We start from the raw sequence: 95,967 nt of genomic DNA, 5'->3' as shown, positions 1-95,967 counted from the left end.
AGCTGCTCTGAGGTAGAATTCATGCCGGGCAAGGTGCGTTCGTGTTGAAATTGTGTTTTATGGATAACTCACATTTTATCAATCACTTACGGCATTCTTGCCCTTTTTTATGCAAAATTCAGGCTAGAGGATGCCGAACGCACGATTCACGATCATTTTGGCATCGAACGTTCGGTACACAGCGTACCGGCGGAAATCCACGATCTGCTCCGCGCAAACAAGTTATTGGCGGCCGTGAAGCTGCTACAGCAGGCAAACCCCGGTGTGGAAATCCCCGGACTGCGCTCGCACCTGCGCTACCTGGGTTACAGCGCGGAACTTGAGCAAGCGCTACAGGCGATTCGTACGAGTGGCCCGCACCTCGCCTACGCCGACGAAAGATGACAACATGATTTGTCCAAGCTGCAAATCCAAAAAAGTGCTCACCGGCCAGGTCAAGGTCAGGCTGGGCGAAGGCGGTGCGGTGAATGCCTTTAACCCGGACGGCTTGAAGCTCCTGACCTTGAAAAAGTCGGTCCCGCTGGTGCACGAGACGCTGTCCGTGTGCACGGCATGCGGCCATCTGTGGGGCCGCATCCGACCCGCCGAGCTGGCGGCCCTGATCGAACGAAGCGGCAAGGACGAACTAAAGAAGCGCCTCGTCGACGATTGATTCCCGCCGCCCGGCCCGCACCGTTCCACCCCGCGCAGGCTTGTTCTTGCGCTCATACCTGTCCAGCGCAAGATACATCGCCGGCGTCACGTACAGCGTAATCAACTGCGAAAACACCAGTCCTCCAACGACCGCAAGCCCCAGCGGTTGGCGCAGTTCGGCCCCCGCACCCCAGCCCAGCGCAATCGGCAGCGCGCCCATCAGCGCGGCAATGGTCGTCATCATGATCGGCCGAAAGCGCAGCAGGCAGGCCTGGCGCACCGCCAGTTCCGGCGCCATGCCTTCCTCGCGCTGCAAATGCAGGGCGAAGTCGATGATCATGATTGCGTTCTTCTTCACGATCCCGATCAGCAGCAAAATGCCGACCACCGCGATCATGGTCAGCTCCATCCCGAACAGCCATAACGTGAGTAGCGCACCGACCGCCGCCGACGGCAGCCCCGTCAGGATGGTCAGCGGATGAATATAGCTTTCGTACAGCACCCCGAGCAGGATGTAGATGACCGCCAGCGCGGCCACGATCAGCCATACCTGGCTCGATTGCGCCTCCTGGAACACGGCCGCGTCGCCGCCGTAGCGCGCCACGATCGACGCCGGCAGCTTCATATCGCGCGCCATCGCGTTGATGGCGCCGGTCGCGTCGCCGAGCGGCACGCCGGCCGCCAGGTTGAACGACAGCGTAATGGCCTGCAGCTGCCCCTGGTGATTGACCGACAGCGGCCCGATGGTGCGCTCCACCGTCGCAAAGCTCGATACGTTCACCAGTTCACCCGCCTTGCTGCGCACCGACAGATGGCCCAGCGCATCCTCGAACTGGCGCTCGGCCTGCGCCGATTCCAGGATCACCGAATAGGTGGCGGCGGCGCCGTAAATGGTCGCCACCTGGCGTTCCCCGAATGCCGAATACAAGGCGCTGCGCACATCAAGCATGCGTACGCCCAGTACGGCCGCCTTGTCGCGGTCCACTTTCAGGCTCGCCTGCAAGCCCTGGTTGCGCGCGTCGCTGGTCACGTCGGTAAAGCGCGCGTCGGCCCGCATCCGTTCCAGGAAGTTGGCCGCCCATTCATCCGGACCCTGGGCGCCGACGCTTTGCAGCGTGTACTGGTAGCGGCTTTTGCTGGGCCGCCCGCCCACCTGGAAATTCTGCACCGGTTTCAGATACACGGCCACGCCGGCAATCCCGCTGGTGGCCCGTTTCAGGCTCGCGATCACAGCGGCCATCGGGGCGCGCTGCCCGCGTGGTTTGAGCAGGAGGAACATGCTGCCGCTGTTGTCGCCCGTGACCGACGACGATACATCGCGCACGTTCGGGTCGGCCTTGAGCGCCGCCGCCACCTTCACTTGCAGGGCCAGCATGGCGGAGGATGAAATGTCTTCCGATGCCTCGGTCGACACGCGCACCTGGCCCAGGTCTTCCTCCGGCAGCAAGCCCTTGGGAATGGCCGCATACAGCCCCACCGTGAGCGCCAGGATGGCCAGCGCCGCCAGCAGCACCCTGGCGCGGTGCGCGAGCGCCTGGTCCAGCGACGCCGCGTAAGCCCTTTCCACGCGCGCGAACACGCTTGTCTTGCCGGCCGCGTGCCGTGCATCCTCGCGCAGCAGGCGGCTCGAGAGCATCGGCACGAGCGTGAGCGACACTAGCGCCGACACCAGCACCGCCAGCGACACCACCACCGCAAATTCGTGGAACAGCAGCCCCATCACGCCCGGCATGAAGAAGATTGGCATGAATACCGCCGCCAGCGAAATCGAAATCGACACGATGGTCAGGCTCACCTCGCGCGCACCGGTCATGGCGGCGTCAAACGGGCTTTTGCCGGCTTCGATATGGCGCACGATATTTTCCAGCACCACGATCGCGTCGTCCACCACCAGCCCGACGGCCAGGGTAATCCCCAGCAGTGAAACATTATTCAGGCTGTAGCCGAGCCAGTGCATCAGCAGCAGCGCGCCAAGTAGGGAAATGGGAATCGTCAGTGCCGGTATCAGGGTGGCCGCCGCGCGGCGCAGGAACAGAAAGATCACCAGGATCACCAGCACGATGGTCAGCCCGAGCGTAATGTTCACATCATTCATCGCTTCGCGCACCGATACCGAGCGGTCGTTGACCATGTTGATCGCCACCGACTGCGGCAACTGCCCGCGCATGCGTGCGAGTGCCTGCTTGGCCGCGTCCACCACGGCCAGGGTATTCGCATCGGGCTGGCGGTACAGCAGCAGCACGATCGAGCGCTCGCCGTTAAAACTGCTGGCCGAGCGCACCGACTGGTAACTGTCCTCTACATCGGCCACGTCTTCCAGCCGTACCGGCTGCCCGCCGCGCATGGCCACAATCAGGCCGGCATAATCCGCGGCCTTGAGCAGTTGCGCATTACCCTGGATGACCATGCTCTGCGCCGGCCCGTCCAGCACGCCGAGCGGTGAATTGGCGTTGGCCGCCTGCAGCGCGGCCGACAGTTCGTCCATCGACATGTCGCGCGCCTTCATGCGGCCGGGATCGGCGCGCACCCGCACAGCAAAGCGCTTCTGGCCCAGCACCGTCAACTGCGCCACGCCGGGAAGGCCGGACAACGCCGGCGCGATCAGGTTTTCCGCGTAGTCGTTCAGCTCCGACAAGTCCATCGACGGCGACGTCATCTCCATCGACAGTACCGCCGCTTCCGCCGGATTGACTTTGCGGTAGGACGGCAGCTCGGTCATCTCGCGCGGCAGTGCGCGCTGCGCCCGCAGCAGCGCCGCCTGCACGTCCACGGCGGCGGCATTGATGTCGATGGCCGGCCCGAACTCCAGCGTCAGCGAGGTCGCGCCCAGGGTACTGGTGGAGGTCAGCAAGGTGACGCCGGCGATCGCCGAAAACTCCTTCTCCAGCGGCAGCGCCACCGACGACGCCATCGTCTGGGGACTGGCGCCCGGCAGGTTGGCCTGCACGTTGATCACCGGGGTGTTGTAACTCGGTAGCGCGGACACCGGAATGAAGCGGTACGCCAGCAGCCCGGCAACCACCAGGCCGACCGACAGCAGCACCACCATCACCGGGCGCTCGATACAGAATGCGGACAAGTTCATCCCCGGCCCGCCTTGATCCGCGCGCCAGGCTTGAGATTCTGCTTGCCCTCGGTGACGATGGTTTCGCCACCCGCCAGGCCGGTCACCGCGGCACTCGACCCGAATGCGTGCAGCCGCTCCACCGCCACCTGCTTCACCGTCTGGTCCGGCCCCACCACGTACACGAAGGCGCCGGCGGGACTGGTGATCATCGCCGCCTGTGGAATCACCACGGCCCCGCGCAGCGTGCTTACCGTGACCCGTGCGTCCACATACTGCCCCGGCCACATGGCGGCGTCGCCGTTCTCGAAACTCGCCTTGACCCGGATCGCGCCGGCTACCGGGTCGACACTGTTATCGATGAAGGTAAGCAGTCCGTTGCGATTGTTGGCCTCGACCGCCACCGCGCCGCGCTGGTGCGCCGCCAGCAGCTCGCCAACATGCGCTTCCGGTAGCGTGAACGTGACCGCAATCGGATCGAGCCGCGCTACCGTGACCAGCGGCGTGCCGACTTGCACCAGGCTGCCCGCATACAGCTTGATGGCGCCGACCCGGCCCGCCATCGGCGCGCGGATCGCGTTGTAGCCGGCGTCCACCCGCACCCCCCGCAGCGCCGCCTGGTCGGCCCGCAGCAAGGCGCGCGCCGCATCGACCTCGCTGCGCAGCGTGTCCACGGCGGTGATGGCGATGAACTGCTTCTCCAGCAATTCCACGCTGCGCCGGTAGCGCTGCTCAAGGCCGGCCAGCGCCGCCTCGTCGCGCATTAGCTGCGCCTGCGCGCGTTCTACGCTGGCACGTCCGGCACGGTCGTCCAGCGAAAACAGCAATTGGCCCGCCTTGACGAACTGGCCTTCGCGGATGTGCACTTGCCTGATGGTGCTGGTGGTCTGCGCGTGCACGTCCACTACGCTCGTTGGCGTCACGGTGCCGGTCGCGCGCAGCACCACAGGCACGTCGCGCACCACCGGCGCCACCGTGTTCACCACCACGGCGGGCGGGGAGGGTGGCGTCGTAGCCGTGGCCGATGCGGCGCGCGCGGGCGTGCTCCAGTAGCGCGCCGCGCTGGCAACGACGACCGCGCCGCACAGCATCGCAATCGCATGCTGCTTGTTCATGTGGCCTCCCGCGCGCGTGGCGCCAGACGGAACAGGCCGAACGCGCTCAGGAGCCCGACCGCGCAAAAGATCATCCACGGCAGTTGCGGCCATTGGCGCGTGCTGGAAAACTCGACCAGCCAACCACCGGTCACGTTGCCGATCGCGCCGCCAAGGGCCAGGCTGAGCGAACTGAAACCGAGAAAGGTCCCCAGCGCTTGCGGATTGGCCATGCTGGCGATCAGGTTCTGCATCGTCGGCCGCACCAGGATCGCCCCAATCGAAAACGCCGCGACGCACACCAGGAAGGCCGCAAACGTCTGCGCCAGGGCGATGGCGCCAACGCCGAGCGCGATGATCGTCACGCCCAGCACCAGGATCTGCTGCGTCGACAGCCAGCGCTCCGCCACCCGCAGCAGGTGGTATTGCAGCAGCACTGTCAGGCCGGCGCTGAGCGCGAACATGATGCCGACGCTGTCCTGGTTTCCGCTCAGGCGTTCGGCCAGCAGCGGGAAGCTGATATTGATCTGCACCGCCACGAACCAGTAGCCCATCATCAGGCCGGTGAACAGCAAAAAGCGGCGGTCGCGCGTCACCAGTGCGAGGCGGTGCGTCGTCAAGCGCGGCGCCTCCGGACTTGCCAGCGGCGGCAGCATCCACAGGGCGATGCCGCAGTTGAGCGCAAAGCACGCCGCGGCCGCCAGGCACACGATCTGGAAGTCCACATGCAGCAGCGCCACGCCGACCAGCGGGCCGACGGTGCTGGCAATGCCGCTGACCCAGTTACTGAGCGCGTAGTAGCGCGGCCGCGTCTCTTGCGTCGTCAAGGCCGCAATCGCCGCCTGGTAGGGCGCTTCGAACAATGCGCCGCCCAGCGCCGACACCACCATCGCCACGCACAGCGTCAAGGCGTCGCCGGCGAAGGCCAGGCTGGCAAAGCCGGCGGCGCGCAGCAGCACACCGAGGCAGATCATGGGCCGCACGCCGAAGCGGTCGGCCAGCATGCCGCCCACCAGCGCCAGGCCCTGCTGCGTTATCTGGCGCAGCGCCAGCGCGCCTCCGACCACGGCCGCCGCCATGCCGGCATTGCTGACAAAATGCACGCTCACCAGGGGCATCAGCATGGCAAAGCCGACCACCATCAGGAAGGTGTACACCAGCAGCGCATTGAGCCCGCGCTTGCGGACCTGGTCGGACAAAACGGTCATGGCGCGCGGTACAGGTAGACGGAGGTTGGATCGGCGCTGAACTGCGAGAATGGAAACGGCTCGGCGCATACCGCGGCCACGCCGTCACCAAGAAAGCGCGGGATGATGCCGCTGCCGGTCTGCGCGTACACGATCAACGGAATGCCGCGCCGGCGCGCCGCCATCAGGATGTCGTCGAACGAGCCGTTGGACAGGGTCATGCCGGTGGCGATGATCATGTCGGCCGTCTCCAGGATCGGCAGCATGTCGCGCGATACCTCCAGGCCGCTGTGCGTGCGTTCCATGTTGAAGTCGCACGGCAGGCAAATGCCGCCGTTCTGCGTAATGGCGTCCACCAGCGGATTTACCACGCCGATCAGGCCCACGCGCTGGCCCGGCTTGATGGACACCAGCGCGGCAATCGCATTGTCGCGCGCCACCGCGCGCACCGGTGGCGCACCGGCCGGCAAGGTCATGGCTTGCGCCAGCGCCGACTCGCGCGCCGGGCGCACCGCGTTCAGGTAGGCGTCGAGCGCGGCGATGCGCACCGGCAGGCGCGGATCGACCAGCAGGTCGGCCACGCTTGATCCTGCCAGCGCCGGCGCAATCGTCGGGTCGAGCGCATCGCGTTCGATGCAGCAGGCGCCGAACGCCGCGCCCACGCGCAGCACCAGGTAGTAGTTGCGATAGGTTTGCTGGGTGCCCGGAAAACGCGTGCTTTGCGAAATCCACGACGCCCCGACCACGTGCATTGATTCCGGCGCCGGGCCGTACAGGCCGCACTGCACGTCTTCGATCAGGCCCGTCACGTTCCACGGCGCGGCCGGCTCCTTGGCGTCGCCCGCGAAACTGATCGCGACCCCGCTTAGCGCCTTCTCCGCATACTTGCGCGCATCCAGGCCGTGCGGGTCGATGGCCACCACGTGGCCGAGGTAGCAGGCGTTGTCGATCGGTGCGGCCAGCACCTTGCCGCTGGCATTGGTGATCAGCGCGCGCGCCACGTGCGGTGCGCTGGCCACGCTGTCGATACCGGTCATGGCGCCGACCCTGCCTACGCCTGCCGGCACGAGGAACTTGATGGCCGCGCTTTGCACACCGGTCTCCTTGCGCGTGAGGTCCGGCTGTCGCCCGAGCGCCAGGTCGATCTGGGCCGACAGGAACTGTATGCCGGTAACCCGCTCGATCAGCTCCGCAATGTAATTGCCTCCCGGGCGCGGATTGATTTCGACGATACGCGGCCCCCTGCGCGTGAGCTTCACTTCGGTGTGGCTGATGCCGTGGTCGAAGCCGACCGCTTCCAGCGCCGCCCTCACCAGTTCGCACACCGCGTCCGTCACGTCGCCATCGAGCCGCGCCGGGAACATGTGCCCGTCCTCGATAAAGTAGGGGAAGCCTGTCAGGCTCTTGTCGGTGATGCCGATGATGGTCGTTTGCCCGCCGAAGGTGCACGCTTCCACGCTCACTTCCTCGCCCTTCATGTATTCTTCCAGCAGCCATAGCGGCTCGCGCGCCTGCTCGCGGAAGTTGGTCGGGAATGCTTCCAGCGCCGCAAACGCCGCGTGCAGTTCCGTTTCGTCCTTGACCAGCTTGACGAAGGCGCTCGACGCCAGGTCCGACGGCTTGAGGATCAGCGGGTAGCCGATCTCGCTGGCCGCCGCGCGCGCCGCTTCCCACGAGGTTACGGCGGCAAACGCCGGATTGGGCAGGCCGGCCTTTTCCAGCGCTTCGCGCACCAGGTGCTTGCGGCGCACCATCGCCACATTGCTGCAAAATGCCTGCGGCAGCGCCAACGCCTGCGCCACCTGGGCCACGGTGTCGATGTAGTAGTCGCAGATGGTCACCACGCCGTCGAACTTGAGCACGCGGTGCTGGGCCCGCAAAAAGTCGATCAGCGCCGGCACGTCATTCGTTTCGGTGGTGAGCACATTGGCGGCGTGCGCCAGCACCGGGTGGATCGGCGCTTTTTGCCCGTCCAGGTAGTGGGCGCGGTTGCGCGTCACAAAGGTGTAGGTGTGGCCGGCGCCGGTGATGGTGGCGGGAAAAATGCGGCCGGTGCCGCCGACCCAGCTTTCGATCATTAACAGGTGTGCCATGGTGTGATTACTCCCTTTTCAGTTGATGGATTCGGTGGCGGCGCGGCGGTTCCAGGCCATCACCGACCAGGGCAGCACAAGATCCTCGTGCGCGTCGACGTGGGTGGGCGCCAGGTCATGCAGTTCCAGCGCGCCCGCGTGCTGCGCGAAGACCGCGTCCACGTAGCGATGACCGGTGTCGGGCGCGATGAACAGCACAGTGCGTTCGGGGCGCAGCTGCGCTTCGCGCGCCGCCGCCAGGTAGCAGCAGCCGCTCGACAGGCCGGCGAAGATCGCGTGCCGGCGCAGCAGGGCCACCGCGCCAGCCAGGCCGTAATCGAAACCGATCCAGTGAATCTGGTCGTACAGCGCGTGCCGCACGTTGCGAAAGGGGATGCCGGTACCGATGCCGGCGATGACGATGCCGGGGTCTTCGATGTGCGCGCAGCCGAAGGTGACGCTGCCGAAGGGCTGCACGCCGATCAGTTCCACCGCATCGTCGGCGTTGCGCAAGGCGCGCGCCAGGCCGCCAGTCGAACAGCCCGAACCCACGCCGCCGACAATGGTCAGGCCGTCGGTACCGAGCAGGCGTTCGATCTCGTTGGCGATCGGCTCGTAGCCGGCGTAGTGAATGTCGTCGTGGTACTGCTGCATCCAGTGCACGTGCGGGTTGGCCGCGCGGATGTCGGCGATGCGCGCCACGCGCAGGCTCTGGTCCATTTTCAGGGTGGCCGACGGCGGCACCTGTTCCACGTTTGCGCCGAGCAGCTGCAACTGCACCATCAGCGTCTGGTCCACCGTTTTCGAGGCGACGATGTGGCACTGCATGTCGAACTTGTGGCATGCCAGCGCAAGGGCGTACGCGTAAATGCCGCTGGAGCTGTCGAGCAGTGTGTCGCCGCGCTTGACTATGCCGGTCGCCAGCAGGCGCTCCACCGCCACCAGGGTCGAATACACCTTCATCGTCTCGAAACGGGCGACGTAGAGGTTGGGGCCGAGGCGTACGAAGTCCGGCGCCTTGATAGCATCCGCAATGTGATCGAACATGGTCAGAATCCTGTCTGGACGAAGCGGCTTTGGAAGCCCAGGCCGCGAAAGAATGACGAGAGCGCGCCCATTTGCGTAGGCCCGGGTTTGTGGATGAACAGGTAGCCCGCCAGGCTGCCCGTGTGCGCAACAAAAATGCCGTCGGCCCCGTAGCGCGCCTGGTTCTTGAGCAGCACGCCCAGGTTGCGCTTGGGGATGGCGTCCTGCCCCAACACCGCGCTGACCGTGGCGCAGGCGGCGATTGCGGCAAGGTCCCCGCGCAAAAAAGCATCGACGGCGTTATCGAGGTTGGCGGTGTAGGGCGTCAGCCGTTCGTGGTACAGCGTGAGCAGGCGCGCACCGGTTTTTTCGGTATCGATGCGGTTGCCCTCGTCGATGTAGCAGGCGTGAAAAGTAGGGGCGCTGCCGAAGCACTGCACCACGTGCTGGCGTCCGCTCAGGTACAGCGCGTACGTCTCCAAAAAGACGCTGTCGGAGCGCTCGATCGCGCGCAGGGTGGCCGATATCGATTCGCCGCACGACGCGATGCCGAAGATCGCGTCCAGGCAGCGGATGGTGGCCACGATGTCGGCCGTCGAACTGGCCATGCCTTTCCCTTCCAGCAGTTCCGAATCGTGGCTCCAGGTCCCGGGCGGCAGCTGCCTTCCCTGCCGCGCAAGGTAATGGGCGATCGCTTGCCGGCATTTGGTTTTGGTGGCCAGTGCGTTGTCCGCGCCGGCGCGCTCGCCATGCGTGAAGTGCATGCAGCTGTATTTTTTGACCGGTAGCGAGATCAGGCTGATCTGGGCGGCGCCATTCTCGATGTACGGGCCTTGAATCAACTCGCCCAGGGTGCCGTGGCAGATCCCGCTGCTGATCGCTTCCGCCGTGCCGGCATGCCAGGTGAAGTTGGGCCGCGCCGCTGGTGTGTATCTGCTGTCTGCGAAGTCGATGGAAGTCACGGGGTCATGGCTTTCGTGGTGGAGGTCGAGAGAGAGTTACTTGACTGCTTGGCGTTAACGATAATCCATTATCATTAGCGAGGCAAGCATTTGTTCGGCTTTATGGGATAATGGGTTTTTGCTTCAATAGTCTTGCCATGGAACGTTCTACACGCCAGCGGACAGCGATTCGTACTGTCATCGATGCGGCGGCCCGCCCGCTCACGCCCCAGGAAATCCTCGCCGGGGTACGCGAGACCGTGTCCGAGATCGGCATCGCGACCATTTACCGCAACCTCAAGCTGCTGCTCGACGACGGCACCATCCAGACCGTGAGCCTGCCGGGCGAAAACGCGCGCTACGAGATGAGCCACGCGGCGCATCACCATCACCACCACTTTCACTGCGTGCCTTGCGACCGGGTGTTCGACGTGGAAGGCTGCCCGGGTTCGATGGAGAGCCTCGCGCCGGCCGGGTTTGTAATCGACCGCCACGAGCTGACCCTGTACGGCGTGTGCGCCGATTGCTCGGCGGAGCGCGCGAAGGCGGCGCCGGTGCCGAAGCGCCGGGCGCGTGCGCCGACGACGCACTAGCCCGTCGTTCCCGCCGAGTGCCGCCTTGGCGCGGGAACGACGTCACGCTCACACCCTGAACTGCCTCCCGCTCCACAGCATCAGCACGACCGCTCCCGCCAGCAGCCACAAATACCCCACCGCGCGGCCAATACTGCCCGCCACGCCGTCCAGCGGCCGGTCCGCCTCGAAGCGCGGAATCTTGTCGTGGTCGGTAAAGTTCATCCGGCCCGCACAGCCCCGGCACGCATTGGTCGGATTGGCTGCTTCGGCCAGCGCGCGCGGCCAGAAGAACGCGCGCAGTTCGTCCGTATAGTCACTGGTGCGCTTGATGAAGCGCTTGTGCCGTTCCACGCCGCTCCCCGCCGCCTGCTGCAACAAGGTGTCGAACACCATCGCCGGCGACAACCAGCGCAGCGTGGCCGCCTTCCCGGCAGCGACATCGTTCTGGCGCGCCGCCGCCCCGGCGCGTTGCGCTACCTGCCGCTCCACCGCCTGCTGCACCGCAATCTGCTTGGTCGCATACGACACCTGGCCAACCCGGTCGGCCGCCGCCGCATACGCCGGATCGGCCCGTGCGAACGCAACGAACAGCGCATCGCGATCGGTCGGTTTGAAGTCGTTTGCGCGGCGCAGGTCGTCGAGGTACAGCAGCGGCGACGGCGCCGGATACGCCATGTCGATGACCAGCGCGCCCGCCGCCGGCACGAAGAACGTAAATCCGATCCACACCGACACCAGCCGCAGGTAACTGCCAACCACCCCGATCCGGCTTGCCACCAGCGCCGTCAGCGCCACCCAGAACAGGGTGAAGCCGGCCGTTGCTGCGCCCAGCAACAGCATGCTGTCCATCGTCTGCAGGGTCCAGCAGGGCGTACCCGCCACCAGCAGGGCCAGCACCGTCGCCCCCAGCGTGAACGGCACGCACACAACGGCGAGCACGCCGAACTTGAGCATCACCAGTTGGCGGAACGACGGCAGTTGCGCCGCCATCAGCCGCAGCGCGCCGGAGTCGCGTTCGGCCGCCAGGCGCGCAGCGCCGATGGCGACCAAGGCCAGCGGCAGCACATACACCAGCACGAACGACAGGTCGAAGTCTCCCAGGCTCAGGATGCGCGGGTTGATGAAATCGAAAGCGGCCGCCGGCGGCGCCACGTAATCGAGATCCGTCTTGATATAGAACGGCAGCAGCCGTGACTGGCCGATGGCGATGCCCGCCAGCGGCGACGGTGGCTTGACCGCATACGCGGCCAGGCCGTAACGCATGTAGCCGGCGGCGTCGGACGGGTCCTGCCAATACGGCAGCACCGCATCGAACGGGCGCCTGTAGCGCGCCACGTCGGCCTGCTGCCTCGCCACCTTGGCTGCCGCGTGCACCTTCAGCCGGTCCACGGTGGCCTGCTGCGCGTCGGCGTTGGCCTGGCCGTTGATCGCCCCCCAGCTTAGTGCCGCAAACAGCAACGCGCCAATGATCCACGTGAAGCGGGCCTTGAGCAGCATCGCCAGTTCGAATCGGAACAGTGCGCGCGTCATGGCTGCACTCCCTTGGCCGCGCGCCAGGCGGCAAGGCCGGCCAGCACGCACCATCCCAACAGCAGCAGCAAGGGCGCCGCCGCATTCGCCAGCACGCTGCGGAGCGACGGCGCGCGATAGGCAAACGCCGGCACCGATTCCCAGAACTGCTTGCCGGTCGACTTGCTGGCGTCTTCGTGTTCCGTGTGTCGCATCAAATCTCCATTGAGGCGGTTGACCATCGCGCGCCGGTAGGTTTCGGCGGCTTCGATAAAATGCCGGTGCTGGTAAAAGTCGGTGCCGGCCACGGCCGCGCCGGACGCTTGCAGCGCCACCGTCGGCGTAAAGGCGCCCAGCCAGCCGAAAGTGCGGTCCTGCTGTTCCACCGAATCGTAGAAGCGTCCCAGCACGCGGTCGAACACCGCATGCGATTCACGCTCCGACTGGTCGAGCTGCGCGGCGCGCACATTGCTCACCTTGGCCTTGATCAGCGCCTGGCGCCGCGCTTCCCATTTATCGGCCCCTTCGTACGCGGGCGACTCGGTTTCAAGATGGCTGCGCACCTCCTGGTACGACGGCACCGGCGCGAGCACCTGCGCCGCATTGCCGGCGGCGCGCGGCAGCACCACGCACAGCACCAGCCAGAGCACCAGCATGATGGTCAGCGCCGCGCGCGCGCTCGGCGCCTTGAGCGACACCGCCAATGCGATCAACAAGAACACCAGCAGGTACAAGAAGTTCAACAGGCTCCAGATGGCCAGCCGGCCCGCACCGCCCCAGCCGGCGTCGGGCAGGACCTGCAAGGCGTAAGACCCCATCGCCACCACCGGCGCGAGCGCCATGCACACCAGCAGGCCCACCATCACCGCGAAGCGCGACAGCAGCAGCCGTCCCGGCGTGGCGCCGTTACCGAAGGCCATGCGCATGGTGCCGCGCTGGCGGTCCTGGGCGAAGCCGGCAAAGCCGAGCAGGATCGCGAACATCGGCCCGAGCACTTCGAGCACCTGCGCTACCGACGCGGCGCTGCGCATGATCGGATCGGCATCCTGGTTGGGGCGGAAAATCATTTCGTTGCGCTTGTGCGCTTCCAGCCAGACCGACAGGCCGACAAACGGCTCGATGCCGGGCGCCAGCACCTGCAGCGGCGACGACGGCTTGACCGCCCACACGCCGAAGTGGGCGGCGCTGTGCGGGTCTTTCTGGCCCTGGGCCAGCCAGCGCGCGCGCTCGGATGCCGCAAAGCGGGTGCGCTCGTCGGCCATGCGCGCGGCGCTGTTCATCGATGCGAAAAACACGATCAGCAGCAGCAATGGCGCCAGCATGGCCACCCAGCGCAGGCGCGGTTCGCGCCACAGGCGCTGGGCTTCGGCGCGCAGCAGCGCCGCATGCAGCGTTGCGCTCATCGCGCCAGCTCCGCAATGTAGACCTGTTCCAGTGTCGCATGCTCGGTCGTCTGCGGATCGATTTCGCGCTCGATGCGGCCCGCGTGCAGCACGCCGACGCGGGTGGCCACTTCCTTGATGCGGTACAGGTCATGCGTGGCCATGAGGATGGCGACGCCGCGCTGCGAGGCGGCGCGCAACAGGCCGGACAGCTCGGAGGCGGCCAGCGGATCGAGCCCGGAGGTGGGCTCATCTAACAGCAGCAGCTTGGCCTCGCGCGCCATCGCAATCGCAATGCCGACCTTCTGGCGCATGCCCTTCGAGTAGTTGCGCGCGTGCCGCTCGTGCGCGTCGGCGCGCAGGCCGGACTCGGATAGCAAGCGGCGCAGGGTGGCGTCGTCCAGATCCCGTGACGCCAGCAGCGAGAAGTAGCGCAGGTTTTCCAGCCCGCTCAGCTCCGGATAAATCGCCACCTGTTCGGGCAGATAGGCGATCGCGCTGCGCGTGCGGGCCGCATCGCCGGCCACCGGTTCGCCGCACACATGGATGCTGCCGCCGTCCGGCTGGAGGAAGCCGAGGATCAAATTGAGCGTCGTGGTCTTGCCGGCGCCATTGGGCGCGAGCAGCGCGTACACCTCGCCCGCCTGCAAGGTGAGCGAGAGGCCGTTCAGGGCCACGCGTTCGCCGAAACGGCGCGTGACGTTGTCCATCTGGAGGGCTGGTTTCATCATGTCCATGTGGTTGGCTTAACTAAAAGATTGCGAAAGTGTCGGGGACTATACGATAATGAGAACTTATTATCAATAGGAGTCTAGCCGTGAAACTGAAAAAGCTGCCTTGCGCACTGCTTTGCCTGTACAGCCCTCTGGTGGTGTATGCCGACGATGCGCCGCCGCCGATGCAGGTGGTCGTAATCGACAGCGCCCGGGTGCAAGCCGGCAGCGACAGCACGGCCCTTGGCAGCCGCCTCGACCTGACCCTGCGCGAGACGCCGGCCTCGGTCGAGGTGATCGACAGCGCCCTGATCGAAGTGCGCGGCGCGCGCAGTCTCGATGAAGCGGTGCGCGGCGCGGTCGGCGTCACCCAGGGCGGGAATGCCACTTCGCCGTCGCAGACGTCGTCGCGCGGTTTCAGTGCGGGCTTTGTCAGCTATCTGTACGACGGCAGCCGCATCGCCGTGCCGACCATGAGCGCGCGTACCCAGGACACATTCAATGTCGAGCGCATCGAAGTGCTCAAAGGCCCGGCCTCGCTGATGTCGGGCGATGGCGCGATCGGCGGCGCGATCAATTTCGTGACCAAGCGGCCGGATCGCGCGCAGGCGGCCAGCGAAGCGATGGTCTCGTACGGGAGCTTCAATACCTGGCGGCTCGGCGCGGGCATCAACCGCCCGCTCGGCGAAGCGCACGCGGTGCGCATCGACTACAGCCACCAGCAGAGTGACGGCTTTATCGACCGCAACAAGCAGCGCTACGACAGCCTGACCTTGGCCACCACCAGTGCGCTCACGCGCGACATCACGCTCGACTTGAGCCTGGACCTGCTGTCCGATAACGTGAACTCGTACCAGGGTTCGCCCCTGGTGCCGCGTGCGCTGGCAACGGACCCGGTCGGCGCGGTCAGCGACGCCGGCGGGCGCGTGATCGACCGCCGCCTCGCCTTCAAGAACTACAACGTCGACGACGCGGTGATGGAGTCCGACAGCGCCTGGGCGCGCGCCAAGCTGACCTGGAAGCTCGCCCCCGACTGGACCTTGCGTAACGAACTGTCTTACTACACGGCCGACCGCAGCTGGCGCAATGCCGAAAGCTATACCGTCAGCGCGCCGCGCCAGGTGGTGCGCGACCTGGTCGGCGTCACGCACGACCACCAGGTGTTCGGCAACCGGCTCGACCTGTCTTACACCGGCAAGCTGGCCGGCATGAAGCATCGCTTCGCCGCTGGCGCGGAATACAGCAAAACGCGCTTTGCCACCCAGCGCAGCTTCTCCAATGGCGCCGCCGCCGCCAATGCCGCATTGGCGGTCGACCTGTTCGATCCCGCCTACGGCAGCTACGACGCGCTCAGCGCCAACAGCGCGCTGTACAGCGGCGCCGGCAACCGCACCAATTTTTCAACCAGTATTCCGACCGCCTCGCTGTACCTTGAGGATGCCTTGTGGTTGACCGACCAGTGGACCATCGTCGCCGGCCTGCGCCAGGACCGCGTCAAGCTTGGCCGCCGCACGGCGGACCTGAACACCGGCGTGGCCAGCGCCTATTCCCAGACCTACGATCCGCGCTCGCTGCGCATCGGCGCCGTGTACGCGCTCGACAAGGAGCTGTCGGTCTACGCGCAGCACACCAACGCCTCCGCGCCGGTCGGCTCGGGCAACCTGTTGCTGCTGTCCGCCGCCAATGCCGCCTTTGAACTCTCGAAAGGCACGCAGAGCGAAATCGGCATCAAGCAGTCGATGTTCGGCGGCAGCGTCGATTACACGCTGGCGTTCTACAAGATCGGCCTCGATAACATCCTCTCGCGCGACGCGGCGGTGCCGACCCTGACCGTCAACAGCGGCAAGCAATCCTCGCGCGGGGTGGAGCTGGCGGCGGCGTGGCGGCCAACGCGCCAGGTGAGCATCAACGGCAACGTGGCCGTGCTGGATGCCCAATTCGACCAGCTGATCGAAGCGGGCAATGTGTCGCGCGCGGGTAACCTGCCGCCCAACGTCGCCAAGAAAACCGGTAACCTGTGGATCGACTACAAGCTGGACCAATTGCCGCTCAAGCTGGGCGCAGCCCTCAATTACACGGGCGAGCGCTATACCAACAACGCCAACACGATCCGCATGAACGGCTTCGCCACGGCCGACATCTACGCGAGCTGGCGCCTGGGCTCCGGCGACCTGACCCTGCGCGTGCGTAACCTGGGCGACAAGCTGTATGCCGGCTGGAGCGGGGCCAATGTGAACAGCCAGGTCATCCTGGGCGCGCCGCGCAGCGCCGATCTGACCTACCACGCGCGGTTTTAAGCCGGTTTTGTTACGGACGGCTTAAAGGAGCGCCGGTTTGCTGTGGCGAAGCCGAAAATCAGGGTAAGATTGCCGTTCTTATCAACTTGCAAACCGGAGTACACCATGAGTTTCGACAATTTTCTGACTCGCCTGAAAACCAAAGCCGGTGAAATGAAAACGGAAGTACTGAAATTCAAGAACAAGGATTTCATGAACGCGGCCATGGCCGGTTCGGCGCTGATCGCCATGGCCGACGGTAGCATCACATCGGACGAGAAGCAAAAAATGGTCAAGTTCATCGAGACCCACGACGCGCTGTCGGTCTTTACGACCAACGATGTGATCAAGGCTTTCCAGGAACACGTGGGCCAGCTCGAATTCGACAAGGATATCGGCGAATCGAAGGCTTACCAGGCACTGGGCAAGATGAAATCGAATGGCGAAGCGGCACGCCTGCTGGTGCGCATGGTGATCGCCATCGCGTCGGCCGACGGCAATTTCGACGCCCGCGAAAAAGCGGTTGCGGTCAAGATCTGCAAGGAACTGGGCGTTCCCCCGGCCGAATTCGAACTGGCATAAAAAATGGGGTGGGCGCGATGCCCACCCTTTGCTTCTTTACTTGGCTGACGCGCGGATCTTGCCGAAGGCGTCGCCGGCTTTCCAGGCCGGCATCTTCGGCGCGTTCGCCACGCGCAAACCCAGGTTCAGGGTGAACTGCGCCTGCTGCACCATGCCCGACAAATCCCAGGTCGGATCATATTCGTCGCCTACCTGGTGGTAGCGCGCGCGGTACGCCGCCTGCTTGGCCTTGGCGCCTTCGACATCCTTCACGTAGTCCTTGCCGCCTTCGATCGAGAAGGCCGGAATGCCCGCCTTGGCGAAGCTGAAATGGTCGCTGCGGAAGTAGCCGCCCGCCAGGTCCGGCTCCGGCGTGCGTACCGCCAGCCCCATGGCCTTGGCGGTGGCGTCGGCCATTGCGCCCAGCTCCGTGCGTTCGCTGCCCTTGGTGCCGATATCCTTGGCCGCGCCGACGAAATTGAGGCTGTCCAGGTTCAGGTTGGCCGCGGTTTTGTTGGCTGGCCACAGCGGGCTGCTGGCGTAGGCCGCGCTACCCAGCAAACCCTGTTCTTCGGCCGCGACCCACAGGAACATCTGGCTGCGCCTGGCCGGCGCGCGCACCGCTTCCTGCGCCATCGCCAGCAGGCCGGCGCTGCCGGACGCATTGTCGACCGCACCGTTGTAGATGGTGTCGTCGCCTTGGCCTTGCTTGCCCAGGTGATCCCAGTGGGCGCTGTAGATGACGACTTCGTCCTTGAGCTTCGGATCGGTGCCCGGCACCACGCCGGCCACGTTGAACTGTTCGACCATGCGCACGGCCGCTTTCATCTCGCCCTTGACCTTTGCCTTGAGCGCGACCGGCTTGAAGTTCTTGGTCTCGGCTGCGGTGCGCAGCAGGTCCAGGTCTTCGCCGGCGGCGGCGAACAGGGTGCGCGCGGCCGCTTCGGTCATCCAGCCTTCCATGCTGGCGCCGCGCTTGCCTTGCGCCAGCTGGAAGCGTTCGGCGAGCCAGCTGTTTTGCACCACGCTCCAGCCATACGAGGCCGAGGCGTCGGTGTGAATCAGCAGTACCCCGGCGGCGCCCTGGCGCGCGGCTTCTTCGAACTTGTAGGTCCAGCGGCCGTAGTAGGTCAGGCCCTTGCCGTTGAAACGATTCGGCTCGGCGGCGGTCGGCGCCGGGTCGTTGACCATCATGACCACCACTTTGCCCTTGACGTCCACGCCCTTGTAGTCGTCCCAGCCTTCTTCCGGCGCGGTGATGCCGTAGCCGACGAAGACCAGTTCCGCATCCATCGCGTGCACGTCCCTGGCGTCGCCCGGCGCCCAGACCCAATCCTTGCCGAAGGCGAGCGACTGCGCCTTGCCGCCGGCTTCCAGCGCCACGCTGCTGGTGGTCGGCGTGGACTTCACGCCGGCGATCTTGACCGACTGGCGAAAGCTCTCGCCGTTGCCCGGCTTGAGGCCGGCGGCCAGCGCCTGCGCTTCGAGGTAGGCCACGGTCAGGTCGCCGCCGCGCTGGCCGGTGCCGCGCCCTTCGAGCAGGTCGCTCGACAGGAACGACAGGTGGGCGCGCAACGGCGCTTCCTTGACGGTGGGGGCTGAGGCGGCGCCGGCGGCGTACGCGGGGAAAGCGACGGCCAGGCTGGTAGCCAGGGCCGTGCTCACGAAGGAGGAAAGCATCTTTTGCATGGGTTCCTAGTGCGGTAAGGGGGTGGTAAATACGGCGTCCACGGAGGACGAAGCGAAACATTGTATGCCATTCCGCCGCACCGTTTGCAAAGGAAATCGCGTCCGCTAACGCAGCACCAGCGTGTCCGTCGCCAGCGTGCGGCCGCTGCGCGACGCATCGATACGGCGCGCGGGGACCGCATCGGCGGGCAGGCCGGGGATCGACTCTTCGATCAACACGCGCGCCGGGCTGCCGCCTTCGATCTCCAGGTCGATGGCCAGGCGCCGCTCGCCCATGCCGTGCAAGGTCAGCGTCCAGTCGCCGCCGCGCCGCGTGGCCAGCGTGCGGCCGTCGAAGCGCGCGGCCAGCACGCGCGCGCCTTCGACCCGCAGTTGAATGGTCGGCGCGGCGTTTTTGGAGGTGAGCGCAAAGGCCACCTTGCGCCGCGCCGGAGTGTCTTCATCCTTGAGCATGCGCACGTGCGGAAAGGCGATGCCGGTGCGCGGCGCTTCGGTGGGTGGGCGCGCGCCGGCGCCATCGAGCCAGTACGATTTCCAGGTGGTGGCGTCAGCCAGGTAGGTGATGCCGGCCGGCGGCGGCGCCGTTGGCGGCGTGTGCGAACCGGCCGCCAGCGGCGCAAGCAGCATGATCGCCGGCAGCGTGCCGATGGCCAGGACGGCTCCGCGCGCCTGCCGCGACAGGCTGGCGGCCAGGGGCAGGTGCAGCGCGCCGGCACCCAGCAGCACGCCGATCAGCGGCCACGCCAGCAGGTAGCTTGCCCCGGGCCTGGCCGCACTGACGACGATCAGTAGCGCAAGCGCGCCCGCGAGCGACAACGGCACGGTGCGCGCCACGCCCCGCCGCAGCAGCGCCCAGCACACCACCAGGCAGAGCGCGCAGGCGACGCGCGTGATGTCCCACACGATGTGCTCGGGGTAGTGCAGCACGCCGGCCAGCGGTACGCTGAAGTACACCCGTTCCGGCGCGGCGATGGCTGCCAGCGGGCGGGCGCCGAACGCACGAATTAGCGACAGCATCGCCTCGCCGCTATCCGACGTTGCGGAAAAGCGCATGCCCGCCAGGCCGAGCGTGCGTAGCGGTGACGGATCGGCCGTCGGCGCGCGCGACGAGCCGGCCGTTGGCGCATCCAGGCTCGCCCACGCCTTTACGGCATTGCCATTGGCGCCATGCGTACCCAGAAGCGTGAGCGGACCCTCGCCGGGTGCGCCGTCAAAGCGCAGCAGCAGGCCGATATGGCGCGCCCACGGATGCTGTTCCACAAAGGCGCGCGCGCCCAGCGAGCCCGCATGCTCGCCGTCGGCAATGAGCACGATCAGGTCTTGACGCAGGGGCGCACCGTGGCGCAGGGCGCGCAGCGATTCGAGCAGGGCCCCCACGGCGCCGGCGGCGTCGGGAGCATCGGCCACGCTGTCGTAGTGCGTGGCCAGCAGCAGCGGCGGGCGGCGCACCAGTGCACTGCCGCGCACGCGCAGCACGATGTTGTGCACCACCGCCACGGTGAGCTGATCGGCGCCGCCCGTCACGGTGGCGCTCTGCACCTGCGGGTCGAGGCCGAGCGCGCGCAGCTTTTCTAGCAGGTAGTCGCGGGCGCGCAGGTTGGCGTCGCTGGCGATCGGGCGCGGCGTCTGCGCCAGGAAGTGCGCATGCGCCAGCGCGCGCTGAACCGAAAAATCCGCCGGCCCGGCATCGTGCGGCGCCGCCGGCGGGGCGGGGCGCAGCGCGAGCCAGGCCAGGCAAGCGGCCAGCAGCAGCAGGGCGGCCAGTCCCGCCACACCGCCCTTGCCGGCAATGCGGCTGTCGATCCGCATCGGCGCGGCCGGGGTAGCGGTCGCGCCGGACTGCATCGCTTAGTCGAGCGTCCAGACGTAGGCGATCTGCGCCCATGCCGGTTCGGCTACGCCGCCCAAGGTGGCCGGCTTGAATTTGCACAGGCTCAGGGCGGCCACGGCTGCCTTGTCGAGGTCACGCGATCCGCTCGACTTGTCGACGCGGGCATCGGTCACCTTGCCATCGACGCCGACCAGCAGCGCCAGGTTGACCGTGCCGGTGGCCCCATCGCGCGCGGCGCGCGCCGGGTAGTCCGGCTTGGCGCAGGCCGAGGCGTCGGCCAGCACGGCGGTGCGCTTTTCGACAGCCGGCCGGGTCATGGCCGGCGGGGCGACCGTTTCGACCTTGGTCACAGGATTGCTCACTACCGGCACAGGCTTGTCGACAACCGTGCCGGTGATGGTGCTCTCCTTCGGCGGGTCTGCAATCACCACCTCGGTCCTGGGGATCTGGATCGGGGGGGCCGCTTGCGGCTTCGGTTCGAATTCTTGCGGCTCCGGCGGCGGCGGCGGCTCCTGGAACTTGTCCTCCACTTTGACCAACTCGATCGGCCCCGCATCGGTCGTGCTGAACGACGGCACCCGGTTCATATTGTGGATCAGGGCCGCGCCAACGGCCAGGTGCAGCGCGGTCACGATGGCCATTTTGGTGAATTTGTTGCTTGCGCCGATGTGCTGTTGAGAGAAATGCATGGTGTGCTCCGTATTGTTGTGTTCACGAAATGGGTCGCATGGTGGAAGGCCGCACTGCTGTTTTCCAGACCATGGATCAAATATATGCTATGTCCTAGCAATTGAAAAGGGTTTTCGTAGTAATTATTTTGCTGTTCTTGGCTAAGTGCGGGGCATTCTGGTGGTAAATCTTGCTTGCAGGGCCATGGCTCGCGTCGGGGACGGATGTGTGAAATAATCTGGTAGGCGCGGCGTGCCTGCCGTCGGGTCGCACACATTGATGCGATTCAATGGCAAGGCGGAGTAAGCGGACGCAGCCTTCACCCGTGGAGAGTACAAGTGCAGACAGAGCAAAAATCGATTCGGGTCTTGCTGGCGGACGACCATCCCATCGTGATGACCGGTTTCGCCATGTCGCTGGCCGGCGTCGGCATGGATGTGGTGGGGCAGGCCAAGACGCCCGATGAAGCCGAAGAGATGTATGCCGCCCTCGATCCGGACGTGCTGGTGCTCGATATCCGCTTCGGTACCGAGTTGACGGGGCTGGACGCGGCCAAGAGCATCCTGGCCAAGTTCCCGCAAGCGCGCATCGTGTTCCTGAGCCAGTTCGACCAGGATAGCCTGATCAAGGAGACCTACCGCCTCGGCGCGCGCGCTTTTGTCACCAAAGATTGCGACCCGGCCGACCTGGCCACGGCGGTCAGCCATGCGCACGAGGGCAAGCTGTATTTCCTGCCGCAGATCGCCGAGCGCCTGGCCAACCTGTCGGTGCGCGGGGACGCCTCGCCGCAGTCGCAGCTCGACCAGCGCGGGCTGGAGATCTTCAAGCTGATGGCCGAAGGCCTGACCAACGCCGAAATCGCCGAGAAGCTCAACCTGTCGACCAAGACCATCAGCAATATCAGCCAGTCGGTCAAGGAAAAGCTGGGCGTGCACCGGCAGGCGTATATCACCAAGCTGGCCGTCAAGTACGGCTTGATCGAACCGTAGTGGGAGCTCGCTTGTTCGCAGGCTTGAGGAGATGGGTCGCGACTGCGCGTTTTCGTCCAATCGTCGTCCGTGTGACGCAAGTATCGCGAGATGGAGATAGCCCCCATATCGTCGTTCCCGCGCAGGCGGGAACCCAAGTTTTACGCGCAGTTATTGGCTGCGCAGCGAACTTGGTTCCCCGCCTGCGCGGGGACGACGGCAACACAGGCCGGCGCGCGTTCAATCGCGCCTGCTTGGCGCTCGGACTGGCGCTCGCCGGTTTCACCGGTTTTGCCGGCGCCGCCGGCGTGATCAGCCCCACGCACTCCACCGACCCCACCGGTTTTCGCTTCCAGATCGTCACCGCCGACGATTCCGGCGTCACGCGCCGCATCGCCGACGACTTGTACAAGCAGCTGATGCCGATTTTCGGCGGCTTTCGCACCGAGCTGGCGCAGCACCGGCGCATGGTGTACGTGGCCATTGGCCCGGTCGCGCTGCGCAACGTGGCCGCGCGCAAGTGCGATTGCGTGGTCATCGCCGCCTTCACCTCCAGCCAGGTGTGGCGCTCCGTGACCGAAAACCTGCAACCCGAGCGCGCCCTGTCGATGACGGCGATTTACGCCGAGCCGGCCCCGGTCGACCAGCTGCGCCTGATCGAACTGCTCTACAAACGCCCGGTGCGCGTGGCCGCCATCGTCAGCAGTAACACGGGTTTTTTGAAACCGACGCTGCAAGGCATCGCCGAAATCGAACATTACGACCCCAGTGAGGATATCAACGTGGTCCTGAACCGCATCGGTAAAACCGAGGTCCTGCTGGCCATGCCCGACCGCAGCGTCTATAACACCGAAAACGTGCGCAACATTTTGCTCTCGACCTACCGCCACAACCAGGCGGTGATCGGCTTTTCGGCCGACATGGTCATGGCCGGCGCGCTGGCCACCACCTATTCCACCATCGAGCAGATCAACGCCCAGGTGGCCGACGTGGCCAACGAATACGTCGCCACGGGCGAACTGGCGCCGCCCCAGTTCCCGCGCTACTTCAGCACTGTCATCAACGAAGGCGTGGCGCGCTCGCTCGACGTGGCGGTCGACGACACCGCCCGCCACTTCACGCGCCGTCCACCGGCGAGGCGCCAATGAACCTGCGATTCTGGCAAAGCTGGAGCATCGGCACCCGCATGGCCTTCATCACCATGCTGCCGGTGGTGTTCCTGTTCTCGTCTTTTGTGGGCTACTCCTGGTACTCGCACCGCGCCCAGGTGGCGCTCGAACTCGAAGAGCGCGGCCGCATCCTGGCCAAGGCGCTGGCCGAAACGAGCGAATACAACGTCATCTCGGGCAACCTGTCCGACCTGCGCCTGACCATCAATGGCCTGGTCCAGTCGGACAAGAGCATCCACCGCATCGACGTGGTCGACGCCAACCAGAAAGGCGCCATCAACGTCACCTCGCAGGGCTCGCCCATCGGCGAAGACCGTTTTTACGAAGCCCCGATCAAGAAGCAGATGATCTGGATTAACCTGTTCTCGGACAACGGCGTGCCGCACGTCTCGGGTTCCAGCGACACCAAGCCGACCACGGTGCCGACCGAGGTGGTGGGCTACGTGCGGGTGACGATGTCGCCCACCAACATGCTGCACAAGCAGGCGCGCCGCTTCCAGGTCGAACTGGCGATGGCCGCGCTGGCGCTGGTCGTCAGCGGGGCGCTGGCGTACGTGCTGGCGCGCAGCCTGACCATTCCGCTCAAGTCCTCGATCGGCGCGCTGCGCGAAATCCGCGGCGGGAACTACCAGGTGGCGCTGCCGGTCACCACCGGCGGCGAGGTGGGCGAGCTGCAGGAATCGATCACCGAAATGTCGGTGGCCCTCGGCCGCTCGCGCCAGGACCTGGAAAACAAGGTGGCCGAACGCACCAAGGACTTGGTCGAATCGCGCAACGAGGCGCTCAAGGCCGATGCCGACAAGCGCAAGCTGATTCAAAAGGTAAATTCGATCGTGGAAGATGAGCGCAAGAGCATCGCCATCGAAATCCACGACGAACTCAATGCCTCGCTGATCGCCGCGCGCCTGGAGTCGCAAAGTATCTTGCACCTGGCCGGCAAGGTGGAGCAGGGGCCGATGATCGACGAGATCAAGCAAAAGTCGCAAGCCATCACCAAGCTCACGCTCGACCTGTACGCCAGCGGGCGGCGCCTGGTGCGGCGCCTGCGCCCGGAGGTGCTCGACATGCTCGGCCTGCACGGCGCGGTGGAAGAAATGATCCGCCACTACGACGCCAGCCATCCGGAATGCCATTTCCAGTTCCACTCCGACGGCGATTTTTCGGGCCTCGAGAGCGAGCTGGCCATTTCGGCCTACCGCATCGTGCAGGAAGCGCTGTCAAATGTGCTCAAGCACGCCGGCGCCACGCACGCGCAGGTGGCCATGACCTTGTCCGAGCAGGACGATACGCTGCACATCGAAATCGCCGACGATGGCGCCGGGTTCAGCACCGCCAGCGCCTCGTCGGGCATCGGCATCATCGGCATGCGCGAACGCGTGTACGCGCTGGGCGGCACCATCGACTTCAGTTCCGAGCCTGACAAAGGCACCGTGGTCGGCATCGCCCTGCCGATCGCACAAACCGCGTAGTCCCACCGTCTTAACCTTCATCGCACAACACACAATGTCGAACGAACTGAAAACGCCCTACGAACAGGGCAACAAGAACCAGACCACGACCTGGGCTGACTGCATCGCATGGTACCAAGACCTGGCGCGCCGCTATCCCGGCGTGCTGCACTTTGACGTGGTCGGCACCTCCGATGGCGGCCTGCCGATCCATGCCGGCGTTGTGTCGAGCGATGGCGTGTTCGACCGCCAGCGCATCAAGGACGACGGGCGTCCGGTTTTCTTCAACAATAACGGCATCCATCCGGGCGAACCGGAAGGGGTGGACGCCTGCATGGCGCTGGTGCGCGACTTTTGCACCGAGCCGGCGCGCCTGGCCGCGCTGGGCAACACCGTTTTCCTGTTCGTCCCGCTGTACAACGTCGACGGCAGCATCAACCGCGCCGGCACCTCGCGCGTGAACCAGGACGGCCCCGAGCAGTTCGGCTTTCGCGGCAACAGCCGCCACCTCGACCTGAACCGCGACTTCGTCAAGTGCGACAGCCTCACCGCGCAGGTTTTCAACAAGCTGTTCACGGCCTGGGACCCGGACGTGATGGTCGATACGCACACCTCCAACGGCGCCGACTATCCGTACACGATGACCCTGATTCACACCCAGACCGACAAGCTTGGCGGCGCCCTCGGCGAATTTTTGCAAGGCACCATGCTGCCGCATATGTTCGGCGAGATGGCGCGGCGCGGCTGGCCGACCTGCCCGTACGTCAATCCGGTCAAGGACAGCCCGGATCACGGCATCGCCGAATTTTTGGAGACGCCGCGTTTCTCCACTGGCTTCGCGGCGCTGCACCACACCATCGGCTTCATGCCCGAGACGCACATGCTCAAGCCCTTCGCCGACCGCTACGACGCGATGCGCGCGCTGGTGGAAACGGCGCTCGACTTCACGGTGGCGCACGCGCCCACCATCCAGGCGCTGCGGCGCGCCGCGCGCGACCAAGGCAAGACCCGGCGCGAGTGGCCGGTGCACTGGTCGATGGACGCCAACAAGCCGTCGACCTTTCCGTTCCGGGGCTACGCGGCCAAGTACACGCCCAGCGTGATCGGCAATTACACGCGCCTGTCGTACGACCGCAACGAACCGTGGGAGCGCGACATCGCCTATTTCAACAGCTTCCCGGCCGATATCGTGGTGGCCACGCCGCGCGCGTATGTGGTGCCGCAAGCCTGGCGCGAAGTCGCCCGGCGCCTGCAGTGGAACGGCGTGGCGATGACGCGCATCGAGGCCGACCGCGTGCAAGAGGTGCGCTGCTACCGCATCGTCTCGGTCGACTCGCGCGCGAACGCCTACGAAGGCCATATGTTCCATGACGACGTGCGGCTCGAGGCCTTTACCCAAGCCGTGACCCTGCGCGCGGGCGACTGGTTCATTGAGCTGGACCAGGACATGGCGCGCTACGCCATCGAAACCTTGGAGCCGCAGGGCCACGACAGCTTTTTCCGCTGGGGCTTCTTTAATAGTGTGTTGGAGAAGAAGGAAGCGTATTCGGACTATGTGTTCGAAGACCACGCGGCCGAACTGCTGCGCGACGAGCCGGCGCTCAACGCCAAGTTCGAGGCCTGGAAAGCTGCCAATCCGGCGCTGTTGTCGGACCAGTGCGCGGTGCTCGACTTCATCTTCGCCAACTGCGCGCGTTACGTGGAGCCGGAATGGCGCCGTTATCCGGTGCTGTCGGTGATGTAGCTGCGGTGTAAAGCCGCAGCCTGATGGAAAAACAGCGCCGAAGCAGTCCGGCGCCGTTTTCATATAGGCCGATGGCCGCTCAGCACACGCTGCCGCCGATGCTCTTTCCGCTTTTCAGATCAAAACCGAAATTGCAGGAATATTCGCCCTGCTTGCTGCGACTGCACACCAGGCGTTGGTGATCCTTCATGCGCACCCGGGTTCCGCTACCTTCGGTGCACGTGTCTTTGACGTCCTTGCCCATCGCATTGAACATGTCGCGCGCCGCCTCGCCATCAATTGAAAACATCACTTTGGCATCGCCCGGCGTTGATGGGCCGGAGTCGCCCAGCCCCCCGGAATAGGTCCTGTACACGCCTGAGAATTTTTTATGACCGGTGTCGGTCGCGTGCAGCACCGACGACGATGTGGCGAGCGCCAGGAGCACTGCAACGCGCATGGTTCTCTTCATCGCACTATCCTTTTAACGTCAAGGCCACATGGAAGTGATCGTCATGCCCTCTGTCTCTCCGGACGCCTTTGATCGCCAGATCATTAAACAGGATTTCACGAACATGAGCAGCTTGCTTAAACATCGCAATCAGCTTGGCTGTCGCCGCTTGATCATACTCCCGATCCCAGTAAGAACATGGCTTTCGTTCTTTATCCTTTCTGATCAGTCTGATATCCACCTGAAGGCCATCCCGGTGGCTTCGATGATCAGGATGCTTCGCTCCATTGGCCAGACTTATGTTTCCAACACCAAATTTTCTCTTGTCGCAACCCGCCCAGCGAAATGCAATTTGCTGGATCATCGAAATGAGTTCGGGATGCGCGTATTGGCTGCGACCTGCGTCAGGCGTTCCATATGAGTAATACCCGCCACCTTCATATCCTTGTGGCAGCACAAAGAAACGTCGCGAATCTTGAGTTGGTGTTCCCGTCATAACAACTCTCCCTAAAGCAAAATTGCGTATAGGAATTATCGTTTCTGCGCCCCGGTCGTAGCGTGATATTGCTCAATTGCCGGGCTGAGCACATGCGATGTCTGAGTATCAGTGGAATAGCCGCTTATTGGCCGTGCTTTTCCAGCTTCAGCATCTGAGTGGAACGATTTACTGATGCATGCGGTCTGGCCGCATGCATAGCCCCTGCTTACTTGTTCTTTTCGATCCAGCGATCGACCTTCGCTTCCAGCAGCGACAGCGGCAAGGTGCCGTCTTCGAGCACGATCTCGTGGAACTTGGGCAGGCTGAATTTGTCGCCCAGCGCTGCTTCGGCGCGGCGCCGCAGTTCGGTGATCTTGAGCGCGCCGATCTTGTAGCCGAGCGCCTGCCCCGGCCACACCATATAGCGCTCGGTCTCGCTTTTGGCCATCGATTCCGGGAATCCCAGCGTGTCGCGCATGTACTGGATCGACTGCTCGCGCGTCCAGCCCTTGGCGTGCATGCCGGTATCGACCACCAGCCGCACCGCGCGCAGCATTTCGTCGTTCAGGTGGCCGAAATAATCCTCCGGCTTGTCGAACAGGCCCATCTCCTTGCCCAGGGTTTCGGCGTACAGCGCCCAGCCCTCGGTGTAGGCCGTGTTGCCGCTGAACTTGCGGAACTTGGGCAGATCCAGTTCCTGCAGCAGGGCGATGTGGAAGTGGTGGCCCGGCTGCCCCTCGTGCAGGAACAGGGTCACCATGCCGGTGCTGCCGTACTGGGTCGGATCGTTCACCACCGACCAGAACACGCCCGGACGCGAGCCGTCCATGGCCGGCGCCGAGTAATGGTCGGAGGCCGTCGCGCGCGACAGTTCGGGTTCGAGGCGCAGGTCCAGCGGCGCCTTCGGCATCAGGGTGAACAAGGCCGGCAGCTTGGTGCGCAGCAGCGCATCGAGCTTGCGGTACACGTCGATGACTTCCTGGTCGGTCTTGAACGGCTTGAATTTTGCCTGCTGCGACACCCACGCCGGCAGTTCCGCCGCCGGCCCGGTGTAGCCCATCTTCGGCCCCACCACGGCGTATTCGCCCTGGATGCGCGCCACTTCCTTCAAGCCGATGGCATGGATCTGCTCCGGCGTGAGATTGGTGGTGGTGCGCACCGCCACGCTCTTTTCGTACCACTCCTTCCCCTCGGGCAGTGCGCTCCAGCCGGTGCTGGTGCGCGCGGCCGGCAGGTATTCCTTCTCGATGAAGGTGGCCAGGCGCGCCAGCGCCGGCGCCAGGCTGGCGTCGATCGCCTTGCGGTAGCCGGCCGTCAGCTGCGCCTTGTCGGCGGCCGAAAAACTGGCCGGCATATTGCGGATCGGGGTGTAGTAAATGCTCTCTTCGGCCCTGGCGCTGACCAGCTTCTGGTACTGCGGCAGCATCGATACCACCGCCGCGCGCGGCAAGGTCACGTTCACGCGCATCCCTTCGCGCATGTTGACGATGGCCTGGTCGATCCACGCCGGCAGCTGCGTCAGGCGGTTCAGGTAAGCCTTGTACTGCTTGACCGTCTTCAGGGGCTGGGCGGCGTCGCCGCCGGCGTAGTTGGCGATGGTGACCGGCATGCCGTCCATCTGGTTCAGCGGCAGCATCAGTTCCGGCAGGTTGGAAAACGACAGCAGGCTGTTCAACTCGAATTCAAGCACGTCGTAGTTGGTTTGCGAGCGCAGGTCGAGCGCGCGCCGGTCCAGCGCATGCAGGCGGTTCAGGAAGACGTTGTAGCGCGCGTTCTGGCGCGCGCGCTCTTTGGGGCCGATGCTCATGCCGACCTGGTCGTCGAAGCGATTGTCGCCGCGTTCGGTGGCGTCGACCGGATCGAAGCGCGCCAGCGCTTCGTAGTAGTCGGCGGCCAGCGTGGCTAGCTGCTTTTTGGCCTGGGCCGATAGCACGCCCGATACCTTACTGGCCAGCGGCGCGGCCGGCGGCGCGGCGAGCGCCACGGCGGGCGTCAGGGCGGTTGCCAAGGTCAGCATCAGCGCCGTCCACAACGCGGTCCTGGCAAGAGTTTTATGCATAATAATTATCCGGTAAAAATGAATGCGGCAGTCAGGATACGCCTTTTCCCGGTCGGGTAACGCCCCCTGGCAAGCCGATAGATTTGCCCGATCGCCAGCGCATGCACGAGTGGAAATTTGTATTGTCGCCCCAATGCGTGCGGGCGTATGATCGACGCCAGACGACGTCTCCCGCCGCGCCGGCAAACTGCGAGAATGCCGGCCGGGCCAGGCAAGCCCGCTTACGGTTCTGCGCACCATGTCCGGGGCCTCTGCCATTCGAGCCGCTCTCCGTGTTGTCGGGAGCGGCTTTGTTTTGTCAGCGCGCCGCTGGCGCTTCGGTCAGCATGCCGCGCCGCTTGTACCAGATTTCGAGCGGAATCGTCACCAGCGGCGGCACCGCGGCCAGTACGGCGATCAGGGTGGCCCACCACGGCCAGCGCAGGCGCAGCGCGGCCAGCACCGTCACCACCACGTAAAACATGAACGCAAAGCCGTGCAGGCGGCCGAACAGCCACACGCCCAGGTCGGTCGTCTCGGTCGTATATTTGAGGAACATGCCGATCAACAGGCCGGTCCAGGTCAGGCCTTCGATCAGGCAGGCGGCGACGAACAGCTTGCCGATGCCGGTGGGTTTGTTGTTTGTCATGTCAGCTCCGCGATTGTTTCAGATGCGCGAAGCATAGACCACTCTGGCTGAGTCCATCAAGCAAGTTTTTGTAGCGGCGCGATCCGGTAAACACAGCGCGTGGCGCCCGCCAGCACATGCTGCTCGCGCGTCACGCTCGCGCCGGGACCGGCGATCTCGGCGAACAGCTGCAACTCGGAGCGGCAAAAGCCCTGGCAGGTGCGCGCCGCCACGCAGATCGGGCAATGGTCTTCGATCAGCAGCCAGCCCTGCGCGTCGGCCTCGATGCGCGCCATATAGCCTTCCTCGGTGCGGATCGCCGCCAGTTGCGCCAGGCGCTCCGGCACGGTAGCGCCGTGGCAGGCTTGCTGGTACAGCAGGCGCGCTTCGTTCTCGCGTTGCGCCACCAGTTTATCCAACCCTTCTTCGCCGAACAACTGGCGGATCGATCCGATCAGCTGCACCGTCATCTGCGCGTGCGTGTCCGGGAAGCGCCGGTTGCCGGCGTCGGTCAGCACCCAGTCCTGGCGCGGCCGCCCGACCCCGGCCGCATCCTGCTGGCGGCCCTCGATGAAACCCGCCGCAACCAGCTTCTGCACCTGCTGGCGCGCCGCTTCCGGCGTCATTTCCAGCATCTGCGCCAGTCGCGCGGTGGGGCTCGGCCCCTTCGACTTGATGAAGAACAGGATGCGCTCGGCGGGCTTGCCCTCGGCCGAGTTATCCAACGATTTGCTTGCGTAATTCACGGCTCAGCCTTATTATCCAAACGTTTTCTTGCATATTAAGCCAATCCCGAAGTCCTGTCGATCAAAGAACCATGAACACTGCCTCATCCGCTACCAGCACCACCACTGCCTCCTGGGGCGCCCTGTTTTCCGGCCAAAACGGCTTGCTGGCCCTGGCCCTGACCGGGGGCGTGGCGCTGCATGCGATTAACGTCCACATCGTCACCACCGTGCTGCCGTCGGTGGTGCGCGATATCGGGGGCCTGGACTGGTACGCGTGGAACACTACCTTGTTCGTGGTGGCCTCGATCATCGGCGCGGCACTGTCGGTGCGCCTGCTGGCCGGCGCCGGCCCGCGCGGGGCCTGCCTGGCGGCGCTCGGCATCTTCGCGCTCGGCTCGGCCGCCTGCGCCGGCGCGAGCTCGATGCCGTGGATGCTGGCCGGGCGCAGCGTGCAGGGCCTGGGCGGAGGTGCCCTGGCGGCCCTGAGCTACTCGCTCATTCGCGTGGTGTTCCCGGCGCCCCTGTGGCCGCGCGCGGTGGCGCTGGTGTCGGGCATGTGGGGCGTGGCTACCTTGTGCGGGCCGGCCGTGGGCGGCCTGTTTGCCCAGTCCGGGCACTGGCGCTGGGCCTTCTGGACCCTGCTGCCGGTGGCCCTGCTGCAAGCCATGCTGGTGGCCGCGCGATTGCGTCCGGCCGCCGGCCCATCCGCCAAGCCCGTGATTCCGGTGGCGCAGATCGCCCTGCTGGCCGCCTCCGTGCTGGCGGTGGCCGCCGGCGGCTTGTCGCGCGCGCTGGCGTGGCAGGGCGCCGGCGTGGTTGCCGGCATCGCGCTCGGGGCGGCGGTGATCGTCGTCGAACGCAGGTCCACGGTGCGCCTGCTGCCATCCGCGACCTGCGAACTGGCCTCGCCACTGGGCGCGGTGTATGCCAGCGTGGCCCTGCTCCTGGTCGGCACCACCACCGAAATCTACGTACCCTACTTTTTGCAGACCCTGCACGGCTACACGCCGCTGGCCGCCGGCTACCTGGCGGCGGCCATGGCGGCCGGCTGGAGCTTCAGTTCCATGCTCTCGTCCGGCCGCCAGGGCGCGGGCGCGCTGACTATGCTGCGCGCCGGCCCGCTGCTGGGCGCCGTCAGCCTGCTGGCCCTGGCCCTGCTGGTGCCGGCCGCCGATGCGCTCTCGCCCGGCATGCTGATGCTGTTGTACGGCGCGGCGCTGGCCGCCGCCGGCGCCGGCGTGGGCCTCGGCTGGCCGCACCTGCTCACGCGCGTGCTGACCCTGGCGCCGGCGGGCGAGGGCGGCCTGGCCTCGGCGGCGATCACCACCGTGCAGTTATATGGCATGGCGATCGGCGCGGCGGTGGCGGGGCTGGTGGCCAATGCCGCCGGCCTCACCGAGCCGGGAGGCAAGGCAGGTGCGCAATCGGCGGCGCTGTGGCTGTTCGCCAGCTTTGCGCTGGCGCCCGCACTGGCGGCGCTGCTGGCGCGCCGGATCGCCCACAAACAAGGAGAAGGCGCATGAGCGGTTCGACATCCATCTGGCTGTTCCAGTCGGTGCATGCGGTCGGCCTGTCGGCCTGGTTGTCGATCGCCGTCATCAATAACCTGCATGCCTTTGCCGGGTCGGCCGGGGCGGTCGGGGCCACTATGAGCCTATCTCAGTAGATCGGAGTCGCTGCTGGCGCGCGCCATCGCTGGCCTTTTTGCTGTTTAACCTGCCGCTGGCATAAGGAGAGCGATGCGCGAACAACTCGAAAAACTGCTGGCGTCGGGGCGCGACAACGCCTTGCTGCGTTTCGGCCTGGGTAACGCCTGCCTGAAAGACGGCGACGCTGCGGCGGCGGCCCTGCATTTGCAGCAGGCGACAGAGCAAAACCCGTTTCATTCGGCCGCCTGGAAGCTGCTCGGCAAAGCCCTGCAAGCGCTCGGCCGGCTGGACGACGCCGAAGCGGCATGGAACACAGGACTGGAGGTCGCCGTAAAGCAGGGCGACATCCAGGCCGCGCGCGAAATGACGGTGTTCCTCAAGCGCTTGCGGCGCTGAGGTTCAGCGATACCCCCCTACTTGTAGAAGCGCCAGAGCGGCTTGAAGTCGCGCGCCACTTTCTCGTTCTTCAGCCGCGCGCGTACCAGTTCGATCGGCAGCATACCGCCGTCGAGAATGCGGTCGTGGTAGTCCAGCAGCGTCATCTTGCCGCTGTCGACCAGTTCGCGTTTCAGTTCGCGCAGCTGGAGCGCGCCGACCATGTAGCCGGCTTGGTACAGCGGCGGATAATCGCCATTGAACGAGCGCCGCACTTCGGCGCGCGCATTGTCCGGCTCATGGCCGACGCGCTGGATCAGCATCTCGACCGCCTGCTCGGGCGTGACTTTACCCATGTGAAAACCGAGCGAAAACAGGATGCGCGCCGCCCTGTGATTACGCCAGAACATCATCCCGATGCGGTCTTCCGGCGTGACCGCGAAGTTGCGCTCGTAGAGCAGCATTTCCCAGTACACGGCCCAGCCTTCGACATAGAAGGGCGTATCGAACAGGCGGCGCTGCGGCTGGTAGCGCTCGGACATGAACATCTGCAGGTGGTGGCCGGGAATGAGTTCGTGCTGCACGGTCGCGCGCGAAAAGTGCGGGTTGTTGCCGCGCATGGACATCATTTTCTGCTCGTGCGTCATGTCGGCCGTGGGGTAAGACACCAGGATCGTGTCGCCGCCCAAAAAGAAGGGGTTGATCAACTGGCTTTCGGGCGAGAGCATGTCCATGCGCCAGCTGCGGCGCGCCACTTCCGGCACCGTCACCAGCTTGTTGGCCGCCATGTAGTCGATCGCTTCCTTGGCCAGGCGCCGCACCATGGCCGGCTGCTCGCCCGGCGCCACGTACATGGTTTTCACCTTTTCCATGGCCGCGTGCCAGTCGCTGCCGAAGCCCATCTCGGCCGAGGCCTTGCGCAGTTCCGCCTCGCCCCAGGCCAGCTCTTTTTCGGCCAGCGCCATCAGTTCTTCCGGCGTGTACGGGATCATTTCGCGCTGCAGGGCGCTGACCAGGCCATCGCGCCCGATCGGGTCGCCCGTCACATTGAGCAGTTTGGCCGAGGCCTTGCCGACCAGCCGTTCGTTCAGGCTGGCCGCGTACTCGCCCATGGCCCTGTCCAGGTCGGCGTAGGGTCGCTTGACCCACCAGGTCAGCTGCGGATCGTAGCCTTCGTAGTAGCCGTACCAGGCTTTCAGGTCGCGCGCGGTGGTGGCCAGCACCTGCACGGCGCGGTTGGCCACGCTGCGGGACGCCATCGGTTTGCGCGCGTTGATGTCGGGCCCCGCCAGCAGCGCTTCGTGCGCCTTGCGCACCGCCACCAGCGCTTGCTGCAGAATCACCGCGCTGGCCGCGCCATCCTGCGCCTGCATCACGCGGCGCGCTTCGGCCAGGTCGATCAAGGGGCGCGCGAACGGCGCTAACGGCTCCGCTTCGGTAAAGCGCCGGCGCTGGGCCGCCAGTTCGCGCATCTCGAAGTCGATCTGGTTGCGCATCATGACCACGTCGATGCGGTCTTCCACGCCGTAGCTGTCGAACGGCAGCGCGTCGAGCGCCGCCCGCCACTGCGTGAAGAACTCCTGCATCTGGCGCGCGCGTGCCGTGCCGTTGGCCACGGTGTACAGTTTGTCGAGACTGGCGTAATCGAGCTGGAAGCGCTGGATAAAGGCCGGCATCGCCTGCTGCGCGACGGCGAAATGGGACAGCGGCGGCGTCAAGGAGGCCGGCGTCTGGGCGGCGGCGTGCGTGGCCAGGCCGGCCGCGCCGAGCGCCGCCGCCAGCAGCAGAAGGGAGCCGCGCATCAGTAAGTGGCCAGCGCGGAAGGCACGCCGTTCTTGAAGGTGTAGACGGTGACGGCCGACTGCTTCATGTTGCCCTTGTCATCGTAGGCGTAGTTGCCCACCACGCCCTTGTAGCTGCCGGCGCGCATGGCGGCGGCCACCACCGACGGATCGAGCGAATTGGCCGACTTCATGGCCTGCGCGATGAACATGGCCTGGTCGTAGAACGAGGCCGCGTACACGTCGGGCGCCTGCTTGAAGCGCGCCTTGTAGCGGGCCTGGAAGGCCGGGCCGTCGGCTTGCTTTTCCAGGATCGCGCCGCCTTGCGCACAGAGCACGTTCTCGCCGACGGCGTCGCCCCCGAGCTTGGCCATTTCGGGGCTGCACAGGGTGTCGCCGCCGAGCAGTTTGGCTTTCAGGCCGAGCGCGCGCATCTGGCGCGCCATCGGTGCGCCCTGGGGCGCGTAGCCGCCGAAGAAGATCGCATCGACGTTCTTCGACTTGAGCTTGGTCAGGATGGCGGCGAAATCGGTCGCCTTGTCGGTCGTGAACTCGTGGCCCGCCACGGTGATGCCGGACGCCTTGGCCTGCTTGACGAACTCCATCGCGATGCCCTGGCCGAAGGCGGTGCGGTCATCGATCACGCCGATGGTTTTCAGTTTCAACTGCTTGGCCGCGTAGCCGGCCATCGAGGCGCCGAGCTGGGTGTCGCTGGCGACGATGCGGAACACGCCGCTGTAGCCGCTTTGCGTGACCTTCGGATTGGTGCCGACGGTGGACATGAGCGCGCCGGCGTCGTTGTAGACGCGCGAGGCGGGAATGGCCACGCCCGAGTTGTAGGGGCCGAGCACGAAGCGCACGCCGGCGTCGACCAGTTTTTGCGCGACCACCACGCCCGCTTTCGGATCGCCCTGGTCATCTTCGGACTTGAGTTCGAACTTGATCGCCTTGCCACCGATGCTGATTTTTTTGGCGTTGAGTTCTTCGAGCGCGAGGCGCACGCCGTTTTCGTTATCCTTGCCGGCAAAGGCGTTGGCGCCCGAGAGCGGGCCGGTGACGCCGATCTTGACGACCTGCTCCTGCGCCAGCGCGGTTTGCGACACCAGCAGCAAAGCGGCTGCGGCGAAAGGAATGCTGTAGTTGTTCGATGCCATGCGTTTGTCTCTCCTCTGGTCTGGACAGCGGCATCATCGCACGATTCCGGGCAATTTTATATGCTGATTTAGGCGGGCAAGCGCTTCGAAATGAGGTCGAGCGGCAGCGCCGTGGTGTACTTGATCTGCTCCATCGAAAACGCCGACGACACGCCGGTGATGTGCGCCGTCTTGATCAGTTTCTTGTAAAAGCGGTCGTAGCCGCCGATGTCGGTGGTGACCACCTTGAGCAGGTAGTCGACGTCGCCGCTCATGCGGTGAAACTCCATGACCTCGGGCAGGGCGATGACGGCGGCGGCGAAGCGGGCCAGCCATTTTTCATCGTGTTCGGTGGTGCGCACGCTGACGAACACGGTGACCGGCAGGCCGACCTTGTCCCGGTCGATGATGCTCACGCGGCTCTGGATGTAGCCTTCTTCTTCCAGCCGCTTGACGCGCTTCCAGCACGGGGTGCTGGACAAACCGATCTTTTCGCTCAGGCCCGCGATCGACAGGGTGCCATCGGCCTGCAAGGCCGCGAGGATGGCGCAATCATACTTATCGAGAGAACTCATTCTGCTTTCTGCTGAAATGTGAGATGAATATGCTAAACGAGTACGTATTTGAGCAAACTTTGGCATATTTTCTCACGTTTTAGCCGATAACATATCACGCAAGAATGACACCTCCATATCAGCCGCCATGCATACCGAAATCTACCTTGACGCAAACGCCACATCGGCCGTCCATCCGGCAGCGCTTGCCGCCGCCACGCAGGCCATGCGCGACTGCTACGGGAACCCCAGCAGCAGTCACGCCACCGGCCTGAAAGCGAAGGCCATGCTCGACGGCGTGCGCACACTGGCGCGCCGCGTGCTCGGCGCGGGCCAGGGCAGGCTGACGTTTACCAGCGGCGCCACCGAAGGCATCCAGACCGCCGTGCTGTCGGCGCTGTGCGAGGTGCGCGCGCGCCGCGCCAGGGGCGAAGCGACGGGCGAGCTGCTGTTGTACGGCGCCACCGAACACAAGGCGGTGCCCGAGAGCCTGGCGCACTGGAATACGCTGCTCGGCACCAACCTCGAACTGCGCGCCCTGCCGGTCGATGGTGACGGGCGCCATCGCCTCGACGTGCTGCGCGAACTGGCGCCGCGCGCCGCCTTGGTCTGTACCATGGCCGCGAATAACGAAAGCGGCGTCATTTCCGACCTGGCCGGCATCGAGGCGCTCTTGCGCGAATGCGCGCCAACAGCGCTGTGGATGGTCGACAGCGTGCAGGCGCTCGGCAAACTGTCGCTCGACCTGGCCGCGACCCGCATCGACTACGCGCCGTTCTCTGGCCACAAGCTGTACGCGCCCAAAGGCATCGGCATGCTGTATGTGCGCGATGGCGCGCCGTACACCGCGCTGATGATGGGCGGCGGGCAGGAGTCGGGCCAGCGTTCCGGCACCGAGAACATGAGCGGCATCGCCGCCCTGGGCGCGGTGCTGGCGGCGCTGATTGATGGCGCCAGCTTTCGCAGCCATGCGCAACTGGTGCGCATGCGCGAACGCCTGGCCGTGGCTTTGCGCGAGGCCCTGCCCGGCATCGTGTTCAACGCGCCGTTCGCCACCAGCCTGCCGACCACCCTCAATTTTTCGGTACCCGGCCTGGCCGGCAAGGAGCTGCTCGACCTGTTCGACGCCGCCGGCGTGCGCGTGAGCGCGGGGTCGGCCTGTTCGGCGGCCAAGGCCGCGCCCAGCTACGTGCTGGCCGCCATGGACCTGGCGCCGTGGCGCTGCGCGGCGGCGGTGCGCATGTCGTTCGGGCCGATGGCGGACGACGCCTTGATCGACGCCGCCTGCGAGCGCATCGCCCGTTGCGGCGCGGCCCTGCGCGCCAGTTGCCTGGTGCCGTCGGCCATGCCCGCAGCCGATGGCGACGGCGTGATTCAACTCGGCTTCGACGGCGCCTGCACCTGGCTGCTGCTCGACGCCGCCAGCCGCACCTGCGCCATCGTCAATCCGCTGGCGCCGCTGGCGGCGCGCATCAATGACTTCGTGCGCTGCCAGGGCTACCGCGTGCGCGCGGTGATCGACACCCATGGCGGCGGCACCGGGCGCGCGGCCCTGGTGGCGGCGCTGGGCGGCCAGCTGGCCGGCGGCATCAGCCACGAAGCGCTGGGCTGGCCCGCGCTGGCCGACCAGGTCACGCTCGATAACGGGCAAGCCGCCAGTGCGCTCATGTTCGGCAGCCGCCTGCTGGCGCGCGTGGAGCAGGGCATTGGCGCCAGCTACCTGTTCGGCGAGCGTTCGGCCGCGGGCCTGGCCGCCGGCGACGTGCGCTTCGCCTTCACCGGCCCCGACGCCGACATTCAACAACTGGCGGAACTGGTGTCGCGCAAGACCATCGTGTGCCAGGCCAGCGAGGCGGGCAGCCCGGCCTGCACCACCCTGCTGGCGGAACGCGGCGGCGCCATCGCGGCCGCCAACCCCTTGGCGATGCAGCTCGAGGCGCATGGCCTCGAGCGCTTCTTCAACGACCATCCCGACGCGCTGCTGATCGATGTGCGCGAAGCCTACGAACACGCGGCGGCCGATGCCGGCCACTGGCACGGCCATGCCGTCGAAAGCGTGCCTTTGTCGCGCCTGGCCGACCGCCTGTCGGTGTGGCTGCGCGCGCAAGAGCGCCCGTTGGTGTTCTTCTGCCGCAGCGGCGCGCGCAGCATCAAGGCGGCGCAGTGCCTGCACCGCCTCGGCTACCGCAACGCCTGGCATGTGGCGGGCGGGGTCGCGCTGGGCGCCGTGCTGCCGCTGGCGGCGTAAGCCGGACGCGCGGCGCGCCCGGCGCTCCTTCTCATCGGCGTTGATTGGTTTCATCGTTTGATGCTCCCTGATCATTAGCCTGGTGCCAGGCGCAATATGTCTGCCGGATTGCGTCCAAGCTGCTCAGTTTGCTCCTGACGGACCAGCCCGAAATGTTCGCTGGCGCACAGTCGCGCACGTGTCGTCGTTATAAGATTGCAACAGCCGTACGACCCGGTCGCAACTCGCTGTTCCACAGCGTGTTGGCTACTCATGCCCACGCGAGGTCTCTGTTGAACCAAGAAAACACCAAATTAGCCGACACCCTGTATGCCTGGCGCAATGTCCACGACGGCGAACGCCTTGCCGGCGATGAATTTCCCCTGCGCTCGGAACTGTTCAGTGCCGCACAAATGGCGATGCACGGCAAGCATCTGGCCACGACTCACCAGCTCAGCGAGCGCGGCGGCCCCGACCGCCTGCTGCCGCGACTGACCGAAAACGCCGCGATCATCACCGACACCTGCTCGGAGCTGACCGCCGCCATCAAGGCGGGGCGACAGATTACGCCGGCCTCCGAATGGCTGCTCGATAACTTCTACCTGGTCGAAGAGCAGATCCGCATCGCCCGGCGCCACCTGCCGAAAGACTATTCCAAGGAGTTGCCGCGCCTGTCCAATGAAGAGGCGGACGGCAACCCGCGCGTGTACCAGATCGCGCTCGAGATCATCTCGCACGGCGATGGCCGGGTCGATCCCGAGAGCCTGTCGCGTTTTGTGGACGCCTACCAGGAAGTTGCGACCCTCAAACTCGGCGAACTGTGGGCCATTCCGATCATGCTGCGCCTGGCGCTGATCGAGAACCTGCGCCGCGTGGCCGCGCGCGTGTACGACAACCGCGCCCAGCGCGACCGCGCCAACGACTGGGCTGACCAGATGGCCGAGACGGCCGAAAAAAACCCGAGCGACCTGATTTTGCTGGTGGCCGACATGGCCCGGTCCGGCCAGCCGATGAACAGCGGCTTTGTCGCCGAACTGGCGCGCCGCCTGCAGGGCCAGAGCCCCGCATTGACCCTGGCGCTGCAGTGGGTGACCACGCGCCTGGCCGACGCGGGTCTTACCATCGAACAGCAGATCCAGGCCGAAATCGGCCAGCAAGCGGCCGACCAGGTTTCGATCAGCAACAGCATCGGCAGCCTGCGCTTCCTGGGCACCATGGACTGGCAGGAGTTCGTCGAGACCATGAGCGCGGTCGAACAGACCTTGCGCCTGGACCCGGCCGGCACCTACGGCAAGATGGAGTTCGCCACGCGCGACAACTACCGCCACGTCGTCGAAAAGCTGGCCAAGCGCAGCGACTTCACCGAAGTGCAGGTGGCCGAAATCGCAGTCGAACTGGCGCTGGCGAACCGCTCGCCGACCGCCGGCGGGCTCGATGAACGCACCCGCCACATCGGCTACTACCTGATCGGCAGCGGCCAGCAACAACTCGAACAGCGCCTGGCCATACGCAATCCGCCGCTCGAAGCGTTGAACAAGAGCGGACGCGCCTCGCCGCTGTCGACCTATTTGGGCGGCATCGTCGTGCTTACCCTGCTGTTTACCGGCACCGCCATCATCCACGCGCGCGCCGACGGCGCCGACGACTGGATGCTGGCCGTGCTGGGCGTGCTGGCCCTGCTGGGATCGAGCCAGCTGGCGCTGGCGCTGGTCAACTTCATGGCCACCCAGCTCACGCGCCCGCACCCGCTTCCGCGCATGGACTTCAAAGAAGGCATTCCAAGCGACGCGCGCTCGATGGTGGTGGTGCCGACCTTGCTGTACAGCCGCGACAACGTCGCCTCGCTGTGCGAAGCGCTGGAAGTGCGTTACCTGGCCAACCGCGATCCGAACCTGCGCTTTTGCCTGCTGACCGATTTCGTCGACGCGCCCAAGCAACACATGCCGGGCGACGAGGAACTGGTCGAACAGGCGCGCGCCACCATCGCCGAACTCAATGACAAATACGGCTGCGACGTCGACGAGGAAATCCTCGGGCCCGACGGCGAGCCGACCATGTCGCGCTGCCACCTGCAGCCCTTTCTTCTGCTGCACCGTCCGCGCATGTGGAGCGCCAGCGAAAACGCCTGGATCGGCTTCGAGCGCAAGCGCGGCAAGCTGGCCGCGCTCAACGCGTTCTTGCGTGGCGGCGCGCGCGACCAGTTCTCCATGGTCGCCGGTTCCGCCGACGGCCTGGCGCACGTGCGCTACGTGATCACGCTCGATACCGACACCCAGCTGCCGCGCGACGCCGCGCGCCAGTTCATCGCCACCATGGCGCACCCGCTGAACCGTCCGACCCTCGACAAGGCCGGCCGCCGCGTGGTCGAAGGCTACGGCATCCTGCAGCCGCGCGTGGCGGCGTCGCTGCCGGGCGACACCGCCTCGCGCTACGAGCACCTGTGCGGCGGCGAACCGGGCATCGACCCGTACACCCGCACCGTCTCCGACGTGTACCAGGACGTGTTCTACGAAGGCTCTTTCGTCGGCAAGGGCATCTACGAGGTCGACACCTTCGAAACGGTGCTCGGCCACCGCCTGCCCGACAACCAGATTCTCAGCCACGACCTGCTGGAAGGCTGCTACTTGCGCGCCGGTTTGCTGAGCGACGCCCAACTGTACGAAGAATACCCGGCGCGCTACAGCGACGACGTGAGCCGGCGCCACCGCTGGATTCGCGGCGACTGGCAACTGGCCGGCTGGCTGATGCCGCGCGTGCCCGGCGCGAACGGCAAGCGCGAACCGAATCCTTTGAGCGCGCTGTCGCGCTGGAAGCTGTTCGACAACCTGCGCCGCAGCCTGATCGCCACCACCCTCACCGCCTTGCTGATCTTCAGCTGGGCCTTGATGCCAACGCCCTTGTTCTGGACCCTGGGCGTGCTGTCGGTGATCTTTTTGCCGACCTTCTTTTCCACCATGTTCGACATCATCGAAAAACCGCACGACGTGCTGTGGGAACAGCATCTGGCCACCGCCTCCAAGAGCGCGCGCCTGATGTTCGGCCACTCGGCGCTGCAACTGGCCTTCCTGCCGTACGAAGCGCACTTCAGCCTGGACGCCATCGTGCGCGCCTCGTGGCGCATGCTGGTCACGCACCGGCGCCTGCTGGAATGGCGTCCATCGAGCCTGAACCGCTCCAGCACCGACATGGAGAGCAACTGGAAGAGCATGTGGATTTCGCCGCTGCTGGCCGTGGCCACCGCGCTTTTGCTCGGCTACTTCCATCGCGCCGCGCTGCCGGTCGCCGCTCCCGTGTTGCTGCTGTGGTTCTTCGCGCCGGTGGTGGCCTGGTGGATCAGCCTTCCGCAAGAACGCGCCGCCACCGCCCTGTCGTCGCCGCAAACCATGTTCCTCGAAACGCTGGCGCGCAAAACCTGGAGCTTCTTCGAGACCTTCGTCACGGCGGAAGACAACTGGCTCGCGCCCGACAATATGCAGGAGCACCCGGTCAAGGTGGTTGCGCACCGCACCTCGCCGACCAATATCGGCATGGCGCTGCTGGCCAACCTGACCGCGTGGGACTTCGGTTTCATCACCACCGGGCGCCTGCTCAAGCGCACCCGCGACACGCTCAACACCATGGCGCGCATGGAACGCCATCAGGGGCACTTCTATAACTGGTACGACACGCTGACCTTGAATCCCCTGCACCCGATGTACGTGTCGGCGGTCGACAGCGGCAACCTGGCCGGCCACCTGCTCACGCTGGCGCCGGGCCTGACCCAGTTGGCCGACCAGCCGATCGTGGGCAAGCAAACCTTGGACGGCATCTCCATCACCCTGAACGTAGTGCAGGAGTACGCGCTTGATGCCGGGCCGGCCGTCAAGGCGGCGATCGACGCCATGCGCAGCCACCTGTCTGCCGACCGGGTACGCGAAACCGAAAGCCTGCCCGGCATGGCCGCCGAACTGGCGCGCCTGTCGGGCTGCGCCGACGCCATCCTGGCCGCCATGCATCCGGTGGGCGAGCCGAACCTGCAAGGCTGGGCCGACAAGCTCGCCGATCAGTGCCACAGCGCGCGCGACGAACTGCTGCAACTGGCGCCGTGGATGCGTTCGGCCCAGGAATACGTGGTCGACACCAGCCTGACCCGCATTCCGACCCTGCGCGAGCTGGCCAACTTCGCCCTCACCGGCAGCGCCAGCACCGACCTGGCCCCGAGCGAGCGCGAACGCCAGCAAACCCTGACCGACCTGGTCGCCCAGGGCAGCACCCGCGCCGCCCAGCGCATCGAAGATATCAACCGCATGGCGTTTGAAGCGCGCGAGTTCGCGAACATGGACTTCCGCTTCATGTACAACAGCACCACCAACCTGCTGGCGATCGGCTACAACGTGTCCGACCGTCGCCTGGATGCGGCCTGTTACGACTTGCTGGCGTCCGAAGTACGCCTGTGCAGTTTCGTCGGCATCGCGCAGGGCCAGTTCCCGCAAGAGCACTGGTTCGCGCTGGGCCGCCAGCTGTGCATCATCGGCAACGAGCAACTGCTGTTGTCGTGGAGCGGCTCGATGTTCGAGTACCTGATGCCGCTGCTGGTCATGCCGACCTACCAGAACACCTTGCTCGACCAGACCTACCGTTCGGTCGTCAACGCGCAGATCGAGTACGGCAAACAGCGCGACGTGCCGTGGGGGATTTCCGAATCCGGCTACAACACCGTCGACGCCAGCCTCAATTACCAGTACCGCGCCTTCGGCGTGCCGGGCACGGGCCTCAAGCGCGGCCTGGCGGACGACCTGGTGGTGGCGCCGTATGCGACCATGATGGGCCTGATGGTCCATCCCGACGCCGCCGTCGAGAACCTGCAGCGCATGGCCGACCTGGGCTTCATGGGCAAGTATGGTTTTTACGAAGCGATCGACTACACCGCTGCGCGCCTGCCGCGCGGCCAGACCTTCGCCGTGATCCGCTCCTTCATGGCGCACCACCAGGGCATGGGCTTCCTCGCCATGAGCTATCTGCTGCACGACCGTCCGATGCAGCGCCGCTTCGAGTCCGACCCGCTGTTCCAGGCCACCTTGCTGGTACTGCAGGAAAGGGTGCCGCGCGCCGGCGCCTTCTATTCCAACACCGCCGAACTGGCCGCCATGCGCGCCCCGGCGCAGGAAGTGTCGACCTCCGCGACCCGCATCATCACCCAGACCACCACGGTGCAGCCGGAAGTGCAGCTGCTCTCGAATGGCCGCTACCATGTGATGGTCACCAGCGCCGGCGGCAGCTACAGCCGCTGGAAAGACCTGGCCGTGACGCGCTGGCGCGAAGATGGCACCTCCGACAACTGGGGTAACTTCTGCTACGTGCGCGATGTCGAGAGCGGCCAATTCTGGTCGACTGCCTTCCAGCCAACCCTGGTCGAGCCGAAATCGTATGAAGTCATCTTCTCGGAAGGGCGCGCCGAATTCCGCCGCCATGACCGTGGGCTCGACCTGTACACCGAAATCGTGGTCTCGCCGGAAGACGACATCGAAATGCGGCGTACCCGCATTACCAACAAGTCGAACATGCGGCGCACCATCGAGTTCACCAGCTACGCCGAAGTGGTCATGGCGCCGGCCGCCGCCGACAACGCCCACCCGGCGTTCAGCAAACTGTTCGTGCAGACCGAAATCCTGCGCAACGAGAATGCCATCCTGTGCACCCGCCGTCCGCGCGCCAAGGACGAGCAGATGCCGTGGATGCTGAACCTGATGACGGTGCATGACGGCGCGCTGCTGGACGTCTCGTTCGAAACGAGCCGCAGCGAATTCCTCGGCCGCGCCAACAGCACGGTGGCCCCGCGCGCCATGCTCGAACCCCAGCCGCTGGGCGGCGGCGAAGGATCGGTGCTCGATCCGGTGGTGGCGATCCGCTACAAGGTCACGCTGGAACCCGACCAGGTGGTCGTGCTCGACGTGGTGACGGGCATGACCGACACGCGCGAGCAAGCGGTGCACCTGATCGACAAATACCAGGACCGCCATCTGGCCGACCGCGTGTTCGAACTGGCATGGACCCACAGCCAGGTCGTGCTGCGTCAATTGAACGCCACCGAAGCGGACGCGCAGCTCTACAGCCGCCTGGCCAGCACGGTGATTTATCCGAACGCCTCGCTGCGCGCCGACGCCGGCATCCTGATCCGCAACCAGCGCGGCCAGTCCGGCCTGTGGGCCTACGCCATTTCGGGCGACCTGCCGATCGTGCTGATGCAAATCAAGGACCCGGCCCACATCGACCTGGCGCGCCAGATGGTGCAGGCGCACGCGTACTGGCGCCTCAAGGGGCTGGTGGTCGACCTGGTCATCTGGTACGAAGACCAGTCGGGTTACCGCCAACTGCTGCACGACCAGATCATGGGCCTGATCGCCTCCGGCATCGACGCGCAAGCGATCGACCGCCCGGGTGGCATCTTCGTGCGCCTGCTCGACCAGATCGCGCAGGAAGACCGGGTGCTGATGCAGTCGGTGGCGCGCGTCATCATTTCCGACAGCAGCGGCACCCTGGCCGACCAGGTCAAGCGCGCCACGCCGGTGCTGTCGAAACTGCCGTTGCTGGTGGTCGAATCGCGCGGCGAGCAATACGAGCCACGGGCGAATATACCTGCGGCCGCACGCGAGCTGATCCTGCACAACGGGCTGGGAGGCTTCAGCGCCGACGGTACCGAATACGTGATCCGCACCGATGCGCAGAACCGCACGCCGGCGCCGTGGGCCAACGTGCTGGCCAACCCGAACTTCGGCAGCGTTGTGTCGGAAAGCGGCCAGGCCTACACCTGGAGCGAAAACGCGCACGAGTTCCGCCTCACGCCGTGGGAAAACGACCCTGTGTCGGACCGCAGCGGCGAGTCGTTCTATATCCGCGACGAGCAGACCGGCCGTTTCTGGTCGCCCACCGCCTTGCCGGTGCGCGCAGCCGGTGAGTACATTACCCGCCACGGCTTCGGCTACAGCGTCTTCGAGCACAGCGAAGAGGGCATTCACACCGAACTGTCCACGTTCGTCGCGCTCGACGCCTCGATCAAGTATTCGGTCATCAAGATCCGCAACGACAGCACCGTGGCGCGCCGCCTGTCGGCCACCGGCTACGTGGAGTGGGTGCTGGGCGACCTGCGCGCCAAGTCGGCGATGCACGTCACCACCGAGCAGGACCCGATGAGTGGCGCGATCTTTGCGCGCAACGCCTACAACACCGAGTTCACGGGGCGCGTGGGATTCTTCCACGTCGACGCGCAGCAGAAAACCTTTACCGCCGACCGCAACGAATTCATCGGCCGCAACCGCACGCTGGCCAGTCCGGCGGCGATGGCGCGCGCGCGCCTGTCCGGCAAGATCGGCGCCGCGCTCGATCCGTGCGCCGCGCTGCAGGTGATGGTGGAACTGCAGCCAGGCCAGGAACGCGAACTGGTGTTCATGCTCGGTGTCGGCGGCCGCCGCAATGCGGACGCCAGTGGCCTGGTGCAGAAATACAGCGGCAGCGCCGCCGCTGCGGCCTCGCTGGCGATGGTGCGCAAGCACTGGGACCACACGCTCGGCGCGATCCAGGTGCAAACGCCCGATCCATCGCTCGACGTGATCGCCAACGGCTGGCTGATGTACCAGACCATCGCCTGCCGCCTGTGGGCGCGCAGCGGCTACTACCAGTCCGGCGGCGCTTTCGGCTTCCGCGACCAGCTGCAAGATGCGATGTCGATGATCCACACCGAACCGCACCTGCTGCGCGAGCACCTGCTCATGTGTGCGGCCCACCAGTTCGTGGAAGGCGACGTGCAGCACTGGTGGCATCCGCCATCGGACCGCGGCGTGCGTACGCATTGTTCGGATGACTATCTGTGGCTGCCGCTGGCGGCGCACCGTTACGTCATCGGCACGGGCGACCGCAGCGTGCTGACCGAACCGGCGCCGTTCCTCGAAGGGCGCATGCTCAAGCAGGAAGAAGAGTCCTATTACGACATGCCGGGGCGTTCGAGCCAGACCGGCGACCTGTACGAGCACTGCGTGCGCGCGATCAAACGCGGCCTGCGCTTCGGCGAACATGGCTTGCCGCTGATCGGCACCTGCGACTGGAACGACGGCATGGACCGCGTCGGCAACGAAGGCAAGGGCGAGAGCGTGTGGCTGGCGTTCTTCCTGTACGAAGTGCTGCAGCGCTTCTCGGAAGTGGCGGTGGTGTACGGCGACCATGCCTTTGCCGACACCTGCAAAACCGAGGCGGCCACCCTGGCGGCCAATGTGGAAGCGCATGCGTGGGACGGCCAGTGGTACCGCCGCGCCTACTTCGACGACGGCACGCCGCTCGGATCGCACACCAACGACGAATGCCAGATCGATTCGATTTCGCAGAGCTGGGGTGTGATTTCGGGCGCGGCCAATCCGCAGCGCACGGCGTCGGCCATGAAGGCGGTCGACGAGCGCCTGGTGCGGCGCGACTACGGCCTGGTGCAGCTGCTCGATCCGCCGTTCGACGACGGCGTGCTCAATCCCGGCTACATCCGCGGCTACGTGCCGGGTGTGCGCGAAAACGGCGGGCAGTACACGCACGCCGCGATCTGGACCGCGATGGCGTTCGCCAAGATGGGCGACACCGAGCGCGCCTGGGAGCTGCTGCGCATGATCAATCCGGTGCAGCATGGCAGCACGCCCGAAAGCGCGGCCCTGTACAAGGTCGAGCCGTACGTGGTGGCGGCGGACGTGTATGCGGTCTCGCCGCACATCGGCCGTGGCGGGTGGAGCTGGTACACCGGTTCGTCGGGATGGATGTATCGCCTGATCGTCGAGTCGCTGCTGGGCGTGAGCCTGGCCGGCGACAAGCTGACCATGACGCCGCATCTGCCGGCCGACTGGCCGGGCTTCAAGCTGCAGTACCGCTATCGCGAGACGGTGTACGCGATTTCGGTGCAGGCCGGCGACACGGATGCGATGTCGGTCGACGGTGTGGCGCAGGAAGAAAACGTGATCCGGATGGTCGATGACGGCCGGCCGCACACGGTCGAACTGCGGGTGCGCCGCCCAGGCTAAGCCACCGCTTAACAAACCGCCGTCATTTTCAGTGGCAGGATCGTTTCCTGCCACTGAAAATGACGGCGGTTTTGCATTTGGCGCGTGTTTGTGCCGTCATGCTGGTCAGCGCCACCGCCCGGCATGCGCAACAAAGTGTCCCAATCTGGACATTTTCATGTTTCGCGCAACAAACGGTATATTTAGTTTTCCACAGGCGCATCGCGCTGCCCTACGGCAACAAGTCCCTCTCTCCCTGCTAAGTCCGCCTCCACCGCGTTGACTGTCGGCAAGTCACGTGTTGCTTCACCTAACGAAATCTCCTTTCCATCCAAAACAGACTTCTAAATGTAAATACTTTGTCACGGTAAGGTCATGCATAGTTGCGAGAATTCAGTTGTCTGTACCTATTCATGTTAACGGGATTCCCATGCGCCACCTCACCACGTTCAAGCTGTTCCGCCCGCTCGCCATCGCCCTGGCGCTGTCCGCCAGCCACGCCGTCATGGCGTCCGAAGCCGACCATCAGGAATTCGAAGCCACCTTGCATGTGCCGTACGCGGCCGCCAGCGCGGCGCGTACCTTCACGCTCGCCTTCGACTATCCGCACGTCGAGCGCCTGCAAGAGGTGAGCTGGAAGCTCGAGCTGCTCAGCCCATCGGGCCAGGTGGTCCAGCAATGGCATGGCGTGCAGCGCATGTTCCAGAAGCCGGTCGATGTCAAGGTACGCTGGGCGGGGCGGGCCGGCCTGCCGGACGGGGTCTACCAGGTGCGCATGCAAGCCGTTTCCAACGATGCCGCCGAGCGCGGCCGCGCGCCGGACCAGTCGCCTGAGTCCGTGGAGCGCTTGCTGGCGGCCGGCGCCGATGAGATGGTGGAACAACGTTGGGACCTGGCGATCGGCAAGACCGCCCAGCCCGCCATGCCGGCCTTCCGCGCTTTGCCCACCAACAAGGTGAACGGCAAGGCGGGCGAGCTGTCGTCCGTGCAAGTGGCCACGCCAGCGCCGGGTTCGCTGCCGTACACCATCTATTTTGCCAACCTGCACAGCCAGACCAATCACAGCGACGGCGGCGGCGCCCTCGGCAGCTGCAGCGGCTCGCAAGCGCCGCAAAGCGCTCCCTTCGGTCCGGCCGATGCCTTCGCCTACGCCCGCAACAAGGGGCTCGATATCCTCGCCACGTCCGAGCACAACCACATGTTCGACGGCTCCGACGGCACCAATAGTTCCGCCAGCCCGGCCACGGCCAAGGCCCTGTTCAAGTCCGGCTTGAGCGCCGCGGCCGATTTCAATGCCGCCAATCCCGACTTCCTGGGCGTGTACGGCATCGAATGGGGCGTGATCAACAATGGCGGGCACCTGAACATCTTCAATACCCCGGAACTGTTGCAGTGGGAGCTCAACAGCAGCGGCCAGCTGATCGGCGACACGCTCACGCCCAAGGGCGATTACAGCGGCCTGTACAGCCTGATGCGCCAGCGCGGCTGGGTGGGGCAGTTCAACCATCCCTCGTCGAGCGGGCAATTCCTGGTCGGCGGCGTGCCGCTCGGCTACAGCGCCGACGGCGACCAAGCCATGGCGCTGTGCGAAGTGCTCAATACCTCGGCGTTCTCGACCAACACCAGCGAGGCCGAAACCGGGCGCAGCAGCTTCGAAGGCGCCTGCAACAAGGCGCTCGAGGCGGGCTTTCACATCGCCTTTTCCACCAATCAGGATAATCACTGCGCCAACTGGGGCGCCTCGTACACCAACCGCACCGGCGTGTTGATTCCCAACGGCACACCACTGACGCAAGCGAGCTTTATCGAGGCGCTGAAGGCGCGGCGCGTGTTCGCCACCATGGACAAGACCTCGCAACTGGTGCTCACCGCCAACGGCAAGGTCATGGGCGAGCGCTTCACCAACAGCGGCCCGCTCAAGCTGATCGCCAACTTCGCCAGCAGCAGCGGCAGAGTGGCGTCGACGGTATCGATCGTCGAAGGCGTGCCGGGGCGCAGGGGTACGGTCAGCCAGCTGGCCAGCATGGCCGACACCACCATCACCCCAGCGCTCGGCGAGCACTTTTACTACGCCAAAGTGACTCAGGACGACGGCAAGATCTTGTGGTCGGCCCCGATCTGGGTCACGCAGACAGCGGGCGGTGGCGGCGACACCACCGCGCCGACGGTCAGCGCGAGCCAGAGCGGCACCAGCGGCACCATTTCCCTGGCGGCGACGGCGAGTGATGCGGGCGGCATCAGCCGGGTTGAGTTCTATGTTGACAATGTACTGAAAGGAACGGACACCACGGCCCCGTACGTGCTCAGCCTCGACTCGGCGACCCTGAGCAACGGCAGTCACCAGTTGACGGCCAAGGCGTATGACGTCGCGCTCAACAGCGCAGTGTCGGCGCCGCTTGGTTTCAGCGTCAGCAATGGCGGCACGGCGCAGCAGCAACTGCTGACCAATAGTGGATTCGAATCGGGCGTGAGCGGGTGGGTGGCGCCGAGCGGCGTGATCACCTCGGGCGGGCCGGCGGCGCACGGCGGCAGCTGGAAGGCTGCGCTGAACGGCGAGGGCGTCGCCAACACCGATACCGTGTACCAGCAGGTCGCGATTCGATCGACGGTGACGAGGGCGACGCTGGGCTTCTGGCTGAAGGTGGTCTCGAGCGAAACGACGACGACCAGTTCCTACGACAAGCTGAAGGTACAAGTGAGAAGCGGCGGCAACGCCGTGCTGGCGACCCTGGCGACGTACTCCAACCTGAACAAGGGAACGAGTTACGTGCAAAAGACGTTCGACCTGAGCGCCTACAAAGGGCAAACGGTGCGGATCTACTTCGAAGGCGTGGAAGGCTCGATGATTCCCACAAGCTTCCTGATCGACGACGTCACCCTCACAACCCAATAACCAAAAGCAATAACCCCTCAACCGGGGTCAGAGCTTTAACTTGCAACTTTTTTGTTGCATAACCGGGGATGAATTCCGGTTATGCAACAAAACGTCGCCGGCGGGCAGTGCCGGTTAAAAAAATCACCATCTATGTGCACAACCGTAGTCGGTCCCCAGTTTTGCACGGTTTTGCAAGTTTAGAGTTTGCAATGTTTCGATAAAAAGCTCTGACCCCGGTTGTAGGAGTTGGAGTGGGAATTTGGTAGGAATTCAGAAGCCGAAGCGGGCGCCGGCGCCCAGGAGAGTGGCGATGCCAAGGGCCGCGAAAATGGCGGCGGCGATGCCGTGCACCAGTTTTAACGGTACTTTGTTGGCAATCCGCTCGCCGAAATACACCGCCGGCACATTCGCCAGCATCATGCCGAACGTGGTGCCGGCCACCACCGCCACCATCGATTCGTAGCGCGCCGCCAGCGCTACCGTGGCAATCTGGGTCTTGTCGCCCATCTCGGCCAGGAAAAATGCGATCAGGGTCGTCAGGAATACGCCGTAGCGCCCCAATCCCGGCTGTTCGTCGTCATCGAGCTTGTCTGGCACCAGGGTCCACGCGGCCATCGCCAGGAACGATACGCCCAGCACCCAGCGCATCACATTCGGTCCGAGCAGGGTGCTGACCCACGCCCCCACCGCCGCCGCAAACGCATGGTTGGCCAGCGTCGCCACCAAAATTCCCAGCACGATCGGCACCGGCCGCCGGAATTTGGCCGCCAGCAGAAATGCCAGCAGCTGCGTCTTGTCGCCAATTTCGGCGAGGGCGACGATGCCCGTTGATACAAGGAAGGCGTCCATACAGTGTGATCCTAAGGGGAAGCGCGGATCATAACAGAGCCACCTGTGTGGCTGCGCGCACCACGGCGCCCGTCAATACGCGCCTGCGCGCTTTCGCGCGGCCTGCGGAAGTGATATTCTGCCTGCGCCAATCCACATGCCACCGACCCGGAAAAACCATGAAGACATCGACCCTCCTGCGCGCCACCGCCTGCGCCGTGTTCTGCCAACTTAGCGCCCACGCGTACGCCCTCGATCCCCTGAGCTACGCGCGCTACGACCAGGTGAAAACCAGTGCCCTGCACATGGACCTGAAGGCCGATTTCGCGAAGAAGACGCTGTCCGGCCACGCCGAACTGACCCTGACCTGGGTTGATAAGTCGGCGCGCATCCTCGATCTCGATACGCGCGCGCTGACCATCTCCAAGGTCCAGGCGCTCGACTCCGACGGCAAGTGGGTCACCGTGCGCCACACGCTCGACAAGCTTGATGCCGAAAAAGGCCAGGCCATGCGCATCGACCTGGCCGCGCTGCCCGCGCAGCCTCAAAAAGTGCGCATCTATTACCGCACCTCGCCGACCGCCACCGCGTTGCAGTGGCTGGCGCCGGTGCAGACCATGTCGGGCAAGCGCCCATTCATGTTCAGCCAGTCCCAGACGATCGAGGCGCGCTCCTGGGTGCCGCTGCAGGATACCCCGGCCGTGCGTTTTACCTACAGCGCCCACATCGAAGCGCCCAAGGACCTGCGCGTGGTCATGAGCGCCGATAACGATCTCAATGCCACCGGCAAGGGCGGCTGGGACTTCAAGATGCCGCAGCCGATTCCGTCCTACCTGCTGGCCATCGGCATCGGCGAAATCGACGTGCGCGCACTTGGTTCGCGTACCGGCGTCTACGCCGAGCCAAAACGCATCGGCGCGGCCGCCTATGAATTCGTCGATACCGAAAAAATGGTCGCCGCCGCCGAATCGTTGTATGGCCCTTATCGCTGGGGGCGTTACGACATGCTGGTGCTGCCGCCGTCGTTCCCGATCGGCGGCATGGAAAACCCGCGCCTGACCTTCCTCACGCCGACCATGATCACGGGCGACCGCAGCCTGGTCGACCTGATCGCGCATGAACTGGCGCACAGCTGGTCGGGCAACCTGGTCACCAACGCGTCGTGGAAGCACTGGTGGCTCAACGAAGGCTTCACCACCTACGTCACCACCCGCATCCTCGAATCCTTGTACGGCCCCGAAGTGGCGGACATGAACCTGCAGCTCGAGCAGGAAGAAGCCATCGCCTCGCTGGCCACCATCCCGACCGCCAAGCAGGCCTTGCTGACCAAGGACCCGGACACCTCGTCGGCCAACTACACCGATGAAGGCCTGGCCTACCCGAAAGGCGCGTGGTTCCTGCGCACCCTGGAGCAGCGCGCCGGCCGCGCGGTGTTCGATCCCTTCCTGCGCGGCTGGTTCGACCAGCATGCGTTCCAGAGCGTGACCACCGAGCAGTTCGTGGCTTACCTGCGCAAGAACCTGCTGGCGAAAAATCCCAAGCTGCTGACCGACGCCGAACTGGAAGAGTGGCTGCACGGAGCCGGCATTCCGGCCAGCGCAAAGCGCGTGGTCTCGACCCGCCTGGCCGCACTCGATGCCACCCGCGCCAGCTGGCTGTCGGGCGCCACGCCAACCGCCAGGCTCGATACCAAAAAATGGAATTCCACCGAGTGGATGAAGTTCCTGAACGATATCGACAACAAGGCCACCGCCGCGCAGCTCAAGGAACTCGACCAGGCTTTCCACCTCGCCAAGAGCACCAATAATGAAGTAGCTTTCCGCTTCTTCCGCGCGTCGATCAACGCCGGTTATGCCGACGTGCGCATGCCGCTGGACGCTTTCCTCATGAGCGTGGGCCGCCAGAAGTTCGTGGTGCCGCTGTACGCAGCACTGCGCGCCAAGCCGGCCGACAAGGTCTTTGCGGAGTCGGTCTACAAAAAGGCGCGCGCGCGCTACCATCCGGCCACGCAGACCAGCGTCGACAAAAAAATGGCAGGCAAATAAGAGGATCGGCACCGTGCTTCATTTGAACCGTATCGCGGGGGCGACCCTGCTTGCCTTGAGTAGTTTTGCGGCTGTCGCGCAGGCGCCAGCCACGCCACGCGCCCCGGTCGCGGCCAGCGCGCCGGCGCGCGCGTATGACCTCGACGCCGATGTCGCGCGCGTCATGCAGACCTTCGATGTTCCCGGCATGGCGATCGCCATCGTCAAGGATGGCAAGGTGGTGGCCACGCGCGGCTTCGGCGTGCGCAAGCTGGGCGAACCGGCGCCGGTCGACGGCAAGACCATTTTCGAGGTGGCCTCGAACTCCAAGGCGTTTACCGCCGCCGCGCTGGCCATGCTGGTCGACGAGGGCAAGCTGGAATGGGACGACAAGGTCATCAAGCACCTGCCCGACTTCCAGATGTACGACGCCTACGTCACCCGCGAGATGACGGTGCGCGACTTGCTGGTGCACCGCAGCGGCCTGGGACTGGGCGCCGGCGACCTGCTGTGGTGGCCGACCACCAGTTTTACGACCGACGAAATCATCGGGCAGCTGCGCTACGTGAAGCCAGCCACGAGTTTTCGCAACAGCTACGCCTACGATAACCTGCTGTATATCGTGGCCGGCAAGATCATCGCGCAAAAGGCCGGCAGGCCGTGGGGCGATGCGGTGCGCGAGCGCATCCTGACACCCTTGGGGATGAACACGACCACCACCAGCCTGGCCGAGAATGCGGGCAACCCCAACGTGTCGGCCCCGCACAGCAAAATCAACGGCAAGATCGCCGCGGTGCGCGCGCTGCCGGTGCCGAATGCGGTGGGCGCGGTCGGCATCAACACCAACGCCGAGGATATCGCGCGCTGGATGACGGTGCTGCTCGATGGCGGCGCCATCGCCGCCGCGCCGAAGGATGCGCAGGGCAATCCAGCGCGCCTGTTCAGCGAGGCGCAAAGCCGCGAAATGTGGACCGCGCAAACGCCGATGAAGATCAGCGAGCCGAAACCGACGCTGGCGGCGACCAAGCCGAATTTCTTCGCCTATGGCCTGGGCTTCCAGCTGCGCGACTACAAGGGCCGCAAGCTGGCCTTGCACGGCGGCGCGCTGCAGGGCTTCTATTCGCGCGTGGTGATGGTGCCGGAAGCGAAGCTGGGCATCGCGATTTTGACCAATGCCGAAAGCGGCGGAGCCATGACGTCGCTGCAGTATCGCCTGCTCGATCATTATCTCGATGATTCCCTCAATCCTGCGCCGAGCGACTGGATCAAGTTGATCAGCGATGTGGAAACCGAGATGCGCAACAAGGACCTGGCGAAACAGAAGACGGCCAATGCAACCCGCGCCGCCGCCTCGCGCCCGTCGCTGCCGCTGGCCGCCTACGACGGCGAGTACAACGACGCCTGGTACGGCGCGGTGACCATCAAGCCGGTCGGCGCCAGGCGGGTGATGAGCTTTACCCGCACGCCCGACCTGACCGGGGAACTGGAGCACTTCCAGCACGATACCTTCATCGTGCGCTGGAAGGAGCGCAACTTCAACGCCGACGCTTACGTCACGTTTTCGCTGAACCCGGACGGCAGCATCGAACGCATGAAGATGGCGCCGGTGTCGACCGAGACGGACTTCAGCTACGACTTCGCGGACCTGTTGTTTACGCCCGCGAAGAAGAAGGACATCAAGGACGCGAAGTAAGCCTCGCTCATCCCTTCGGCAGCGCGGCGGTCAGGTCAACCCAGCTTTTCGGCTGCGGTTGGCCGCGTTCGCGCACGCCGAAGAAGCTCACCACCTGTTCGCCCTCGTTGTCGTAGAACTCGACCGAGGTCACGCCCGCGCGCCGCACCACCCAGCCGCTCTTGAAGGCGCTGTCGCGCAGGTGCAGGTTAAAGGCCGGATCGAGCACGTTGTACCAGCCCGCGCTTGGCGCCGTCTTGGTGATCTTGCCGCTGAAGATCTGGATCAGCGCGCCGTTGCCGAGGAAGGACATGATCGGCAGCTGCTGTTTGGCCGCTTCGTCGAGCAGGGTGCGTACCGCTTCGGGTTTGAGGCGCTGCACCATGCCGGCCGGCGCAAGGCGCATTGCCTGTTCGCGCGTGATCTTGAATTCGGTTAGCAGGCGGTTGAACTGGTGCACGTCGCTCATCTCGTTCCAGGCCTGCTGGAATTCCTTCACATCGACTTTGCTGTCGGCCAGTTCGGCGGCTTTCGGCGCGCGCGCGGCCACCTTGAGCGCCGCGTTCTGTTCGGGATGGCGGAAGTCGGCCACCAGCTTGTCGAACACGGCCACGCCGGCGGCGTCTTTCGGATAGATCTTGTGGATCGCGGCGCCGTTCTCGTCGAAGAACTGCAGGCTGCGTTTGACCACGCCGTCCGCGCCCGGCTGCGCCACCGCAAAGGCATGCTTCCACTTCGAGAACGTGAAGCGCAGGTCGATCTCGCCACCGAGGTAGCCGCCGGCGATGTTGCGCTGGCGCGCTTCGCGTTCTTCGTCCTTCACCACCTCTTTGTCATCGTCCGGCTGCGGCTTGACCTTGGTCGCCACGCCGGTGCGTTCGATCACGCCATTCTCGTTGCGCGTCAGCGCCAGCACGGTGCCCAGGTCGAGCGCGCGGCGCATGATTTCGCGCGGGTCGTTGCCGTCGCTGCGCAGGCGCGTGACGGTGCTGCCGATGCCGGTCGCCAGCAGGTCGGCTTCGGATACGCCGAGCGTGCGCGCGGCGTCGCGGATCATCACCTTGGGCTGTTCGGCGCGGAGCAGGCTCCAGCGCTCGGTCAGGGTGGCGGCGCCGGCGTGGCCGGCCAGCACAAGCAGGGCGCCGGCAATGGCCAGCGGAAGGGTGCGTAAGCGTTTCATGAAAGTCTCCGGGTGGTGAAAAAGAGTGGTTAGTATTGGAACGTCAGCATGGCCGCAGCATTGCGGCCGGGGCGTGTCTGGCGTTCGATGTCGGCCAGTGTGGCGGCGTCACCGCCTGCGGCCAGCGAGCGCGATGTCGCGTAGTCCCAATAGCGCTTGTCGCCCAGGTTGTAGATACCGACGTTGAGTTTGACGTTCTTGCCGATGTTCCAGTAGGCGGCCAGGTCGGCCACGGTGGCGCCGGCGATCTGGAAGCGCGCCACGCTGGTGTCGCCGATGGTGTCCGAAGCCGGCCGCTTGCCGGCGGTTGCCACGGCGCTCAGCGAAACGCCCCAGGCATCGCCCGGCGCATCGTAGGCGAGGGTGGCGCTGGCCTTGCGCGGCAGGGTGGAGGCCAGTTCGCCTTCCTTGCCGGTGCTGCTGTCGCGCGCCTTGCCGTGCGAGACACCGGCGGCCGCCGCAACGCTGTAGCCGGCCAGCGCCGGCGCCCACGTACCCAGTTCCGCGCGCAGCGACGCTTCGCCGCCCCAGGTGCGCGCGCTGCCGTTGTTCTCCGGCCGGTACAGGCCGCGCGTGATGGTCGGGTAGTTCACCGGGTCCGGCGCTTGCGCCACGTAGTCGATGAAGTTCTTGTACTCGGTGCGGAACACCGATGCACTGACCTGCATGCCTTTGGCCGGGCTGCTTTTCACGCCCGCCTCGAACGCCTGGCTGGTTTCCTTTTTCAGGTTCGGATTGCCCAGCACCGCGTAGCCCACACCCGATCCGGTGTAGCTGAACGAGTCGTAGGTGCCGGTGCGTTCGGCCGCCGTCGGCAGGCGCGCGCCGCGATTGAGGCGCGCATACACCGACAGGTCGTCGCTCAGTGCGACCGACAGATTCAGGCTCGGGGTGGCGTAGGCATCGCTCTCGGTCTTGATCTCGCCGGCTGCCGATGGCACGGCGACCACGTAGCCGCCCAGGTTCTTGGGCGTGAGCTTGCGGTATTCGGCGCGCAGGCCGGGCGTGAGCGTGGCCTTGTAGCCGCCCAGCGCGAAGCCGAATTCGCCGCGCAGGTAGGCGCTCGCCTTGTCGCTGTCCATGTCGGCCATGCGGTTCTTCATCGTGAACTGGTGCGCACCCGTGGCGACGACGGTGCGGTCTTCCAGCCACGGACGGCGCGTCTCGGTTTGCTCCCAGGCGGCGCCGTAGGCCAGGCTGAGGGAGTCGTTCAGCTTCAGGGTGGCGTCCGTCGCCGCGCCGGCGCTCTTGTTGAAGTAGCCGGTGTCGATATTGCGCAGGTAGGGTTGGTTGCCAGTGATGTAGCGCGCGCGGGTGCGATCAATCACGCTGGCGTCCTGCACATACAGGCGGCTTTCGAGTGTGTCGAAGATGCCGTTGGCGGCGCCGCTCATGCGGTGCTCAAAACTCACGCGCGTGCGTTTGGTGTGCGAATCCTGCAGCACGCCGTCCGGATACAGGCCGCCGGTCTTGTTGACGTAACTGCGCGCGTTGTCGCGCTCGTAGCCGTCCAGGGTCAGGCCGATGCGTTGGCCCTGCACTGGCGTCCACTGGAACTTGGCCAGCAGCGCGTTCGAATCCCAGTCGTCCGGATTGGCCGTTACGCTGCCCTTGTTTTCAAGCTCCTTGCCGCTGCGGTGCACGGCCACGGCCAGCGCATCGAGTACGCCGAGGCGCGCGGCGCCCGTCAGGCTGTGCGAGCGGCTCTTGTTGGCGGCGCTGTAGCCGAGCGCATAGGCCAGGTAGCTGCGCTTGTCGTCGCTCAGGTAGTCGCCCGGCGACTTGGTGACAAAGGCCACGCTGCCGGCCAGGCCCGGCGTGCCGGCCGCCGCCGGGCCGGTGCCGGAGCCGATGCGCACTTCGCGGAACATGGCCGGGTCAAAATAGTCGCGTCCGATGCCGAAGGTGTTCATGGCGGTGCCGTCCGGCTTGGGCGCGGCGTCGGGCAGGGCGATGCCGTCGATATCGAGGCTGACCCGATTGCCTTCGACGCCGCGGATATTGAAGCCCGTGTTCCCCGCGCCATCCCACACGCTGCCGCTGCCGCTGAAGGCGGCCGGCACCGACACCAGCGGCTCGTAGCGCGCGATGGCGCTCATGTCGCCGGCATTGCGGCGCGCCAGTTCCTCGGCGCTGATGACGGTCACGCTGCCTTGCAGCGCATCGGGCGCCTTCTCGCGCAAGGGCGTGACGACGATGCCGGACAATTGCTGCGGCTCGCGCGGGCCTTGCGCATGCGCCGCGCCGGCGCCCAGCACTGCCAGCATGGCCGCGTTGAGGGTGGTGTTGACAAGGCGGCGCGATGGTGCGGCAGGCCGGCGCGCAATCGCGCGTGCCGGCAACGGGGTCGAAGTGATCATGGTGGTCCAGGTCGGAGAGTGTCAGGCTGGCTCTCGGACCTGGCGACGCGATGGCGTCGGGCAGGGACACTTGCTGGCGGGTGTCAGATGATAACAAGAATCATTATCATTTGCAATGCACCCCGCCTCACAGGTTTGACAGGTGGCTTACTTGCGGTTCCAGACGTCCATCATGTCCTGGCTGCCCTGCAGGCGGATGCCGTTATCGGACAAGATACTTTCGGTCGCGTCGACCATCTCCTTGCGTCGCACGACCATGGTCTCGCCGCCGCGCTGGTCGAAATGGATCACGATCAGGTCGTCCTTCGAGTCGCGCAGCAGCTGCACCATGTGGGCCAGGCTGCGTACCGGGACCTTGTTGACCGAGTAGATCACCGAGCCGAAACGGTTGGAGTAGCCGCTTACCGATTTATGCGGGAAGAAGGGCGAGCTGACCACCACCAGTTCCTGGCGCTCCGGCGTCGGCGCATCGCCGCGGCGCGTCACCAGCGGGCTGGCGATGTAGCTGGCCGCCGCCATGACGTTGACGCTGGAGTTGAGGAAGGCCAGGAAGTCGGTGCTGGCGCGCGAGAACACAATCGGGCCGTAGATGAAGTACGACGGATAGCCGTTGTTCAGGTCCGGAATGAGCAGCTTGCGTCCGCCCACCGCCGGCACCTTGACGTTCATGTTCTTGCCGGCGCGGACAATCGTCAGCGGCACCGCGCCATCCTTGGTCACCTGCTGCACGCGGTACTGGAAGCGCACGCGCAGGTTGGCGCCCAGCTTGACCATGCCCTGGTTGTCGATGGGCGAGTCGCCGATGTGGGTGATGACGTCCCATTCCTTGAGCGGATAGGCCGCGTCGTTCTGGTTGGGGCGCTGCACCACGGCGCCGGCGACGTCTTTATCGAGCTTGAGGAATTCGCGCAGGACCGGGTTTTCCAGCGTCTGCACTTCATCGGTCAGCGAGGGCTTGCCGTCGTATTTGCCGTCGGCGACATCGCGCAGGAACAGGTCCACTTCTTCGTTCGGGATGATGTAGCCGATGTTCTGGGTGTTGGCGGCGCCGCCGAAGGCCAGCCCCACCATCTTGTCGTTGGCGATCGCCGGGCCGCCGCTGTTACCAGGGTTGATGGCGGCGTCGATCTGGATGCGCAGGCCGGTGGTGCCCATGCTGTAGTTGGCAAATTCAATGCGCGAGACGATGCCCTTGGTGATCGACAGCGAGGTGCCGCCGGTCGGGTAGCCGTAGGCGAAGACCTGGTCGCGCACATCCGGCAGCACGCTCGCGCGCGCGACCGGCGCATGGGTGTCGAAAAACGATTCGTCGTCGAGCTTGAGGATGGCCAGGTCGATCCCGCGCGCGACCGCCACTACCGTGGCCGAGACCTTGCCGCCGGCCTGGCTGGCCTGCACCTGGACCTGGCTGGCGTAGCCGACCACGTGGGCGTTGGTGAGGATGCGCTTGCCGTCGATGACCACGCCGGAGCCGGTCACCTCCAGCGGCGAGGCCTTGGTCCATGGCTTGTACGGGTCCGGGCGGCGCAAAGAGGCGAACACCTTGACCACCGAATTTTCGAGGTTGGCGGGAATGGCGGCCACTGGCGCGGCCGCCGAACCCGAACTGGTGACATCCTGTGCTCCATGGGCCAGCAGGCTCGCCGCGACGAGGGCGGCGGCGACGGCGATACGCGATATGTTCATTGGGTAATTTCTGGTTGGGAGAAGGGGCGGCGAGCGTTAATCATACACGCGCGCGGCGCGTCGTTCCAGCGGTGGGACGCAACCGGTGGACAAAAAAACGGCCCCTTGCGGAGCCGTTCTTGGATGTTACTGTTTCACGAACTTGAGCGTCATGCGGTCGCTTTCGCCAATTGCCATGTACTTTTCGCGGTCGACATCTTTATTGGCCAGCACCGGCGGCAGTGCCCACACGCCCTTGTTGTGGTCAGCCTTGTCCTTGGGATTGGCATTCACTTCCGACTTGGCGGCCAGCTTGAAGCCGGCGCTTTCGGCGATCTTGATCACGTACGCTTCCTGTACGTAGCCGCTGTCCGGGTTTGGCGCTTTGCCGGCCGGCGCGCGGTGTTCCACCACGCCGAACACGCCGCCCGGTTTCAGGCTCTCGTGGACCTTCTTGAAGATCTCCTTGACCTTGTCGTCGCCATTGCCGGTCCAGTTATGGATGTTGCGGAAGGTGACCACCAGGTCGGCCGTACCCGGCTTGGCGAAGTCGTACGTGGTCGGCACTTCAAACACGCCGCGCTGCACCTTGTCGAACGTGGCCGGTTTCGATTCGAGCTTCTTGGTCAGGTTGGCGGCGTATTTGCGCGCGCCTTCCTTGGCCGACGCGGGCGACTCGCCGGCGGCGATCAGCTTGCCCTTCTCGCGCAGGTAGGGCGCCAGGATTTCGGTGTACCAGCCGCCGCCCGGCGACAGCTCGACCACCGTCATGGTCGGCTTGATGCCGAAGAAGGTCAGCGTTTCGTAAGGATGACGGGCGCTGTCGCGCGCGGCGTTGGCAGGGGTGCGCTCGGTGTTGGCGATAGCTGCCTTGAGTGCGTCATCGGCGTGGGCTGCGCCGGCCATGCCTGCGGCCAGCATCGCGGCCAGGATCAATCGTTTCATGTTGTCGTCTCCGGTATCGGTAAGTACTGGGGGGGCGATGCAATATCGCCAACTAGCGCGATGATCGAGTATGCACGCTTGAAGGTCAAGCCGAATTTCATAGAGTCTATCCCGGCAGATCGGGGGAAGCGGATGGTGATGCATGGGAAGCGCGGGCAAGGCGAGAGGAGGCCGCATGGCTAGCCATGCAACGACGAGCAACGCGGCCCCCGCTTGCCAGGCGCGCCATCCGCGACTCCGATCTGCCGGGATAGGCTCTTGTACATACTGTCCGCCAGAGCGAGCGGACACAGCTGCGGACACTGCGGACAGCGTCCGCCGGACACTCGCGGAATCGCGAATCAAGCACTTAGCTTGTGGCACAAGTTTTGCGTATTCTTTTCGCCACTTTGCTGGTAAGGTTCCTGTTGATTTTTTGGTTCAGGCCAGCGATCGGCATGGTCCGGGTAAGAGCCTGTTTCGGTAGGCCGGGGGAAGCAGGGGGCGACGCATGGCGGGCGCGGGCAAGGCGCGAGGAGGCCGCATGGCTAGCCATGCAACGACGAACAACGCCTCCCCCGCCTGCCATGCGCGCCCACTGCGACTCCGGCCTGCCGAAACAGGCTCTAAGTACAAAAAACAAAGAGCGCTCGCGCAGTGCGGCGGGACGCTCCCTTCGTGGTGATTGTCAGGAGATACTATGGAACGACGTGCTTTTCTCAATATCAGCGGGCTCGCACTGGGCACGATGCTGGTGCCGGTGTTCGGCAACGCCATCGCCGCTGAAGAATTACTCAATCCCCTAGCAGCAAAGTTCAAGAAGACCCTGGCCGACGTGGCCCTGAACGCCGCCACCGGCGCCGGCGCCAGCTACTGCGACGTGCGCATCGGCCGCTACCTGAACCAGTTCATCACCACGCGCGACCTGAACGTCGAAAGCGTGACCAATACCGAATCGGCAGGCGTCGGCGTGCGGGTTATCTGCAACGGCGCCTACGGCTTTGCCGCCACTTCCGACATGTCGCCCGACGCGGTGGCCGGCGCCGCGCGCCAGGCGGTCGCCATCGCCAAGGCCAACGCCAAGCTGCAATCCGAACCGGTGCGCCTTGCGAGCGTCAAGGGCGTGGGCGAAGTGGCCTGGGCCACCCCAATCAAGAAGGACTGGCGCACGGTCCCCATCAAGGAAAAAGCCGAGCTGCTGATCGCCGCCAACAAGGCCGGCATGGACGGCGGCGCGAGCTTCATGCAGTCGCTGATGTTCCAGGTGAACCAGCAAAAATACTTCGCCTCCACCGACGGCTCCTACATCGACCAGGACGTGCACCGCATGTGGATGCCGGTGTTCGCCACCGCCGTCGACAAGGCCAGCAACAAGTTCCGCTCACGCCAGGGCTTGTCCACGCCGGTCGGCATGGGCTACGAATACCTCGATGCGCGTTCTGAGGACAAGATCAAGGCCGCCGGGGGCGTGTGCACCCTGTACAAGAATTCCTACGACCTGATTGAAGACGCGCGCGCCTGCGGGCGCCAGGCCAAGGAAAAGCTGACCGCCAAGTCGGTCGCGCCGGGCAAATACGACCTGGTGCTCTCGCCCGAGCACCTGTGGCTGACGATCCACGAATCGGTAGGCCACCCGACCGAACTCGATCGGGTGCTGGGCTACGAGGCCAATTTCGCCGGCACCAGCTTCGCCACGCTCGACAAGTGGGAAACCAAGAAATTCAAGTACGGCTCCGAGCGCGTGAACATCGTGGCCGACAAGACCGCGCCAGGCTCGCTGGGCGCGGTCGGCTACGACGACGAAGGCGTGCCGGGCAAGCGCTGGGACATCATCAAGGACGGCATCCTGGTCAACTACCAGGCCACGCGCGACCAGGCCCACATCATCGGCGAAAAGGAGTCGCACGGCTGCTCGTATGCCGACAGCTGGAGCAGCGTGCAGTTCCAGCGCATGCCCAACATCTCGCTGCAAGCCGGGAAAGCCAAGCTCACGCCCGACCAGATGGTCAAGGATGTCAAGAAAGGTATCTACATCGTCGGTGCGGGCTCGTTCTCGATCGACCAGCAGCGCTACAACTTCCAGTTCGGCGGCCAGCTGTTCTACGAAATCAACAACGGCAAGATCGGCGCTCCACTGGAGGACGTGGCCTACCAGTCGAACACCCAGGAATTCTGGAACGCCTGCGGCGCCATCTGCGACGAGAGCGACTGGCGCATGGGCGGCTCCTTCTTCGACGGCAAAGGCCAGCCGAGCCAGGTCAGCACGGTGTCGCACGGGTCTGCTACCACCCGCTTCAATGGCATCAACGTCATCAACACCGCACGCAAGATCGGCTAAGCCAGGGGACCGCACATGAAAATTCTGACTCAAGAAGAAAGCAAGCGTATCGCCGAGCGTGTGATGGCTTTGTCCAAGGCCGACGAATGCACCGTGCGTGTGAGCGGTGGGCGCACCGGTAACATCCGCTACGCGCGCAATAACGTCTCCACGGCCGGCCTGGTGGACAACGCCGAGCTGGTGGTGCAGGTGGCTTTCGGCAAGCGCCAGGGCACCGCCATCATCAACGAATTCGACGACAAGTCGCTCGAAAAAGTCGTGCGCCGCGCCGAGGACCTGGCGCGCCTGGCGCCGGAAAATCCGGAGTTCATGCCGGCCGTCGGCAAGCAGGCGTTCAAGGCATCGGAGACATTCAGCCGCGCCAGCGCCGCCATCGACCCGGAGTTTCGCGCGCAGACGGCCGCCTACAGCATCGAGGCGAGCCGCAAGAACAAGCTGGTATGCGCGGGCTTTTTCACCGACAGCCATACGTTCCAGACCATCCTCAATTCGAACGGCGTATTCGGCCACCAGGAAGAGACCAACGTCGACTTCACCTGCACCGTGCGCACCGAAGACGGGCGCGGGTCGGGTTGGGTCAAGCGCTCGGCCACCGACGTGGCGCGTTTCGATGCGCGCGAAGCATCCGACGTGGCGATCGAAAAAGCCCTGCGCTCGGTCGACGCCAGGGCATTGGAGCCGGGCCGCTACACGGTGATCCTGGAACCTGCCGCCACGTCCGACCTGATCGGCTTCATGCTCGGTGGTTTCGATGCGCGCCAGGCCGACGAGGGCCGCAGTTTTTTGTCGAAGAAGGGCGGCGGTACGCGCCTGGGCGACAAGCTGTTCGACGCGCAGGTCAACATCTGGTCCGACCCCTGGGACAAGGACGTGCCGGTACTGCCGTGGGAGGCGAACACCATGCTGGCGCGCGAGCGCATGAACCTGATCAAGGACGGCAAGGTGTCGGCGCTCGACTATTCGCTGTTCTGGGCCAAGAAGAAAGGCGTGCGCGCCATTGGCGCGCCGGGGAATATGATCATGGGCGGGACCGACAAATCGACGGCGGAACTGATCGCCAGTACCAAGAAGGGCGTGCTGGTCACGCGCACCTGGTACATCCGCGAGGTAGACCCGCAGTCGGTGCTGCTGACCGGCCTGACGCGCGACGGCACCTTCTACATCGAGAACGGCAAGATCAAGCATCCGATCAAGAACTTCCGGTTCAACGAAAGCCCGGTGACGATGTTGAACAATATCGAGGCGATCGGCAAGCCGCAGGTGATCGCGGGTGACGAGGCGCCGTATTCGATGCTGATTCCGCCGATGAAGGTCAGGGATTTCAACTTTACGTCCTTGTCGGACGCGGTGTAACCATCACCACGTCATTCCCGCGCCGAGGGCCGCCTTGGCGCGGGAACGACGGGGCAAGCAGGAGCAAACAGTGGAACGACGTACCTTCCTTAAAATCAGTAGCGGCGCTGCCGGCGCTATCATGGTACCGGTCTTCGGCAACGCCATCGCGGCCGAAGAATTAATGAACCCGGTCGCCATCGCCTTCAAGAAGTCGCTGGCCGACGCCGCCATGAACGCCGCCACCAAGGCCGGCGCCACCTACTGCGACGTGCGCATCGGCCGTTACCTGAACCAGTTCATCACCACGCGCGACCTGAACGTGGAAAACATCGTCAACACCGAGTCGTCCGGCGTGGGCGTGCGCGTGATCGCCAACGGCGCTTACGGCTTCGCTTCGACCAACGACATGTCGCCGGACAGCATCGCCGCCGCCGCGCGCCAGGCCGTGGCCATCGCCCGCGCCAACAGCAAGCTGCAAAGCGAGCCGCTGCAAATGGCGCCGGTCAAGGGCGTCGGCGAAGTCGCCTGGGCCACGCCGTTCACCCGCGACTGGCGCACGGTCCCCATCAAGGACAAGGCCGAGATGCTCATCGCCGCCAACAAGGCCGGCCTGGACGCCGGCGCCAGCTTCATGACCTCGACCCTGTTCCAGGTCAACCAGCAAAAGTACTTCGCCTCCACCGACGGCTCCTACATCGACCAGGACATCCATCGCCTGTGGGCGCCTTTGACTGCGACCGCCGTCGATAAGACCAGCAACAAATTCCGCACCCGCGACGGCCTGGCCTCTCCGGCCGGCATGGGCTACGAGTACTTCGACGCCCGCCCGGCCGACAAGATCAAGGCCGCCGGCGGCGTCGCCACGCTCTACACCAAGTCCTACGACATGGTGGAAGATGCGCGCGCCGCCGGCCGCCAGGCGCGCGAAAAGCTGGGCGCCAAAACCGTCGAACCGGGCAAGTACGACCTGGTGCTCTCGCCCGAACACTTGTTCCTGACCATCCACGAATCGGTCGGCCACCCGACGGAACTGGACCGGGTGCTGGGGTACGAGGCCAATTACGCCGGCACCAGTTTCGCCACGCTCGATAAATGGAAGACCAGACAATTCAAGTTCGGCGCCGACAGGGTTAACTTCATCGCCGACAAAAACGAACCCGGGTCTCTCGGCGCGGTCGGCTACGACGACGAAGGCGTGCCCGCCAAGCGCTGGGACATCATCAAGAACGGCGTGCTGGTGAACTACCAGGCCACGCGCGACCAGGCTCACATCATCGGCGAAAAAGAATCGCACGGCTGTTCGTACGCCGACAGCTGGAACAGCGTGCAATTCCAGCGCATGCCGAACATCTCGCTACAAGCCGGCAAGGAGCGCCTCACGCCCGACGAGATGGTCAAGGACGTCAAGAAGGGCATCTACATCCTCGGACGTGGCTCTTACTCGATCGACCAGCAGCGCTACAACTTCCAGTTCGGCGGCCAGTTGTACTTCGAGATCAAGAACGGCAAGATCGCCGGTCCCGTGGAAGACGTGGCCTACCAGTCCAACACCCAGGAGTTCTGGAACGCGTGCAGCGCCATTTGCGACCAGCGCGACTGGCGCATGGGTGGCTCGTTCTTCGATGGCAAAGGGCAGCCCAGCCAGGTCAGCGCGGTGTCGCACGGATCGAGCACTACGCGTTTTAACGGCATCAACGTCATCAACACCGCTCGCAAGATCGGCTAAGGAGAAAGCGCAGCATGAAACAGTTGAACCAGGAAGAAGCAAAACGGATGTGCGAGCGCGTGCTCGGGTTTTCCAAGGCCGACGAATGCCGCGTGGCGATCAATGGCACCCGCACCGGCAATATCCGCTACGCGCAAAACAGCGTGTCGACCGCAGGCCTGAACGAAGACATGCAGATGACGGTGAGCGTGGCCTTCGGCAAGCGCCAGGGAACCGCCTCGATCAATGAATTCGACGACAAGTCGCTCGAAAAAGCCGTGCGCCGCGCCGAAGACGTGGCCCGCCTGGCGCCTGAAAATCCGGAATTCATCGCCGCCATTGGCAAGCAGGAATACAAGGCGTCGAACGCGTTTGCGCGCGAGACTGCCGCCATCGATCCGGAATTTCGCGCCGACGTCGCCTCGCACAGCATTCTGGCGGGGCGCAAGAACAAGCTGGTGACGGCCGGCTTCTTTGTCGATAACACCGGTTTCGAAACCATCGCCAATTCGAATGGTGTATTTGGCCACCACGAATTCACCAACGTCAGCTTCACTTGCACCGCGCGCACCGAAGATGGCCGCGGTTCCGGCTGGGTGACCCGTTCGGCCAACGACGTGCGCAATTTCGACGCGCGCGAAGCGTCCGCCGTGGCGATCGAAAAGGCGCTGCGTTCGGTCGACGCCAGGGCGCTGGAACCGGGCCGCTACACGGTGATCCTGGAGCCGGCCGCCACATCGGACCTGGTCGGGCGCATGTTCGGCGCGTTCGACGCGCGCCGCGCCGACGAGGGCCGCAGCTTCCTGTCGAAAAAAGGCGGCGGCAACCGCCTCGGCGAAAAACTCTTCGACGAGCAGGTCAACGTCTGGGCCGATCCATGGAACAAGGACGTTCCGGTGCGCCCATGGGACACCGAATCGATGCTGCCGCGCGAACGCACCGACATCATCAAGAATGGCAAGATCGTCTCGCTCGACTACTCGCTGTTCTGGGCCAACAAGCAAAAGATGAAGGCGCGCGGCCGTCACGGCAATATGATCATGGCGGGCGGGTCCAAGTCGCTCGACGAGATGATCGCCTCGACCAAGAAGGGCATCGTCGTCACCCGCACCTGGTACATCCGCGACGTCGATCCGCAATCGCTGCTGCTCACGGGGCTCACGCGCGACGGCACCTTCTACGTCGAAAACGGCAAGATCAAGCATCCGGTCAAGAACTTCCGTTTCAACGAAAGCCCGGTCTCGATGCTCAATAATCTCGATGAACTGGGCAAGCCGCAGATTCTCGGCGGCGATGGCATGAACTTCCAGATGATGATCCCGCCGATGAAGATCCGCGACTTCAACTTCACGTCGCTGTCGGACGCGGTGTAAGGCGGGGCCGGACGATGCGCATCTATGACTTCTACTTCACGCGCCTGATGTACGAGTCGGGCGACTGGGACGTGGATATCCGCATGCCCAGCAACGTGCTCAATTCGCTGGTGGAGTACACCACTTTGCGCGTCGATCCGGTCGAGCGGGTGATCGCGCTGTCCGACGCCAAGATGCTGGAGGCCCCCTTTTGCTACCTGGCGGGGCACAAGCTGGTGCAGTTCACGCCGGCCGAGCGCAAGAACTTCGAGCGCTACGTGCGTGGCGGCGGCTTCGTGTTCGTCGACGACTGCAACCACGACATCGACGGCCTGTTCGCCAAGTCCTTCGAGGCCGAACTGGCGCGCATTTTCGGCCCGAAAGCGCTCAAGAAGATCCCCAACAACCACCCGATCTATTCGAGCTTCTTCCAGTTCGACGGCCCGCCCAACACCGGCAATGAGCTCAATGGCTGGGGCGACGACCTGGTACACGATTACCTCAAGGCGATTGACATCAACGGGCGCGTGCGCGTGCTGTATTCGAACAAGGACTATGGCTGCGAGTGGGATTACGACTTCCGCAACAAACGCTGGCTGGTGGTCGACAACACCCGCTTTGCGGTCAATATTATTCAGTATGCTTTGGGAGCGTGACAGTGTCAGTAGCTTGGGAAGAGAAAGAAATCGCCGACCTGACGGCAAAAATCAGCGCGCTCAAGGCGAGCATGTCGACCGTGATCATCGGCCAGGACGAAGTGATCGAGTCGCTCGTCATCTGCCTGCTGGCCGGCGGCCACGCGCTGGTCGAGGGCGTGCCGGGCCTCGGCAAGACCTTGCTGGTCAAGTCGCTGGCGCAAGCCACCGACCTCACATTCCAGCGCGTGCAGTTCACGCCCGACCTGATGCCGTCAGATATTATCGGCACTGAAATCCTTGAAGAAAACCAGGAGACGCGCCAGCGTATCTTCCGCTTCCAGCCCGGTCCCGTGTTCACGCAGGTTCTGCTGGCCGACGAAATCAACCGCGCGCCGCCCAAGACCCAGTCGGCGCTGCTCGAAGCGATGCAGGAGCGCGCGGTGACCTTTGCCGGTGTTACCCACACCTTGCCGAAACCCTTCTTTGTGCTGGCCACGCAAAACCCGATCGAGCAGGCCGGCACCTACCCGCTGCCGGAAGCGCAGCTGGACCGCTTTTTGCTGCGCATCGACGTCGGCTACCCGACCGAAGATGAAGAGATGATGATGATCTCGCGCACCACCCACGCCGGTCTTGCCGACGCGCCGCGGGTGATGGATGTGGACAGCCTGCTGCGCTTGCAAAAGCTGGTGCGCGATATCGAAATTGGCGAACACCTGCTGCGCTACGCCACGCGCCTGGTGCGCGCCACGCGCCCGCAGGAGTCGCGTGTTACCGCCGTCACCAAACATGTCGGCTGGGGCGCCGGTCCGCGCGCCGGGCAGGCGCTGGTGCTGGCCGCCAAGGCGCGCGCGCTGATGCACAAGCGCCTGGCCGTCACGCGCGACGACATCGGCGCCATGCTGCTGCCGGTGCTGGCGCACCGTGTGCTGCGCAATTTCGAGGCCGAGGCCGACGGCGTATCGATTGCCGACATCCTGCTCTCCCTGCGCGCCGAGATCCGCGCCGACAAGGATTAGCCATCGCATGCTGTCGACGTCCGCGCTGCTCGCGCACACCAATGACCTGAACCTGATCATCCGCCATGTGCTGGCGGGGCTCGGTCACGGCATCCATGCGGGGCGCGAGCGCGGCGCCGGCGTCGAATTTTCCGAATACCGCGCCTATACGCCGGGCGACGAGTGGCGCCGCATCGACTGGAAGCTGCTGGCGCGCGCCGACCGTTACTACGTGCGCGAAGCGGAGCGCGACAGCCATGTGGCGGTCTGGCTCTGGTTGGATGCCACCGCATCGATGGCCGAACCGAGCCGCAGCGGTGTATCGGGACTGGATAAACTCTGGTACGCGCGCACCGTGCTGGCCTGTATAGCCGCCATCGCCCAGCGCCAGGGCGACGCCTTTGGGTTGGTCATTTGCAGCGGGGAGCGCGTGCAGTTCACGCCCGCCGCGCGCGGTCCGCGCCAGATGCAGCGCGTGCTGGCGCAATTGCAGCGCATCGAAGCCGGCGGCGCGCTGCCCGATAGCGAGACCCTGCGCGCCAGCATGCCGTTCGTGCGTTCGCCCGGCCTGGTGTTCGCCGCCAGCGATTTTCTGGACTGGCCCTCAAGCCAGGCCGAAGCCCTGCTGCGCCTGCGCCGCATGCGTCACGACGTGCGCCTTCTGTGCCTGCAAACGCGCGCCGAGTGCGACGCCAGCTTTGCGCTCGACACCATCTGGCGCGATCCAGAGAACGCCGACGGCGTGTTCCGCTTCGCCGCCGATACGGTCGGCGTCTATCGCAAGAACCGCGACGAGCACGTCGAGCGCATGCTGGCGCAATGCCGCCATAACGACCTGCCGGTGCTGGCCGCCTGCATCGAAGAGCCGCTGCCCGCCGTGCTGCGTACCTGGCTGCGCCGGGGTGCACGCGCATGAATACCTTGTGGTGGCTCGGACTGGCCCTGTTGGCGCTGCCGGTGTTGTGGCATCGCCAGCGGCGCCAGCGCATCCGCCAGGAGCCGCTGGCCACCGCGCGCTTCCTGCCGCGCACCGATCCGCAGCAACTGCGCGTGTGGCGCTGGACCGAGCGCCTGCTGCTGCTCGCGCGCTGCCTGCTGATTATCGCGGTACTTGCCTGGCTGGCCGACCTGGTACTGCCGTGGCGGCGCGACGCGGTGCTCATTGCGGCCGGTACGGACAGCGACTGGGCCGAGCGCCAGATCAAGCAGGCCGGCTTTTACGACGCCAGCTGGATCGCGGTGCCCGGCAGCGATCCGCTGGCCTGGCTGGCGCGCCACGACCGCGAATGGCGCTCCGATTCGCGCCTGCTGGTACTCGGTAACGTGCCGATGCCGGCCGCGCCGCCACGCTCGCGCCACCAGATCGAGGTGCGCAGCAAGGCGCCGGCGTTCACGCAGACCGAACAACGCGTGGTCATCGTCAGCAAGCGCGCGGCGCAGTGGCGCGCCATGTTCGCCGCGCTCGATGGCCCACGCCGCTACAAAGTCGATGAGGCGCCGCAAGGCATTGCCGAACTGGTGATCTGGGATGTGCCGCAAGCGCCGCCCGCAGGACTGCGCGCGCCGCTCTGGTGGGCTGGTGACACGACCTCGTTCCCGGAACTGGGAAAAGCGGCGCAGGTCGACGGCATTCGCTTCGCCGGCAGCGCGCGCGGTCGTGTCTGGGCCTCCGGCGCATGGCCGCCCGCCGGGCCGGATGCGGCGCGCCGCCTGTTCGAAACCTGGCAGCATCTGCACTACGCGCCGCTGCCCTACACGATGCCGCCGCAAGTCATCGCCGCCACAGCGACGGCCACGCCGGCGAAGGCCAGCGGCGCCTTGCGCTATCTGCTCACGCTCGTGCTGCTTGGCCTTTTTGCGACGGAACGGATACTGGCCCATGCAAGCCGACGCTGACATTCTCGGCCAGCTGCAGTTTGCCGCCACGCGCCGGCGCGCGCCGCTGTGGATCGCGGCGATCCTGCCGTGGGTGCTGCTGCTCTCGGTCCCAGGCATCGTGGTGTGGAGCGCCTGGGCGGTATGGGATTGCCGGCGCCTGCGCGCACGCGTCCAGCGCGACTGGACCGGCTGGATCGACGCCACCGTGCCCGCGCTGGAAGACAGCACCGCGCTGCTGGCCGGCGCCACCAGCGCCATCGGCCAGCTGCAGCGCCGCCGCCTGCTGGCGCGCCTGGCCACCGCGCTTACCGACGACGTGCTGGCGGCCATCGCCAGGGAACGCGTGCGGTTCGATGCGCGCTGGGTCGCTTTAAGCGTGTGCGCGGCACTGGCCTTGTTCGCGTGGCGCCAGGTGCGCGATGCACCGCCCACACCGCGCGAAGTCAAAGCTTTGATTGCGAAGCAGACCAGCGAGATTACCGTGCGCGTGACGCCGCCCAAATACACCGGCGTCGCGCGGTCCGAGGGCGCACCGCGTGAGCTGCAGGTGCCCGAGCATAGCGTCGTCGAATGGTGCCTGCGCGCGCCGCAGCCGGTCGATACGCCGATTGAGTTGAGCGACGGCCAGTCGCTCAAGATCGGCCGCGAATGTGCGCGCTGGAGTGCGACCGAGTCGGTGTTCTGGCGCTGGCGCGGCGCGCGCTACAAGCTGCGCGTGATTGCCGACCAGGCGCCCGAAGTCACCTTGTCCGCACCGCGCGAGATGATTCACACGCTGGCGCCCGACGCCGCCAGCGCCACCATCACGCTGGCGGTGCATGACGATTACCAGGTGCGGCGCGCCACCTTGCACCTGACGCTGGCGCGCGGCAGCGGCGAGAGTATCCGCTTCAGCGACCGCGAACTGCCGCTGCCGGAATCAAGCAACCCGCGCACGCGCAACTGGCACAAGCAATGGACGCTGGCCGAATTGGGCATGGAGCCCGGCGACGAACTGTATTTTTTTGTACGCGCGACCGATAATGCCGAACGAGCGCACACCACCATCTCGCCCACCTACACCCTGCGCCTGCCAGGGCCGGTGGAAGAAACCGACGACTCGTCGGCCCAGCCGATGCTGGTCAAGCCCGAGAACCTGCGCAGCCAGCGCCAGATCATCATCGACACCGAGCAGTTGCTAGCCGACCTGAAAGCCACGCCCGGCATGAACCCGGCCACCGTGCGCGCGCGCAGCGAGTCCATCGCCGACGACCAGGCCCAGTTGCGGCGCCGCTACGGCCAGTTCCTCGGTGAGGAGTCGACCTTGTTCGGCGGCGAAGAGCATCACGACGATCATGAAAAACACGACGTGGTCGCCGAATTCGGCCACATGCACGACCAGGCTGAAAGCGCGACCCTGTTCGACGAGTCGACCAAGAAGATCCTGCGGCGCGCCCTGAGCGCGATGTGGGACGCCGAAAAAGCCCTGCGCGCGATCGTGCCGAAAACCGCGCTGGCGCCCGAACACAAGGCGCTTGAAGCGATCAAGCAGTTGCAGCAGGCCGACCGCATCTACCTGCACAAGACCGCCTTTGTGCCGCCGCCGCTCAAGGAAGATATCCGCATGACCGGCGACGTTGTCGGCGCCAAAAGCTACCGGCGCGAACAGGCCACGGCGGCCGTGCCGATTCCCGACGAGGTGCGGCGCCTGATCGAAGCGCTCAATGGCGATGGCGCCTTGCCCGCCCTGTGGAGCCGTGGCGCGCACGAGTGGATTCGCGAGCGCATCGCCAGCGACGAGCAGCGCCTCGAAGCGCAGCGCGCCGTGCAGGATGTGGCGGACGGCTGCGTCGCGTGCCGCCCGGTGCTGCGCGCCTGGCTGCGTGGCGCCATCACCCGTGCCCCGGTCCTGTTACAGGCCAAAGCCACACCGCAAACCCCATTCACGCGCGCGCTGCGCAAGGAATCCCCACGATGATCGCTGCCGGCCTGATTTTCTTGATGGGCATCGGCAGCGCCGCGGTCTACCTGTGGCGACGCCAGTGGATCGACGCCTTGCTGATCCTCGTCGCTGCGGCGGCGCTGGGCGTGATGGTCGGCGACTTCAGGCTGCCGGCGGGGGTGGGTGGAACGCTGTCGATCGATTCCGACGCCGAAGCGATCGACCTGAATGAGGCTGCGGCCGTGCGGCTCAGCGGCGACGGCCTGTCCGCCGCGCAGTGGCGCGACCTGCCGGCGCGGCCCTTGCTGTGGGAAGCACCGGCCAGCGAAGTGCTGCACCTCGATTTTCCGCGCGAGCTGACCTTGGGACGCATGTTCGCGCTGACCGTGCGCCGCAGCCAGGCATCGAGCTGGCGCCTGCAACTGCTGGCCGAGAACAAGCAGGTCATTGCGGATGTCGCCGGCGACGGCGCGGCCCTGACGGTGCACTGGCTGCCGCCGGTGGCCGAAACGCTGGTGCTCAGCGCCCGCATGCTCGACGCCAGCGGCAAGGTGATGGCGCAGGGACCGGTGCCGTTTTCGGTGTCGGCCCCGGTGCCGCTGCAAGTGGTGGGGCGATTTGGCGCGCCGTCGTTCGATGCGCGCGCGCTCAATGAACTGCTGGTCAACAGTCATGCGGCGCTCGACTGGCAGGTCGTGCTGGGCAAAACGGTGACCCGTAGCGAGAACGCGCGCGCGGCGCTCACGCAGCCCAATTTGCTGGTGGCCGATGCCGCCCACGTGGAACGCCTTGGTGACGCTGCGCGCACGGCGCTGCTGGCGCAGGTGGCGGCGGGCACGCCGCTGGTGATCCTGGCGGCCAACGCCGAGGACAAGCAAGTATGGTCACGCGCGCTGCAGCTCGAACTGCGCGAGCAGGCCGAGGCCAGGCCGTCCGGCGTCCCGCTGGCGCTGGCCTCGGCCCCGCTCAATCACTCGACTGCCTTGAGCCCGTGGCGTGCGGCTGGCGACCGGATCTGGACGCGGCCGTGGGAAAAAGGCCGCATCGTCTGGCTTGGCGTGGCCGACTGGCACCGTTATGCCATCAGCGAACCGCAGGCGCTTGCGCTGTGGTGGCAGGGTGTGCTCGACCATGCCGGCGTCGAGCGCGCGCAGGATGTGGCCTGGCTCGATCCGCAAGAGATGCCGCTGCCCGGCCGGCGCCTGGAAGTGTGCGCGCTCGGGGTGCAGGGCAACGTCACCTTCCCTGAATTGAAACAGACGCTCGCCTGGCAGCGCCGCCCGGACAAGGCCGACGCCTCCTGCGTGGCCGTGTGGCCGCGCAAGGCCGGCTGGCTGGCGATGGAAACCCAGGGCGCCACGAGCGTCGCGGGCAAGCTGTATGTGTACGAGAAGGCCGACTGGCCCCTGTGGCAAAAGGCGCAGCGGCGCGAGGCTACTGCGCGTTACGCGACGCGTACGCCGGCTGCGGTGGCGGCGGGTACGGCGCCGCTGCCGGCGTGGCCGTTCGCGCTGCTGTTCGCGGCAGCGCTGCTGCTGCTGTGGTGGCGCGAGCGGCGCTGACTGCTTGGCAAGTTCGCAACTTCGGGTAAGATGCCGTTGCCAATCCGCCCATCCCCCCTTCATCCTGGAGTTTCGCCCGCATGGCCGCCCACATCCTGTCACGGCTGTTTTCCTTGCGCCCAAGCGCGGTCGATGCGCATCTGCTGGGTTTTCAGGCGCGGCCCGGACTGACCGGCCTTGCGCGCTTTGCGATGGAGTTTCTCTACTTCGGCCTCAAGGAAGCGCGCGCCTGCCTGTTCGCGGGGCTGTTTTTTGCGGCCGTGTTCCTGGTGCCGCGTACGGGTTTGTGGGGCGTTGCGCGCTACGACGCGCTGCTGGTTGTCGCCCTCGCGATCCAGGCAGCGATGATCTGGTCGCGGCTGGAGACGGTCGATGAACTCAAGGCGATCACCCTGTTCCACGTGGTCGGCTTCGCGCTCGAAGTGTTCAAGACGTCCGGGGCGATCCAGTCATGGTCGTATCCGGATTTCGCTTACACCAAGCTGTTTGGCGTGCCGCTGTTCTCGGGATTCATGTACGCGGCCGTCGGCAGCTACATTATCCAGGCGTGGCGCTTGTTCGACCTGCGGGTCGAGCACCATCCGCCGTTCTGGATGGGGGTGGTGATCGCGCTCCTCATCTATATCAATTTTTTCACGCACCACTACATCGGCGACTATCGCTGGTATGTGGCGGCGTGCGCGCTCGGGCTGTATGCGAGGTCTTCGGTGATCTTCCGGCCGCTCGATGTCGAGCGCCGCATGCCCTTGCTGCTGTCCTTCGTGCTGATTGGTTTTTTCATCTGGCTGGCCGAAAATATCAGCACCTTCTTCGGCATCTGGAAGTACCCCAACCAGCTCGGCGCATGGTCGATGGTGCATGTCGGGAAGTGGAGTTCGTGGTCCCTGCTGGTCGTGATGACGTTTACGATTATCGTCAACCTCAAGCACATCAAGGCGCGGATTCACGTGCCGGCATAAAAAGGCCACGCCGTCGCCGGCGTGGCCTTGTCATGCAAGGTGGACCAGCTTAGAAAGCCCAGTCAACCTTGGCGTACATCTGGCGACCGTTGATGCCGATCGGGCAGGTTTCCCAGCAACGGGTGAAACCCAGTTGCGGGAACGGCGCGGCGCGCGTCTTGTCCCACTCGGTCGGGTAGGTGTCGAACAGGTTGTTCACGCCGAACGAGGCGCTGAGCTTCTTGGTGAACGAGTAGCGCAGCGACATGTCGACCAGCCATTTGGCTTCCCAGGTCTGGATGAACGGGGCCGTAAAGCCCTGGCCCTGCACCGGGCCGTAGTAGTTGGCGCGGGTGTTCACGTTCCATGCGCCGGTCGTGTAGTCGGCGGCGATCACGTGCTTCTTGCGCGGCTGGCCGCGTTCGATCAGGGTCACCTGGGCGTCGTCGAACAGCTGGGCGCCGGTCAGCACCGGCGACTGCGATTTGCGGTTCTTGACTTCGGTCTTGTTGAAACCCATCTGGCCCGACAGCACCAGGGTCGAGCCGCTCCACTTGGTGGTGTGCTCGGCTACGATGTCCAGGCCATCCGTGGTGGTGTCGATCGCGTTGGTGAAGAACTGGGCCTGGCCGACTTTGAGCGGATCGAGGATGGCCTTGATCGGGCACTTGGAGGCCGGCACGCAGTTGCCCGATTCCGGCGCGATGTTACTCGAGAAGACGATGCGGTCGTCGATGTCGATGCGGTACAAGTCGGCGGTGACCGAGAAGTTCGGCATCGGGCGCAGGATCATGCCGATGCTGGCGCTCTTCGAGGTTTCTTCCTTGAGCGGCGAGATGCCGAAGGCGCGCGTGACGGTGCTGCCTTCGCGCGCGGTCAGCGTTTCGGTCAGCACGCCGGCCGAATTGAGGTTGGTCGACACTGAGCTGTAGAACTTCTGCTGCACGCTCGGTGCGCGGAAACCGGTCGAGACGCTGCCGCGCATGCCGAACTGGCGCGTCGGATCGTAGCGCATGCTCAATTTGCCGGTGGTGGTGTTACCGAAGTCCGAGTATTTTTCGAAGCGCACCGCGGCGGCCACCAGCAGCTGTTCGGTGATGTTGTGTTCCGCATCGAGGTACATGGCGATGTTGTGACGGCCCTGGTCCACTTCGGTGCCCGGCGTGTAGCCCGGGAAGCCTTGCGCGCCCGATGCCGCAATGCCGCCGACCTGGTCGAAGATCTTGATGGCGGGGTTGTTCGTGCGGCCGTACTGGTACGAGACCGGGTCGCCCGCTTCGATCGCGTAGTTATCGCTGCGGTACTCGAAACCGGTCGCCAGCTGCACCGTACGGTCGCCGAACTTGAGCGGGCCGCGGATATCGGCGTTGAAGGTGGTCTGGTTGAATTTGAGCGTGCCGGTGTCGGCTTCGAAGGGCGACTCGGCGTAGATGCCGCCACCCGGTTTCGGTTCGTACCAGTAGCTGACGTTGATCGAGTTACGTTCGTGGAAACCAAGCTGGCTGCGGCCGTGGTTCACGCTCACGTCGAACTTCCAGTCGTTGGCCAGGTCGCGTTTGTAGCCGACGGCGAACGAGGCATCCTTCACGGTGGTCATGATGTTCGGCAGGAAGCCGTTCGGGTACACGGCCGGCACGGTGCGGCCGTCGCCCGCCGAGCGGAAAAAGCCCGCCGAGTCGCCGGTACGCTTGGAGACGCCGCCGAAGGCGTAGAACTCGCTGCTGTCGTCGATCGGCAGGCCCGCGTTCCACCACAGGTAGGCGTCTTTGGCCAGGCTGTCGCCGATGCGCTGGGTCACGCGCGGCGGGTTGACGCGCTCGGAGTCGACGCCGGCGCGGTTGGTTTCGTTGCGGCGGCGGCCTTCGACCGACAGGTTCAGGTAGCCGCTTTCGCCCAGCTTGAAGCCGGTGTTGGCGCTGCCGGAGATCAGGTCGCCGTCGCCTTCGGAGGTGGTGCCGACGCTGCTGCTCACTTGGGTTTCGTTGGTCTGCTTCTTGAGGACGATGTTGATCACGCCGGCGATTGCGTCCGAACCGTATTGGGCGGCCGCGCCATCGCGCAGCACTTCGATGTGGTGGATGGCCGACAGCGGGATGGCGTTGATGTCGGTGCCGGCCGAGCCGCGTCCGATGGTTTGCTGCACATTGACCAGCGCCTGCTGGTGGCGGCGTTTGCCATTTACGAGCACCAGCAACTGGTCGGGACCGAGGCCGCGCAGGGTGGCGGGGCGGATGATGTCGGTGCCGTCGCTGATAAAGGTCGAGGTGAAGTTGAACGAGGGGTCCAGCGTTTGCAGCAGCTTGCCCAGTTCCAGGGGACCTGCGGTCTGCATATCCTTGATGTTGATCAGGCCAACCGGGGCGGCGGTATCGAGCGAGGTCTTGGCGGTCGAGCGCGAGCCGAGGATCACGACGGAAGCGGGGCTGTCTTCGCCACTGCGGGCGGCGGGTGCGGCGCCCTGCTGCGCGTAGGTGCTTGTCAGCGCGAGCAGGAGCGCCGATGCGAGCAAGGTGCGTTTAAGGTGCGGGCTGCCTGGGGTATTCGTCATGTAGATGTCTCGTTTTCGTTTTCATTTTTAGGGAATTCACTGGACACACCCTCGTGGGGCCAGCCAATGTGAAAACGATACTACCCGACGAGTTTTGTGACGCGCAACGAGTCATGTGAGAGTGTTGTAAATGCGTGCAATGGCAGCAATCCGCAGCAAAATTTAGTGCTTGTATCCACAAAACGCTGTAATCTCGACTACGTACCCCGCGCGCGCGCATCACTTATGCGCCCACGCTATATGCTTATTCCTGTTGGTCCTGCATCCAGCCTTTCAAACCGGCCACCCAGTTCTTGGCCGGCAGGTTCATGCTCTTTTTAATGGCCCCGGCGCGTTCGTGCAACACCGAAAAATCGATCGATGGCGCGCGCTTGAACGCGAGCACGACGATGTTCGCGTCATGCACTTCGGGTAGCCATACCACCGCATCGAACACCAGCTCCATGTTTTGCAGGTTCTTGTCGTAGTTGGCAAAGTCGCCGAAGACATTGGTGGTCATGATGCCGTCCTCGGACAGGCAATCCATGCAGGCCTGGTAGAACCCGGGCGAATCGAGCACCGGGCCGCGCGCGTCTTCGTCGTACAAGTCCACCTGCAGCACGTCGACCTTGCCGTGGTTGGCCGGGTCCAGCACGAAATCCATCGCATCCATCTGGCGCACGTCCAGCCGTGCGTCGTTCGGCGGCAGGCCGAAATGGGCGTGGCAGATGTCGATCACGTTGGGATTGAGCTCGGCCACCGTCACCCGCGCTTGCGGAAAACGCTGGTAACTGAATTTGGTCAGCGCGGCGCTGCCCAATCCCAGCTGGACGATGTGCTTCGGATGGTCGAGGAAGAGCATCCACATCATCATCATCTGCACGTATTCGAGCTCGATGTTGTCCGGCTTGGCCAGGCGCATGGCGCCCTGCACCCACGAGGTGCCCAAGTGCATGAAGCGCACGCCTTTGAATTCGGTAATGGTGGCCGGCGGATGGCCGGGTGCGTCGAAGCGGGTGGAAGCAGGGGTGGCGGACATCGCGGGCGGGGAAGAAAAGGGAACCCGATCTTACCATTCGAGGGCCTAAGTACCCGCCCATAAATAACTGTGATTTTTGTCTTCCATAGCCGGCGCGCTGCGGCGTTGCCCTCCACTAGCAGTGCTCCCACTGCGTCGTGTCGGGCGCACGGCAATCGCATCCGGCTATGTTCGCCAAAATCTCACACTTATTTCTGCGCGGGTACTTAGGCCGGCAGGATCAGGGTCACCATCAGGCCGCCGCCGTCGCGGTTGCCGAGCGTGATGCGCCCGCCGTGCGCTTCGGCGATTTCGCGCGCCAGCGCCAGTCCCAGGCCGGTGCCACTGCGCTTGGTGGAGTAGAACGGCACCAGGGCATTGGTCAGCACCGCGTCGTTCATGCCCTGGCCGCGGTCCATCACCGCGATGCGCAGCGTGCCGTGCGCCTGGCGCACCTGCAGTGTCACATCGGCCGCTGGCGAACCCGATTCGTGGGCGTTCTTGAGCAGGTTGAGCAAGGCTTGCTCCATCTGGGCCGGGTCGATGCGGGCCGCTTCGACCGGCAGCGCGCCGCTCACCGTCAGCGCTACCTGCGAGGCCAGCCGGCTGACAAAAGCCGGCCATGGGCATTCTTCGATGCGCGGCGAGGGCAGCTTGGCGAAGCGCGCGTAGCCGAGGATGAAGCTCTCCAGGTGGCGCGTGCGTTCTTCGATGGTTTCCAGGATCTGAGGCAGGCGCTCGGTCTGGCCGCGCCGCACCAGTTCCGCGCCCGAGTGGGCCAGCGAGGCGAGGGGAGCGAGCGAATTATTCAGTTCGTGGCTGATGACGCGAATGACCTTCTTCCAGGTCTGCACTTCCTGGCGCCGCAGTTCGGGGGTCAGCTGGCGCAGCAGCAGCAGTTCGTGCTTGCGGCCATTGAGGCTGAAGCTGCGGCGCGCCAGGTGGTACACCTCTTCCTCTTCGCCGTCACCGGCTGTGAACAAGCCGTCCCCGCCACGCGCCAGCGCGTCCACCAGCGCCGGCGAGGCCTGGCTGAGAATCCCGGACAGGCGCAGTCCTTCGAGTTTGCGGCCGTCGCCCAGCATCTGGCGCGCCGACAGGTTGGCGTAGACGATCGCCCCTGCGCCGTCGCCGGGAGAGTCGGCCACCAGCAGCATTGCGACCGGCGTGTTCTGGACCATGGTGTCGAGCAGCAGTTCGCGCTGCACCAGCGCCAGGCGCTGTTCGCGCAGGACGTTGCCGAGCGCGTTGTGGGCCGCCACCAGGTCGGCCAGTTCGTCGTTGCGCGGCCAGTGCAGGCTGAAGGAAAAGTCGCCATCCTTGTAGCTGGTGACGGTGCCTTCGAGCGCGCGAAACAGCGACAGGATCGGCCGCAGCTGGGCGCGCACGGCGATCGCCGCAAGCGGCGCCACGCACACCAGCGACAGGACCAGCACCACCAGCACACGCCCCGGCAGCAGGTGGTCCAGCCCGAGCGCGATGAGGATGCCCAGCGCCAGCAGGGCGCCCACCAGGATGGAGCAGCGCGTGATGAGCGAAAAACGCAGGGACAAGCGCGGCGACTGGCGCATCGGCTAGCGCGCGATCCCGAGGCGTTCCATGCGGCGGTACAGCGCCTGGCGCGACAGGCCAAGATCGGCCGCCGCCTGGGCCACCACGCCGTTGGTGCGCGCCATGGCCTGCACGATGGCGTCGCGGTCCGGTTCCACCTCGACGCCGGGGGCCAGCGTCAGCGGCAGCCCCAGGTCGGTCGCCTTGATGATGTCGCCGGCGGCCAGCAGGCTGGCGCGCGCCATCACGTTTTTGAGTTCGCGCACATTGCCGGGCCAGGCGTGCGCCCGCAGCGCGGCCTGGGCGCAGTGGTGCAGGCTTTTGCCGCGCGCCAGGAAACTGCTTGCCAACGGCAGAATGTCGGCCGGGCGCGCCGCCAGCGCCGGCAGGCGCAGTTCGATCACGTTCAGGCGGTAGAACAGGTCTTCGCGGAAGGTGCCGGCGCGGATCATCGCACCCAGGTCGGCGTTGGTGGCGCTGATCACGCGTACCTTGACCTGGCGTTCGCGGTTCGACCCAAGGCGCTCGAAGCGCCCGGTCTCGAGCACGCGCAGGAGTTTCATCTGGCCGGCCAGCGGCAGGTTGCCGATTTCATCCAAAAACAGGGTGCCGCCGTCGGCCGCTTCGAACTTGCCTTCGCGCGCGCGCGAGGCGCCGGTGTAGGCGCCCGCTTCGGCGCCGAACAGTTCGGCCTCGATCAGTTCGGCCGGCAGCGCGCCGCAGTTGAGCACGACGAACGGGCCGCCGGCCACCAGCGAATTGGCCTGGATGATCTCGGCGATGCGCTCCTTGCCGGTGCCGTTGGGACCACTGATCAGCACCGGCACGTCGGCCCGCGCCACCTGGCAGGCCAGGTGCAACACGCGTTCGGTGGCGGCGTCCTGCCACACCATGCCGCGCAGGTCGAAGCCCTGTTCCAGGTCGCGCCGCACGCGCCGCTCCTGCTGCACGCGCTGGCGCAGGGAGCGGTTGGCCTGTCCCAGTTCGATCAGGTTGCTCACCGTGGCGATCAGGCGGTTGTCGTTCCAGGGCTTGGACAAATAGTCGGCCGCGCCCGACTTGACCAGGTCGACCGCCGCGTCCAGGTGGGTCCAGGCGGTCAAGAGGATCACCGGCAGGTCGGGATGGCGCTGGCGGATGGCGCGAAACAGCGCCGTGCCTTCCTCGCCCGAGGTGGTGTCGGCTGAAAAATTCATGTCCTGGATGACCAGGTCCACGCTGGTAGTGTCCAGGATGGCCAGGCCTTCTTCGGGCGAGGCGGCGCGCAGCGCACCGATGTCGTGCAGCGAAAACAGGACATCGAGTGCGATGGCGACGGCGGCGTTGTCGTCGATGATCAATACAGTAGGCATGGCCGCTAGCATACCATCGCCGTCAGGCACTGCGGGTGGCCGTGGCCGGCGAAATCGAGGCGGCGCGCCAGGCCGGCCCGTACACGGCGGCTACGCCGAGCACCCAGAACACGCCCGCGCCCACCACCAGGTAGGCCAGCGGCAGCCTTTCCATCTCCAGTTTGCTGACCAGCAGCTGGTTGAGCGCGATCGATCCGAGCACGCCGCACAGCACGCCAACGCTGGTGATCATGAAGTTCTCGGTGATGAAGTAGCGCAGTATATCGACCCGGCGCGCCCCCAGTGCGCGTCGTACCCCGATCTGCTTGCGGCGCTGCGTGACCCACAGGCTGGCCATGCCGACGATGCCGCTGGCGGTAATGAGCAGCAGCAGCACGCTGACCGCGATCAGCATCCACGACAGCGCCATGTCGGCCCGATAGCGTTCCTTGCGGTCCTCGGCCACGCTCTTCATGGTGATGATCGCGCGGCCCTGATTAGTGGCGCGCATCGCGGCTTCGGCTTCTTTCATGACGCGCTCGAACTGCCCGGCGTGGGCCCGTACCGCGTACATGGTGCTGGAGAAGGTCTTGCGCATCGGGACAATCAGCGCATAGCCGCCGCGCGCGGCCACTTCGGCGCTCTGGGTCTGCAGCGTCGCGATGACGCCGACCACGGTCGCGCTATTGGCTTCCTCGCCGATGCCGAAGTAAAGCGTCTTGCCGACCGCGTTGCCGCTCCCTGGCCACAGTTTGTCGGCCAGGGCCCTGGTCACCAGTACCGCCTTGGGGAACAGGTCGTCGGGCGCGGTCTTGCCATCGATGTCGACGACATCTTCCGGCTTCAGGTCGCGCCCTTGCGCCAGTTCCAGCCCCCAGGTCTTGACCAGCGAATCGCTCGAGTAGTACATGGCGGCGGGCGGAATGTCGTCGCCTGCGCTGCGCGACGGCGCCACGCTGGACGACCAGCCCGATTGCGACATCGGCGCCTGGTTGACGAAAGCGGCCGAGAGCACCCCGCCGATGGCGCGCAGGGCCTGCGTCTCGAGCTGCTGGCGCGCCAGTTGCTCCTGGTGGCTGCCTTCGACCAAGTGGCGCACGCGCATGTGGAAGACGCTGCTCTCGTCGGCGATGCCGCTGGCACGCGCGGCCACCGCCTGGCGCACGCTGACGATGTGCAGTGCGTTGGTGAGGATCGCCAGGCTGATCGCCACTTGCAGCGCCACCAGGATGGCGCCGGTCTTGCTGCGCAGGAGCGCGGAAAGGATGGGACGGATTTCCATGTGTAGTCTTTCGAATGTTACTGCGATTTGAGTTGGATCGCGGGCGTGACCTGGCAGGCGCGCCAGGTCGGCAGCAGGCCGGCCAGCATGGCCGCGGCGAGCGACATCAGGAACGTCAGGCCAAGCATTTGCCAGTCCATGTGGGCGGCGACCTTCAGCTCCTTCGATTGCATGCCGATCAGGGCCAGCGCGGCAAAGGCCAGCACCAGTCCGAGCACGCCGCCGGCCAGGCCGATGACCGCGGTCTCGGTCAGGAACTGGCGGAAGATTTCCCTGCGCGAGGCGCCCAGCGCGCGCCGGATGCCGACCTCGGAGGCGCGTACCGAGAATTTGGCCAGCAGCAGGCCGACCGTGTTGACCAGGCAAAGCAGCAGGAAGCCGAACGCCAGCCAGGCCGACAGGCGGCTGTCGTTGCCGACCACCTTGCGAAATTCGAGCCATTGCATGACATCGAAGAGGCGGTTCGGCTGCTTGCGCTTGAGGCGTCCCAGCTTGCGCTGCTCGGCCGCGTAGTTGTCCAGGTAATCCTGCAGTTCGGCGCGTCCGGCCGCCGATTTGGTCTCGAAGAAGACCTGCAGCCAGGTGCATTCCGAATCGAGGAAGCCTTGCCATCCCGGTTCGGCGCGTCCGCGGCAACTGACGCTGCCCTCCGGGCTCGTCTCGTGGCGCAGCGCGGTGGCGAAGGGGATGATGATCTCTTCCTCCACGCCGAAGCTGCCGCCGCCGCCAATCAATTTATAGAACTTCGGCACCGGGCGCCATGGCTTGAGCACGCCGACCACCTGGAATTGCGCCTCCAGCAGGCGGATGCGCTTGCCGACCGGGTCGACCGCGCCGAACAGCTTTTCGGCCAGCGCCTGGCTCAGTACCACCACATCGGCGCCGGCGCGTTCGTCCGCTTCGCTCCAGGGCTGGCCGTGCAGGAAGGGCACCTCCATCATCGGGAAAAAATCGCGCGTCAGGGCCATGCCCTTGACCGCCATGACCGGCAAGTCCTTGCGCTCGGGTTCGAGCGGCGCGGACACGCCGTACAGCACCGCGCGCCGCTCTCCCTGGCCGCTCTTGAGGAAATTGATGGCGTCGGTGTAGGTCGACTGCGGGTCGCTGCGGTCCTCGGCCTGCGGGTTGAAGCCGTTGAGCGGGCCGTTGTCGATTTTCGGGACGAACAGGCGCTCGCTTTTTTGCGGAATCGGATTGCTCGACATGACGTGCAAAATCGTCAGGGTGGCGACGCTGGCCGCCACGCCGATGGCCAGGGTCAGCACCATCAGCGCGGTCAGGGCCGGATTGCGGCGCAGGCTGCGCACGCCCAACATGAAGTAATACGAAAACATGGGTTCTCCTTATGCGGCCTGGCCGGACGCCCTGGCGCCGGCCAGGGAGGACGGTGCGCGTACCAGGTCGGACACCTGGCCGTCGATGATGTGGACGTTGCGCTGCGCGCGCACCGCCAGCTCGGGGTCGTGGGTGACCATCAAAATGGTGGTTCCCTGGGAGTTGATCTCCTCTAACAGCTCCATCACGCCGCGCGCCATTTGGGTGTCGAGATTGCCGGTCGGTTCATCGGCCAGCAGCAGCTTGGGCGAGCCGGCCAGCGCGCGCGCGATCGCCACGCGCTGTTGCTGGCCGCCCGACAGTTCGGCCGGATAGTGCTTCATGCGCGAGGCCAGCCCGACTTTGGAGAGGGCATCTTCGATGCGCTCCTTGCGTTCGGCGGCGTTAAAACCGCGGTAGCGCAGCGGCACGTCCACATTGTCGAACAGGGACAAATCGGGAATCAGGTTGAAGCCCTGGAAGATGAAGCCCAGTTTTTCGTTGCGCAGGCGCGAGCGGGCGTTGTCGTCCATGCCCTTGACGTTGACGCCGTCGAGCACATATTCGCCATCGGTGAACTCTTCGAGCAGGCCGGCGATGTTCAAGAAGCTGGTCTTGCCCGAGCCGGACGGGCCGGTGACGGTGACGAATTCGCCCTGGCGGACGTGGATTTCGAAGCCGCGCAGCGCGTGCGTTTCGATCATGTGGGTGCGGTACACCTTGCTCAGATTGGTCATGCGCAGCATGGAATTTCCTTTCGTTGGAATGTTAGTGATTGATGGTGACGCGGGCGGCGTTGGCGAAGCTGTCGGTGCCGGCGATGACGACCTTGTCGCCCGGTTTCAGGCCGCTCAGGATTTCGACCGAGGACACGCTGGTCGCGCCCAGCTTGATCGGGGTGCGCACGGCCACGTCGCCTTGCACGACATAGGCGAAGCGCCCGCCCTCGCTCTCGACGAAGGGGCCGCGCGGGAGCAGGATGACGTCGCGTTTTTCTTCGATCAGCAGGCGTGCGCTGACGCGCTGGCTCTGGCGCAGGCCCTTGGGCTGGGCGCCGTCGAAACGCACCCGCGCCAGTACCTGGTTCTTGACCACTTCGGGCGAGAGGGCCGACAGCTTGCCGCTGGCGCTGGCGTTGCCGAGCGCGATGTCGGCGCTCATGCCCAGGCCCATGTCGTCGACGTAGGTTTCCGGGACCTCGAGTTCGACTTCGAGGCGCGACAGGTCGACCAGGGTCATGAGGGCCGCGTTGGCCGCCACCACGCTGCGGTTCTGCACCGACAGCGTGCCGATAAAACCATCGACCGGCGCCCGCACCGACAGTTCATCGACGCGGCGCTGGGCGTTGGCCATCGACAGGCGCTGGCGATCGAGTTCGGCCACCTTGGTTTGCAGCGCCAGGCCGACGTCGTCGCCCTCGAGCGTGGCCGCCTGCGTGGCGTGGCGCGCGCGGATACCGGCCGAGTTGAGCGCGTCCTTGGCTTTCTGGTAGTCGATCTTGGCGATGATGCCTTCCTGGACCACGCTGTCGTAACGCTCGAGCGTGCGCTGGGCCGACAGGCGGTCGATTTCGGCGGTGTCGGCTTCGCGCTGGGCCAGCAGTTTCTGTTTCTTGGCCAGGATGCGCTGGCGCGCCACTTCCGCTTCGAGCTGCTGGTAGCTCGATTGTTCGCGTTTGAGCGCGTCCGACAGGTCGGGCGATTCGAGCAGGGCCAGCACCTGGCCTTTCTTGACCGTGTCGCCGGCGGCCACCTTGAGCGTGACCGTGGCCGGCGCGGTGGCGTACAGGGTGGGACTGACGGCGGCCACCACGCGGCCGTTGACCGAGGCGTCGCGCACCAGCGTGCCGCGCGTGACTTCGGCCACGCGCAGGCGCGCCGCGCTGACGGCGTGCTCGCTGCCGCGCCAGGCCGACAGCAGCAGCGCCGCGCCGCCAATGGCCGTCGCCGCCAGCACGGCGGCGAGGATGCGGCGCCTGGCCTTGTGCGCCGGCGGCGCGCTGATGGTGGCGTCCTGGGAAGAGGTGTCTCGGATCATGGTGCTTGTCTGTTGGGTAAATGTCTATTCATCAATGCAGGAAGCATGCCAGTGTTTAAGTGATTGATTCATATGGACTTCCTGGCTGGCGTACGACTGTCCGCGCTGTCCGGACCATGTGTATGGACACGCGCCGGACAGTCGAGACTTGCATTTTGTTAATTAATCCACATCTTGCCTTGCACCCAGGCTGCGTAATCCGCGCCGCCGCAGCCCAGAAAGGCCGTATGTCCGCGTTCGTATCGAAGTTGTCCGCCCTGTGTCGCCGTGTCGTGAAGTCCTTGCGCGTCCTGCTCGTCATTCCAGACAGGGAGCCGCTCGATTACGGCTTTGCCGCCAGCGACGTGGCGCAGCTGCACCGGCTCTGTCCAGACCCGGCGCGCGGCGCGCTCGACGACGCCACCTGGAAGGACCTGCTGCTCGATGCCTACCGTGCGCAGTTGTCGGGTGAGGTCAGCATCTTCGGCCAGCAGGTGCTGTACCGGCGCCTGCGCGAAGGGCTGGGCGAGCAGGACTGCGCCGCCGTGGGCGAGCGTGTGCGCGAGTTGATGCGCGACCCGGCCCGCCTGGCCGCGCTGCAGCGCGACTGCGCTTCGCTGCGCCATGCGGACAAGGAGATCGCCACCTTGCTGTTCGAAGACGCCGCGCCGGCCGCGCCCTGGTGGGTGGGCAAGACCTGGCCGCTGCCGATCCTGCTGCTGGCGTCGATCGCGGCCGTCATCGTCACGCCGGCCGCGTGGCTGGCCACCGGCGTGGTGGCCTACATATTAATGAGCACCCAGATGCGCTACTACGAGCGGGTGGACGAATGGGATCGCTCGATGAATGCGCTGCAGATGCTGCTGCGCACGGCCAGCATCCTGGGCGCGCGCGCCGATGCGGGTGCGCTGCTGCTGCCGTTCGCCGGGGCGGCGGCGGCGGCGGGCAAACTCAATCGCCAGCTTTCGCGCCCGCCGATGGTGATGATGACGCCCGGCGCGCGCACCTACCTGGACTGGTTCATGCTCGACAACGTGAACCATTACTACAAGGGCGTGCGCCTGGTGCACGCTCATCTGGACTTTTTGCGCGCCTGCTTTGCGCGGGTGGGCGAACTGGAAGCCGATATCGCGCTGGCGCGCCATCTGCTGGCCGCGCCGGCGCTGTGCTGGGCCGAACGGCATGCGCACCAGGCGCTGGCGCTGGACGATACCGTGCATCCCTTGCTGCCGCAGGCGCAGGCGCTGTCGGTCAGCCTGTCCGGGGGCGGGGCCTTCATCTCGGGCCAGAACGGGATCGGCAAGAGCACCTTGCTGCGCACCGTCGGCGTGAACCTGGTGACGGCGCGCGCCTTCGGCTTTTGCTATGCGCGGCAGGCCAGGGTGCCCGACCTGCCGGTCTACACCAGCATGCAGAGCGAGGATTCGCTGTTCGGCGGCGAGAGCCTGTACATGGCCGAACTGCGGCGCGCGCAGGAACTGCTGGCGGCGGCCGACGGCCCGCATCCGGGCATCTGCATCATCGACGAGATTTTCCGGGGCACCAATCACCTCGAATCGGTGTCGGCGGCCGCCGCGGTGCTCGACGTGCTGGCGGCGAAGGGGCTGGTGATGGTCTCGTCGCACAACCTGGTGCTGGCGTCCTTGCTGGCGCAGCGGCTCGCGCCCCTGTGCGTGCGCCTGGACGGCGCCGGGCGGCTGGTGCTGGAACCGGGCGTGCTGGCCCACACCAACGGCATCGCCCTGCTGGCGCAGCGCGGTTTTGGCTCCGCCATCGAAGACAGGGCGGGGCGGGTGTTCGACTGGCTCGATGGCTATCTGGCGCATCCGGGCGATTGCGATGGCGTGCTGGCCGGTACTGCCGCATCGGCAGTTTGACGGGGCGCTTGTCGTTAACGATCGCGCTTGCGCAGCGAATGCCAGGTTCCCAGCGCCAGCGCCGCTGCCACGATCAGCAACGCGATGATGTTCGCGGCCGAGGCGCGGCCTTCCAGGATCGCCTTGATCCATACCAAAGGCCCGAGCGGCGAGAGCACCATGAACAGGCCGCCCGAAACGTGCGCGTGCGGCGGTTCGAGCACCAGCCACAGTTGGGTGGCGATGAAGGTGGCGGCGAGGTACCACAACAGCAGCTTGAAGCCGGTTTCTACGTATTTGCTCATGGTCTTTTCTATTTGTCGCGTTTGAGCGGCGTGCCCTTGTCGATCACTTCGCGGCAGTCGCCTTTGAAGGTGGAATTGTCGTAGTCGCTCCAGCCATAGCTGTCGACGTAGCGCTTGTGCTCTTTGAACCCGGGGTTGACGAAGCTCCATTCCAGGCGCTCGTCGGCGTAGCGGATGTCGGCCAGGTCGAGCAGGGTGTGGAACATGTTTTCGGTCGCCAGGCGCGCCTTGCCGTGGCGCCGCAGTTGTTCCACCTTGGCTGGATAGCGCCCCTGGTACTGGTCCGAATACCACACCAGCGCCGGCACGTGGAATTCGTACTGGGTATTGTGGCCGTGGAAGGCCTGCTTGCAGCTGTTGTCGTACAGCGTCTGGCCATGGTCGGACACGTACAGCATGGCGCTGCGCTGCTGCGATCCCTTGAGTTGTCCGATCACGCTGGCCAGGAACCAGTCGGTATACAAGATGCTGCTGTCGTAGCTGTTATTGAGCTGCGCCTTGAGCGCCGGGTTGCTGTAGACCGGTTTGTCGATGCCGAACAGCGATGGCTGCCAGCGGTCGAACTGCTTGGGATAGCGCTGGCTGTAGTTCCAGTGGCTGCCCAGCGAGTGCAGCACGATCAGCTTTTTCGGGGCCGGGTCGGCAATCGCGCGGCGCAGGGGATCGAACAAAATCTCGTCGAAGTTCGAATTGTTGGTAAAGCCGCCCAGGTTGAGGAACTGGATCACGTCCGCTTCCCTGGCAAACACCGATACCGGCGTGTCGAATTCGCCGAACGAGATCTGGTTCGACAGCCACCAGGTCTTGAAGCCGGCTTCCCTGTAGGCGGTCAGGAAGGATTTTTCGGCGAAGCCGTCCTTCAGGCTCTGGGTTGCCGGTTTGCGCGAGACGATCACCGGCACCGACAGGCGCGTGGCCGACACCGAGGTGATCACGTCGGGCAGGGTGACCAGGTTGGTTTCCTTGCCCAGCAGGGGATTGGTCTCGCGCGCGTAGCCATTCAGGCTCCAGCGGTCGAAGCGCGACGATTCGCCGATCACCATCACCACGATTTCGGGCTCGGTGTCGGGCGCGCCCTGGCGCGCGCCGAAGCGGAAGTGGCTGTTGCGCTGGCCCAGTTCGGCCAGGTGCTTGTGTTCCTTGTAGAAATCGACGCCGCGCGCCGTGATGCCGAAGGGCCAGCTTTGCGCGAACGCGCCAAATTCGAGCGGCAGCGCGGCCCAGTGCGGCAGGGGACCCCACTTCCAGCCGGTGTAGGCGCCCGAGGCGGCTTTGGCGGCGCTGGCGGAGGCTTTGACGGCGGCCGTTGTGGCGGCGCGCGGGGCGACACCGAATTCGTGGCCGTAGGCCCACAGGGCGGCGCCGATGGCCAGCAGGCCCAGGCTCAGCGGGCGCGAGCCGTCGTCCCAGTCGAGTTCGCGCGTGCGGCGGGCCGCCTGGAAGCTGGTGACCCACCAGGCGATGACGGCGGCCATCACGGCCAGCATCAGCCACACCGTGTTGCCGAGAAACTCGAGTGCTTCCTTGGGGCTGGTTTCGGCGATGATGCCGAGGTGGTGGGTGGAAATGCTCTGTCCGTAGAAACTGAACAGGTAGAGCTCGGTCGGCAGCGCCAGGAAGGCCGGAATCAGCAGCCAGTGGAACCAGGCGGGACGCTTGAACAGCGCCCACACCGCCACCCAGGCCACCGCTTCGATGCCGAGCACCTGCCATGGGCGCTCAAGTCGCTTGCCCAGCAGCATGGGAAAGAAGGGGATGGCCGACAACGCCGCGTAGGTCAGCAGCAGGTAGAGCGGGGCGGGGCGCAGCAGGTGTCGCATCAGGGAAATGTGGGGGCGGCGAAATCGGCCATTATCCGGGGTTTTTAGTTCTCATTGCCAAATATTCGAGCCGGTAGTGCGATCAGCGACGAGCAATTGCGCGCCGGGTCCGGGCGCGACAGCATCAGGTGATCGCGAATGCGCATTTTTTAATAGTCGAATGAACATTTATTATAATGATATTATTTGGCGGTTCACCTGGCGGCGGCAATGGCGGAAACATGGCTGGCCCCGGGGATCTTGCAATCAACAACATCGCTGAAGGGCTGCTATGGCAATCGATTTGGACAAATTTGTAAAACACTTGAAGGACAATGCACTGCCGGGATTCGGCGATGCAAAGTGCGCCCTTTATGTACGGAAAGCGCTGCAAGCTGGTGGGGCCTTCGTTACGCCGAACGTCGCGTCCGCAAAAAACTATGGCCCGGTTCTGCTTCAGATCGGCTTCCGTGAAATCGAGGTAAAGGACCCGAGCAGCTTCCGGTTTATCAAGGGCGACGTGATGGTCATGCAACCATTTACCAACGGTAATGTCAATGGGCATGTGGCCGGGTATTCCGGAAGCAAATGGATTTCAGATTTCGTGCAAACCGATTTCTGGTCCGGCCCCGGATACCGCACACACAAACCGGCCTATGTCGTCTACCGTTATTAAGCGCCTGTGCGCAGCCGTCGTCTTCGCGGCTTTGAGCGCCGTTGCGGGCGCCGCCGAGAGCCGCCATGCTCCCACATTCGTGGCCGATCCCATGCTGGGCCTGCGGCTGCCTGTCGCCAGGCTGAAACTCGATCCGGTACCTGACGAGATCCGCGCCCTGTGCGAGCAGATGGCCGACAATGAGACCTGGACCGGGCGCCAATGGATTTTCGGCGTCGCAAAATCGCCGACGGCGACGTATTACCTCGCGAACGGGTATTTCAAGCGGCGTCATCCGCAACGTGGCCAAGGCCGGTATTTCCAGCCGGACGAGGGCGGCGTCTATCAAGTTGCAGACGGCAAGTGCAGTGGCGACCCGGCACGGGAAACCTTCGCTGTGCGCGACCCCAAGCAAATTCCTCACGAGGTGCTGCAACAACTTGCCGCCGACCTGGTCGCGCGGCTGGTGCAGGCGGCCGGCGGCGGCGATCGTTTGCGTGCCGACATCAAGAAGCGCAAGATCGACTTCGACCAGCTCTCGCCCGAGATGCAGGAAGCGTTCAAACCCTACTTCGCGCCTGCCTCTGTAAACTAGGCATCGCGCGGCGGGCCAATCATGGGGCCGGCCCGGCCCCATGATTGGCCCCCATCCGGGCCTCACGCCTGGCCCTCACCCGCACCTTTTTGCATTGCCGGGCGTTAAACTGTTTGACTGCCTGTCACTTCGCGTCTATACTCGCGAGTTCTCGATTTTATTCTGCGCATTGTTTACGCATTCAGCGCCGCTCCTCGCAGGGCGGCTGTCGGTGCCTCCCCTGCGCAGTGCTCGAGACTCCGTTTCAGTCCCCGGACAGTTTGTCCGGGTTATTCATGTTGTAATTTTGTTGGATTTATAACGATGCCAACCATCAATCAACTGATTCGCAATCCACGCGTCGCTCTGACCGTGAAAAGCAAATCGCCGGCGCTGGAAAACAGCCCGCAAAAACGTGGTGTTTGCACCCGTGTGTATACAACGACTCCAAAGAAGCCAAACTCGGCTCTGCGTAAAGTCGCCAAAGTTCGCCTGACCAACGGTTTCGAAGTCATTTCGTACATCGGCGGTGAAGGCCACAACCTGCAAGAACACAGTGTCGTGCTGCTGCGCGGCGGTCGTGTAAAAGATTTGCCGGGTGTGCGTTACCACATGGTTCGCGGTGCACTGGATACCCAGGGCGTTAAAGACCGTAAGCAAGCTCGTTCGAAATACGGTACGAAGCGCGCTAAAGCAGGCAAGAAGTAATTTTTCGCCCCGCTTTCACTAGAAGTTTAACGAGTTGAACCGACCGTAATGGTCGAGTAAGTGGATGGCTATGATGGCCTCCGCGAGTGCGCTCAGCGCGCTCAACTGAAGATAGGAAGGAATTGATATGCCACGTCGTCGTGAAGTACCCAAGCGCGAAATCTTGCCAGATCCAAAGTTCGGTAACCAAGATGTCGCCAAATTCGTCAACGTACTGATGTTGTCCGGTAAAAAATCGGTCGCAGAAAACATCATCTACGGTGCATTTGAGCACATCAAGCAAAAGTCCGGCAAAGACCCGCTCGAAGTGTTTGCAACCGCGATCAACAATGCCAAGCCGATGGTCGAGGTTAAGTCCCGCCGCGTCGGTGGCGCCAACTACCAGGTGCCAGTTGAAGTTCGTCCGGTTCGTCGTATGGCGCTGTCCATGCGTTGGTTGCGCGAAGCCGCAAACAAGCGCAGCGAAAAATCCATGCCGCAACGCCTCGGTGGCGAATTGATGGAAGCCGCTGAAATGCGCGGTGGTGCTATGAAGAAGCGGGATGAAGTTCACCGCATGGCAGAAGCGAACAAAGCGTTCTCGCATTTCCGCTTCTAATCAATTGGCCACGTCCCGGTTTGCACGCTTGTGCAAGCCAGGATGCGGCCATGTATCTGTTGTTCGAGGCCGGGCTCATTTTGTTCACAAAATGCCGCTCGGTTTTGTCCATTAAAAGATTTAGGAATAATTATGGCACGCAAGACCCCCATTGAGCGCTACCGCAATATCGGTATCTCGGCTCACATCGATGCTGGCAAGACGACCACGACCGAGCGCGTCCTGTTCTACACGGGCGTGAACCACAAGATCGGCGAAGTGCATGATGGCGCGGCCACCATGGACTGGATGGAGCAAGAGCAGGAACGCGGTATCACGATTACCTCGGCTGCAACGACCTGCTTCTGGAAAGGGATGGCTAACAATTTCCCTGAGCACCACATCAACATCATCGACACCCCGGGCCACGTTGACTTCACGATTGAAGTTGAACGCTCGATGCGCGTACTCGACGGTGCTTGCATGGTTTACTGCGCTGTGGGCGGTGTTCAGCCACAGTCGGAAACCGTATGGCGCCAGGCTAACAAGTACAAGGTTCCACGTCTTGCTTTTGTGAACAAGATGGACCGTACCGGCGCCAACTTCTTCAAGGTCTACGAGCAGATGCGCGCGCGCCTGAAGGCGAACCCGATTCCGCTGCAGATTCCCATCGGCGCCGAAGACAACTTCAAGGGCGTGGTCGATCTGGTCAAGATGAAAGCCATCTACTGGGACGACGCGTCGCAGGGCATGAAGTTCGACTACCGCGACATTCCTGCTGAGCTGCAAGAGCAGGCTGCCGAGTGGCGTCTGAAGCTGGTCGAAACCGCTGCTGAAGCGAACGACGAACTGATGAACAAGTACCTGGAAGAAGGCGATCTGTCGGAAGAAGAGATCAAGGCCGCCCTGCGCCAGCGTACCATCGCGTCGGAAATCGTCCCGATGATGTGCGGCACCGCGTTCAAGAACAAGGGCGTGCAAGCCATGCTCGACGGCGTGATCGAATACCTGCCATCGCCAGTCGACATCCCGCCAGTCAAGGGCATGGACGAAGATGACCAGCCGACCACGCGTAAAGCGGAAGATACCGAGAAATTCTCGGCGCTGGCATTCAAGATCATGACCGACCCGTTCGTGGGCCAGCTGATCTTCTTCCGCGTCTACTCGGGCATGATCAAGTCGGGCGACACCGTCTACAATCCGATCAAGAACAAGAAAGAACGTCTTGGCCGTATTTTGCAGATGCACGCGAATCAGCGCGAAGAAATCAAGGAAGTCCACGCCGGCGACATCGCCGCCGCGGTCGGCCTGAAAGACGCGACCACGGGCGAAACCCTGTGCGATCCATCGTCGATCATCACGCTGGAAAAAATGGTCTTCCCTGAGCCGGTGATTCAACAAGCTGTTGAGCCAAAAACCAAGGCTGACCAGGAAAAAATGGGCCTGGCGCTGAACCGCCTGGCACAGGAAGATCCTTCGTTCCGCGTCAAGACCGATGAAGAATCGGGCCAGACCATCATCGGTGGTATGGGCGAGTTGCACCTGGAAATTATCGTTGACCGCATGAAGCGCGAATTCGGCGTCGAAGCGACCGTCGGCAAGCCACAAGTGGCTTACCGCGAAACGATCCGCAAGGTGTGCGAAGAATCCGAAGGCAAGTTCGTCAAGCAGTCGGGCGGTCGTGGTCAGTACGGTCACGTTGTCCTGAAGATCGAGCCGCAAGAAGCCGGTAAAGGTTTCGAATTCGTCGACGCGATCAAGGGCGGCACCGTTCCACGCGAATACATCCCTGCGGTTGAAAAGGGTGTGCGCGGTACGCTCAACGCCGGCGTGATGGCTGGTTATCCAGTGGTCGACGTCAAGGTGACGCTGTTCTTCGGTTCGTACCACGATGTGGACTCGAACGAAAACGCGTTCCAGATGGCCGCTTCGATGGCATTCAAAGATGGCTGCCGTAAAGCATCGCCAGTCATCCTCGAGCCAATGATGGCCGTGGAAGTGGAAACGCCGGAAGACTACGCCGGTACCGTGATGGGCGATCTGTCGTCCCGCCGCGGTATGGTGCAGGGCATGGACGAGATTCCAGGCGGCGGCGGCAAGATCATCAAAGCCGAAGTGCCACTGTCCGAAATGTTCGGTTACTCGACCTCGCTGCGTTCCGCAACGCAAGGCCGTGCTACCTACACGATGGAATTCAAGCACTATTCGGAAGCGCCTAAGCACGTTACCGATGCGATCATCACGGCCAAGGCCAAGTAATTACGCTTGATCTTTTGCGGGACAGGGCAGGGTTCATCGCCGTTGCCCTGTCCTCAACTGATCAACGCGATTGCGGGACAGAGCAGGGTGCACCGCCTTTGCTCTGTCCTCAACTGAATAATCGATTTGCCGGGCGCAGCCATAAGCCGCGCTGGCAACAAACAAAAATTGTAAAAATAGTCTTTAAAGGAAGATCAAAATGGCAAAAGGTAAATTCGAACGGACCAAGCCGCACGTCAACGTGGGCACCATCGGTCACGTCGATCACGGTAAAACCACCCTGACGGCAGCGATTGCAACCGTTCTGTCGAAGAAATTCGGCGGCGAAGCAAAAGCATACGACCAGATCGATGCAGCACCGGAAGAAAAAGCACGCGGCATCACCATCAACACCGCGCACGTCGAGTACGAAACGGCTAACC

69 protein-coding genes are annotated in these 95,967 nt (G+C 64.9%); 34 read left to right on the top strand and 35 right to left on the bottom strand.

Annotation, left to right across the window (positions count from 1 at the left end; translation table 11 throughout):
- Nucleotides 1-388 precede the first annotated feature (388 nt).
- Nucleotides 389-652, top strand: a complete 264-nt coding sequence (locus tag F2P46_RS25030; RefSeq protein WP_166895312.1) for a hypothetical protein — start codon at nt 389-391, stop codon at nt 650-652.
- Here the strand turns inward: F2P46_RS25030 and F2P46_RS25025 are convergent.
- Genes F2P46_RS25025 through F2P46_RS24995 form a run of 6 tightly spaced genes read right to left on the bottom strand, consistent with a single transcriptional unit; the run spans nt 626 to nt 10,038 of the window.
- On the bottom strand, nt 626-3,718 hold the full coding sequence (locus F2P46_RS25025; RefSeq protein ID WP_166895310.1) for an efflux RND transporter permease subunit: 3,093 nt from the start codon (nt 3,716-3,718) through the stop codon (nt 626-628). The genes F2P46_RS25030 and F2P46_RS25025 overlap by 27 nt on opposite strands.
- Nucleotides 3,715-4,812 (bottom strand): efflux RND transporter periplasmic adaptor subunit, encoded by a 1,098-nt coding sequence (locus tag F2P46_RS25020; RefSeq protein ID WP_166895308.1) that lies wholly within the window; start codon nt 4,810-4,812, stop codon nt 3,715-3,717. The genes F2P46_RS25025 and F2P46_RS25020 overlap by 4 nt, the downstream gene beginning before the upstream one ends.
- Entirely contained in the window at nt 4,809-5,999 is a 1,191-nt protein-coding gene (locus F2P46_RS25015; protein ID WP_166895306.1) for an MFS transporter, read from the bottom strand. The genes F2P46_RS25020 and F2P46_RS25015 overlap by 4 nt, the downstream gene beginning before the upstream one ends.
- Nucleotides 5,996-8,071: an ATP-grasp domain-containing protein gene (locus F2P46_RS37105; protein ID WP_208296765.1), complete on the bottom strand. Its 2,076-nt coding sequence runs from the start codon at nt 8,069-8,071 to the stop codon at nt 5,996-5,998. The genes F2P46_RS25015 and F2P46_RS37105 overlap by 4 nt, the downstream gene beginning before the upstream one ends.
- An 18-nt stretch (nt 8,072-8,089) precedes the next feature.
- Entirely contained in the window at nt 8,090-9,097 is a 1,008-nt protein-coding gene (locus F2P46_RS25000; protein WP_166895304.1) for a pyridoxal-phosphate dependent enzyme, read from the bottom strand.
- Between the two features lie 2 nt (nt 9,098-9,099).
- Nucleotides 9,100-10,038: a hypothetical protein gene (locus F2P46_RS24995; protein WP_166895302.1), complete on the bottom strand. Its 939-nt coding sequence runs from the start codon at nt 10,036-10,038 to the stop codon at nt 9,100-9,102.
- A 137-nt stretch (nt 10,039-10,175) separates the two neighbouring features.
- Here F2P46_RS24995 and F2P46_RS24990 point away from each other — a divergent pair, with 137 nt between their 5' ends.
- Nucleotides 10,176-10,610, top strand: a complete 435-nt coding sequence (locus F2P46_RS24990) for a transcriptional repressor (protein ID WP_166895300.1) — start codon at nt 10,176-10,178, stop codon at nt 10,608-10,610.
- 48 nt (nt 10,611-10,658) lie between these two features.
- Here F2P46_RS24990 and F2P46_RS24985 read toward each other — a convergent pair whose 3' ends face one another.
- The 3 genes from F2P46_RS24985 to F2P46_RS24975 are packed head-to-tail and all read right to left on the bottom strand — an operon-like array spanning nt 10,659 to nt 14,214.
- Nucleotides 10,659-12,122, bottom strand: a complete 1,464-nt coding sequence (locus F2P46_RS24985; protein WP_166895298.1) for an ABC transporter permease subunit — start codon at nt 12,120-12,122, stop codon at nt 10,659-10,661.
- Nucleotides 12,119-13,504, bottom strand: a complete 1,386-nt coding sequence (locus F2P46_RS24980) for an ABC transporter permease subunit (protein ID WP_166895297.1) — start codon at nt 13,502-13,504, stop codon at nt 12,119-12,121. Before F2P46_RS24980 ends, F2P46_RS24985 begins: the two co-directional genes overlap by 4 nt.
- Nucleotides 13,501-14,214 (bottom strand): ABC transporter ATP-binding protein, encoded by a 714-nt coding sequence (locus F2P46_RS24975; protein ID WP_208296764.1) that lies wholly within the window; start codon nt 14,212-14,214, stop codon nt 13,501-13,503. The genes F2P46_RS24980 and F2P46_RS24975 overlap by 4 nt, the downstream gene beginning before the upstream one ends.
- Nucleotides 14,215-14,300: 86 nt before the next feature.
- Here F2P46_RS24975 and F2P46_RS24970 point away from each other — a divergent pair, with 86 nt between their 5' ends.
- On the top strand, nt 14,301-16,493 hold the full coding sequence (locus F2P46_RS24970) for a TonB-dependent siderophore receptor (RefSeq protein WP_166895292.1): 2,193 nt from the start codon (nt 14,301-14,303) through the stop codon (nt 16,491-16,493).
- Between the two features lie 105 nt (nt 16,494-16,598).
- Nucleotides 16,599-17,054 carry a tellurite resistance TerB family protein gene (locus F2P46_RS24965; protein ID WP_166895290.1) on the top strand — a complete coding sequence of 152 codons (456 nt, stop codon included), beginning with the start codon at nt 16,599-16,601 and terminating at the stop codon, nt 17,052-17,054.
- 36 nt (nt 17,055-17,090) lie between these two features.
- Here F2P46_RS24965 and F2P46_RS24960 read toward each other — a convergent pair whose 3' ends face one another.
- From F2P46_RS24960 to F2P46_RS24950, 3 genes are all read right to left on the bottom strand, one after another.
- Nucleotides 17,091-18,722: a M28 family peptidase gene (locus F2P46_RS24960; protein WP_166895289.1), complete on the bottom strand. Its 1,632-nt coding sequence runs from the start codon at nt 18,720-18,722 to the stop codon at nt 17,091-17,093.
- Between the two features lie 105 nt (nt 18,723-18,827).
- Entirely contained in the window at nt 18,828-20,567 is a 1,740-nt protein-coding gene (locus F2P46_RS24955) for a M28 family peptidase (RefSeq protein ID WP_166895287.1), read from the bottom strand.
- 3 nt (nt 20,568-20,570) lie between these two features.
- Entirely contained in the window at nt 20,571-21,242 is a 672-nt protein-coding gene (locus F2P46_RS24950; RefSeq protein ID WP_166895285.1) for an energy transducer TonB, read from the bottom strand.
- A 318-nt stretch (nt 21,243-21,560) separates the two neighbouring features.
- Here F2P46_RS24950 and F2P46_RS24945 point away from each other — a divergent pair, with 318 nt between their 5' ends.
- The 4 genes from F2P46_RS24945 (at nt 21,561) to F2P46_RS24930 (ending at nt 26,551) form a co-directional block, all read left to right on the top strand.
- Nucleotides 21,561-22,211, top strand: a complete 651-nt coding sequence (locus tag F2P46_RS24945; protein ID WP_126077256.1) for a response regulator transcription factor — start codon at nt 21,561-21,563, stop codon at nt 22,209-22,211.
- A 170-nt stretch (nt 22,212-22,381) separates the two neighbouring features.
- Nucleotides 22,382-23,338: a hypothetical protein gene (locus F2P46_RS24940; RefSeq protein ID WP_166895283.1), complete on the top strand. Its 957-nt coding sequence runs from the start codon at nt 22,382-22,384 to the stop codon at nt 23,336-23,338.
- Complete coding sequence (locus F2P46_RS24935) at nt 23,335-24,828, top strand: ATP-binding protein (RefSeq protein ID WP_166895281.1); 1,494 nt, start codon at nt 23,335-23,337, stop codon at nt 24,826-24,828. Before F2P46_RS24940 ends, F2P46_RS24935 begins: the two co-directional genes overlap by 4 nt.
- 34 nt (nt 24,829-24,862) lie before the next feature.
- Nucleotides 24,863-26,551: a M14 family zinc carboxypeptidase gene (locus F2P46_RS24930; RefSeq protein ID WP_166895279.1), complete on the top strand. Its 1,689-nt coding sequence runs from the start codon at nt 24,863-24,865 to the stop codon at nt 26,549-26,551.
- 79 nt (nt 26,552-26,630) lie between these two features.
- Here F2P46_RS24930 and F2P46_RS24925 read toward each other — a convergent pair whose 3' ends face one another.
- From F2P46_RS24925 to F2P46_RS24905, 5 genes are all read right to left on the bottom strand, one after another.
- On the bottom strand, nt 26,631-27,002 hold the full coding sequence (locus tag F2P46_RS24925) for a hypothetical protein (RefSeq protein WP_166895277.1): 372 nt from the start codon (nt 27,000-27,002) through the stop codon (nt 26,631-26,633).
- Between the two features lie 4 nt (nt 27,003-27,006).
- Nucleotides 27,007-27,477, bottom strand: coding sequence for a penicillin-insensitive murein endopeptidase (locus F2P46_RS24920; RefSeq protein WP_166895275.1), 471 nt, complete (start codon nt 27,475-27,477; stop codon nt 27,007-27,009).
- A gap of 208 nt (nt 27,478-27,685) precedes the next feature.
- Nucleotides 27,686-29,518 (bottom strand): DUF885 domain-containing protein, encoded by a 1,833-nt coding sequence (locus F2P46_RS24915; RefSeq protein WP_229509452.1) that lies wholly within the window; start codon nt 29,516-29,518, stop codon nt 27,686-27,688.
- 298 nt (nt 29,519-29,816) lie between these two features.
- Nucleotides 29,817-30,146, bottom strand: coding sequence for a DUF3817 domain-containing protein (locus tag F2P46_RS24910; RefSeq protein ID WP_166895273.1), 330 nt, complete (start codon nt 30,144-30,146; stop codon nt 29,817-29,819).
- A gap of 56 nt (nt 30,147-30,202) precedes the next feature.
- On the bottom strand, nt 30,203-30,871 hold the full coding sequence (locus tag F2P46_RS24905) for a transcriptional regulator (RefSeq protein ID WP_166895271.1): 669 nt from the start codon (nt 30,869-30,871) through the stop codon (nt 30,203-30,205).
- Nucleotides 30,872-30,942: 71 nt separating this feature from the next.
- On the opposite strand from F2P46_RS24905, the gene F2P46_RS24900 reads away from it, so the two are divergent.
- The 3 genes from F2P46_RS24900 to F2P46_RS24890 all read left to right on the top strand — a co-directional run bounded on the left by F2P46_RS24900 (nt 30,943) and on the right by F2P46_RS24890 (nt 32,898).
- Nucleotides 30,943-32,376, top strand: coding sequence for an MFS transporter (locus F2P46_RS24900; protein WP_166895269.1), 1,434 nt, complete (start codon nt 30,943-30,945; stop codon nt 32,374-32,376).
- Nucleotides 32,373-32,519, top strand: a complete 147-nt coding sequence (locus F2P46_RS24895) for a hypothetical protein (protein WP_166895267.1) — start codon at nt 32,373-32,375, stop codon at nt 32,517-32,519. The genes F2P46_RS24900 and F2P46_RS24895 overlap by 4 nt, the downstream gene beginning before the upstream one ends.
- A gap of 73 nt (nt 32,520-32,592) precedes the next feature.
- Entirely contained in the window at nt 32,593-32,898 is a 306-nt protein-coding gene (locus tag F2P46_RS24890) for a tetratricopeptide repeat protein (RefSeq protein ID WP_208296763.1), read from the top strand.
- Between the two features lie 17 nt (nt 32,899-32,915).
- On the opposite strand, the gene F2P46_RS24885 is transcribed toward F2P46_RS24890, so the two are convergent.
- The 3 genes from F2P46_RS24885 to F2P46_RS24875 form a co-directional block, all read right to left on the bottom strand.
- Nucleotides 32,916-34,679 carry a DUF885 family protein gene (locus tag F2P46_RS24885; RefSeq protein WP_166895265.1) on the bottom strand — a complete coding sequence of 588 codons (1,764 nt, stop codon included), beginning with the start codon at nt 34,677-34,679 and terminating at the stop codon, nt 32,916-32,918.
- Nucleotides 34,679-35,812: a branched-chain amino acid ABC transporter substrate-binding protein gene (locus tag F2P46_RS24880; protein WP_166895263.1), complete on the bottom strand. Its 1,134-nt coding sequence runs from the start codon at nt 35,810-35,812 to the stop codon at nt 34,679-34,681. Before F2P46_RS24880 ends, F2P46_RS24885 begins: the two co-directional genes overlap by 1 nt.
- A 68-nt stretch (nt 35,813-35,880) precedes the next feature.
- Nucleotides 35,881-36,366, bottom strand: coding sequence for an Lrp/AsnC family transcriptional regulator (locus tag F2P46_RS24875; RefSeq protein ID WP_166895261.1), 486 nt, complete (start codon nt 36,364-36,366; stop codon nt 35,881-35,883).
- Between the two features lie 127 nt (nt 36,367-36,493).
- Here F2P46_RS24875 and F2P46_RS24870 point away from each other — a divergent pair, with 127 nt between their 5' ends.
- The 3 genes from F2P46_RS24870 (at nt 36,494) to F2P46_RS24860 (ending at nt 50,473) form a co-directional block, all read left to right on the top strand.
- Complete coding sequence (locus F2P46_RS24870) at nt 36,494-38,593, top strand: aminotransferase class V-fold PLP-dependent enzyme (RefSeq protein WP_166895259.1); 2,100 nt, start codon at nt 36,494-36,496, stop codon at nt 38,591-38,593.
- 272 nt (nt 38,594-38,865) lie between these two features.
- Entirely contained in the window at nt 38,866-47,601 is an 8,736-nt protein-coding gene (locus tag F2P46_RS24865; RefSeq protein ID WP_368737955.1) for a glucoamylase family protein, read from the top strand.
- Between the two features lie 409 nt (nt 47,602-48,010).
- On the top strand, nt 48,011-50,473 hold the full coding sequence (locus tag F2P46_RS24860; RefSeq protein WP_166895257.1) for a CehA/McbA family metallohydrolase: 2,463 nt from the start codon (nt 48,011-48,013) through the stop codon (nt 50,471-50,473).
- A gap of 252 nt (nt 50,474-50,725) precedes the next feature.
- Here the strand turns inward: F2P46_RS24860 and F2P46_RS24855 are convergent, their stop codons facing one another.
- A complete protein-coding gene (locus tag F2P46_RS24855) occupies nt 50,726-51,304 on the bottom strand; it encodes a TMEM165/GDT1 family protein (RefSeq protein WP_166895255.1) in 579 nt (192 codons plus the stop codon).
- A gap of 158 nt (nt 51,305-51,462) precedes the next feature.
- On the opposite strand from F2P46_RS24855, the gene F2P46_RS24850 reads away from it, so the two are divergent.
- Complete coding sequence (locus F2P46_RS24850) at nt 51,463-53,328, top strand: M1 family metallopeptidase (protein ID WP_166895252.1); 1,866 nt, start codon at nt 51,463-51,465, stop codon at nt 53,326-53,328.
- 13 nt (nt 53,329-53,341) lie between these two features.
- A complete protein-coding gene (locus tag F2P46_RS24845) occupies nt 53,342-55,000 on the top strand; it encodes a serine hydrolase (protein ID WP_166895250.1) in 1,659 nt (552 codons plus the stop codon).
- Nucleotides 55,001-55,007: 7 nt separating this feature from the next.
- Here F2P46_RS24845 and F2P46_RS24840 read toward each other — a convergent pair whose 3' ends face one another.
- The 4 genes from F2P46_RS24840 to F2P46_RS24825 form a co-directional block, all read right to left on the bottom strand.
- Nucleotides 55,008-56,159 (bottom strand): hemin-degrading factor, encoded by a 1,152-nt coding sequence (locus F2P46_RS24840; RefSeq protein ID WP_166895248.1) that lies wholly within the window; start codon nt 56,157-56,159, stop codon nt 55,008-55,010.
- Between the two features lie 29 nt (nt 56,160-56,188).
- Nucleotides 56,189-58,519 (bottom strand): TonB-dependent receptor, encoded by a 2,331-nt coding sequence (locus tag F2P46_RS24835; protein ID WP_166895246.1) that lies wholly within the window; start codon nt 58,517-58,519, stop codon nt 56,189-56,191.
- A 147-nt stretch (nt 58,520-58,666) separates the two neighbouring features.
- Nucleotides 58,667-60,205, bottom strand: a complete 1,539-nt coding sequence (locus F2P46_RS24830; protein WP_166895244.1) for a S1C family serine protease — start codon at nt 60,203-60,205, stop codon at nt 58,667-58,669.
- A gap of 126 nt (nt 60,206-60,331) precedes the next feature.
- A complete protein-coding gene (locus F2P46_RS24825) occupies nt 60,332-61,129 on the bottom strand; it encodes a class I SAM-dependent methyltransferase (protein WP_166895242.1) in 798 nt (265 codons plus the stop codon).
- A gap of 679 nt (nt 61,130-61,808) precedes the next feature.
- Between F2P46_RS24825 and F2P46_RS24820 the strand changes: the two genes are divergently transcribed.
- The 11 genes from F2P46_RS24820 to F2P46_RS24770 all read left to right on the top strand — a co-directional run bounded on the left by F2P46_RS24820 (nt 61,809) and on the right by F2P46_RS24770 (nt 75,794).
- A complete protein-coding gene (locus F2P46_RS24820; protein ID WP_166895240.1) occupies nt 61,809-63,446 on the top strand; it encodes a TldD/PmbA family protein in 1,638 nt (545 codons plus the stop codon).
- A gap of 15 nt (nt 63,447-63,461) precedes the next feature.
- Nucleotides 63,462-64,799: a TldD/PmbA family protein gene (locus F2P46_RS24815; RefSeq protein WP_166895238.1), complete on the top strand. Its 1,338-nt coding sequence runs from the start codon at nt 63,462-63,464 to the stop codon at nt 64,797-64,799.
- A gap of 70 nt (nt 64,800-64,869) precedes the next feature.
- Nucleotides 64,870-66,507, top strand: coding sequence for a TldD/PmbA family protein (locus F2P46_RS24810; RefSeq protein ID WP_166895236.1), 1,638 nt, complete (start codon nt 64,870-64,872; stop codon nt 66,505-66,507).
- 14 nt (nt 66,508-66,521) lie between these two features.
- Nucleotides 66,522-67,859 (top strand): TldD/PmbA family protein, encoded by a 1,338-nt coding sequence (locus tag F2P46_RS24805; RefSeq protein ID WP_166895234.1) that lies wholly within the window; start codon nt 66,522-66,524, stop codon nt 67,857-67,859.
- Nucleotides 67,860-67,873: 14 nt separating this feature from the next.
- Nucleotides 67,874-68,494 (top strand): DUF4159 domain-containing protein, encoded by a 621-nt coding sequence (locus F2P46_RS24800; RefSeq protein WP_166895232.1) that lies wholly within the window; start codon nt 67,874-67,876, stop codon nt 68,492-68,494.
- The gene (locus F2P46_RS24795) at nt 68,491-69,495 is read left to right on the top strand and encodes an AAA family ATPase (RefSeq protein ID WP_368737954.1); all 1,005 of its coding nucleotides are present in this window, start codon (nt 68,491-68,493) and stop codon (nt 69,493-69,495) included. The genes F2P46_RS24800 and F2P46_RS24795 overlap by 4 nt, the downstream gene beginning before the upstream one ends.
- A 7-nt stretch (nt 69,496-69,502) precedes the next feature.
- A complete protein-coding gene (locus F2P46_RS24790; RefSeq protein ID WP_166895230.1) occupies nt 69,503-70,390 on the top strand; it encodes a DUF58 domain-containing protein in 888 nt (295 codons plus the stop codon).
- Nucleotides 70,387-71,370, top strand: coding sequence for a BatA domain-containing protein (locus tag F2P46_RS24785; RefSeq protein ID WP_166895228.1), 984 nt, complete (start codon nt 70,387-70,389; stop codon nt 71,368-71,370). The genes F2P46_RS24790 and F2P46_RS24785 overlap by 4 nt, the downstream gene beginning before the upstream one ends.
- Nucleotides 71,354-73,309, top strand: a complete 1,956-nt coding sequence (locus F2P46_RS24780; RefSeq protein ID WP_166895226.1) for a DUF4175 family protein — start codon at nt 71,354-71,356, stop codon at nt 73,307-73,309. The genes F2P46_RS24785 and F2P46_RS24780 overlap by 17 nt, the downstream gene beginning before the upstream one ends.
- Nucleotides 73,306-74,835: a hypothetical protein gene (locus F2P46_RS24775; protein ID WP_166895224.1), complete on the top strand. Its 1,530-nt coding sequence runs from the start codon at nt 73,306-73,308 to the stop codon at nt 74,833-74,835. The genes F2P46_RS24780 and F2P46_RS24775 overlap by 4 nt, the downstream gene beginning before the upstream one ends.
- Before the next feature lie 191 nt (nt 74,836-75,026).
- The gene (locus tag F2P46_RS24770; RefSeq protein ID WP_229477163.1) at nt 75,027-75,794 is read left to right on the top strand and encodes a DUF817 domain-containing protein; all 768 of its coding nucleotides are present in this window, start codon (nt 75,027-75,029) and stop codon (nt 75,792-75,794) included.
- Between the two features lie 49 nt (nt 75,795-75,843).
- Here the strand turns inward: F2P46_RS24770 and F2P46_RS24765 are convergent, their stop codons facing one another.
- From F2P46_RS24765 to F2P46_RS24730, 8 genes are all read right to left on the bottom strand, one after another.
- Nucleotides 75,844-78,321 (bottom strand): TonB-dependent receptor, encoded by a 2,478-nt coding sequence (locus F2P46_RS24765; RefSeq protein WP_166895222.1) that lies wholly within the window; start codon nt 78,319-78,321, stop codon nt 75,844-75,846.
- A gap of 244 nt (nt 78,322-78,565) precedes the next feature.
- Nucleotides 78,566-79,339 (bottom strand): spermidine synthase, encoded by a 774-nt coding sequence (locus F2P46_RS24760; RefSeq protein ID WP_166895220.1) that lies wholly within the window; start codon nt 79,337-79,339, stop codon nt 78,566-78,568.
- 206 nt (nt 79,340-79,545) lie between these two features.
- Entirely contained in the window at nt 79,546-80,871 is a 1,326-nt protein-coding gene (locus F2P46_RS24755; RefSeq protein ID WP_229509451.1) for a PAS domain-containing sensor histidine kinase, read from the bottom strand.
- A gap of 21 nt (nt 80,872-80,892) precedes the next feature.
- Complete coding sequence (locus tag F2P46_RS24750; protein ID WP_166895216.1) at nt 80,893-82,221, bottom strand: sigma-54 dependent transcriptional regulator; 1,329 nt, start codon at nt 82,219-82,221, stop codon at nt 80,893-80,895.
- Between the two features lie 22 nt (nt 82,222-82,243).
- A complete protein-coding gene (locus F2P46_RS24745) occupies nt 82,244-83,482 on the bottom strand; it encodes an FtsX-like permease family protein (protein WP_166895214.1) in 1,239 nt (412 codons plus the stop codon).
- Between the two features lie 17 nt (nt 83,483-83,499).
- Entirely contained in the window at nt 83,500-84,816 is a 1,317-nt protein-coding gene (locus F2P46_RS24740) for an ABC transporter permease (RefSeq protein ID WP_166895212.1), read from the bottom strand.
- 9 nt (nt 84,817-84,825) lie between these two features.
- Entirely contained in the window at nt 84,826-85,542 is a 717-nt protein-coding gene (locus F2P46_RS24735) for an ABC transporter ATP-binding protein (RefSeq protein WP_166895211.1), read from the bottom strand.
- Between the two features lie 22 nt (nt 85,543-85,564).
- On the bottom strand, nt 85,565-86,833 hold the full coding sequence (locus F2P46_RS24730) for an efflux RND transporter periplasmic adaptor subunit (RefSeq protein WP_166895209.1): 1,269 nt from the start codon (nt 86,831-86,833) through the stop codon (nt 85,565-85,567).
- Between the two features lie 281 nt (nt 86,834-87,114).
- Between F2P46_RS24730 and F2P46_RS24725 the strand changes: the two genes are divergently transcribed.
- On the top strand, nt 87,115-88,689 hold the full coding sequence (locus F2P46_RS24725) for a hypothetical protein (protein ID WP_229509450.1): 1,575 nt from the start codon (nt 87,115-87,117) through the stop codon (nt 88,687-88,689).
- Between the two features lie 14 nt (nt 88,690-88,703).
- On the opposite strand, the gene F2P46_RS24720 is transcribed toward F2P46_RS24725, so the two are convergent.
- Both F2P46_RS24720 and F2P46_RS24715 read right to left on the bottom strand, forming a co-directional pair.
- Complete coding sequence (locus F2P46_RS24720; RefSeq protein ID WP_166895205.1) at nt 88,704-88,973, bottom strand: hypothetical protein; 270 nt, start codon at nt 88,971-88,973, stop codon at nt 88,704-88,706.
- A gap of 8 nt (nt 88,974-88,981) precedes the next feature.
- Nucleotides 88,982-90,793: a phosphoethanolamine transferase gene (locus F2P46_RS24715; RefSeq protein ID WP_166895203.1), complete on the bottom strand. Its 1,812-nt coding sequence runs from the start codon at nt 90,791-90,793 to the stop codon at nt 88,982-88,984.
- A 271-nt stretch (nt 90,794-91,064) separates the two neighbouring features.
- Between F2P46_RS24715 and F2P46_RS24710 the strand changes: the two genes are divergently transcribed.
- The 6 genes from F2P46_RS24710 to F2P46_RS24685 all read left to right on the top strand — a co-directional run.
- Nucleotides 91,065-91,448 (top strand): hypothetical protein, encoded by a 384-nt coding sequence (locus F2P46_RS24710; protein WP_166895202.1) that lies wholly within the window; start codon nt 91,065-91,067, stop codon nt 91,446-91,448.
- Nucleotides 91,429-92,022, top strand: a complete 594-nt coding sequence (locus F2P46_RS24705; RefSeq protein ID WP_166895200.1) for a hypothetical protein — start codon at nt 91,429-91,431, stop codon at nt 92,020-92,022. The genes F2P46_RS24710 and F2P46_RS24705 overlap by 20 nt, the downstream gene beginning before the upstream one ends.
- A 303-nt stretch (nt 92,023-92,325) precedes the next feature.
- Entirely contained in the window at nt 92,326-92,709 is a 384-nt protein-coding gene (gene rpsL, locus F2P46_RS24700) for a 30S ribosomal protein S12 (protein WP_025603541.1), read from the top strand.
- Between the two features lie 127 nt (nt 92,710-92,836).
- Nucleotides 92,837-93,307 carry a 30S ribosomal protein S7 gene (rpsG, locus tag F2P46_RS24695; protein ID WP_054265804.1) on the top strand — a complete coding sequence of 157 codons (471 nt, stop codon included), beginning with the start codon at nt 92,837-92,839 and terminating at the stop codon, nt 93,305-93,307.
- A gap of 132 nt (nt 93,308-93,439) precedes the next feature.
- On the top strand, nt 93,440-95,545 hold the full coding sequence (fusA, locus tag F2P46_RS24690) for an elongation factor G (RefSeq protein WP_166895198.1): 2,106 nt from the start codon (nt 93,440-93,442) through the stop codon (nt 95,543-95,545).
- Nucleotides 95,546-95,744: 199 nt separating this feature from the next.
- Nucleotides 95,745-95,967: GTP-binding protein (locus F2P46_RS24685; protein WP_229505690.1), on the top strand; the 223-nt coding region annotated here is incomplete at its 3' end.

The organism is Massilia sp. CCM 8734 (assembly GCF_011682155.1).
GTDB lineage: Bacteria > Pseudomonadota > Gammaproteobacteria > Burkholderiales > Burkholderiaceae_D > Telluria_A > Telluria_A rubra.
The sequence above is the reverse complement of the archived record's forward strand: the minus strand, read 5'-3'. Positions and strand labels throughout refer to the sequence as shown.

What these genes read in the sequence shown, in the direction of transcription:
- F2P46_RS24855 (WP_166895255.1), bottom strand. Translation starts at nt 51,304, where the DNA reads ATGGACGCCTTCCTTGTATCAACGGGCATCGTCGCCCTCGCCGAAATT.
- F2P46_RS24990 (WP_166895300.1), top strand. Translation starts at nt 10,176, where the DNA reads ATGGAACGTTCTACACGCCAGCGGACAGCGATTCGTACTGTCATCGAT.
- F2P46_RS24980 (WP_166895297.1), bottom strand. Translation starts at nt 13,504, where the DNA reads ATGAGCGCAACGCTGCATGCGGCGCTGCTGCGCGCCGAAGCCCAGCGC.
- F2P46_RS24820 (WP_166895240.1), top strand. Translation starts at nt 61,809, where the DNA reads ATGGAACGACGTGCTTTTCTCAATATCAGCGGGCTCGCACTGGGCACG.
- F2P46_RS24710 (WP_166895202.1), top strand. Translation starts at nt 91,065, where the DNA reads ATGGCAATCGATTTGGACAAATTTGTAAAACACTTGAAGGACAATGCA.
- F2P46_RS24785 (WP_166895228.1), top strand. Translation starts at nt 70,387, where the DNA reads ATGAATACCTTGTGGTGGCTCGGACTGGCCCTGTTGGCGCTGCCGGTG.
- F2P46_RS24825 (WP_166895242.1), bottom strand. Translation starts at nt 61,129, where the DNA reads ATGAAACGATTGATCCTGGCCGCGATGCTGGCCGCAGGCATGGCCGGC.
- F2P46_RS24880 (WP_166895263.1), bottom strand. Translation starts at nt 35,812, where the DNA reads ATGGCATCGAACAACTACAGCATTCCTTTCGCCGCAGCCGCTTTGCTG.
- F2P46_RS24910 (WP_166895273.1), bottom strand. Translation starts at nt 30,146, where the DNA reads ATGACAAACAACAAACCCACCGGCATCGGCAAGCTGTTCGTCGCCGCC.
- F2P46_RS37105 (WP_208296765.1), bottom strand. Translation starts at nt 8,071, where the DNA reads ATGGCACACCTGTTAATGATCGAAAGCTGGGTCGGCGGCACCGGCCGC.
- F2P46_RS24930 (WP_166895279.1), top strand. Translation starts at nt 24,863, where the DNA reads ATGTCGAACGAACTGAAAACGCCCTACGAACAGGGCAACAAGAACCAG.
- F2P46_RS24765 (WP_166895222.1), bottom strand. Translation starts at nt 78,321, where the DNA reads ATGACGAATACCCCAGGCAGCCCGCACCTTAAACGCACCTTGCTCGCA.
- fusA (WP_166895198.1), top strand. Translation starts at nt 93,440, where the DNA reads ATGGCACGCAAGACCCCCATTGAGCGCTACCGCAATATCGGTATCTCG.
- F2P46_RS24900 (WP_166895269.1), top strand. Translation starts at nt 30,943, where the DNA reads ATGAACACTGCCTCATCCGCTACCAGCACCACCACTGCCTCCTGGGGC.
- F2P46_RS24740 (WP_166895212.1), bottom strand. Translation starts at nt 84,816, where the DNA reads ATGTTTTCGTATTACTTCATGTTGGGCGTGCGCAGCCTGCGCCGCAAT.
- F2P46_RS24815 (WP_166895238.1), top strand. Translation starts at nt 63,462, where the DNA reads ATGAAAATTCTGACTCAAGAAGAAAGCAAGCGTATCGCCGAGCGTGTG.
- F2P46_RS25000 (WP_166895304.1), bottom strand. Translation starts at nt 9,097, where the DNA reads ATGTTCGATCACATTGCGGATGCTATCAAGGCGCCGGACTTCGTACGC.
- F2P46_RS25030 (WP_166895312.1), top strand. Translation starts at nt 389, where the DNA reads ATGATTTGTCCAAGCTGCAAATCCAAAAAAGTGCTCACCGGCCAGGTC.
- F2P46_RS24870 (WP_166895259.1), top strand. Translation starts at nt 36,494, where the DNA reads ATGCATACCGAAATCTACCTTGACGCAAACGCCACATCGGCCGTCCAT.
- F2P46_RS24750 (WP_166895216.1), bottom strand. Translation starts at nt 82,221, where the DNA reads ATGCCTACTGTATTGATCATCGACGACAACGCCGCCGTCGCCATCGCA.
- F2P46_RS24760 (WP_166895220.1), bottom strand. Translation starts at nt 79,339, where the DNA reads ATGTCCGCCACCCCTGCTTCCACCCGCTTCGACGCACCCGGCCATCCG.
- F2P46_RS24895 (WP_166895267.1), top strand. Translation starts at nt 32,373, where the DNA reads ATGAGCGGTTCGACATCCATCTGGCTGTTCCAGTCGGTGCATGCGGTC.
- F2P46_RS25015 (WP_166895306.1), bottom strand. Translation starts at nt 5,999, where the DNA reads ATGACCGTTTTGTCCGACCAGGTCCGCAAGCGCGGGCTCAATGCGCTG.
- F2P46_RS24850 (WP_166895252.1), top strand. Translation starts at nt 51,463, where the DNA reads ATGAAGACATCGACCCTCCTGCGCGCCACCGCCTGCGCCGTGTTCTGC.
- F2P46_RS24935 (WP_166895281.1), top strand. Translation starts at nt 23,335, where the DNA reads ATGAACCTGCGATTCTGGCAAAGCTGGAGCATCGGCACCCGCATGGCC.
- F2P46_RS24915 (WP_229509452.1), bottom strand. Translation starts at nt 29,518, where the DNA reads ATGCATAAAACTCTTGCCAGGACCGCGTTGTGGACGGCGCTGATGCTG.
- rpsL (WP_025603541.1), top strand. Translation starts at nt 92,326, where the DNA reads ATGCCAACCATCAATCAACTGATTCGCAATCCACGCGTCGCTCTGACC.
- F2P46_RS24950 (WP_166895285.1), bottom strand. Translation starts at nt 21,242, where the DNA reads ATGCATTTCTCTCAACAGCACATCGGCGCAAGCAACAAATTCACCAAA.
- F2P46_RS24965 (WP_166895290.1), top strand. Translation starts at nt 16,599, where the DNA reads ATGAGTTTCGACAATTTTCTGACTCGCCTGAAAACCAAAGCCGGTGAA.
- F2P46_RS24840 (WP_166895248.1), bottom strand. Translation starts at nt 56,159, where the DNA reads ATGAAACGCTTACGCACCCTTCCGCTGGCCATTGCCGGCGCCCTGCTT.
- F2P46_RS24890 (WP_208296763.1), top strand. Translation starts at nt 32,593, where the DNA reads ATGCGCGAACAACTCGAAAAACTGCTGGCGTCGGGGCGCGACAACGCC.
- F2P46_RS24775 (WP_166895224.1), top strand. Translation starts at nt 73,306, where the DNA reads ATGATCGCTGCCGGCCTGATTTTCTTGATGGGCATCGGCAGCGCCGCG.
- F2P46_RS24960 (WP_166895289.1), bottom strand. Translation starts at nt 18,722, where the DNA reads ATGCAAAAGATGCTTTCCTCCTTCGTGAGCACGGCCCTGGCTACCAGC.
- F2P46_RS25025 (WP_166895310.1), bottom strand. Translation starts at nt 3,718, where the DNA reads ATGAACTTGTCCGCATTCTGTATCGAGCGCCCGGTGATGGTGGTGCTG.
- F2P46_RS24805 (WP_166895234.1), top strand. Translation starts at nt 66,522, where the DNA reads ATGAAACAGTTGAACCAGGAAGAAGCAAAACGGATGTGCGAGCGCGTG.
- F2P46_RS25020 (WP_166895308.1), bottom strand. Translation starts at nt 4,812, where the DNA reads ATGAACAAGCAGCATGCGATTGCGATGCTGTGCGGCGCGGTCGTCGTT.
- F2P46_RS24715 (WP_166895203.1), bottom strand. Translation starts at nt 90,793, where the DNA reads ATGCGACACCTGCTGCGCCCCGCCCCGCTCTACCTGCTGCTGACCTAC.
- F2P46_RS24780 (WP_166895226.1), top strand. Translation starts at nt 71,354, where the DNA reads ATGCAAGCCGACGCTGACATTCTCGGCCAGCTGCAGTTTGCCGCCACG.
- F2P46_RS24790 (WP_166895230.1), top strand. Translation starts at nt 69,503, where the DNA reads ATGCTGTCGACGTCCGCGCTGCTCGCGCACACCAATGACCTGAACCTG.
- F2P46_RS24985 (WP_166895298.1), bottom strand. Translation starts at nt 12,122, where the DNA reads ATGACGCGCGCACTGTTCCGATTCGAACTGGCGATGCTGCTCAAGGCC.
- F2P46_RS24955 (WP_166895287.1), bottom strand. Translation starts at nt 20,567, where the DNA reads ATGCAGTCCGGCGCGACCGCTACCCCGGCCGCGCCGATGCGGATCGAC.
- F2P46_RS24835 (WP_166895246.1), bottom strand. Translation starts at nt 58,519, where the DNA reads ATGATCACTTCGACCCCGTTGCCGGCACGCGCGATTGCGCGCCGGCCT.
- F2P46_RS24920 (WP_166895275.1), bottom strand. Translation starts at nt 27,477, where the DNA reads ATGACGGGAACACCAACTCAAGATTCGCGACGTTTCTTTGTGCTGCCA.
- F2P46_RS24925 (WP_166895277.1), bottom strand. Translation starts at nt 27,002, where the DNA reads ATGAAGAGAACCATGCGCGTTGCAGTGCTCCTGGCGCTCGCCACATCG.
- F2P46_RS24770 (WP_229477163.1), top strand. Translation starts at nt 75,027, where the DNA reads ATGGAGTTTCTCTACTTCGGCCTCAAGGAAGCGCGCGCCTGCCTGTTC.
- F2P46_RS24730 (WP_166895209.1), bottom strand. Translation starts at nt 86,833, where the DNA reads ATGATCCGAGACACCTCTTCCCAGGACGCCACCATCAGCGCGCCGCCG.
- F2P46_RS24860 (WP_166895257.1), top strand. Translation starts at nt 48,011, where the DNA reads ATGCGCCACCTCACCACGTTCAAGCTGTTCCGCCCGCTCGCCATCGCC.
- rpsG (WP_054265804.1), top strand. Translation starts at nt 92,837, where the DNA reads ATGCCACGTCGTCGTGAAGTACCCAAGCGCGAAATCTTGCCAGATCCA.
- F2P46_RS24735 (WP_166895211.1), bottom strand. Translation starts at nt 85,542, where the DNA reads ATGCTGCGCATGACCAATCTGAGCAAGGTGTACCGCACCCACATGATC.
- F2P46_RS24800 (WP_166895232.1), top strand. Translation starts at nt 67,874, where the DNA reads ATGCGCATCTATGACTTCTACTTCACGCGCCTGATGTACGAGTCGGGC.
- F2P46_RS24875 (WP_166895261.1), bottom strand. Translation starts at nt 36,366, where the DNA reads ATGAGTTCTCTCGATAAGTATGATTGCGCCATCCTCGCGGCCTTGCAG.
- F2P46_RS24705 (WP_166895200.1), top strand. Translation starts at nt 91,429, where the DNA reads ATGTCGTCTACCGTTATTAAGCGCCTGTGCGCAGCCGTCGTCTTCGCG.
- F2P46_RS24885 (WP_166895265.1), bottom strand. Translation starts at nt 34,679, where the DNA reads ATGCGCGGCTCCCTTCTGCTGCTGGCGGCGGCGCTCGGCGCGGCCGGC.
- F2P46_RS24745 (WP_166895214.1), bottom strand. Translation starts at nt 83,482, where the DNA reads ATGGAAATCCGTCCCATCCTTTCCGCGCTCCTGCGCAGCAAGACCGGC.
- F2P46_RS24830 (WP_166895244.1), bottom strand. Translation starts at nt 60,205, where the DNA reads ATGAACATATCGCGTATCGCCGTCGCCGCCGCCCTCGTCGCGGCGAGC.
- F2P46_RS24720 (WP_166895205.1), bottom strand. Translation starts at nt 88,973, where the DNA reads ATGAGCAAATACGTAGAAACCGGCTTCAAGCTGCTGTTGTGGTACCTC.
- F2P46_RS24975 (WP_208296764.1), bottom strand. Translation starts at nt 14,214, where the DNA reads ATGATGAAACCAGCCCTCCAGATGGACAACGTCACGCGCCGTTTCGGC.